At 54.8% G+C, this 113556-nt stretch carries 102 protein-coding genes, 1 tRNA gene and 2 riboswitches (2 of these 105 cut by a window edge); of the genes, 48 read left to right on the plus strand and 55 right to left on the minus strand.

The window, feature by feature from the left end; genetic code table 11:
- The 4 genes from ACOOFE_RS07340 to gatC form a co-directional block, all read right to left on the minus strand.
- Positions 1–810 carry the 5' portion of an NAD(P)/FAD-dependent oxidoreductase gene (locus ACOOFE_RS07340; RefSeq protein ID WP_420414353.1) on the minus strand. It extends 300 nt beyond the left edge of the window, so 810 of the gene's 1110 nt are visible here — the first part of the coding sequence; its start codon is at positions 808–810; the stop codon falls past the left edge of the window.
- Between the two features lie 312 nt (positions 811–1122).
- On the minus strand, positions 1123–2607 hold the full coding sequence (gatA, locus tag ACOOFE_RS07345) for an Asp-tRNA(Asn)/Glu-tRNA(Gln) amidotransferase subunit GatA (protein ID WP_420414354.1): 1485 nt from the start codon (positions 2605–2607) through the stop codon (positions 1123–1125).
- 10 nt (positions 2608–2617) lie between these two features.
- Positions 2618–3097 (minus strand): GNAT family N-acetyltransferase, encoded by a 480-nt coding sequence (locus ACOOFE_RS07350; protein ID WP_420414355.1) that lies wholly within the window; start codon positions 3095–3097, stop codon positions 2618–2620.
- A 15-nt stretch (positions 3098–3112) separates the two neighbouring features.
- Positions 3113–3400, minus strand: a complete 288-nt coding sequence (gene gatC, locus ACOOFE_RS07355) for an Asp-tRNA(Asn)/Glu-tRNA(Gln) amidotransferase subunit GatC (protein ID WP_141185811.1) — start codon at positions 3398–3400, stop codon at positions 3113–3115.
- 97 nt (positions 3401–3497) lie between these two features.
- On the opposite strand from gatC, the gene ACOOFE_RS07360 reads away from it, so the two are divergent.
- The 4 genes from ACOOFE_RS07360 (at position 3498) to ACOOFE_RS07375 (ending at position 7212) form a co-directional block, all read left to right on the plus strand.
- On the plus strand, positions 3498–4109 hold the full coding sequence (locus ACOOFE_RS07360) for a TetR/AcrR family transcriptional regulator (protein WP_420414356.1): 612 nt from the start codon (positions 3498–3500) through the stop codon (positions 4107–4109).
- A 160-nt stretch (positions 4110–4269) separates the two neighbouring features.
- The gene (locus ACOOFE_RS07365) at positions 4270–4761 is read left to right on the plus strand and encodes a YHS domain-containing (seleno)protein (protein ID WP_420414357.1); all 492 of its coding nucleotides are present in this window, start codon (positions 4270–4272) and stop codon (positions 4759–4761) included.
- Between the two features lie 225 nt (positions 4762–4986).
- A complete protein-coding gene (locus tag ACOOFE_RS07370; RefSeq protein ID WP_420414358.1) occupies positions 4987–5718 on the plus strand; it encodes a siderophore-interacting protein in 732 nt (243 codons plus the stop codon).
- A 237-nt stretch (positions 5719–5955) separates the two neighbouring features.
- Positions 5956–7212 (plus strand): diguanylate cyclase, encoded by a 1257-nt coding sequence (locus ACOOFE_RS07375; RefSeq protein ID WP_420414359.1) that lies wholly within the window; start codon positions 5956–5958, stop codon positions 7210–7212.
- Between the two features lie 80 nt (positions 7213–7292).
- Here ACOOFE_RS07375 and ACOOFE_RS07380 read toward each other — a convergent pair whose 3' ends face one another.
- From ACOOFE_RS07380 to ACOOFE_RS07390, 3 genes are read right to left on the minus strand one after another with little or no spacing between them, the layout of a single operon-like run.
- Positions 7293–7916 carry a LysE family translocator gene (locus ACOOFE_RS07380; RefSeq protein WP_420414360.1) on the minus strand — a complete coding sequence of 208 codons (624 nt, stop codon included), beginning with the start codon at positions 7914–7916 and terminating at the stop codon, positions 7293–7295.
- A gap of 46 nt (positions 7917–7962) precedes the next feature.
- Positions 7963–8547 carry an HD domain-containing protein gene (locus ACOOFE_RS07385; protein ID WP_141185817.1) on the minus strand — a complete coding sequence of 195 codons (585 nt, stop codon included), beginning with the start codon at positions 8545–8547 and terminating at the stop codon, positions 7963–7965.
- Positions 8548–9297 carry a pyridoxine 5'-phosphate synthase gene (locus ACOOFE_RS07390; RefSeq protein WP_420414361.1) on the minus strand — a complete coding sequence of 250 codons (750 nt, stop codon included), beginning with the start codon at positions 9295–9297 and terminating at the stop codon, positions 8548–8550.
- Positions 9298–9531: 234 nt separating this feature from the next.
- Here ACOOFE_RS07390 and ACOOFE_RS07395 point away from each other — a divergent pair, with 234 nt between their 5' ends.
- From ACOOFE_RS07395 to ACOOFE_RS07415, 5 genes are all read left to right on the plus strand, one after another.
- The gene (locus tag ACOOFE_RS07395) at positions 9532–10446 is read left to right on the plus strand and encodes a DMT family transporter (protein WP_420414362.1); all 915 of its coding nucleotides are present in this window, start codon (positions 9532–9534) and stop codon (positions 10444–10446) included.
- Positions 10447–10644: 198 nt separating this feature from the next.
- Complete coding sequence (locus tag ACOOFE_RS07400) at positions 10645–12168, plus strand: tyrosinase family protein (RefSeq protein ID WP_420414363.1); 1524 nt, start codon at positions 10645–10647, stop codon at positions 12166–12168.
- A gap of 64 nt (positions 12169–12232) precedes the next feature.
- A complete protein-coding gene (locus tag ACOOFE_RS07405; RefSeq protein WP_420414364.1) occupies positions 12233–12850 on the plus strand; it encodes a hypothetical protein in 618 nt (205 codons plus the stop codon).
- Positions 12851–13215: 365 nt separating this feature from the next.
- Positions 13216–14430: a GTP-binding protein gene (locus ACOOFE_RS07410; RefSeq protein ID WP_420414365.1), complete on the plus strand. Its 1215-nt coding sequence runs from the start codon at positions 13216–13218 to the stop codon at positions 14428–14430.
- Positions 14427–15047: a DUF1826 domain-containing protein gene (locus ACOOFE_RS07415; RefSeq protein ID WP_420414366.1), complete on the plus strand. Its 621-nt coding sequence runs from the start codon at positions 14427–14429 to the stop codon at positions 15045–15047. Before ACOOFE_RS07410 ends, ACOOFE_RS07415 begins: the two co-directional genes overlap by 4 nt.
- Before the next feature lie 57 nt (positions 15048–15104).
- Here ACOOFE_RS07415 and serA read toward each other — a convergent pair whose 3' ends face one another.
- The 7 genes from serA to ACOOFE_RS07450 all read right to left on the minus strand — a co-directional run bounded on the left by serA (position 15105) and on the right by ACOOFE_RS07450 (position 24023).
- Positions 15105–16349 carry a phosphoglycerate dehydrogenase gene (gene serA, locus ACOOFE_RS07420; RefSeq protein ID WP_420414367.1) on the minus strand — a complete coding sequence of 415 codons (1245 nt, stop codon included), beginning with the start codon at positions 16347–16349 and terminating at the stop codon, positions 15105–15107.
- Positions 16350–16476: 127 nt separating this feature from the next.
- Positions 16477–17475, minus strand: a complete 999-nt coding sequence (locus ACOOFE_RS07425; protein WP_420415552.1) for a FecCD family ABC transporter permease — start codon at positions 17473–17475, stop codon at positions 16477–16479.
- A 63-nt stretch (positions 17476–17538) separates the two neighbouring features.
- A complete protein-coding gene (locus ACOOFE_RS07430; RefSeq protein WP_420414368.1) occupies positions 17539–18477 on the minus strand; it encodes an ABC transporter substrate-binding protein in 939 nt (312 codons plus the stop codon).
- The gene (locus ACOOFE_RS07435; RefSeq protein WP_420414369.1) at positions 18474–19268 is read right to left on the minus strand and encodes an ABC transporter ATP-binding protein; all 795 of its coding nucleotides are present in this window, start codon (positions 19266–19268) and stop codon (positions 18474–18476) included. The genes ACOOFE_RS07430 and ACOOFE_RS07435 overlap by 4 nt, the downstream gene beginning before the upstream one ends.
- Positions 19265–19678, minus strand: a complete 414-nt coding sequence (locus ACOOFE_RS07440; RefSeq protein ID WP_420414370.1) for a DUF1636 family protein — start codon at positions 19676–19678, stop codon at positions 19265–19267. Before ACOOFE_RS07440 ends, ACOOFE_RS07435 begins: the two co-directional genes overlap by 4 nt.
- A gap of 102 nt (positions 19679–19780) precedes the next feature.
- A riboswitch (cobalamin riboswitch) is annotated at positions 19781–19999 on the minus strand.
- Between the two features lie 88 nt (positions 20000–20087).
- Positions 20088–20573: a plastocyanin/azurin family copper-binding protein gene (locus ACOOFE_RS07445; protein ID WP_420414371.1), complete on the minus strand. Its 486-nt coding sequence runs from the start codon at positions 20571–20573 to the stop codon at positions 20088–20090.
- A 51-nt stretch (positions 20574–20624) separates the two neighbouring features.
- Positions 20625–24023 (minus strand): hypothetical protein, encoded by a 3399-nt coding sequence (locus ACOOFE_RS07450; RefSeq protein ID WP_420414372.1) that lies wholly within the window; start codon positions 24021–24023, stop codon positions 20625–20627.
- 403 nt (positions 24024–24426) lie between these two features.
- On the opposite strand from ACOOFE_RS07450, the gene ACOOFE_RS07455 reads away from it, so the two are divergent.
- Complete coding sequence (locus ACOOFE_RS07455) at positions 24427–26937, plus strand: EAL domain-containing protein (protein ID WP_420414373.1); 2511 nt, start codon at positions 24427–24429, stop codon at positions 26935–26937.
- Between the two features lie 115 nt (positions 26938–27052).
- On the opposite strand, the gene ilvN is transcribed toward ACOOFE_RS07455, so the two are convergent.
- The 4 genes from ilvN to ACOOFE_RS07475 form a co-directional block, all read right to left on the minus strand.
- Positions 27053–27625, minus strand: coding sequence for an acetolactate synthase small subunit (gene ilvN, locus ACOOFE_RS07460; RefSeq protein WP_141185829.1), 573 nt, complete (start codon positions 27623–27625; stop codon positions 27053–27055).
- A gap of 24 nt (positions 27626–27649) precedes the next feature.
- Positions 27650–29425: an acetolactate synthase 3 large subunit gene (locus ACOOFE_RS07465; protein ID WP_420414374.1), complete on the minus strand. Its 1776-nt coding sequence runs from the start codon at positions 29423–29425 to the stop codon at positions 27650–27652.
- A gap of 596 nt (positions 29426–30021) precedes the next feature.
- Positions 30022–30987, minus strand: coding sequence for a copper uptake system-associated protein (locus tag ACOOFE_RS07470; protein ID WP_420414375.1), 966 nt, complete (start codon positions 30985–30987; stop codon positions 30022–30024).
- 115 nt (positions 30988–31102) lie between these two features.
- Positions 31103–31519 (minus strand): hypothetical protein, encoded by a 417-nt coding sequence (locus tag ACOOFE_RS07475; protein ID WP_420414376.1) that lies wholly within the window; start codon positions 31517–31519, stop codon positions 31103–31105.
- 244 nt (positions 31520–31763) lie between these two features.
- Between ACOOFE_RS07475 and ACOOFE_RS07480 the strand changes: the two genes are divergently transcribed.
- Positions 31764–31839: transfer RNA gene (locus tag ACOOFE_RS07480), tRNA-Lys, on the plus strand.
- A 110-nt stretch (positions 31840–31949) separates the two neighbouring features.
- Here ACOOFE_RS07480 and ACOOFE_RS07485 read toward each other — a convergent pair.
- Complete coding sequence (locus ACOOFE_RS07485) at positions 31950–33032, minus strand: DNA cytosine methyltransferase (protein WP_420414377.1); 1083 nt, start codon at positions 33030–33032, stop codon at positions 31950–31952.
- Positions 33033–33173: 141 nt separating this feature from the next.
- Between ACOOFE_RS07485 and ACOOFE_RS07490 the strand changes: the two genes are divergently transcribed.
- Positions 33174–34622 (plus strand): ATP-binding protein, encoded by a 1449-nt coding sequence (locus ACOOFE_RS07490; RefSeq protein ID WP_420414378.1) that lies wholly within the window; start codon positions 33174–33176, stop codon positions 34620–34622.
- A complete protein-coding gene (locus ACOOFE_RS07495) occupies positions 34619–35638 on the plus strand; it encodes an O-methyltransferase (protein ID WP_420414379.1) in 1020 nt (339 codons plus the stop codon). The genes ACOOFE_RS07490 and ACOOFE_RS07495 overlap by 4 nt, the downstream gene beginning before the upstream one ends.
- 120 nt (positions 35639–35758) lie before the next feature.
- On the opposite strand, the gene ACOOFE_RS07500 is transcribed toward ACOOFE_RS07495, so the two are convergent.
- The 6 genes from ACOOFE_RS07500 to ACOOFE_RS07525 form a co-directional block, all read right to left on the minus strand.
- Positions 35759–37549, minus strand: coding sequence for a prohead protease/major capsid protein fusion protein (locus ACOOFE_RS07500; protein ID WP_420414380.1), 1791 nt, complete (start codon positions 37547–37549; stop codon positions 35759–35761).
- On the minus strand, positions 37549–37767 hold the full coding sequence (locus ACOOFE_RS07505) for a hypothetical protein (protein WP_420414381.1): 219 nt from the start codon (positions 37765–37767) through the stop codon (positions 37549–37551). Before ACOOFE_RS07505 ends, ACOOFE_RS07500 begins: the two co-directional genes overlap by 1 nt.
- A gap of 693 nt (positions 37768–38460) precedes the next feature.
- On the minus strand, positions 38461–38958 hold the full coding sequence (locus ACOOFE_RS07510) for a hypothetical protein (protein ID WP_420414382.1): 498 nt from the start codon (positions 38956–38958) through the stop codon (positions 38461–38463).
- Between the two features lie 62 nt (positions 38959–39020).
- Positions 39021–39521, minus strand: coding sequence for a hypothetical protein (locus ACOOFE_RS07515; protein ID WP_420414383.1), 501 nt, complete (start codon positions 39519–39521; stop codon positions 39021–39023).
- Positions 39522–40246: 725 nt separating this feature from the next.
- A complete protein-coding gene (locus ACOOFE_RS07520) occupies positions 40247–41431 on the minus strand; it encodes a tyrosine-type recombinase/integrase (protein ID WP_420414384.1) in 1185 nt (394 codons plus the stop codon).
- Between the two features lie 264 nt (positions 41432–41695).
- Complete coding sequence (locus ACOOFE_RS07525) at positions 41696–42469, minus strand: hypothetical protein (protein WP_420414385.1); 774 nt, start codon at positions 42467–42469, stop codon at positions 41696–41698.
- A 578-nt stretch (positions 42470–43047) separates the two neighbouring features.
- Between ACOOFE_RS07525 and ACOOFE_RS07530 the strand changes: the two genes are divergently transcribed.
- The 10 genes from ACOOFE_RS07530 to ACOOFE_RS07575 all read left to right on the plus strand — a co-directional run bounded on the left by ACOOFE_RS07530 (position 43048) and on the right by ACOOFE_RS07575 (position 49074).
- On the plus strand, positions 43048–43596 hold the full coding sequence (locus tag ACOOFE_RS07530; RefSeq protein ID WP_420414386.1) for an RNA polymerase sigma factor: 549 nt from the start codon (positions 43048–43050) through the stop codon (positions 43594–43596).
- A gap of 76 nt (positions 43597–43672) precedes the next feature.
- Positions 43673–43903, plus strand: coding sequence for a RebB family R body protein (locus ACOOFE_RS07535; RefSeq protein WP_141185856.1), 231 nt, complete (start codon positions 43673–43675; stop codon positions 43901–43903).
- A 35-nt stretch (positions 43904–43938) separates the two neighbouring features.
- Positions 43939–44589 (plus strand): hypothetical protein, encoded by a 651-nt coding sequence (locus ACOOFE_RS07540; RefSeq protein WP_420414387.1) that lies wholly within the window; start codon positions 43939–43941, stop codon positions 44587–44589.
- A 31-nt stretch (positions 44590–44620) separates the two neighbouring features.
- Entirely contained in the window at positions 44621–44899 is a 279-nt protein-coding gene (locus ACOOFE_RS07545; protein ID WP_420414388.1) for a hypothetical protein, read from the plus strand.
- On the plus strand, positions 44896–45582 hold the full coding sequence (locus tag ACOOFE_RS07550) for a hypothetical protein (RefSeq protein ID WP_420414389.1): 687 nt from the start codon (positions 44896–44898) through the stop codon (positions 45580–45582). Before ACOOFE_RS07545 ends, ACOOFE_RS07550 begins: the two co-directional genes overlap by 4 nt.
- Positions 45539–46291, plus strand: coding sequence for a hypothetical protein (locus ACOOFE_RS07555; protein WP_420414390.1), 753 nt, complete (start codon positions 45539–45541; stop codon positions 46289–46291). Before ACOOFE_RS07550 ends, ACOOFE_RS07555 begins: the two co-directional genes overlap by 44 nt.
- Positions 46292–46495: 204 nt before the next feature.
- The gene (locus ACOOFE_RS07560; RefSeq protein WP_133946398.1) at positions 46496–46825 is read left to right on the plus strand and encodes a RebB family R body protein; all 330 of its coding nucleotides are present in this window, start codon (positions 46496–46498) and stop codon (positions 46823–46825) included.
- Positions 46826–47060: 235 nt separating this feature from the next.
- Positions 47061–47426, plus strand: a complete 366-nt coding sequence (locus ACOOFE_RS07565) for a RebB family R body protein (protein WP_420414391.1) — start codon at positions 47061–47063, stop codon at positions 47424–47426.
- A gap of 142 nt (positions 47427–47568) precedes the next feature.
- Positions 47569–48384, plus strand: coding sequence for a rhodanese-related sulfurtransferase (locus tag ACOOFE_RS07570; RefSeq protein WP_420414392.1), 816 nt, complete (start codon positions 47569–47571; stop codon positions 48382–48384).
- Positions 48385–48486: 102 nt separating this feature from the next.
- The gene (locus ACOOFE_RS07575) at positions 48487–49074 is read left to right on the plus strand and encodes a hypothetical protein (RefSeq protein WP_420414393.1); all 588 of its coding nucleotides are present in this window, start codon (positions 48487–48489) and stop codon (positions 49072–49074) included.
- Between the two features lie 51 nt (positions 49075–49125).
- Here the strand turns inward: ACOOFE_RS07575 and ACOOFE_RS07580 are convergent, their stop codons facing one another.
- Positions 49126–50025, minus strand: coding sequence for a LysR family transcriptional regulator (locus ACOOFE_RS07580; protein WP_420414394.1), 900 nt, complete (start codon positions 50023–50025; stop codon positions 49126–49128).
- A 105-nt stretch (positions 50026–50130) separates the two neighbouring features.
- On the opposite strand from ACOOFE_RS07580, the gene ACOOFE_RS07585 reads away from it, so the two are divergent.
- Together ACOOFE_RS07585 and ACOOFE_RS07590 are read left to right on the plus strand one after the other, a co-directional pair.
- The gene (locus tag ACOOFE_RS07585; RefSeq protein ID WP_420414395.1) at positions 50131–50553 is read left to right on the plus strand and encodes a DoxX family protein; all 423 of its coding nucleotides are present in this window, start codon (positions 50131–50133) and stop codon (positions 50551–50553) included.
- Positions 50554–50596: 43 nt separating this feature from the next.
- Positions 50597–51556, plus strand: coding sequence for a glutathione S-transferase family protein (locus tag ACOOFE_RS07590; protein WP_420414396.1), 960 nt, complete (start codon positions 50597–50599; stop codon positions 51554–51556).
- Between the two features lie 555 nt (positions 51557–52111).
- Here ACOOFE_RS07590 and ACOOFE_RS07595 read toward each other — a convergent pair.
- Together ACOOFE_RS07595 and ACOOFE_RS07600 are read right to left on the minus strand one after the other, a co-directional pair.
- Positions 52112–52993, minus strand: coding sequence for an SMP-30/gluconolactonase/LRE family protein (locus tag ACOOFE_RS07595; protein WP_420414397.1), 882 nt, complete (start codon positions 52991–52993; stop codon positions 52112–52114).
- 86 nt (positions 52994–53079) lie between these two features.
- Complete coding sequence (locus tag ACOOFE_RS07600; RefSeq protein WP_420414398.1) at positions 53080–53565, minus strand: Lrp/AsnC family transcriptional regulator; 486 nt, start codon at positions 53563–53565, stop codon at positions 53080–53082.
- Positions 53566–53748: 183 nt separating this feature from the next.
- Between ACOOFE_RS07600 and ald the strand changes: the two genes are divergently transcribed.
- Complete coding sequence (gene ald / locus ACOOFE_RS07605) at positions 53749–54888, plus strand: alanine dehydrogenase (RefSeq protein WP_420414399.1); 1140 nt, start codon at positions 53749–53751, stop codon at positions 54886–54888.
- 74 nt (positions 54889–54962) lie between these two features.
- On the opposite strand, the gene ACOOFE_RS07610 is transcribed toward ald, so the two are convergent.
- The 5 genes from ACOOFE_RS07610 to ACOOFE_RS07630 all read right to left on the minus strand — a co-directional run bounded on the left by ACOOFE_RS07610 (position 54963) and on the right by ACOOFE_RS07630 (position 58749).
- Positions 54963–55235: a hypothetical protein gene (locus tag ACOOFE_RS07610; protein WP_420414400.1), complete on the minus strand. Its 273-nt coding sequence runs from the start codon at positions 55233–55235 to the stop codon at positions 54963–54965.
- 99 nt (positions 55236–55334) lie between these two features.
- The gene (locus ACOOFE_RS07615) at positions 55335–55607 is read right to left on the minus strand and encodes a bacteriocin (RefSeq protein WP_141185871.1); all 273 of its coding nucleotides are present in this window, start codon (positions 55605–55607) and stop codon (positions 55335–55337) included.
- A 54-nt stretch (positions 55608–55661) separates the two neighbouring features.
- The gene (locus ACOOFE_RS07620) at positions 55662–55934 is read right to left on the minus strand and encodes a bacteriocin (RefSeq protein ID WP_420414401.1); all 273 of its coding nucleotides are present in this window, start codon (positions 55932–55934) and stop codon (positions 55662–55664) included.
- A gap of 250 nt (positions 55935–56184) precedes the next feature.
- Positions 56185–57819, minus strand: coding sequence for a glucose-6-phosphate isomerase (gene pgi / locus ACOOFE_RS07625; protein ID WP_420414402.1), 1635 nt, complete (start codon positions 57817–57819; stop codon positions 56185–56187).
- 141 nt (positions 57820–57960) lie between these two features.
- Positions 57961–58749 (minus strand): delta-class carbonic anhydrase, encoded by a 789-nt coding sequence (locus ACOOFE_RS07630; protein ID WP_420414403.1) that lies wholly within the window; start codon positions 58747–58749, stop codon positions 57961–57963.
- Positions 58750–59017: 268 nt separating this feature from the next.
- Here ACOOFE_RS07630 and ACOOFE_RS07635 point away from each other — a divergent pair, with 268 nt between their 5' ends.
- The gene (locus ACOOFE_RS07635; RefSeq protein ID WP_141185875.1) at positions 59018–59599 is read left to right on the plus strand and encodes a PilZ domain-containing protein; all 582 of its coding nucleotides are present in this window, start codon (positions 59018–59020) and stop codon (positions 59597–59599) included.
- 162 nt (positions 59600–59761) lie between these two features.
- Here the strand turns inward: ACOOFE_RS07635 and eda are convergent, their stop codons facing one another.
- The 8 genes from eda to ACOOFE_RS07675 form a co-directional block, all read right to left on the minus strand.
- Entirely contained in the window at positions 59762–60400 is a 639-nt protein-coding gene (eda, locus tag ACOOFE_RS07640; RefSeq protein WP_420414404.1) for a bifunctional 4-hydroxy-2-oxoglutarate aldolase/2-dehydro-3-deoxy-phosphogluconate aldolase, read from the minus strand.
- 9 nt (positions 60401–60409) lie between these two features.
- The gene (edd, locus tag ACOOFE_RS07645; protein ID WP_420414405.1) at positions 60410–62230 is read right to left on the minus strand and encodes a phosphogluconate dehydratase; all 1821 of its coding nucleotides are present in this window, start codon (positions 62228–62230) and stop codon (positions 60410–60412) included.
- Between the two features lie 133 nt (positions 62231–62363).
- Positions 62364–63839 (minus strand): glucose-6-phosphate dehydrogenase, encoded by a 1476-nt coding sequence (zwf, locus tag ACOOFE_RS07650; protein WP_141185878.1) that lies wholly within the window; start codon positions 63837–63839, stop codon positions 62364–62366.
- A 100-nt stretch (positions 63840–63939) separates the two neighbouring features.
- Positions 63940–64887 carry a carbohydrate kinase family protein gene (locus ACOOFE_RS07655; RefSeq protein WP_420414406.1) on the minus strand — a complete coding sequence of 316 codons (948 nt, stop codon included), beginning with the start codon at positions 64885–64887 and terminating at the stop codon, positions 63940–63942.
- Positions 64888–65021: 134 nt separating this feature from the next.
- Positions 65022–65795: an ATP-binding cassette domain-containing protein gene (locus ACOOFE_RS07660; RefSeq protein WP_420414407.1), complete on the minus strand. Its 774-nt coding sequence runs from the start codon at positions 65793–65795 to the stop codon at positions 65022–65024.
- A complete protein-coding gene (locus ACOOFE_RS07665) occupies positions 65795–66877 on the minus strand; it encodes an ABC transporter permease (RefSeq protein ID WP_420414408.1) in 1083 nt (360 codons plus the stop codon). The genes ACOOFE_RS07660 and ACOOFE_RS07665 overlap by 1 nt, the downstream gene beginning before the upstream one ends.
- 79 nt (positions 66878–66956) lie before the next feature.
- Positions 66957–67973 carry a sugar ABC transporter substrate-binding protein gene (locus ACOOFE_RS07670; protein WP_420414409.1) on the minus strand — a complete coding sequence of 339 codons (1017 nt, stop codon included), beginning with the start codon at positions 67971–67973 and terminating at the stop codon, positions 66957–66959.
- 25 nt (positions 67974–67998) lie between these two features.
- Complete coding sequence (locus tag ACOOFE_RS07675; protein ID WP_420414410.1) at positions 67999–69318, minus strand: ROK family transcriptional regulator; 1320 nt, start codon at positions 69316–69318, stop codon at positions 67999–68001.
- A gap of 371 nt (positions 69319–69689) precedes the next feature.
- Between ACOOFE_RS07675 and ade the strand changes: the two genes are divergently transcribed.
- Entirely contained in the window at positions 69690–71411 is a 1722-nt protein-coding gene (ade, locus tag ACOOFE_RS07680) for an adenine deaminase (RefSeq protein WP_420414411.1), read from the plus strand.
- Here ade and ACOOFE_RS07685 read toward each other — a convergent pair.
- A complete protein-coding gene (locus ACOOFE_RS07685) occupies positions 71408–71953 on the minus strand; it encodes a hypothetical protein (protein WP_420414412.1) in 546 nt (181 codons plus the stop codon). The genes ade and ACOOFE_RS07685 overlap by 4 nt on opposite strands.
- A gap of 109 nt (positions 71954–72062) precedes the next feature.
- Here ACOOFE_RS07685 and ACOOFE_RS07690 point away from each other — a divergent pair, with 109 nt between their 5' ends.
- A complete protein-coding gene (locus tag ACOOFE_RS07690; RefSeq protein WP_420414413.1) occupies positions 72063–73220 on the plus strand; it encodes an AAA family ATPase in 1158 nt (385 codons plus the stop codon).
- Positions 73221–73502: 282 nt separating this feature from the next.
- Entirely contained in the window at positions 73503–75161 is a 1659-nt protein-coding gene (locus ACOOFE_RS07695; RefSeq protein WP_420414414.1) for a long-chain-fatty-acid--CoA ligase, read from the plus strand.
- 86 nt (positions 75162–75247) lie between these two features.
- Here the strand turns inward: ACOOFE_RS07695 and ACOOFE_RS07700 are convergent, their stop codons facing one another.
- Positions 75248–75913 (minus strand): helix-turn-helix transcriptional regulator, encoded by a 666-nt coding sequence (locus tag ACOOFE_RS07700; RefSeq protein WP_420414415.1) that lies wholly within the window; start codon positions 75911–75913, stop codon positions 75248–75250.
- A gap of 70 nt (positions 75914–75983) precedes the next feature.
- Between ACOOFE_RS07700 and ACOOFE_RS07705 the strand changes: the two genes are divergently transcribed.
- Positions 75984–76622, plus strand: coding sequence for a hypothetical protein (locus ACOOFE_RS07705; RefSeq protein WP_420414416.1), 639 nt, complete (start codon positions 75984–75986; stop codon positions 76620–76622).
- A 14-nt stretch (positions 76623–76636) separates the two neighbouring features.
- Here the strand turns inward: ACOOFE_RS07705 and ACOOFE_RS07710 are convergent, their stop codons facing one another.
- Positions 76637–77635: a DMT family transporter gene (locus tag ACOOFE_RS07710; RefSeq protein ID WP_420414417.1), complete on the minus strand. Its 999-nt coding sequence runs from the start codon at positions 77633–77635 to the stop codon at positions 76637–76639.
- A 250-nt stretch (positions 77636–77885) separates the two neighbouring features.
- On the opposite strand from ACOOFE_RS07710, the gene ACOOFE_RS07715 reads away from it, so the two are divergent.
- Both ACOOFE_RS07715 and ACOOFE_RS07720 read left to right on the plus strand, forming a co-directional pair.
- A complete protein-coding gene (locus tag ACOOFE_RS07715; protein WP_420414418.1) occupies positions 77886–80183 on the plus strand; it encodes a xanthine dehydrogenase family protein molybdopterin-binding subunit in 2298 nt (765 codons plus the stop codon).
- A 185-nt stretch (positions 80184–80368) separates the two neighbouring features.
- Positions 80369–82204 (plus strand): EAL domain-containing protein, encoded by a 1836-nt coding sequence (locus tag ACOOFE_RS07720; RefSeq protein WP_420414419.1) that lies wholly within the window; start codon positions 80369–80371, stop codon positions 82202–82204.
- 154 nt (positions 82205–82358) lie between these two features.
- Here the strand turns inward: ACOOFE_RS07720 and ACOOFE_RS07725 are convergent, their stop codons facing one another.
- Complete coding sequence (locus ACOOFE_RS07725) at positions 82359–83372, minus strand: putative transporter (RefSeq protein WP_420414420.1); 1014 nt, start codon at positions 83370–83372, stop codon at positions 82359–82361.
- Positions 83373–83726: 354 nt separating this feature from the next.
- On the opposite strand from ACOOFE_RS07725, the gene ACOOFE_RS07730 reads away from it, so the two are divergent.
- Positions 83727–84728, plus strand: coding sequence for a DMT family transporter (locus ACOOFE_RS07730; protein ID WP_420414421.1), 1002 nt, complete (start codon positions 83727–83729; stop codon positions 84726–84728).
- A gap of 137 nt (positions 84729–84865) precedes the next feature.
- Here the strand turns inward: ACOOFE_RS07730 and ACOOFE_RS07735 are convergent, their stop codons facing one another.
- Together ACOOFE_RS07735 and ACOOFE_RS07740 are read right to left on the minus strand one after the other, a co-directional pair.
- Complete coding sequence (locus ACOOFE_RS07735; protein ID WP_420414422.1) at positions 84866–85273, minus strand: hypothetical protein; 408 nt, start codon at positions 85271–85273, stop codon at positions 84866–84868.
- Positions 85274–85308: 35 nt separating this feature from the next.
- Positions 85309–85545, minus strand: a complete 237-nt coding sequence (locus ACOOFE_RS07740; RefSeq protein ID WP_141185897.1) for an Lrp/AsnC ligand binding domain-containing protein — start codon at positions 85543–85545, stop codon at positions 85309–85311.
- Positions 85546–85684: 139 nt separating this feature from the next.
- Positions 85685–85794, plus strand: a riboswitch (TPP riboswitch).
- Between the two features lie 68 nt (positions 85795–85862).
- Between ACOOFE_RS07740 and ACOOFE_RS07745 the strand changes: the two genes are divergently transcribed.
- The 4 genes from ACOOFE_RS07745 (at position 85863) to ACOOFE_RS07760 (ending at position 90613) form a co-directional block, all read left to right on the plus strand.
- Positions 85863–86636: a hydroxyethylthiazole kinase gene (locus ACOOFE_RS07745; RefSeq protein ID WP_420414423.1), complete on the plus strand. Its 774-nt coding sequence runs from the start codon at positions 85863–85865 to the stop codon at positions 86634–86636.
- A 32-nt stretch (positions 86637–86668) separates the two neighbouring features.
- Positions 86669–87475, plus strand: coding sequence for a bifunctional hydroxymethylpyrimidine kinase/phosphomethylpyrimidine kinase (gene thiD, locus ACOOFE_RS07750; protein ID WP_420414424.1), 807 nt, complete (start codon positions 86669–86671; stop codon positions 87473–87475).
- A 1-nt stretch (position 87476) separates the two neighbouring features.
- Positions 87477–88586, plus strand: coding sequence for a TRAP transporter substrate-binding protein (locus ACOOFE_RS07755; protein WP_420414425.1), 1110 nt, complete (start codon positions 87477–87479; stop codon positions 88584–88586).
- Between the two features lie 713 nt (positions 88587–89299).
- Complete coding sequence (locus ACOOFE_RS07760) at positions 89300–90613, plus strand: OmpP1/FadL family transporter (RefSeq protein WP_420414426.1); 1314 nt, start codon at positions 89300–89302, stop codon at positions 90611–90613.
- 80 nt (positions 90614–90693) lie between these two features.
- Here ACOOFE_RS07760 and ACOOFE_RS07765 read toward each other — a convergent pair whose 3' ends face one another.
- Positions 90694–91473: an SDR family oxidoreductase gene (locus ACOOFE_RS07765; RefSeq protein ID WP_420414427.1), complete on the minus strand. Its 780-nt coding sequence runs from the start codon at positions 91471–91473 to the stop codon at positions 90694–90696.
- Positions 91474–91733: 260 nt separating this feature from the next.
- Between ACOOFE_RS07765 and ACOOFE_RS07770 the strand changes: the two genes are divergently transcribed.
- The 4 genes from ACOOFE_RS07770 to ACOOFE_RS07785 all read left to right on the plus strand — a co-directional run bounded on the left by ACOOFE_RS07770 (position 91734) and on the right by ACOOFE_RS07785 (position 96358).
- Positions 91734–92537, plus strand: coding sequence for a UDP-2,3-diacylglucosamine diphosphatase (locus ACOOFE_RS07770; protein ID WP_420414428.1), 804 nt, complete (start codon positions 91734–91736; stop codon positions 92535–92537).
- Positions 92534–93571 carry a glycosyltransferase family 4 protein gene (locus tag ACOOFE_RS07775; protein WP_420414429.1) on the plus strand — a complete coding sequence of 346 codons (1038 nt, stop codon included), beginning with the start codon at positions 92534–92536 and terminating at the stop codon, positions 93569–93571. The genes ACOOFE_RS07770 and ACOOFE_RS07775 overlap by 4 nt, the downstream gene beginning before the upstream one ends.
- A gap of 131 nt (positions 93572–93702) precedes the next feature.
- Positions 93703–94725 carry a threonine ammonia-lyase gene (locus ACOOFE_RS07780; RefSeq protein ID WP_420414430.1) on the plus strand — a complete coding sequence of 341 codons (1023 nt, stop codon included), beginning with the start codon at positions 93703–93705 and terminating at the stop codon, positions 94723–94725.
- A 301-nt stretch (positions 94726–95026) separates the two neighbouring features.
- Positions 95027–96358, plus strand: coding sequence for a protoglobin domain-containing protein (locus ACOOFE_RS07785; RefSeq protein ID WP_420414431.1), 1332 nt, complete (start codon positions 95027–95029; stop codon positions 96356–96358).
- 258 nt (positions 96359–96616) lie between these two features.
- On the opposite strand, the gene ACOOFE_RS07790 is transcribed toward ACOOFE_RS07785, so the two are convergent.
- On the minus strand, positions 96617–97870 hold the full coding sequence (locus ACOOFE_RS07790) for a protein phosphatase CheZ (protein ID WP_420414432.1): 1254 nt from the start codon (positions 97868–97870) through the stop codon (positions 96617–96619).
- 120 nt (positions 97871–97990) lie between these two features.
- On the opposite strand from ACOOFE_RS07790, the gene ACOOFE_RS07795 reads away from it, so the two are divergent.
- The gene (locus tag ACOOFE_RS07795) at positions 97991–99166 is read left to right on the plus strand and encodes an MFS transporter (protein WP_420414433.1); all 1176 of its coding nucleotides are present in this window, start codon (positions 97991–97993) and stop codon (positions 99164–99166) included.
- Here ACOOFE_RS07795 and dgcA read toward each other — a convergent pair.
- Positions 99163–100149, minus strand: coding sequence for an N-acetyl-D-Glu racemase DgcA (dgcA, locus tag ACOOFE_RS07800; protein WP_420414434.1), 987 nt, complete (start codon positions 100147–100149; stop codon positions 99163–99165). The two genes, ACOOFE_RS07795 and dgcA, sit on opposite strands and share 4 nt — an antisense overlap.
- Positions 100146–101159, minus strand: coding sequence for an N-acetyltransferase DgcN (dgcN, locus tag ACOOFE_RS07805; RefSeq protein WP_420415553.1), 1014 nt, complete (start codon positions 101157–101159; stop codon positions 100146–100148). The genes dgcA and dgcN overlap by 4 nt, the downstream gene beginning before the upstream one ends.
- 92 nt (positions 101160–101251) lie before the next feature.
- On the opposite strand from dgcN, the gene ACOOFE_RS07810 reads away from it, so the two are divergent.
- From ACOOFE_RS07810 to ACOOFE_RS07825, 4 genes are read left to right on the plus strand one after another with little or no spacing between them, the layout of a single operon-like run.
- Positions 101252–102400 carry an ABC transporter permease gene (locus ACOOFE_RS07810; RefSeq protein ID WP_420414435.1) on the plus strand — a complete coding sequence of 383 codons (1149 nt, stop codon included), beginning with the start codon at positions 101252–101254 and terminating at the stop codon, positions 102398–102400.
- A 7-nt stretch (positions 102401–102407) separates the two neighbouring features.
- Positions 102408–103217, plus strand: coding sequence for an ABC transporter ATP-binding protein (locus ACOOFE_RS07815; protein WP_420414436.1), 810 nt, complete (start codon positions 102408–102410; stop codon positions 103215–103217).
- An 11-nt stretch (positions 103218–103228) separates the two neighbouring features.
- Positions 103229–105232, plus strand: coding sequence for an MlaD family protein (locus ACOOFE_RS07820; RefSeq protein WP_420414437.1), 2004 nt, complete (start codon positions 103229–103231; stop codon positions 105230–105232).
- Between the two features lie 26 nt (positions 105233–105258).
- Entirely contained in the window at positions 105259–105864 is a 606-nt protein-coding gene (locus ACOOFE_RS07825) for an ABC-type transport auxiliary lipoprotein family protein (RefSeq protein ID WP_420414438.1), read from the plus strand.
- A gap of 16 nt (positions 105865–105880) precedes the next feature.
- Here the strand turns inward: ACOOFE_RS07825 and ACOOFE_RS07830 are convergent, their stop codons facing one another.
- The 3 genes from ACOOFE_RS07830 to ACOOFE_RS07840 are packed head-to-tail and all read right to left on the minus strand — an operon-like array spanning position 105881 to position 108732.
- The gene (locus tag ACOOFE_RS07830) at positions 105881–107188 is read right to left on the minus strand and encodes a TRAP transporter large permease (protein ID WP_420414439.1); all 1308 of its coding nucleotides are present in this window, start codon (positions 107186–107188) and stop codon (positions 105881–105883) included.
- 3 nt (positions 107189–107191) lie between these two features.
- Positions 107192–107701 (minus strand): TRAP transporter small permease, encoded by a 510-nt coding sequence (locus ACOOFE_RS07835; RefSeq protein WP_420414440.1) that lies wholly within the window; start codon positions 107699–107701, stop codon positions 107192–107194.
- Positions 107702–107703: 2 nt separating this feature from the next.
- Positions 107704–108732 (minus strand): TRAP transporter substrate-binding protein, encoded by a 1029-nt coding sequence (locus tag ACOOFE_RS07840; RefSeq protein ID WP_420414441.1) that lies wholly within the window; start codon positions 108730–108732, stop codon positions 107704–107706.
- A gap of 172 nt (positions 108733–108904) precedes the next feature.
- Between ACOOFE_RS07840 and ACOOFE_RS07845 the strand changes: the two genes are divergently transcribed.
- Positions 108905–109396: a MarR family winged helix-turn-helix transcriptional regulator gene (locus tag ACOOFE_RS07845; protein ID WP_420414442.1), complete on the plus strand. Its 492-nt coding sequence runs from the start codon at positions 108905–108907 to the stop codon at positions 109394–109396.
- An 80-nt stretch (positions 109397–109476) separates the two neighbouring features.
- Here the strand turns inward: ACOOFE_RS07845 and ACOOFE_RS07850 are convergent, their stop codons facing one another.
- Positions 109477–113556 carry the 3' portion of an antitoxin gene (locus tag ACOOFE_RS07850; protein WP_420414443.1) on the minus strand. 1686 nt of this gene lie beyond the right edge of the window, so the window shows 4080 of its 5766 coding nt (coding positions 1687–5766); its start codon lies beyond the right edge, outside the window; its stop codon occupies positions 109477–109479.

The following is a 113556-nucleotide window of genomic DNA, read 5'->3' on the forward strand; positions in this document are numbered from 1 at the left end:
CCCGAATTTCACCCGGCCCATCAGGTCGAGTGTGACATGAACGCCAAGGAGGCCTGAGTTTGTCGTTGGGACGGGATAGATCAGGGTGGAAAATGGGGATTTGCCGTTGATCCGGAAATAGGTACCCTTGGCTAGGTAAGCGCGTGGAGGGCTGGTATGCGGCAACTGCGCTGCGAGCCCTGGCGCACCATGTCCGGCAGAAAGGATCAGTTCGCGGGACGTCATCGCGTAACTGTCATCCCCATCAGCCACGCTAATCTTGTAGCCTCCGCTCGGAAGGGCTTCCAGCTTAGTGACTTTGGTGTTCAAAACCACCTGGCCGCCATTGGTTTCAAGTTCTCCTTGAAGAGCGAGCATCAGGCCATGACTGTCGACAATTCCCGTCGATGGTGAGGAGAGGGCACCGTGGCAGGCCAATTCCGGTTCCAGGCCGGAGGCTTCTTCTGCGCTCAGCCGGACCAGGTCCGTCACACCGTTTTCAGCGGCCTTGAGACGAATGGCGTCCAGCTGCTCTGCCTGATCCGCCGTGCAGGCGACAATCAGCTTGCCTGTCTGCTTGTGGCCAACACCGTTTTCCTTGCAGAAGGCATAGAGCTTTTTCTTACCCTCAACGCAGAGCTGCGCCTTCAGGCTGCCGGTTGGGTAATAGATGCCTGCATGAATGACCTCGGAATTGCGGGCACTGGTTTCTGATCCAATTAGATCATGCTGCTCAAGCACCATCACCTCGCGGCCAGCCAGCGCCAAAGAGCGGGCACAAGCCAAACCGACAACTCCGGCACCAATCACGAGGGTTTCGATATCATGCATGGTTTAGCTCAATCCTGCAGTTGTTTTGCTCGATTAGCAGCTGGTGCAAGTTTCTCAGAGTGAGGCTTTCTAAAACCTCTCAATTGTCGTCCCAGCGTAGGCTGGGACCCAGTATTCTCTGTGGAGGCGATTAGAAAACACGTCTTTCCGGTGGTTACTAGGCCCCAGCCTTCGCTGGGGCGGCAAGTTCCTGGAAAGGTGCAAATTCCAAGACTGAGCAGAACTTTTGCCGTCCCGGGCTCGACCCGGGACCAAACGTGCTGTGAATAGGCCCCGGATCAGGTCCGGGGCGTCCTTTTCAGGCGGCGGATGTTAGCCCCACCAAGCCTCTGGCTCGAAGGACCCTGCAGCGTCTTCGATGACCTGACCGACCTGGAACAGTGTGCTCTCGTCGAACGGTTTGCCGATCAGCTGCAGGCCGAGCGGAAGGCCATCGCCTGAAAGGCCGGCAGGCACAGAAATGCCCGGCAGGCCGGCCATGTTCACGGTCACAGTGAAGATGTCGTTCAGGTACATTTTCACAGGATCGGAATGCAGATCCTGATCGGCAACGCCAAAAGCTGCTGATGGTGTGGCCGGGGTTAGGATGGCGTCGACACCGTTCTGCCAGGCCAGGTCAAAGTCGCGCTTGATCAGCGTGCGGACCTTTTGGGCTTTCAGGTAATAAGCGTCGTAGTAACCGGCAGACAGCACATAGGTGCCGATCAGGATCCGGCGCTTGACCTCGTCACCAAAGCCTTCAGCGCGGGTGTTTTCATACATCTCCACGATGTCTTTGCCCGGAACGCGCAGGCCATAACGCACGCCGTCATAACGGGCCAAGTTGGACGAGGCTTCGGCTGGCGCCACAATGTAATAGGCCGGAAGGGCGTATTTGGTGTGCGGCATGGCAATGTCGACGATTTCCGCGCCCGCGTCCTTCAGCCATTGAATGCCCTTTTGCCACAACTCGCCGATCTCGCCCGGCATGCCGTCAAGACGGTATTCGGCCGGAATGCCGATTTTCAGGCCTTTTACGGACTTGCCGATGGCTGCTTCATAATCCGGAACCTCGATGTCGACCGACGTGGTGTCTTTCGGATCAACCGAAGCCATGGATTTCAAAAGAATCGCGCTGTCGCGCACCGTGTGGGCGATCGGGCCGGCCTGATCGAGCGAGGAAGCAAAGGCAACAACGCCCCAGCGCGAACAACGGCCATAAGTCGGCTTGATACCGACCGTGCCTGTAAAGGCGGCAGGTTGGCGGATGGAACCGCCCGTGTCGGTGGCTGTTGCGCCCATGCACATGCGGGCCGCCACAGCTGCCGCAGAACCGCCAGACGAGCCGCCCGGAACGAGATCCTGGTTGGACCCCTTCTTGCGCCACGGGTTGATGACATCGCCGTAGTAGGAGGTCTCGTTGGACGAGCCCATAGCGAACTCATCCATGTTGAGCTTACCGAGCATCACTGCGCCGTCGGCCCACAGGTTGGATGTTACCGTGGATTCGTAAGCCGGTTTGAAACCATCCAGAATGTGCGAGCAGGCCTGGGTGTGAATGCCTTCGGTGCCAAATAGATCCTTGATCCCAAGCGGGATGCCTTCCAGCGCACCGCCTTCACCTTTGGCGAGCTTGTCGTCGGAGGCCTTGGCCATCTCGCGGGCCTTGTCGGCGGTGACAGCCACATAGGCGTTCAGCGCTCCGTTGGCTTTCTCGATGTTGCCGATAAAGGCTTCGGTGAGTTCTGTGGACGTGTAGTCCTTGTTCTTCAGTCCCTCGCGGGCCTCGGCAATGGTCAGTTTTGTAAGGTCTGTCATGTTGGGTCTCTTATGCCGCAACGCGGAGCGGTTTGCGGAAGAAAATAGAATATTCGCTGTCAGGATAGTCGAGCACCGGACCGCACTGTTCAAAGCCGGCGCCAACATAAAGGCGCTTGGCGGCTTCGTAGTTGTGTCCGGTTTCCAGAACCAGTTCGCGGAAGCCTTCGCCTTCTGCCAGCTCGACAACCCGGTCAAGGATCAGGCGCGCCAGTCCCTGGCTCTGAAAGGCCGGGCGGGAGTAGAAGCGCTTCAATTCGGCAATGCCGCCCTCGTGGCGGTAAAGCGCACCGCAGGCTGCTGCCGCCCCATCGATACGGGCAACGAACAAGGTTGTTTCCGGGCCAGTCATTTCCTCAACACTCATGCTGAAGTTGGCTTCTTCCGGAGTCAGCGAGCGCAGGACAGCGTTCAATTCGCTGACCATCTGGCGCATGTCATCGCTGAGCGGCGTCTCTACGGCGATTGAAAGTGAAGGGGCGGAGGACATTCCGGGGCTTCCCAGTTATTCGACGACTTTCGGTACCATGAAGAAGTTGTCTTCAGAGGCCGGGGCGTTCTTGGTGATGTCGGCAGCTTTGTTGCCGTCCGTTACACCGTCAACGCGCTTCTTCATGGTCGTTTCGACGACTGAGGTCATCGGCTCAACACCATCGATGTTCACTTCATCGAGCTGCTCGACAAAACCGAGAATGGCATTGAGTTCGCCGGTCATGCGGGTGGCTTCGTCTTCGTTCACTTTGATGCGGGCAAGACGGGCAACGCGCTTTACCGTGTCAGTATCTACGGACATTTTTGTTCCTTTGGCCGATTAATGTTTGGCTTGGATCCGTGCATACGCTTTACGGCACTGAATTTCCAATGAATGTGCTTGCTGTTGGGACCAAGAAATGAAATACGGTCCTGGTGAGGACCGGAATATGACGATGAGATCGCCCCGCCTTGGCCGGAAAGATGACCTAGGCCTGACACTCCGGCTACAGGCCGCCATGATCCAGGCCTTGGCACGGGAGGGTTTTGAGGCGGTCCGGCTGGAGGAGATCGCCAGGGCGGCACGCACCAGCAAACAAGCAATCTACCGCCGATGGCCAGGCAAGGACGCCTTTGCCGTGGCTGCGCTTGAGCGTGGTCTCAGCAAAGTGCTGCCACCTGTACCCGAGCGCGCCAATGCAGCACGCGATCTGCACCGGCTTGTGGGCGCTTACCTCAACGGATTGGCAGGTGACACCGGCAAAGCCGTTATTAAGATCAGGGCATGTCCGGGATTTGAGTCGTTGGTGCATCAGTTGGAAGAAGAAATCCGCTTCCATGTCCGCCAATGCCTGATCGCAACACCTTTTGAACAGGATCTCTCCGCCCGCGCGGGTCTTATTCTCGGACTTATCTGGCAAGTTCTTTATGACCGGCACCTAGGTCCCGGTGGTCTGGAACAAGCTCATTTGGAAAGTGCGATCTATTTGGTTCTCGGGCTGGTGGTGCCAAAGGCGCCTGCCGGAATATAGGACGCCCAAGAACATAGCCATCACGGTTTCCTCGCCGGCTGTTGGCATCTCTGTGATTAAGGGTGATTGGCATTTGGGCTGGGGTGCCGCCATTCTCCGGGCATGTCCTGTGCTGCCGCGCTGGATGGCTCATAGTCCCACCCCTCCAACGGAGACCTCGATGCCGCTTTATACGTCCAAATCAGTGCTGCTCGGTTTGACAGCTCTATTTTCCGTCACAGGCTTTGCCGTTTCGGCTGATGAAATCACCACCTTCACCAAGGGTGGTGCGGCAATCGGCGGAACGGACCCGGTTGCTTATTTCACCGAAGGCAAACCGGTTGCCGGGTCTGACGCCTATACTTTCCAGCATGATGACGTCACCTGGAAATTCTCGTCGGCCGAAAACCGCGATAAGTTCGCGGCCGATCCAGCCAAATATGCGCCGCAATATGGTGGCTTCTGCGCCTTTGGGCTTAGCAAAGGCTTTAAAGTGCCGGTCGTCCCGGAAGCCTGGAAGATCGTCGATGGCAAGCTCTACCTCAACAACAGTCTCGCGGTTCAAAAACGTTTTGAAGGCAATACGGCTGAACTGATCAATCACGCTGATCTCAATTGGGATATCGTCAAGGACACCAAGCCAGAAGACTTGAAAGAACCGATCATCCGGTAATTCCCGGCTATTGAGGACAACGATTGAGCCCGCCGTTTCGGCGGGCTTTTTTGCGCTAAAACGCGCCGTTTCGAATTGTTGAACAATGGTACCTTTAAAACTCAGGACAGTGATGCTAAATGCTGAGTAGTGAAGTCAACATTTAGAAAAGTGCTCAAAGCCGTCATGCCAAAACGCAAGCCCCGGATTTTGACCGTCAAGTCGGCCATTTATTTGAGTCCAAACATGATCAGGGTGACCTTCGCCGGTCCGGAGCTGGAAGGGTTTCCGCTCAATCAGGAAGGGGCCAATTGCAAATTGGTGCTGCCGCGCGAAGGGGAAAGCCGCTCGGATTTTGACGCCTACTTTGCACCGGATGGACCGGATGAGAAGATTCATCCAGTTAGAACCTACACCGTTCGCGCCTACCGTGCGGATACACTTGAACTGGACATAGACTTCGTCGCTCATGGCGACAGTGGCCCTGCCACCCGCTGGGCACAGCAGGCAAAACCGGGGGCTTTCCTGGGCTTCTTTGGTCCGAGCCAAAAGAAAATCAAAGAATTTTACGCTGATTGGTATCTGGTGGCCGCGGACCTTTCCGCGATGCCTGTTGCCGAGGCAGTTTTGGAACAAATGCCCGTGAATGCCAAAGGCTTTGCGATTTTTGAGGTCCCGTCTGAAGAAGATATTCGCGAAATCCAGGTTCCTGAGAAGTTTTCGGTCCACTGGCTTATCCATGAAGATCCGCATGTCGCATCCAGCGCTCAACTCGACTTCATCGCGTCGATGGAGTGGCCCGCCGGTGTTGTTCAGACTTGCATTGCCGGGGAAAGTTCGGTGATCCGCGGGCTGCGGGGATATCTCAACAACACGCGCCAAGTCCCCCGCAAAGACACCTACATTTCCGGATATTGGAAGATCGGCCTTGTCGAGGACGAGCACCAGAAAATGAAACGCGCGGAAGAAGCTGCTTGAGGAAAGACTTTTTAGGTACGGAAAAACGGTGCCAGATCGGATCTGCATCGCGATGTTTCGATTGCTCAGCGCAACTAGAGAATCAATTTTTGCGCGAAATTTCCGGATTTGTGCGCCATTGGGTTATTTTAATGGAAATATACATTTTGAAATAGTAAATATTTCAGAGGGTTGCACGTATTTTCCGAAATATTGCAGCAACCCTTGTCAAAGCAACGAGAGTTGGTAGAGCAAGATATGGCTTCTTCCAACGCACTTCTCCTGTTTGCGCAGGCTATCGTCTATTTTGCTGTCATGATGAGCTTGCTCCGGGCAAGACGCGCAATTGGCATCGGCGTTTTCATGTGCGCGCTGGGAGTCATGCACTTTCTGGAGACCTATCTCGCCGCCGTTTTTTACATAGAACTGCCTTTCGGCATTGTGTCGCCGGGATCGACCGTTTTGTTTTCCGGCAAACTCTTGATGATCTTGCTGCTGTATATCCGGGAGGATGCACAGATCGTCCGGCAGCCGATTTACGGTCTTTTGATCGGCAATTTTTTGATTGTCGCTCTCGTCATGATTTTGCGAAACCACGAAACCATTCAGGTTGCTGTGGGGCGGTTGCCGGATATCGCTTTTGTCGACGAGATCGGCTGGCTCATGGTCTGGGGCACGATCCTGCTTTTCATTGATGCGATCGCGATCATTGTCTTATACGAGAAAATTGGAGACCTATTTGGCCGACACCTCGGACTGCGCTTTTTAATCTCCGGGGCGATCGTGCTGACGTTCGATCAGGCCGGTTTCTTTCTAGCACTGCATATTGTTACAGGCGCGCCGCTGCAGGTCTTTTTTGGCGGTTGGGCGGCCAAAATGGTTGCAGTCGTTGTCTACACCGCGTTGTTCGTTGCTTATCTGAAATACTTCAGCAGCAGAGAGCGCTGGCTGACCAACCGGCCGTTCCGCGATGTGTTCAACGAACTTACCTATCGCGAGCGATACTGGGATCTGGTTGAGGCAACCAGCCGGGATCACTTGACCGGTGCCTTGGACCGGCGGCTATATGACAAAGATGCGCCGAAGATCGTAGAGGTGAACCTCAAGGACGGCCGTCCGCTCACAATGCTGGTCATCGATATTGATCACTTTAAAAGGGTCAACGACCAGCACGGTCATGAAACAGGTGACAAAGTGCTGAAGTCCATCTCGGGCATGCTTTTGGACAATTTGCGCTCTGACGATCACCTCTACCGATTTGGAGGAGAGGAGTTTGTTCTCTTGTGCGAACGCCTGGCACCGGAAGGGGCGGTGTCGCTTGCAGAACGTTTGCGGCGGGCAATCGAACGCCAGAGCCAGTATCTGTTGCCGGAAAAAATCACTGTCAGCATTGGCGTGTCGAGTCTCACGGACGACGGAGAAACGCTTGAGCAACTCTTCCAAGCCGCTGACCAACGCCTTTACAAGGCCAAGAGCAGTGGCCGGAACAAAGTTTTGGGTCCAGACCTATCTTAAAACCACTGCCATGGGATTTCGGCTAGGATAAACAATGGCCTAGCCAGTTCTCAGCGGGTCAAACGAACTCGTTCTTTTGCCTACCTACTGGCGCTAGCCAAGGCTGCACCAAACCCGACAAATAGGCCGCCTGTGGTTCTGCGCACCCAGCGCATGCGCTTTTCTGACGTCAAGAACCGGCGCATGTGGCCGCCGGCAAAAGCAATCGCGGCATGGTTGGCAAAACACAGAACGGCATACGTGACCGATAGGATCGTCGTTTCCAGAAAATTGATGCCGCCTTTGGACATGAATTGCGGAAAGAGCGCAGTGATCACCAGAATGGCCTTGGGATTGGTCACGGAAACCAGGAAAGCCTCCAGGAAGAGTTTTGCCGGATGTTTGCGCGCAGTCAGCGCACCATTTTGAACCTGAAAACTGGATTTGTCCCGCCAGATCTTGATGCCCAGAAAGATCAGATAGGCCGCGCCAATGAATTTCATCACCGTGAAGGCAAGAGCAGATGTTGCCATCAGCGCGCCGAACCCAAAGGCAACCGCATACCCGATCACGATCAACCCCATCATGTTGCCGCTGGCAGACGCAAGGGTCGCGTTGCGGCCGAAGCGCAATGTGTTGGAGATCGCCAGCATGACAGCTGGGCCAGGGCTTATGGCCGGCAGGAGTGAGACGGCAATAAACAGAAGCCAGAGATCAAAGGGCATGAAAAAGGTCTTTCAGTTGAATGCTTAGGCAGGGATAGGGCGTGTTTTAAGGAAGCAGATGGCCGGATTGAACAGCGCGATCCAGCAAAGATTGGGCATAAGCCCAGAGGCCGGGGAAGGGGGCCAACTTGTCTTCCTTTTTCTTGCGAATGTCACCAACGGCCATTGGTTCATGAACCGGGTTGTCCTGCTGGGAGGCAAAGACCAGCAGCATGGGATGCAAAACATCCATGGCGTTGGCGAACCGGGCCTCTTTGGTCTCATTGTGCTCAAACTCGTGCCACAGGGCCCGAAATTCTGCTGACTGCTGATCTGGTAGAAGTGCGAAGATCTTTTGGGCAGCGGCCTGTTCTTTCACAGCGACATCTGCATGGTTGTCGTCCGTCACCCAATGATCGCCTGCGTCTATTTCAACGAGGTCATGAACGGCGAGCAGCTTGATGACATGATTGATGTCGGTGCCGTCTTCGGCGTGCTCCGCCAGGGTCAAAGTCTGCAGAATGACGTGCCAGCAATGTTCAGCTGTTGTTTCCCGCCGGTTCCCATCAGACAGTTGATTGAGCCGAACCACATCCTTGAGCTTGTCGGTTTCGAGTAAGAAACTGACCTGCTTTTCCAGATCCAACACCATCTAGAGTTCACCCATCGCCTGACGGAACCGCCGGACACTTTCGCCAAATCCATTAATGAGCGCATCGGCAGTAAAGCCGTGGCCGATAGACATTTCCCGGATGAAGGGCGCTTTGGCGAGAAGTGCCGGGATGTTTTCGACGGTCAGGTCATGACCGGCATTGACGCCAAGACCCGATGCCTTTGCCGCGTTCGCAGTGGCTGCCACCTTGTCCAGTTCTTTGGCCGCTTGGTCCGCATCGTCAAAACAAGCGCCATAAGGGCCGGTATAGATCTCGATGCGTTCAGCACCGAGGCGTGCTGCATGTTCCGGGTCAGAAGGATCCGGATTACAGAACAGCGACACAGTGATTGCCCATTCCTTGGACGCAGCGATTGCTGTTTCCAAAAGGCCGGTGTCCTTGGAAAAATCCCAGCCGTGATCGGAGGTTGTCTGATCCGGGTCATCGGGCACAAACAGGACCTGCTCCGGACGGGCCTCTTCGACCAGTTTTAGAAAGTCCGGCGAAGGATAGCCTTCCAGACACAGTTCCTTGTTCGGAAACCGCTCTTCGATCAGCTCAGCAAGGTCAAAGACATCGCTCTTGCGTATGTGGCGCTCATCGGGGCGCGGGTGCACTGTTATGCCCTTTGCGCCGGCTTCCATTGCTATGCTGGCAAGGCCTGTGACGCTCGGCCAGGGTAGATCGCGGCGATTGCGGAGCATGGCGATGGCATTGACATTGACGGACAGGCGCGAGACGGCAGTCATGTTCACAATCCGGTTAAGAAGGTTGGCAGTTTGATTCAAGATGATCGGACTTCAGCGCAAGATTGTGCCAAAGGTCATTGAAGTCAAACAAGAAATTGTCCCTAGTGACAATGTAAATTCTGGAGTTTATGTCGCAGGGCGGTGCTCTTTCGATTGTGGCGCTGAGCGGGGAAAACCGTTACCACAGGCGCCGTTATCCGGAAAATTTACAATAGAGATTCAAAGGTAGAGGTTTTGACAGCAAACGGCATTCAATCGGCGAACACGGAGAATATTCGCGGCAGCCTTGCGATGATTTCTGCAATGGCGCTCTTTGCAGTTGAGGACATGTTTCTGAAAGCTGCTTCTGTGTCTTTGCCGGTGGGTCAGATCTTGATGTTGTTCGGTCTGGGGGGCGCGCTCGTCTTCGGTTGTGTTGCTAAGGTACAGGGCGATGCGCTGGTGCAACGCCAGGCCTTTGGCAAAGTGATGGGTATCCGGTTCGTCTTTGAACTCACCGGCCGGCTGTTTTATGTACTCGCGCTGGCCTTGACGCCGCTGTCCTCAACCACTGTCATCCTTCAGGCTACACCCATTTTTGTCGTGCTTGGTGCCATGGTGTTCTTTGGCGAACAGGTGGGCTGGCGCCGCTGGGCCGCTATTGTCATCGGCTTGATTGGCGTAGTGATTGTGCTGCGCCCGGGGGCAGACAGTTTCACCATGCTCTCGATGCTGGCCTTCATCGGAATGCTTGGCTTCGCCGGCCGGGATCTAACCAGTCGTGCTGCACCAAAAATTCTCAGTACATCGCTTTTGGGCTTCTATGGCTTTGTGACATTGATCATAGCGGGACTTGCTTACGCGCTTTGGTCGGGTGAGCGGCTTGTAATGCCGGATAGTTTAAGCGGGTTTTATGTGGGGCTTGCTGTCTTGGCAGGCGTTTTTGCCTATGGCAGCTTGATGCTTGCGATGCGCACTGGCGATGTGTCTCTGGTCACACCGTTCCGTTACTCCCGGCTGCTGTTTGGGGTTGGGCTTGGAGTTCTTTTTTTCGACGAACAATTGGACCTGCAAACCCTGATCGGCTGTGCCGTGATTGTCTTGTCCGGCCTGTTTATCCTGGCGCGGAGCAACCGGACACAGGCGGCGGCCACACGACCTAGGACCTGATTTGATCCGAGTTGGCTGTCGCTCAACCTCAGTTTCCGCGGAATTCAGCCGGAATTTTGCACTCTAGTGGGTGATTGCCACTCAGTAATCACCGGATGTGTTGTGGTTGTTTTTCTGAAGATTGCACTTAAAGATAGAAAAATTTCTCAAAGTTTACTATACGTAAGTATTCTGCCGAACCTAAGGAGGAGGCGACAGATGATTACGCGAAGAAAATTGATGACGACCGCCGCGCTTTCGGGTGCTGCCCTTACTTTTTCCGGTGTTGTTCCAGGCGTTCGAGCCGTTGCTTATACGGGGCTTCCAGTCCGCCGCAGCCTTGGTGGCATGCCGCTTGACGACAAGGATCTGAGCCTCTGGCGTGATTTTGTCGGTCATATGAAAGGGATTTCAGAAAACGAACCGGTCAGTTGGATCGGGTTTGCCGATATTCATGGAACGTCTACCGGCGGCTTTAACAAGTGCCCACATGGCGACTGGTATTTTCTGCCTTGGCATCGCGGCTATGTGTCGATGTATGAACAGGCAGTGAGGGATTGGTCCGGGGAAGCGTCCTTCGCCATGCCCTATTGGGATTGGACCACCGACCGGCAGATCCCAAAAGCCTATTCAGATCAATCTTACAACGGCCAACCCAATCCGCTCTATGACGCTACGCGGACAATGTCTGCGACCGCTAGCCTGCCGGACAATATGGTAGGCCAGAACGTGATTACCGACATCTTGGCTGAAACCGAGTACCAGGTTTTCGGCACGTCCAAGAACCCATCTCAAAACAATCTTGATCAAAGCTGGATTCCAGCTGGCGGTGGTGTCTCTGGGCCATTGGAAGCCAATCCACACAACAGGGTGCATTGCGCTGTTGGCGGCCAGATGTGTACGGCTGTATCTGCGCGGGATCCCTTGTTCTTTATGCATCATGGCAACATCGACCGGCTTTGGGCACTTTGGAACAGTCAGGGCCGTCAGAACACAGAAGAGTCGCTTTGGACGGATATGCCGTTTGCGAACAACTTCCGCAAAATGGATGGTGCTGATTATACGGTAATCACCGGTGAAACCCAGGATTATGAGTCTCTTGGGTACACCTACAATCTGCCAGAAACCTCCGGCATTTTGGCGCTTGCAGCCCGGGTTCGGACCGGAGCGTCCTCAACAGGTCTCAATGATGTTTTGGCCGGCCGGCCTGCCCCGGAAGGGGTGATCACACAAACAAAAACAAACTCCCTTGCGGCCACGGCGCTTAACCCACTGGATATCGCAGTGCCGGTTTCCGCGTCCCAGGTTGCGGCCGCATTGGGTGAAAGCCCGCAATCTACCGAAACCTTAAGGCTCTCCAGCCAGATCGGTGGTGCTCCTAAACAAGTGATCGCTATCTTGCGAGATGTACCGGCCCCTGCGGCCGATACGGCCGAGTATAGGGTCTTTGTGAATTGTGATTACCTATCGCTCGAAGTTCCTGACACAGATCCGCACTATGTGACGACATTTGGCTTCTTTGGCTTGGCGGGCGACCATGCTGGTCACGGCCACGGCGGAACGGCCAAGGAACCTAGCTCCTATCTGGTCAACCTCACCGGCGCTCTGCAGCGTTTGGCCCGCCGGGGACAGGTGACAGGCGATGATATTGTGGTGCAGGTCCTGGCCTATCCGCGTCAAGGGGTCAGCCCCCAAGACGCTGCGCCGATCGTTCCTGGTTCTGTTGAGGTTGCGATTGTGTGAGTGCACCTTAGATTCATGATGGCTGACAAGGGAAAGTAATGAACCTGGAAGGCGATCAAAACGAATGACAAAGGTCATGGAAGTCCCAAAGGGATTGAACTCTGTTGGCAGGATCAGCTTGCGGTCTCTCATCGTAAGTCTGGTCCTGTTGTCCGGGTCCAATGTGGTGTCGGCGGGACAATCCGGAGAGGCGGCAATACCAGTGCCCAGGCCAGTGCAAGCCGAAGCGACAGACCAATCCGACCGAGAGCGCTCCGGGTCTGACGCCGAAAAGGCAGACACCGGGATGGGGCCAGATGGCTCTACGAAATTGACAGATGGCCAGATCCAGACCGTTTGCCTGCCGCAGACGGCGGGGCTGAAGCAGCAATTGGCAGACCCGAAAAACAAGCTCGCGCTGGTTATCAGCTCCTATCATCCTGGAAATGGTGGTGGCGGAATTTTAGTTCATGAGACCGGATCTGCCATTGGAGCGGTTGACCCGGTCGCCTCAATCGGATTTTTCCCCAATATCGGCTTTGGGCTCGAAGATACGCCCAAGAAATACTTTCTTCCCAAGTACCTGTTGAGGAAGTCGGGAATGGGAGCTGACTACTGTTTTGATCTCACGTTTGATACGGTCACCGACGGCTCGCCAAAGAGTGAAGCCGATGTCTCCCTTGAGGTGATCACCCCGGACTAATGCTTGGTTCCTAAGCAGAATGTTCTGCTGTTTGAGCGCAATGACCACCGGGTCTTCATGGGAAGTGCTCGAAAACTGCCCGCCGTTTCCCTGATCAGCTCAACTTAGCCGGAACTTTTCTGTGAGAAATCCATTCCTGCCGCCGTTGGCACGGCAAGCCGTCGCGGACGGTCGGTATCACGCTGAACTCTAAGAAATTCAAAAACATAGCGCAGTCACGATCGCTGATACTGCCAATTGCGCAGTCTTTTGCGTGCACTGGTTTCGTGGAGCAGTGGCGCAAAAGGCTTGCCAGCTCCAGCGGGTGCACGATATGAGACTTGTAATGTAATAACATTACAACATTCAAAGTAGCGAGATCCTCTATGGCCGATACCCGATTGCCCGTCACCGTCCTGTCCGGCTTTTTAGGCGCTGGAAAAACCACCTTGCTCAACCGGATCCTGAACAACCGGGAGGGTTTGAAGGTGGCGGTCATCGTCAATGACATGTCGGAGGTCAACATCGATGCCGACCTGATACGATCTGGCGGTGCCGAATTGAACCAGACCGAGGAAACTCTGGTTGAGATGTCCAATGGCTGCATCTGCTGCACCTTGCGCGATGACCTTCTTCAGGAAGTCCGCCGTCTGGCTGATGAAAAGAAGTTCGATTACCTCTTGATCGAGTCGACCGGTATTTCCGAACCGCTGCCGGTTGCCGCGACTTTCGAGTTCCGTGATGAATACGGGGAAAGTCTGTCTGATGTGGCTCGGCTCGACACGATGGTGACCGTGGTCGATGCGGTAAACCTGCTGCAGGACTTCTCCAGTCATGACTTCCTGAGTGACCGGGGCGAGACACTTGGCGAAGAGGACGAGCGCACGCTGGTACATCTTTTGACCGACCAGATCGAGTTCTCCGATATCGTTGTCTTGAACAAGGTCAGTGCCGCCGATGCATCCCGTGTGGATGCTGCCCGCAAGATCATCCGCAGCCTCAATGCCGACGCCAAAATCATCGAAACGGATTTCTCGCAAGTTCCCCCTGCTGAAATTCTGAACACGGGCCTGTTTGACTTTGAAAAGGCACATGAACATCCGATGTGGGCCAAGGAACTTTATGGTTTTGCCGACCATGTGCCGGAAACGGAAGAATATGGTGTTGCGTCCTATGTCTACCGCGCGCGCCGGCCGTTTGATCCGGTAAAAATCCATGCGCTTTTAAATGGTCCCATGCCGGGCGTGATCCGCGCCAAGGGGCATTTCTGGATCGGGACCCGTCCGGAGTGGGTTCTGGAATTTTCGCTGGCTGGAGCCCTCTCTAGCATCAGTCCGCTCGGAACCTGGTGGGCGTCGGTGCCGATGAACCGTTGGCCGGATGATGAGCGGGCCCATGCCTATGCCAAGGCAAATTGGGCCGAACCCTTTGGTGACCGGCGCCAGGAAATCGTGGTGATCGGCGCTGGAATTGATTGGCCGGCGCTGAAGGATCGGATGGATGCCTGTCTTATCCCGCTGGACGCAGGCGATGATCTTGCCGCGTTCAAATCGCTTGCCGATCCATTTCCTGCGTTCCATCGGCAGGAGACTGCGGCATGAGCCTAGCCCTCGATCACTCTAACCGTTCGGTCGCTGCCGATGTTTTCATGGCACAGGACGCAGATATCTTGTGCGAGATCGGTTCGCCCGGTGTTGCGGCAGCGATCTGGCAACGCACGCCGGAACCGGCGTTCAACTCCTGGATTGACCAGCTTGGAATGGATGACTTGCCGGATCTGCGCACCGTGGTTCCGGTCCATCTGGCGGAGGCTGCGGTCATAACGGCCTGTGAAACCGCCGGTCTTGAGGCGTGTCCTGAACGGGACACGTTGGCGAGCGATGTTGGCGCACTTGCTGTCATGATGGCCAGAATACTGGACGTTCAAACCGTCCGGGTCAGGCTGGATGTGGCCGACGACGTGATGTGTCCGAAATTCCACATTGATCTCGTTCCAGCGCGTCTTTTGTGCACCTATCGCGGGGCGGGAACCGAATATGTGCCGGCCAGCTCAGAACATGATCCTAAACGGATCCGGCAACTGAAGCGCGGAGCGGTCGGGCTGTTCCGTGGCGCCTTGTGGCAAGGCGACGACGTCACCGGCATTTTGCACCGCTCGCCGGAAATTACCCCGGAAGACGGCCCCCGCCTGCTCTTGGTGATTGATCCGGTCGAATAAACAAAAAAGGCCCTGCAAACCGCAGGGTCTTTTCTTTGTTCTTAGCAGTTTTTGTCTTCAAACCCGGTTAAGCAGCCGGGCTCTTATGGTGTTCGGCAGAGCCCGGATTTCCTCCAGGATTTTCACAGGGTCCTGAACCGGGCTGTCGACATCCAAAACCACATAACCAATGTCCTGATGCGACTGCATGAACTGGGCGTGGATGTTGAGATTGTGGCGGGTGAAGAGGTCGTTCAAGGTTCGCATTGCGCCGGGAGCATTGTGGTGCACCTGAATGAAGCGGGTGGCGTCCGTCCCTTTCGGCAGCTGAACCTGTGGGAAGGAGACCGCCCCAATGGTTGAGCCGACATCGGAGTACTCCACCAGCCGTTTGGAGACTTCTTCGCCGATCCGCGCTTGAGCTTCTTCGGTGGAACCGCCGACATGGGGTGTCAGGATGACATTGTCGAGGCCGCGCAGCGGCGAGATGAACTCATCCTTATTGGACTTCGGTTCCACCGGGAACACATCCACAGCTGCCCCGGCCAGATGACCAGATTTCAGTGCTGCAGCCAGAGCGTCGATGTCGACTACCTTGCCGCGCGCGTTGTTGATCAGGAATGCGCCCTTCTTCATCTTGGCAATCTGATCAGCGCCGAACATGTCACGTGTGTCCGGTGTGTCAGGCACATGAAGGGAGACGACATCGGACTCGGCGAGCAAAGCATCCAGGCTGTCGGCCGGCATGACGTTGCCGTGCTGCAGCTTGTCGATCGTATCGTAGTAGATGACCCTGAGGCCCATGGCTTCTGCGAGATTTGACAGCTGCGTGCCGATGTTGCCGTACCCAATGATGCCGAGGGTTTTGCCGCGCACTTCATGAGAACCTGTGGCGGTCTTCATCCAGCGGCCGTCATGGGCCCCGCTTGATTTAGAAAAAACGCCGCGCATCAGCATGACGATTTCGGCAATCGTCAGTTCGGCAACAGAGCGGGTGTTGGAAAACGGAGCATTGAAGACCGGTATGCCGCGCATCAAGGATGCGTTCAGATCAACCTGGTTGGTGCCGACGGAAAAACAGCCGACGGCGACCAGGGACTTTGCCGCTTCGAGGACTTCTTCGGTCACCTGTGTGCGCGACCGGATGCCCAGGATTTGGACATCCTGCAGTTTTTCGATCAGCGCGTCTTTTTCCAGTGCGCCAGGCAGCACTTCGACATTCGAGTAACCGTTTTTCTCCAGTACCGCTTGGGCAGTCGGCGAAATGCCTTCCAGCAGCAGCCAGCGGATCTGGTTTTTGGGGCGGGAGAGGCCGGTCATCATGGGTCTGACGTCTTTTCTGAAGATTTGGGTGAGTCATGCACCGGTCACGGTGCGGAACGCCGGTGTCGTATACGCGCAGATCCATGTCGCGTCTAGGGTTCTAAAGGCAAATGTGCGGGTTTGTTTTTTAGCCCCGGTTCCGCCTTAACAACCAAATGAAAAAACAGCCGCCAATGAGACCGGTGACGATGCCAATGGGCATGTCCTCCGGGGCCATGAGGGTGCGGGCGGCGATGTCGGCCCAGAGGAGAAAGATCGCACCGAGAAGCGTACTCACTGGAAGCACCCTTCGATAGTCGCCGCCAACAATCATGCGTACGATATGCGGGATCATCAGGCCGACAAACCCGATCATCCCGGAAAAGGCGACCATGACACCTGTAATCAGGGCGCCAACAACAAAGATTTCCAGGCGGAAGCGATCAACGGCAATGCCGAGGGTCGACGCTGTTTCGTCGCCGACGGTCATGGCATTGAGTTGCGGTGCACGGATCCAGAGCCACAATCCGCAGGTGGTTAGGATCGCGAGCGGATAGAGGAGCTGAGACCACTGGGCAAGACCGAGACCACCAAGCATCCAGAACACCACCGTATGTGTAGCCCGTGGGTCGCCTAGAAAGATCAAGGTATTGGCAAGTGCCATGACGATGAAGGAGACTGCGACGCCGGCGAGAACAAGCCGGTCCGCAGTAGAGGCATCTGCAACCCGTGCCACGCCGAGAACGATTGCGGTTGCCATCAAAGCACCACCGAAGGCAAACAGCGGCACAGTCAGGGTTCCTAGAAACAATCCAGTATGGAGCAGGGCGAGAATAGCGCCGAAGGCTCCGCCGGACGAAATCCCAAGCAGATGCGGATCGGCCAGCGGGTTCCGGGTAACGGACTGCAGGCTGGCACCAACCAGCGCCAGACCTGCACCAACCATCACTGCCAGAAGTGCCCGTGGAAACCGGATATCCCAGACAATTGCCTCACGCCCGGCTGACCAGGTCTGTTCGACAAGTCCGGGGACTAGCTTGTTCGCTATGACACCCCAAACGGTGGCGGCCGGGATCGAGACAGCCCCGACACCGATGGCCAGAGTGAGCGAGGCCATCAAGACGCCAAATCCAATCAGGGCGACCATTGGCAACCGGGCTGGAGGAGCCCAACTCCGCTGATTGTGCCCTTTGATGGCTTCAAGCATGGTTCACTCTCCCCAAAAGGCGTTTGCCAGTTTCTTGATCGCCTTGATGTTGCGCGGTCCAGGCGTTGCTTCCACGTATTCCAGGACAACAAATCGGTCGTTTTTGACAGCATCGAGGTTTGCAAAGGCCGGGTTTTCCATCATGAAGGCCCGCTTTTGTGCAGCGGTCACGTCGCCGTAGTTGACGATCACGATCACTTCCGGATTGCGTTCAACAACGGTTTCCCAGCCGACGGTGGCCCAGCTCTTTTCTAGATCGTCGACAATGTTTTTGCCGCCAGCTGCTTCAATCATCGCGGTTGGCATGGCGTAGCGGCCAGCTGTGAATGGGGTGTCCTCGCCGCTGTCGTAAACGAAAACCCGCAGTGGTGCGTTGCCGGTGGTCAGAACCTTTTTGAAGTCCGCAAGCTCGGCTTTGTAGCCTGCGACCAGATCTTCAGCGCGCTCCTCCACCTCAAAGATTTTTCCAAGGTTCAGGAGGTCGTTGTACATGTCCTTCATCGAGACTTTCGGCTTTTCGCCGATGTGGATGCAGCTTTCGGTGAGTTCGTAGACATCAATCCCGAAGGGAGCGAGTGTATCGGGCGTGACTTCACCTCCGACTTTCATGCCGTAGTTCCAGCCGGCAAAAAAGAAATCCGCATCAGCGCCGATGAGAACTTCCTTGGTCGGGTATTTGGCAGAGAGTTCCGGCAGTTCGGCGACACCCTCGCGCATTTCCTCATCTAGTGTTTTCCAGCCCGAAATGCCGGTGTATCCAACCATGCGATCGCGCAGGCCAAGCACCAGCATCATCTCGGTCAGATTGACGTCGTTGGAGATGGCGCGCTTGGGCGGTTCTGAGAACGTGACTGTGCGATCGCAGCTTTGCACGGTCGTGTCTGCAAATGCTCCTGTTGTCATGAGAGTGAGTGCGCCAAGGGCGTGAAAGATTGGTTTCATGTCAGTTCCTTATCGGAAAGCGTGTAGGTGAAGTGGGATGTATTTGACGGTGTCAGCTTTTGGCGTTGTGCCTGGACGCGGAAGGCGGCTGATACGGTCCTATCGCTCAAGACCGTGTCCGGTGGACCAAAGGCTTTGGCCACACCCTGATCCAGCAGAAGAATATCGTCGCAAACCGCGCTGGCCATGTTGAGATCATGCAGGCTGGTGACGATGGTCATGTCGAGGTGGCGGATCAGCTTCAGAACTTCCAGCTGATGGCGGATGTCGAGGTGGTTGGTTGGTTCATCGAGAATGAGCAGGCCAGGCTGCTGCGCCAGAGCGCGGGCGACCATAACCCGCTGACGTTCACCGCCCGACAAGGTGCCAAACCTCCGGTTTTGCAGACCGGATAAGTCGAGCCGGTCCAAAGCCTCTTGAATGATCGCACGGTCGTCGGCACTGCGCCCGGCAAGAGGTGCGTGGAAGGGGGTGCGGCCGAGTTCCACTATTTCCAAGACGGTGAGGGCAAAGTCCGTCGGCTGTTCCTGCAGCACCGCCGCCACGCGCTGGGCAGCCGTCCTTGCGGACAGGGACCAAATGTCCTGACCATCGATCTCGATCCGCCCCGTGTCTGGCCGGTGAAAGCGGTACAGCAGCCTGAGGAAGGTGGACTTTCCAGCGCCATTGGGGCCGAGCACGCCCAGAACACGCCCTGCCTCAAGGTGCAGGGAGACCGGTTTTAGGATCGGAGCTGTGCCGCGCGGGGCCCAGCTGGCCTCCGTGACGGTCAGCGATGCGGCCGACGTCATTGAACGGCCATCTCTGTTTCTTCTGAGACAATGATCGCAGCCGGTACGCGCGCGAGCGCCGTTCGGCGCAGTTTTCCGGGTCGCTCACCGGAGGAGCACCAGCCATCGGGCAGCTCCGCATACTGCCGGGCAAACGTGATCAGATCCGTAACGTCTTCCTCCGGATCGATGTCACCAAACAGATAGGTCGCCTTTTGCGTGCCGTGATAGGCGACCGTGCACGGACGGCTGCAGCCAGCCATGCAGGCAACGCCGGATATCTCGAAGTCTTCGGAGACGAATTTGCCAGCTGTTTGCATGGCCTGGCGCAGCTTTTCGATCAGCTCATAGCCAGGCTTGCAGTCGGTTCCCTTATGTCTGCAAGACAGGCAAACCGTAATGCGATGTGAGGTGTTTTTGGTTGTTTCCATCGTGCCCTCCGCACAGGAGCGGGGCATAAGAAACAAGGACTATTTGAAAACCATACGGTTGGACGAACACGATCCTGCTCCCTTCCGAGGCACCCCGCCCGGGTTGAGTTGAAGATACGCGGCAGGTCTCCTGACTTGCGGGTCACAGCATTCCTTGAACCTTCCCAGAGCCAAAGGCTCCAGTGGTAAACTCAAGGTCGCTCGCCGCTCACAGTTGCGGGGGCAGTTACGGATTTGGCGCCTGTTGGCTACACCGCATCGTATTCCCTTTTAATCCGCCTTTCATTGCTGTCCGGCGGAACCACAGGGGGAAATAATCACGTCCGCAGCTCGAAAGGCAAGATGGTCCTTCCAATATCGTAGATTTTGCACAGGGGAAGCGACGGTCAGGTGGTTCTAGATAGGCTTCTCAGTTTGAGCGAGCGGCCATATCCTTCTCCATCTTTTCAAAAAGTTTTTTGAAAATGCGTCGGCCCAGCTTGCTGACTTTTGTGTATTCGATTGAGTTGATGTTGGGTTCTGGCGAACCAACGACGACCAGTGCATACATGCCGTGCCGACCGTGAACCTTGCAGCGGAAGCCATATAGACCGGGTTTTTCAAACACCACGTCCGCTTTTGCTTTGTGCTCAATGTTCACATGCTCAGCACCCTCAGGCCAGATGCCCTCAATCGATGTGACAGTATGGTTCCCAGTGGAATTCAGGAAGCGGATACTGTCACCTGGTTCAATCCAGAGATAGTCAGGATCAAACCGGTAGACGTCTTCCGGTGTCATGGCGGAAAGATCGATGACCTGATCAACTTCGAAAGATTCGGCGTAAGGGGAACTGTCGGCAGCCAACAATACTGAAAAACTTAGCGCCAGTCCGGCGACTGTTTTCATAAATGACATTCTCAACTCCGAATAAGGGCCGGTTGTTTGATGAGGTGGCGTGCAAGTGGCCTAATGGCTCGTGGCACGTTTAAGGATCGTCTGCTGCTCCGTCATGAGAACAGCTTCCGGGTTCGTCAGGTCCGGGTATTTCTCGCGCACGATATTGGTTACGAATTGGGGATAGGTCCGGAACATCAGCTTCACGTCGGCTGTGACCGGGAATACCGTCTCTTGTGGCAGGTCATAGACCTCGTCGCGGTATCCGCCCGCTGGGATCTTGGTGTCTTCCAGCATTTTTTCGTACCGCCAAAAAGCAAAGCCGACCGGCTCGCCGTACTTGTCGCCAAAGACCTTGCGGAAGAAACGGGATTTCGGGTCAACGACGCCGTCATAGCCGATCTTGCCAGTTTCCATAATGACCTTGCCCGATGCATCGCGCACTGTGATATCGAGCCAGACCTGCCGAAAATCCGCGACGCCGGTCGGGAGGGCATGGCCAGCGCCCGTATTGGACACGCGGACATTCAGTTTGCCGTCCGATGTCAGGCTGGTTTCGAGTTCTGCTGAGGATTGCAACAGCTCGATGCTCATGCGTTTGAGTTCAGCATTGCGCAGCCCAACCAGGTGATAGTTGGCACCGGTAAACTGGTGGGTCACGACGTTCTCTTTTATCCGTCCGCCATCGGTTGAAATGCCGGGAATGTCTTCGCCGATCCGCTTGATATCGGCATGCATGTGGCAGTCGATGCAGGTTCTGTGCTGCGTGGGATTGTCGGGCGTGTTGTAAGGTGATCGTTCCCATTCGCCATAGGTGTCGACAATGACAGAGCCGCTGCCGGGGGCGAATTCATTGTGGCAGGAACTGCAAAGTTCGGACTCCTTGTAAAAATCCTGACTATAGGACTTCGCATGCACTTCAGGTTTTGCGTTGATCGCGTGGTTTCCAAGCCAGTTTAGAGCAGGGTTCTTGTTGTTTTCGAAGACATAAGTGTCTCGGTCTTTGAGGTTCACCGTAAAGCTGGCATTCGCGCCCGCCTTGGTTCCAGCCGCGGATTCGAGTTTGGTGATGCGGTGACAGAACAAGCAGCCTGTTCCCTCATCAAGATCTGGCTTGCCGCGAGATTGTGCCTCAAACAGCGAAGTGCCGCCTTGTTCAAACATGTGCCCGGCGTTGGATGTGGCAGTCAGACCGGAGAGGAGACCTTGGGGATGATGACAGCCCATGCACCATTGCCGAAACTGTTCGCCTTCGGTCTCGGCGGCCACATCCTCGACGACCTTGTAGTAGGGGTTTGAATCGCCCATCAGCCGGTGCAGCGAGTCCGCCCATTGATCGAACATGTCTGAGTGGCACTCGGCACAGGCTGCTGAGTTGACCCACTCGCTTTCGTGCACGGTCCCGCGTTCATCATCGAGACGGAGCCAGCTGGAAACCAGCGGCAGGTTGCCTTTCCGGGTCACGAACTCATGCAGATTGGCCATCATCTGAGCCGCTTCTGCCGGTGGATCTTCAGGGTCGATGTATTCAGCGGTTCCTTCACCGTCATGGCCCATTCCGCCTTGGGTGCCTTGAATGATGTTGATGTAGTCGCCAAGGAAATCGCCAGCGATCATCGATGACAGGTTGCCGTGACCGACGCGGGCGTAGCGGTACTTGTCGAGTTCAGTGTCTTCAAAAAAGTAGCCGTTGGTGAAATTGAACCCGTCGACATGGCAGGATTGGCAGCTCATCCAATAGTCACCAGTCATAGGATAGTCTGCATACCGGTCGGTGTTGCCGGTGTGGAACAGTGTCAGACCTTCCCGCAAGTCCGCATCCAATGGATCCGTTTCAACCAGTTTGGCAAAGACGTCATTTGTAACAGTTACTTGTTGGTCATCCGGATTCGCCTGCAGCTGAGTAACGTCCAGTGACATGGCATTTTGGATAAAGAGATCCTGGCCGCTGACAACCAGTCCTCGTGGGTTCTTGCCTGGAAGATGCCGCAAGATCTGCGTTGCCTTGGCATCTTTGGCTTCTGCTCCATAAACCGGCTTTGCATCGGCAGGATCTCGGTTTTCAAGATCGAAAACCAACAGGTCTTCACTGCCGGCCAGTGTGACAAAAACTTTCGAGCCGTCTTCCGAAAAGGCAGCGTCATGAGGATTGGAGACAATGATCGTCTTCGGGGAGCCGTCAAAGCGTTTTTGAACGGGATCCTTCAGGTTGATCTGCTTGAACAAGTGTTTTCGTCTGTCCGACAGCTCACGTTCCTGGCCGGGACGCAGATCCAACAGGGAAACGGCCGGAAAGATGGTGGACTGGAACTGGAAGAGATGGTCGAAGTTCCACAAAACATGTGGCAGCCAGGCCTCCCGCTCATCCGGGCTGACGGCTATATCGTCGAGGATGCGGGCGCGACCTTGAGAGACAAATTCATCCGGGTCCTGGGTTTCCTCCAAGGCGATGGTTTTAAGAAGTTTTGCGGGCAGTGTGCTTGTGTCGAAGATTGAAACCTTGCCGACCATCGCATGCGTGACGAGCAGCCGCCCGTCAGACAAGAGCGCAAGGCCGCGCGGGGTTTCTTCCGTTTTGGTCCGGTGAACGACGCCTTTGTCCGGCGAGACCGCAATCAGTTCGTGGTCTTCAAAGAGCGTTGCCCAAAAAAGATCATTCGCTGGATCGTAGAGAATGCCAAATGGCCGGGACCCAACCGGAATACTTTCAAGTATTTTCTCTTTTTTCCAATCAGCAAAAACGATGCGCCCGCCGGAAGTGTCGGTCACTGCCAGCAAGCCGTCCTTGGCCAGAGCAAGGCGGCGAAGGTCACCGCCGATTGTGAGTTCCCCCAAGCGGGTGCCACGGGTCTTGTCGACCCAGGAAACAGTTCCGGCATCAAAGTTTGCGCCGAAAAGTTTTGTGTCGCCATCTCCGGAGATCAACGATCCGCTCTCCGTCGCCGCGAAGGCGCTGCCGGCAAGGACAAGAAGAGAAAGGGCCAGCGCCAGCATCCATTTCAAGCTCTTGAGCATGGACCAACGGAAGGCATGACGCGCGACGACCAACAAAATGGGCAAAGACGGCAGCAAATGTGTCCAGTAGGCGACTTCGCCGTAGGACCCACCGCGATTTCCAAAGAAGGCCAGATAAAGCCCGCTGATTGTCAAAAGGATCAGGCTGTACTCGATGAGATGACCAGTGTGCCTCAGAAACGGTTTCGTCGAGCGGTTCAGGATTTCTCTGTGGGCCAACCAGAATGGCACCACAAAGACAGGGAACAGGAACAGCGATATCAAGAGGTGCAGCGTTAGCGTGCTGCGTTGCATTTGCCACGGCAGACCAAAGCCATCCCACAGCATTAGACCGCTGATCGCCAGAAAATAGAGAACCAGTTCTGCCGGCTTTGAGCGATAGGCTTCACGTTGCCAAAATGCTGACACATAAGCTTTATTTACAACAGCTGGGGAGTTGAGAATTTCGAGCGCCATTTCAGATTCGCACGCGGATGAAGCACGCTTCTTTTCAAGTGGAAATGCCCGCTGCTGGATCGCACCAAGGCTGCGCTTATAATTGAATATTTCACTCAAGTTAAAATTGACATTTATCAACCAAACTACGAATAGCCTCTCCGGCAGCACATCACGAGGGAGAGTGGTGGCGAACTGCAGTTCTAAATTGTTTAACAATCTAAGGTTTGGATGTTTCTCCGGTTGGTCGAATAACGCTAGAGAAAATTGTAAAAACTGACAGTATTTGTTGATTTGCTTAATTCTTAAACAGAGTTTTTTGTTCGTCTCACTTCACCCTTGTCTAATACGTGTTTAATAAAACAAGATGTCAGTATTCGAAGCTGAGTTTGGGATTGGAAGCCTCATAAAAACGTTTTTTGAGATGACCAGCGATGCCGTCGCGGTCTGCCGGGCGCAGAACGGAGCTGCAGACGTGTGTCCGGTCTATGTCAATGACGCTTTCATCGCTTTGTTCGGACCCATGGATATGGTGTCTGCAGAGCAGCACTTTCCCATGACCTCCATGCACAGAGACCTTCTCGATGATTCATCCGGAAAACCTCAGGACGCAGCCGAGTTGCGACGAGCGGATGGCTCCATGTTCCTCGCAAGTGCGACTGGTTTTGGCTTTAAGGATGAAGAGACCGGAGAGCCCCGTAGTTGTGTGACGTATCGGGATGTCTCTTCACTTTTGACAGAAAAGCGGGATCCCAAGCATCTGTCGGGCCCGGACAAAACAGGCTTTCAGGAAGACACGGTAGCGCTCAAGGCGGCGTATGAGCGTATCCTTGGGGCGTTAAATGCTCACCCTGATCCGATCGTCATTTATGATGCCGACTTGCGGCTTGTCTACCGCAACGATGGGTATGCTGCCTCGGTCACCGATAATCCGAGCGAGCTGGTCGAGGGAATGCGCCTGAGGGACGTGCTTCTGCTGGCAATCGAGCACGGCAGATATCCGGCGGCTGTTGGGCGGGAAGAGGCCTGGATAGAAGAAATCCTGTCGCCGAACTCATTGAGCCAAGAGGCGGAGAATGTTGAACTGGCTGGTGATGTGCACCACAAGCTCATTCGTTCGCGCGCCGCAAACGGTGATTACGTCGTGATCCGGCTGAATTCAACAGAACTTGTCCGCGAAAAACGGGCTGCTGAAGCCGTGCAGGGAAGGCTGATCGCAGCGCTCAATGCCTATCCTGCTCCCTTTGTTATTTATGATTCCGATGACTGCCTTGTGGTGTGCAATGACGCCTACCGCGACTCCATGTCCAACAAACCGGATGACCTGAAAGTCGGAATGCACCGGACGGAAGTCGCTCGCATCGCCGTCCGCGCCGGAAAGATCGCCAATGCGGTCGGACGAGAAGAAGAGTGGATGTCCGACGCGCATCAAAGCATGGACGTGAGTAAACCGGTGCAGGACTTGGAATTACCCGGTGATATTCATCACCGGTTGTTGCGGTCCCGGGTCGAGAATGGCGACCTTGTCATTCTGCGGATCGACACGACCGAACTCGTGCGCCAGAGCCGGGCGCTGGAGCAGAACTCAGAAGAGCTGAAGAAAGCGAATGCTGAAATCACCCATATGGCGCTCCATGATGATCTGACAGGACTTGGCAACCGAAGGTATCTGGCAAAACAACTGGAAGAGTTCACCATAAGGCGCAGTCAGACTGGGGGAGAAATCGGAGCGCTGCACATTGATTTGGACCGGTTTAAGCAGATCAACGACACGATGGGGCACCGGGCTGGAGACGATGTGCTGGTGGAAGTGGCCAAGCGGATCCGGCTGGTCCTGGGCGGATCGGAGGAGGTTGCCCGCATTGGCGGCGACGAATTCGTTGTTCTGGTGCCTTTGGCAAATGATCCGAAACGGGCTGCGGATCTGGCCGAGGTTCTGTTGAAAGACTTGGCGCGGCCGATGCATACCCACGGAAAGGAATGCCGTTTTGGGGCATCCATCGGGATTGCGCAGACACCGCTTTCTGAGGTCGAAAACCTTCTAACAAACTCGGATGTGGCGCTTTACAAGGCCAAGCACCGTGGTCGCGGACGCGCGGAGATGTTTGACCATTCCGATCTGGAGGACGTCCGCAACGCAAAAACGCTCGCCGATGATATCCTGCGCGCTGTGGAGCAGGGCGAGTTCGTGCCTTACTATCAGCCGCAGGTGGATTCGAAGACTGGCCAGATTGTTGGTGTTGAGGTTCTCACACGGTGGCTCCACCCTGAAAAAGGTATCGTTGCGCCAAGTGAATTCCTGACCTTTGCCGCGGATCTGAGTGTTGCCGGTGATATTGATCGGCAAGTCTTCGAGCGTGCGCTTTACGAAGCGCGGCGCCTACCAGCGGCAGCTTCAGACATTATCACGCTGTCATTCAATGTCAGCGAGGACAGGGTCAACCTGGCCGACATAGATGAACTTGGACACATGGTCCAAGCCTATCCAGGCCAGGTGAGTTTTGAACTTCTTGAGACAATATTTCTGGAAGAGCAGGATGACACGTTCTTGCGGCGGCTGGATCAGCTCCGGGATCTGGGCATATCGATTGAGGTTGATGATTTTGGCAGTGGTCATGCGTCGGTTGTTGCCCTGCAGAGGATCAACCCGGACCGTCTGAAAATTGACCGGCGGCTGGCCGGTCTTGTAACGGCCGGCAGCGGTGGGTTGCGCCTCTTAAGGTCAATTATCGAGATCGCGCAGGCGCTTGAACTTGGGGTGACTGCGGAGGGCATTGAGACAAAGGAACAGGCCGAAATCCTCGCGAAACTCGGTTGTGACAGGCTGCAAGGGTATTATTTCGCGGAACCGATGCCCTTTTCTGAACTGACCACGTTCTTGGCTTCACAGCCCGTCATATCGGAATTGACAGCGTTTGAACCAGGGGCCGGATAACGTCTATTTGAAAGGTCACTGTCCGGCCGCCGACAGATCGGCTCGGAATGTCCTGCCAAAAAACAATTGGCCCCGGCGAATACCGGGGCCACTACCGATAGAGAGAGTATTTTCCTTAGAGCCCTTCCGGTCCGCGCTGAACGGCGGCGACGCCGGTGCGGGAAACTTCGACCAGGCCGAGCGGTTTCATGATCGAGATGAACTGCTCGATCTTTGACGTGCGGCCAGTGATTTCGAATACAAAGTGCTCGGTGGTGGCATCGATGACGGTTGCCTTAAATGCATCGCCGAGACGCAGAGCTTCTAGGCGCTTGTCGCCGTCGCCAAGAACTTTCACTAGGGCCAGTTCCCGCTCCAGCGGTTTGTCCTGATTGGCGCGGCGAGCGCGAACGGTCAGATCGGTCACCCGGTGCACGGGAACCAACCGGTCAAGCTGGTGGCGGATCTGCTCAATGATCATCGGCGTACCGGTGGTCACGATGGTGATCCGCGACAGATGTTTTTCGTGCTCGGTTTCCGACACGGTCAGGCTGTCGATGTTGTAGCCGCGGCCGGAAAACAGGCCGATCACCCGGGCAAGAACACCCGGTTCGTTGTCGACGATCAGCGATAGGGTGTGGGTTTCGATTTCATTGCTCACTTCGGCCAGGAAATAGGCAGAGAGAGCGTCAACGTTTTGTGCGTTCATGTCTTTAATCCTTTGCCTTGAGCCTTAAACGAGGGACTTGCCTTCAGCGGAAATCGCGTTGGCAACCGCTTCGTCATTGGCTTCATCTGGCAGAAGCATTTCGTTGTGAGCCTTGCCCGACGGGATCATCGGGAAACAGTTGGTGAGATTGGCAACACGGCAGTCGAACAGCACCGGTTTGTCGACAGCAATCATCTCTTCGATCGCCCCATCCAGATCACCTGGCTTGTCAACACGGAAGCCAACACCGCCATAAGCATCGGCCAGCTTGACGAAGTCCGGCAGGCTTTCGGTGTAGGAGTGGGACAGGCGGTTGCCGTGCAGCAGCTGCTGCCACTGACGGACCATGCCCATGTACTGGTTGTTCAAGATGAACACCTTGACCGGCAGGCCGAATTGAACGGCGGTCGACATCTCCTGAATGTTCATCAGGATCGAGGCATCCCCGGCAATATCGATGCATAGAGCATCGCGGTGCGCTGCCTGCGCGCCGATAGCAGCCGGCAAGCCGTAGCCCATGGTGCCGAGACCGCCGGACGTCAGCCAGCGGTTCGGCTCTTCAAAGCCATAGAATTGCGCAGCCCACATCTGGTGCTGACCGACTTCGGTGGAAACAAAGGTTTTCCGGTCCTTGGTCAACTCATATAGCCGCTGGATCGCATATTGCGGCATGATGACGTCGTTGTTCGGCTTATAGGCCAAGGAATTGCGCGCCCGCCAGGCATCGATCTGGCTCCACCAGCCTTTCATCGCGCCGGCATCAGCTTTCATGGACGAGGTGCGCCAGATCCGGACCAGATCTTCCAGAACATGGCCAACATCACCGATGATCGGCAGATCGATATTGATCGTCTTGTTGATGGACGACGGATCGATGTCGATGTGGATCTTGCGGGACCCCGGCGAGAAGGCGTCCGTGCGCCCGGTGATCCGGTCGTCGAAGCGGGCGCCGATGCAGACCATCAGATCGCAGTCGTGCATGGTCATGTTGGCTTCATAGGTGCCGTGCATGCCCAGCATGCCGAGCCAGTTGTCGCCGGAGGCCGGATAGGCGCCGAGACCCATCAAGGTGGAGGTGATCGGGAATCCGGTCAGGGAGACCAATTCGCGCAGCAATTGGGTCGCCTGCGGGCCTGAGTTGATGACGCCGCCGCCGGTGTAAAGAACCGGCTTTTTGGCCGCGGCCATCATTTCGGCAGCCATGCGGATCGACTGGGCATCGCCCTTCACCTGCGGGCGGTAGCTTTTGTGGGCCGCCGCCGGGTTCGGTGTCGGGCCCTGGTAGGTGCCGGTGGCGAACTGGACGTCCTTCGGGATGTCGACAACAACCGGGCCCGGACGGCCAGAGGTCGCGACATAGAAGGCCTCATGCAAGATACGCGGCAGATCATCGACGTTTCGAACCAGCCAGTTGTGCTTCGTACAGGGCCGCGTGATACCGACGGTGTCGCATTCCTGGAAGGCGTCGTTGCCGATCAAATGAGTCGGAACCTGGCCCGAGATGCAAACCAGCGGAATGCTGTCCAGCATGGCGTCGGTCAGGGCTGTGACCATGTTGGTTGCACCCGGACCGGAAGTGACCAGGGCAACGCCGGGTTTGCCGGTGGAGCGGGCATACCCTTCCGCCGCGTGGCCGGCGCCCTGTTCGTGGCGCACCAGAATGTGCTCAAGGCCGTCCTGCTGAATGATCTCGTCATAAATGGGAAGCACAGCACCACCCGGGTAGCCGAAGATTGTGTCAACTCCCTGGTCTTTCAGCGCCTGGATGACCATTTCGGCGCCGGTCATTTCCCGTGTCATTCTCTTAACGTCCTTACATTTATGCCCGTCTTTGGGCCTGGCTCTATAGGTCTTGATGCCGGGCAGCTGGCTGCACTTACATGGAACTGGGGAAGCGGCGTCAGGCGGCGGATACAAAAAAAGGCCCCTGGGGGAGCCTTGGTCGCGCGCCATCCTGTCCGTCGGGATTATCCCGCCGGGGCGCGCATTTCCACCACTACTAGAATGAGAGACATCATCATGTCGTCCCGGTTCCTTGAAGTTGCAGGTCGTTGACCCGATCCGAAAAAGCAAGCCTGGCGGTTGATGCCAGATCCACCCGCAGCTTTTTGACGCAAACGGAGTTGGATATCAAACCCGTCTTTTCCCACCGGCTTTGATGCGCCGCACCCTAGTGAGAGCGGTTTCTGTGGTCAAGCCAAAAAAATACATTTGTTGCGTCAAAGTGGCCCAATGTTTTTGAAAATTTCAGTTCATTGAACGCATGAAGATCGGGGTGTTTTCCTGCCAAACACCCCAATTGCACTGCAAAAACTCTGCTAAGGAAATCTGTGGCTTAGATAAAACGGGGCAGTATTGACTGCCCCGAAATTCCAGTTGGTGCCCGGGGGAACCGACTAGTTCGACTGCGTGTGAGCGCCATGGTCACCGTGACCGCCGTGACCGGTCCGCCCAATTTCAATGGCCTCGCCGAATCCGTCGAACAGGGCAACAACTGCCGGCGCGAGCTTGTGTTCGGCATCTGCAAGATCGGAGGCCAGGGACATGGCCGCATCAGGAGACAAACCGATTTGGCTCAACGTCTTGGCGTGTTTGAACGGCTCGCCGCCACACATGTGCACGTACCAGCCGTCCTTGTCCTTTTTCATGAGAGCTCGTCCGCCGCGGCCATCCTGTGACCAGCCCGCGATCGCCCACGCGCCGGAAATCACAACAGGTTCAACTGTCAGAGGCGTTTCGGGCGTATCGAACTCTGCTTTGAGAACATGGGTAATCTCGTGTGCATCTCCATGATTATTGTGCGCCGCCTTTTTGCCGGCGGCTGGCATTGCATGGGAATGGTCATGGGCCACAGCTTTGATCATCAAGCCAGGGGCGGGGCGTTTGAGGTCATGCGGGTCTTGACCCGGCGCTGGGATTTCTTCCCAGGCAACAGTGCCATCGGTGCAGTCTTGGACCGTTTGGAAAAAGACCTTCTGGCCGACCGGGAGTTTGTCTGTCAGACGGCCGCGGAAGACAAACTCATCGAAATGGCTATCTTCCAGGGATCCGGACCAGACAATTTCCTGGACGCCGGACGTGATCTTGCGGCCGTGCAATTCGTACTCATGGGCATAGTCGCCGCTGACGGTCTCCAGCATCCAGCCAGCTTTGGGCATTGGTTTGACCGAAATCATGCCCTCCGGCACCGAGATTTTGACCTTGAGTGTGGCTTGACCATCGCAGCCGTGCGGAATGCGCATAACCGCCTTGTAGTAGCTGTTGATCGTTGCTTCTTTCACCTCAAGGGTTGCATGCGCCTGAGCCATCGAGGTGGAAAACAAAATGGCCGCAAAAGCGGCCTGAGCGGTGGTGATGTTCATCTAAAAACTCCAGAAGACGCTCGCGTACACACACGCGGCATCTCGATTGATCCGTGATCACATGTTGGGAATGATTAGGAGCCTGCCAGACAAGGGGCGGGCGTCTCAAAAGAGATCAAGCGGCGGCTGGAGGTGCGCGCGGGCCGAGACCACCAGAAGCGTGACTAACAACTGCGATCCGGGCCGGGGATAACGGCAATCCACGGCGTTCAAGGAGAAAATACGCCGGCTGGATTTTTTCGAAGGGAAGGATGGAGGCTTCGCACAATGTGCAAAGTGGGCAGTGGCGTGAAGAGCCGTCTTCCTGGGAAGACTCGCCTGCGCCAATGACACAAATATATGGCAGAGAGCCGTCCGGCAGACGGTATTGCGCCAATTCAAAATTGGATTGCGCAGCGGCAACAACGCGCGGGGCCGTAAGGACGGGAAATACAGTTAATACCGCAAGCCCGATCAAGGCCAGAACCGTAGCGGTCCAGCTTATGAATTCCCTATATTTCAGATGTTTGCCTGAAGAGGGGATAAGCGTCATTCCAGGTTCCGGTGAAGGGCTCCATATATTCACCCGCAGCACGGACAGGCCACAGGTTTCGATACGAGCTACACTAAATAACTCTCAACGGCTTTGGATTGATAAAGGTCAAACGAGCGGGGCTCAGAGGGTTTGTAGTCCATCGGGTGGACCGACGTAAAAACAGTCACAAAAACATTGCGCTGGCTAAGGTGCAGTTATATATCACCGCAATCAGGCGGCGCGTTTCGCGCAGAGCCGACGTGGGTGTGTAGCTCAGTTGGTAGAGCAGCTGACTCTTAATCAGCGGGTCTGGGGTTCGAGCCCCCACTCACCCACCAATTTTATCTTATTATTTCAGTAAGTTATTCTTAGTTTTCCTAGTGGTGTGTTTATACTGGAGCTAGTAGGGTGTGCTATAGGGTATGCAGGTTTATTGAGTGGCAGCCAATTACGCTGCGTGTTCACTTAGATTTACATTCTTCTCCATTTTTTTTCGGACAGCTTCAAACAGAGCCTCGGCCATTATCGGTGAAACGCTGTTTCCGATCATTCTGAAAGAGTGCCAAATAGTAGGATGGAAATAGTGAGAGTCAGGAAACCCTTGTAGTCGGGCAGCTTCTCTAACAGTGATAACGCGAGGCTCATTTGGGTGAAGAGGCCGTACAGATTGGAATGAACCTTTGTCTGATCCTGTGCCCGCTCGCAACGTTGGGCATTGTCCGGACCAAGAGAGCCTATGATGTCGACCGACTTTGTCCATTTTTCCAGGAGATACCCCGCGAAAGCGTTCGATGACACGTTCACTGTGCTTGGTACGTAGGTTGCCAGTACAGACCAAATCTGGCGATCTCAATTGTTCCGCGTAGTTAGACGGCTCAACCGCCGGGCTTATCCGCCATGTGTCTTCCGCGAGATCTGTTCCGATCATCGATAATTCAACAAGGTCGTTTATGGCATCTCTAACGGTCGCAGCCTCAGACAGATAAAAGTCCAAGTCGCCACTTTCGAAGCCTACGTTCAATTCTGATAGAAAGCCCAATACGAAAAGTCGGGGGCGTCTAGTAGCTGCGCCGTAATCAGCTGCATCAAGAATCCAAGGGCCCGAAATGTCGTAGTCAGCGCTGACCATCTGCATGGCTCGTTCGAGGACTTCCGCTGCTGCTCCTTGCGAAAGCCCTACAACGTTCTCCATGATAAAAAATTTCGGCCGCAACTCCCGAACTAGTCTGAAAAAATGGCCCAATAACTGTCGGCGAGGGTCATGCGGTGACCTCTTTCCGATCGAACTGAAACCTTGACAAGGTGGCCCGCCAAATACCCCGTCTATTGGACCATTTGCATCACGCAAAACATCGTTCGCTGTTAGTTTCGCCACATCGGCTAGTACGTGCTTAGAGTTCGGAAAATTCCGAGCATACGAGGAACACAAAATGGGATCGTTGTCATAGGCAACACTCACCTCAAAACCGGCATTCAACGCTCCCCGGGAAAAGCCGCCGCACCCGGAGAAAAAATCCACTAACTTCAGCACGCTACCCCAACACCTTTCTCTCGACAGGTTTTGGTAACACACAAATTAGCCGTTGTCGATCGTTCGGATTCATGCATACCTTTCAACCTATACACGAGATTCAATTTACCTAGAACCATCGCTACGAAGCCAGCAGAAGCAATGATCACCGACAGCCAGACACGAACCAAAATAGGCGACGCAAAAGCATCGCCGACGAAGGAATTCTTCGTGAAAATGCTAACCCGAGATATCGAACTAGAAGACGCGATACTTGATCTGTTGGACAATTGTTTAGATGGAGTTGTCCGTAGTATTTCTAGCGCTACAATTACCGATCTTCCTTACAGCGGTTTCGAAGCCAAATTGACCATTTCGCCAGAGCATTTTTCCATCGAAGATAATTGTGGCGGTATTCCAATTGATATCGCAAAAAAATATGCGTTCACAATGGGCCGTCCTCCTAATGCTGGAAATACTATTCCTGGCACTATCGGGATGTACGGAATTGGTATGAAACGAGCGATTTTCAAACTCGGAACCGATGGGTTTGTAGAATCTTTCAATGATGAAAGCTTCTGGGTGGAGTTCAGTTCCAAATGGATGGCATCTGAAGATTGGGACGATCTCCCGATGTATGAATTGCCCTCCGAGCAATTGGCTCAGGGACATACAAAAATATCGGTTTTAGAACTCGCTGAGGAAGTAAAATCACGCTTCGGCGATGCAAATTGGGTAGATGATTTTAAGCGTAAAGTTGCACAACACTATGCCTTGATAATAGCCAAAGGATTTAGTGTCCGTATCGGAACACCTGAGGAGTTTAAGGAAGATGTGAAGCCGATAGAGGCAGAAAGCTTTTCCCTACTATCTTCAAATAACGGAGATGATGAGTCTAGCAAAATTTCTCCACATTATTACACTGGAGAAATAGACGGTGTTAAAATCGAAATATTTGCTGGTTTATATCGTGAATTGCTATCGCAATCCGAACTAGATACTGAAGAGGAAACCAGAGGAAGTACAGATTCTGCTGGTTGGACGGTAGCTTGTAATGACCGTGTAGTGATTTGGAAGGACAAAACAAAGCTGACCGGTTGGGGTGAAGCGAGTGTTCCGAATTATCATGGTCAATTTATTCCGATAACCGGTATTGTTCTATTTTCGGCAAATGATACTCGCAAGCTACCTCTAACAACAACAAAACGTGGGATCGACGCTGCGTCCAACGTATTTTTGTCTGCGAAAGACCACATGCGGACAGCTACAAAGGCGATGACCACCTTTACAAACAAATGGAAGAAGTTCCCGGAAGATCGCGAGAAGCTTTACCGGTCAGCGCAACACTTGTCTTTACCTGAACTTCGGAGAAGTGCGATAGATCTAGCTTCGAAACCAACTCGTAAAGATCCAAGCATTTCATTTTACGCTCCCACTCTTCCTTCTCCCCGGCAAGAGAATACAAGTACGCGGGTCAGTTTTGTTGCGGACAAAAACGATGTGAAACTGGTTTCGAAGCACTTTTTCGACACTGACTCTGCTACAGCTGCAGAAGTTGGAAAGAGAGCATTCGATGAGGCTATTGCGTCAGCCAAGGATGGCGATGCATGAGTGCGTCTACGTTACCCTATCACCTTAGGCCTCAAAAATCAGTCGATAGGCGCCTCTTTCTAGATTTGCTGAACCGATTTGAACGTCATAGGTCGCTAAAGAATTATGCTTACATTTCGATGGGGGCATATCCACTCGAGGATCACAAGCTCGTTCATCGGCTTCTAGGAGTTACGCGTTTAATTGCCTTTGATTTCAGCCAAGACATAGTTAATCGGCAAAAATTCAACAGACCAATCAACTCGTGTCATTGTTTTTGCATGAAATCAGGCGAGCTGATCGATAATATCGATGATGTATTATCTGACGCAAATGCCGCTGATTGTTCCGGAATAATCGTTTGGCTTGACTATACGGCGCCTTCGCAGATTGGTGAACAGATACGAGAATTCCAAACGCTGATTGACCGCCTTTCAGAGAACGATTTGGTTCGGATTACAGTAAATGCACATCCCCCTGCACTCGGCGAGTTCAAGGATGAAAACGGTAAGAGGTTGGACAAACTGGCAACCCGAAAAAAACGTTTCGAACGATTAAAGAGTAGGATTGGCGATTACTTGCAAACCGAAATCACTTCCGACCACATGACGGATGATTATTTGCCCTTGGCGCTATCTGGTGCATTTGGGAAAGCCGCGTCGAAAGCGCTTCCTCCTACTAGTGGTAGGTCGTTCATGCCGTTATCGATCGTAAGATATGCTGATGGACACCAAATGCTATCGATAACCGGAATGATCTCAAAACGAACAGAAAAGGAAGCTGTTTGGAATGCCTTGGAAATGTCAGCGTGGCCATTTGCATCAAAAGCCTGGAACGAAATACATCGCCTATTCGTGCCCGATTTGACTTTACGAGAGCGCATGGTGCTTGATCGGTCGGTGGCAACGGGAAGTTATGCAGGGGTAGCCGAGGAGCTTGGATTTAGCTTCGATCAAGATGTTGATTTGAATTCGTTCTTAGATAACTACAAGGATTTCTATCGCTTCTATCCATCATTGCTTACCGCCGAAGTGTAATTTTATACTGTTATTATCTTTATTGTCCAATTTTGAAAAAAATATCTTTTGTATCTGAATTTGTTAACTGAATTGAGTGCGAATTCTAGGGGCGAAACTCGAATGTAAAGTGAAGAGAGGTTACTGGTTCACAGCTGCATATCCACCGCGAAAATCAATAACACCTGCCCCAAAATCCAAGCTTACGCGAAACCGGATACCCATGACCTCGAACCCGTTTTCGCTGGCCATTTGCGGGCCTGGTGCGCCTGACAGATAGGCGTGTTCAAGAACGGGGAACAATGCTGGGTCTGCGAAGACATACCAGCTTTCGTCTTCAATGCGCGGTTCGACCAGCAGCTCTAGCCTGCTTGTAAAAGGGTTCACATCATCTGTTGTCGCGGCGTAGATGGCTGCCAGTTGCTTTTCAGCGGCTGTTTCCAGCGCCGGACCAACGACAAGGTATCTTGGCTGCACATTGAGAAATGGCCGGTCCTTCTCACCATTATCCAAGGCCCGTTGTGTCCGCATCGCTAGCCGGGCTTCCGATAGAGCGGTTTCCGATAGGGGCGCGGGAGAAGCCGCCAGGTTGTTATGATCGGTATGAAACAAGGTCTTTCCGGTTTCTTCCATGACCGGATTGGATTTCAGGAGATTGTAGACGAGCCGATTTTCCGTCTCTGCAGCCATTCGGCCCGCGGTTCTCGAGAAGTCCGTAAATGCATCGAGATCATCGTTGATGAGGGCCTGGCGCGACATTGAGAAGATGCGCGCAAACGTATCTAGCCGGTAGCTCTCAGCGCCCACTTCAGCGCGCGTGGTGTGCGAGACTTCACCGGCTTCGTTGACCTTCTCAAGAAGTCCCATGTCCGACAACCGAATGCCCTGTTTGGAGCGGAAGTCGGAGAGGAGCGTGGAGCGAGTGAGAAGCCGGCGGACTGGGCTTTGAGCAAGCTCGAAGCTTTCGTGCAAGATGCGATTGCCGGCAGACTGCAGCAGCAACGGGAAATCACTGGTCGTGTGGGCGGCGAAACTTCTGGTCAGCACTTCTGTGCGCGTCATTTGCCGGGTACTGACATTCATTGCCTCCAGGCGGACCCGAGCAAGGTCTGCAAGGCTTTGGTCCATCAGATGGCGAACGCTTTCAGGCGGCGCTTTTCCGGACATTCTTGCGTAGATGGCATCTTCAACCGCTTGGCGGCCATCATCGAGACTGGTGCTCATTTGGCCGATACCAAATGTTGGAGTCTTTTCTTCTTCGCCTGCCAAGTAGTCGAGTACGGCAGTGCGAAAGGCATCAATGCTGGTGCCTTCGTCGATCGCTCGAAGTGCCATGTCTTCCGGTAAATTGTGACGTGAAGCAATCGCTTCAATCTGTGTCCTGCGCTCGGCTCTTGTGTTGTGCTGTGTTTTGGGAGGCGACATAGGAAGGCTCCTCGTGCGAGCGTTGGGATCTGCAGGAATTGGAACAACGGACAGCTCGAGTGGTTCCCAATCAATTCCAAGCTTTACAGGCATGCCGTCTTCGGATTCGATTTCTTTTGTCTTGTGAATTCGGTATCCGACGCTAACGGCGAAGGGGTGGCCGTCTGCAAGGTCGGCAAGTATTTCAGCGCCCCGACCGTTCTTTGAAAGCTTAACCGTGGCGTACGCCGCATCCGTTTCAAATCGTAGGCTTCCGGGCACGACAGTGCCGAGGCGATCGCTCATTGATGTGTTCGAATGGCTGTCGAGAAGTGACATAGAGCCGTTTTCAAACCGGGCGGTTCTTACGGCGTTCGGGGTAACGGAGAGTTCCTCCAAATATGGTCCCTCCAGGTTTCGCCGTTGGACGCGTGTTTTGGAGACCCAAAGAACCTCTATAGTGCCTGCGTCCTCGTTGAAGGTTTGGACGTTCGCAGGTTGGCCGGAGCGAGACAACATTTTGGTCATCAGGCTGTCCCCAAAGTATCGCTTCGCAGAACTCTCAGCTTCGCGAGACTAGCCGGGTTGTTTTCGATATCGCTGGCAAGCTTTTGAAGCTGAGCTGCAAAGTCTTTCATTTCGGTTGGCAAGAGCGCGATTTCGACGATCACCACTTCGTTCTCGTGGAAGGTTGAAACCGAGATTGTTCCGTCTGAATGCAATCTGAGGCCGGTGGCATCGGACATGATCGATGGCTCTCCTGTTATCAGGGCGCGGCGATTGAATGCCGTTCAACGAAATTCAGGCTGTCGTTCTGAATAAACTCGCGGAACGAATACTGTTCTTCTCATCCCGGCTTCGTTGATGAAATTGAGAATTGTTGATGCTCTTGCAGGTATCAAGAAAAAAATTGATAAATTGCTAAATAAAAAGTACGTATTACTACAACGATACACGCGCTTTGTTTTATTTTTCTTTTGAGATTGTGGATATGTGTTTCCTATCTCGAATCAGGGGCTCTGAATAACTTCGTTTCCTATTTTTTGATTTTAAATGAACTTAAGAAAGTTGGTTAAGTTATTGAAAAGATGCAGCTAATTCATTTGGTTTGTTTGTATGTTTTTGCAAAAAATCGGAATCGGAAATGACGTTTTTTTTAGTCAAAACGCACTCAAATAGTGCGCTGCCGACGCCCCGCGGTGGGATGGGGTCGGAAAAGAACCTATAGGGGGGGTAGGGGTGCTGGCTCCGATCCTCAGGTGGAATCTTGAGAGCCTATGCCTGTAAGCTGTGATCCGGCCCCATACCAGAATATATAATGTGGTACCCGAATGGGTACTGGGCTGGAGCGTTTCGGTGACCCAAGTTTCACTGTTCCCCCGCTGGAATGGGTTCCCGATCGGGAACTGGGGTGGGTACCCGATTGGGGACTGGCAATTCTATTTTCTGCGATAACGAGACCCGGTGGCTTCCGACCTTTGCACGGCTAGCCTGATGCTGTTTTTGGCCTCTTCCTTCGTCTTGATTTGACGCCATTCATTTGTTGGTTCGAGGTTTCCCGTAACTGCGGTGAGACGGTACCGTGAAGCAATTCGGGCTTCGCCATTTGCTCCGCGACCCCTAACTTTCACTTCAAGAAAGCCGAGCTCTTCGAGCACGTGGAGCGCTTTTGAAATCCCTTTTCGACTAACGCCGTATTGGACAAAATCGTCATAGGTAACAATCAAGTTGCCATTTTGAGTTCCGCCATGACTGAGATGTTCAAGTTCGATCCGATCGAGCACTCGCCTTTCAGTTATTCCAAGCGCTTGCCAGGCTGGAGATGCCAGCATCTCCAGCGTAATCGCCACAAATGGACCGTCAATCTTCTGCTTTTTGAAGCCGCTAGAGTTACGACCATTGGGAAGTGTCTTCCGCAGCTTGTGGGAAATTGACATCTCAACTTGCCGTCCATGGATATGCAGCGGTTTCGTGAATCGAAACCGCTTTCAGAGTCGGGTCAAAAACTCAATTCTTCTGATGCGGCGGAAAGCAAGTTCCTGACCTGTCTTTTGGCAAGTTTTTGAACGTTGAGATCCTCGCCAAGACGAGCTTTTACCCAGTTCTCAGCGAGTTCATCCTCCCAGTTTTCTTGCATTACGCTGGATGCAACTTCGAATGAACGCATATAATCCAGATGCGCCTGAAGACTGATCGAAAACCAAGTTGATACCATTGGATTTTCGTCTTTCGCGTAGCCTGAAGCACGAACAGCAAAGGCGAAACACTCGGCTTGGCTGATCAGATAGAGCTCATCAGCGCCGCGGATAAAGGCATTTCCAAACTGGACGACTGGCGAAGCTGCATGAGCAGCAACAGCGCTGATGGTTTCCTCTGCTCGTATGAGTGAGCGAGCAAGTTCGTTTAGATCGACCCAAAGCGGAGCGTGATCGAGATATGGGCTTCTCCAAAACCTCGGGAGATTTTTGTCATGTGGATCTTCAAATGCGAGTTCGACCATTGTTTTCTCCTAAAAAAGACAAACGTGCTCTGTCCCGGGCCGATCGGTCCGAGAGGTTTGCTGTCATGGTTTTTGGTTAGGTAAGGTTGGCTTCAGTCAATTCGGCAATTGGCGCCGGAAATCATTCTTCCATGAGCCCATCGGCCAGAAACCGGCAAACATCTTCCGTGGAGTAGCGCACAGCCTTGCCAATTTTTTGGTACTGCGGAGGTTGCTTGCGAAACCGCCTCATTCGAAGCGCACGTTCGGAAAGGCCTAGTATCCGACTGGCTTGGGATTCGTTCAGCAGATGCGGAAGATGAGGGTCAGTCGAAACGCTCTCGTATAGTGCTCGCCCGCGTTTGCCTTCAGATATCCAATATTTCAGCCGGTGATTGAATAGCTCATGTGCCGGTAACTCGCTCATTGCGTTCATGAGAGTCTCCTTTGTTAGAAGGTGACTTAGCGTGTACTTAATAAAAGCTCGTGTCAAATAATAGTATTAAGTAAAAAATCCAAAATTTGGGGTTTTGTGCGCCATATTGTCGGATTTTGTTGCAACCGATTTTATTATTATTTGGCATTTTATAGATATACACGAGATGTTTGTAAGAATGAATATTAGTTTCAGGAACTTGAGGGGCCGAAATCGTAAAAATTGTATATTTTCGGCGCGGCGTGAAATCTTGCCGGTTAACGCCAAAGTTTGGGCGAAAAAAAATTGAAAAGTGGATATCAGCTCAAAGCTATCTGTGTAACTTCGTCACTTTTGCTGACGGTGTATCAAACAGGTTGATTGCATTTGCAGCTCGTTCAGCTCCGCGGCGGGAAAGCGTTTCTGCACGCTCTACGTATCGTTCAGCCATTTGCGATGTTTTCCAGCCAAAGGCCTCTCTTAGTTCCATTGTATTTGCGCCAGCGATTGCGGACCAGGTGGCTGCCGTATGGCGGAGGCCATGTAGTGTGATCGGTGTGATGTCTGCTGCTTCACAGACCGCGATTAATTCGTCACGCAGCTTTTTTCGGCACAAGGGAAAATGCTGGCCACGAAGGAAAAAGACATGTCCTGTTCGTTCGGGCTGTCGATCAATGATTTTTGCTGCATCAGTCGAGATCGATCGTTTTTGTGCGCCGGTCTTGGTATCCGGCAAAAACACGATTTGGCGCTTTAAGTCGACATCCGACCATCGCATGTTGAGTGCTTCGGAGACGCGCCAGCCACTTACAGCAAGAAATCGAATTGTCTCTGCATAGGGACCGCTCCGTTGCGCGAGTGCTTGTTTGAAGGCTGGCAGGTCGTGCTCATCAATCCATGCTTCTCGTTTCTGTTCCGGATACTTTTTGATCCCAACTACGGGATTGTCGGTCCGCCATTCCCGTTCAATTGCATATGTGAACATCCGGCTAAGCACGGCGAGGGCACGGTTTGCGGAATAGGGGGTCTTTCTCATAGCGGCGTGCCAATCACGGATTTCGCTTCTCGTGACTTCTTCGACTTTATGCTCTCCAAAGGCCGGAAGAATTCTTCTATCCAATAGCCTGCCGTAATCCTTCGCAGTTGACGGCTTCACGGTATCCAGATGGTCGTTTCTGAAACCCTTTTCGAGATCGGCGACGGTCCGAGCGAGTTTTCGCGCCATCTTGGCGCTTATCATCCGTTCGCCCTTGTCGCGCGCCTCAAGAAGGCGGGCGGCCTCGTCTCGTGCTGCTCCTGCGCGCCAGGGGTTCTTCCATTGGCCAATCATTGCCTTGACGGTCCGCCGCTTGCCATCAACCCGTTCTTGATAGAGCACCAGGAAAGACCGGCTTAGAGAGCCGTTCGAGTTTCGGCGGACACGGACCGCAAATCCGGTCAGTTGAGAATCCCGGACAACAACTTCTCCAGAAGAGCCGGGGACGATTCTTGCGATGGCGGTGTCAGTCAGTTTCATAATCAGGCGGTCTAGCAGGGGGTGTTCCAGGGTATGCCGATTACGAAAAAGTAGCGTTTTTTGCGAAAAATTGGTAGTTGCAATTTATGGTATTTTAATTACTTTTTCAGACACTTAAAGTCACTTTTTGACGCGCAGAAATACGTCAAAATCGAAACTCTTAATCAGCGGGTCTGGGGTTCGAGCCCCCACTCACCCACCAATGTTTTCGAAAACATCCAGATTGCGGTCAATCGTGTGTTCTCAGTGCCTACTTCTGGCTGTTCATACCGGCTCAAGGTTGGCCAGGGCAGTTTTTGCTTGTGTCGCTGGTGGGCTATGAATTTGCAGCAGTTTAATTAGGCTGAATACGCGTTCAAAGCCGGTTGCCGTCCGGAATTTAAGTACCAGGCGTTGCAAAGTCATGTCCGGAACCGAAGGGCCGAGTAAGGGCCCGGTGCGCTGAATGTCAAATGAGGGCTCTCCGGCAAAAGCAACGTGATAGGCTTCCGCCGCCGCTTCCAAATAATGGTCCGGAAGGTTGGCCAGTACTGGCTTGTCATTGGAGATGGCGTTGGGAAAAATCTTGCGGAAAACACTTTGACGGCCTGCAAAGGTGACATGCGGCACCTTGCCGGGATCAGCTTCCGGCAGGGTGAGGATGCATTTTGAGGACAGCCGGGTTAAGCGGGAATCTGAATGGATCAATCCTTTGTCGGACCGCCAAAGCTGAAACAAGAATTTTTCTTCCGTGCCAGCAAGGCCGGATTCAACATTTTCGACCGGCAGTGATTTGACAAAACAAACCGGGCCATCTGGTTGGCCATCAGCATTTGCTGCCCCTTCAAGGGGGCCGATTTCTGCCGCCTTGGCGAAAATGTCGTCCTGGGCAACTTCCGCCAACAAGCCGCGCTGGTGATCCGACAGTAAGGATGTCTGATCGTGATCGAAGAGATGCTGGCAATAAAAATCAAGCAGATAAAGACAATCACATCTGGCGGCCAAATGAAACAACTGCAGAAATGACTGTTGTTCGGCCGTATGCTCAGATGTATACATTCATGAAATTCCCTTGTTCATCATGAGAGGTAAACTGCTCTTGAGCTGGGGGGTGATACTATTTCTATTAGTAATATCAAAAACTGCAATTTTTTCCAGATGAGAGTTTCGCCAACGGTTTTTTTCCGATCGGAATGACGGCTGGTTATCCGGTTTTGCAATGGTCTGGGCGTTTCCGGTCAGGCGCCCGCATGGGATTGGAAGCAGCGGGTTGAAGGGTTTTGACCGACTGCGCCTCCGCTCCTTCTGAAGCCCTGCCTATAGGCTCGGTCCCAAGCGGTCTGCGAAGCGCTAGAATGAGTACTGCTAACCCAGGTTGTATTTGTGGTTGTAAACTTTGTGTCTAAGGATAAAGTGATTGGATTACGCTTCAGGTGGTTATCTCAACATAAACAGGAATTTCAGTTGGGTCCCTCGCTGCAGTAATGAAAATTCACAAAAAAGCGTTCACAAGAATTAATTCCTATCGTCTAGTGGTTGTGTGAACAAAACGTGTTCAAAAATACGAGGCGAGACCCAAAATGACGGGCAGGGACGCACAAGTTATGACGTGGAGTGGACCAGCACAGAGTTTATGGATGAGCTGGATTGACGATGGGCAGGTCCTGCGCCGCCGGGCGCTGCGTTTGACACGCGGCGATCGGGAGGCAGCGGAGGATCTTCTGTCTGCAACCTTGATCAAAGCGGTGAGCCATGTGGAAAGAAATGGCACAGACGTGCGCGAACCGCGGGCATTTTTGCTGTTTGCCATGAAAAACGAGCACATCAGCCGGTTGCGCAAAGAGACGTCAGAGCGGCAGGTCCGTGATTTTGGAACCGACATTTATCAAGATCATCAGGCAGGGCTTGCTGACCGCCAGCCGGATCAGGAAAACCTGCTGCGGCATCAAGACGCCCTCCGTGGAGTATTGGCCGTCGTCAACGCACTGACACCGGAGTTCAAGCGGATTTTCAGGCTAAGGTTCTGCGAAGAATGCAGCTACCGGGAGATTGCCGGCAAGATGGCAATCTCCGAACCGCTTGCCCGCAAACGGGTTCAGCACCTGCGGGAACATTTGCGGGCGGCTCTTATGGATGAGCGCGGACACGCGACCCCACGCAACGGTATGTCACAGGCGGTGCAATGATGCGTCCATTTCCTTGACGGTGAGAACCGGACATCAGGCCTAATGGATCGCGATCAAGACGGAATAGGATGAAGACATGGCTGACATCGTCAATGCACAAATCACGGATGCGGTGACACAGACCAACGTCAAGGTGGTTGCAGAAGCCCCGGCACAAGCGATCGCCAGCCTCTACCAAGTCGCCAGTCATGCCTCCGGCTTGTCAATCCAGAATGCAGTTCACAGCCAGCAAGCCATGAACCAGATCACAACGGCAGTTGTCTCCAAGGCATGTCAGCTGATCATGGATATTGGTGAATCGGCATAATCAATGCCGGCGCGCCAAGCAGGGAGGAATAGGCCATGTTTGGTGCGCTCAAGACAATGATGACCCGTGGCAAGGCGGCGCCAAACTCTCAGGAGCCAGCGTCTCCGTCAAAAGAAACCGTGCCAGGTTTGTCGCGGGATTCTAACGGCCATTTGAAGCCGGCAGCACAAAAGGACCAGGGTGCTATGGCAGGTGACAACAACGGCAACGATCCGTCTTCCAACCCTGCAGGAACGCCGGGGGGATCGGGCAGCAATGATGGAACGAATGGCGATGGTTCCGGCACCAACTCCAGTCAGCAAACCCTCGGTGGCGGGTCTGCCCCGTCAACGTCAGCCCTAAACCAGCAGGCTGTGCAGGCTGCTGAATTCTCGAACTATGAGAACGCGGACTATGCAGCCACCATGGTTGCAACGCCGCCGGAACTCATGGTTGGGCAAACGACCGGGCTCGCTGTCCAAGATGCAGCCAATTACATGAACGCGATTATGCAAATCGCAGTTGCTGCTCAGGCTGTTGCAATAAAAAAAGCGGCCGAAAACCCAGCCCTGGCAGGCGCTGAAGTGCCTCTGCTTACCGATATTCAGCAAATGGTGACCCAAGCGGTTACTGTGTACGGAACAGTCAGCACGACAGCTGGTACGTCGGCCAAAACGGTGATCTCGGATTTCAAGGCGGGATCATGACTGTGCTGGCTGAATTACGAGGAGGCTGCCAATGCTGGAATCCATCGATCTCTTCAACAGGCCATCAGAATATATGTTCAATGGCCCGACTATAAGGCTATCGCTGACTGTACAGGCTTTCATATGTGACAACGGGTCGGGAAAGGACAAAAAGAACCAAAATACCGATGACCGGGACACTTATGAACCTGACCTGCCGCAGACCGGGCCGAAAGAAAAGACGCTTACCGAGGCTTTTGACGACTTGGAAGCTGAAGAGCAAGAAACGGTCAAACGACTGGTTGACCGCATGATCGGGAGAAAACAATGACTGCCCATCTCGCATATGCTTGCCAGGAGATCGATGAACAGCTCCTGGAATGTCTGCTGACCTGGAGTGAGGCAGCAGGTCAGGGACGTGAAAGCGCACAGCTGACACCGGTCCATGCCCATTTTGGTCAACGCTCGTCGTCTCTGATTGAGGCTAGAACCGCAATTGAAGCCGCGATCCGGGCACTCGATGATGAAACGGCAGACATCGAGGCGAGCGATCTCAGGAAACACTCAGCTCAAAGTGAGGTCCGGGAGTCGGAGAAGGTAGTCCACTGCCATTGTGCAGATGTTGAGTGGCGAATGATCCACGTTGAAGGGTCCAGTTCGCGGCCCGACCGGCCGCAGAGACCGCAAGAACGATGCCGCGGCCAAATCCGGGATTGGAACCGCGACATTCTCGCATGCCGGCCAATGTCCGCAAGCTTGCCTGTTTCCATGCGCAGAGCCACCACAAGACAATCAGGAAATGGCGGCGTCAATAATGAGAGCACTGAGACTGCTGAGATAGACCTGGACGCGGCATTTTCTATGGGCCGGACCGAAGCCGCAAGCGAGATGGTTTACGCAACTTCTGATCCCAGCGACCTGGAACTCACTCCCCAACAACCGGAAGAGACCTTTGTGAAGGAGCCGGAAAATGGCACGCAAAGCAAGTCAACCAGGTCCCGCAAACGTGGATGATCCGAAACCTTCGGGAGCTGAAGCTCCGGGAGAAGCTGTTTCGTCACCAGCGCCTCAAGAGGCCAGTGGGACGCCGGGCACCGCAAGAGCGGCCGAAGGTCAAACTGCTTTAGAGAACTCAGGACAAACAGCGTCTGCAGGTGCTCGGCAAGCCAAAGCTGGCAATTCGGACAGCCAGTCAACGCGGTCATCCAGCCGCGGCACACCATCCCCGGATCTTTTGAAGCAGATTCTGGAGGGTTTTTTAAAAACTTCGTCACTTCAAACCGATTATCAAACCCTCTACCGGTCATTGCCGGCGGTGGTCGGGATTGCCGCAGAGATCATGAAAAAAAAGGAAGCCGGGGACACGGCCCTGGATGAGGGCATGCAAGCGGTTGAGCGGGTTCTCGGCGATGCCCGGGATAAAGCTGAACAATTATCAAAGGCGATGATTGCGCAACAAACGGCCCTCGAGGAGTTGTTGAATAACAAAGCATCTTTGACAGACCTTCTAAAAGCCAGCCAACAGCAAACCGGCGACAAGCTAAAAGGTTTACCGCATTTGGGAGCAGAGGCGGCCGCATTGGCCGACCCGAAAGTTGCCTACCAGCTCAACACGCTGATGGGTAACATCAATGTGATGGTCTCCAGGGAGGTCGAGCGCCAGCTTTCGGTCTTGCGCAATAAGGTGGCGTCGGCTCAGCAGTCCGGAAATCTGCAAAAGTGATCCGGCTGGACTCCGGATTATTGAGCCCGCTGGCATCCTGCTGGCGGGCCTCTTCTGCTCTATGCAGCCTCCTTGAGATGTTGCGCTATTTTAGAGTAATTTCAATCAGATAAGTGAGTTTTGCCGTCACATTCCAAGCAAAGGTGCGTCTAATCAGATGCCCATGGCCGGATCTAGTCCGGCTCAGCTCAAGGAGTAGCAAGTATGGCAGATCCCGTAACAGTGAACCCGATGGTCACGGATGCCGTGACCCAATCCAACGTCAAGGTGGTCGGTGAATCCCCGGCCATGGCCATCAGTACACTGTATCAGTCTATGGCGCATTCAACTGGCATTCTGTTTGAGAATGCAGTGGCGGCACAGCAGCAGCAGAATATCCTGGCGCAGGCAGCTGTGAACCAGGGTGTCATGCAGATTTACAGCATGGATACGATGGCCGGTGCAGGGGCAACCGAAAAGGTTGGCCAAACCGGTGTCGCGGACAATCTGACCGGTCTGATGACCGTTTTACAGGCTTTCAGCGGCGGCCGGTAAACCGGCACTGGATCAATAAACTCTTGGCTCTGTTCCAGTTTCTGGAGCGGAGCCCTTGTGCGTGATGAGTATAATGGATTTTTAGCAACTTAAGGTTGATACTTCTATCTGCGTCCCGTTGGTAATTGGCGGCAGTTTGGTTCGGATATTCGTCCAATCAGCACCAATTCGGGATGGAAAGGGCAGGTGGCGCCCGCAGCAAGCCGGACGTTTCCGGCACGTGGAGGAAGATATCATGCCGACAAAACCTCAAACCCAACCGGCTGGTCCGGCCGATGATCCGATTACAGACCTTGAAAATGAGCTGGAAGCTTTGTCAAAAATAAGCGAAGCAGCCAATCTCAACGACCTAGTGCTGGGGATGTCTCCAGCTTTGGCCGCGACAAGCATCTATGTTTCCAACGCGAATTCTCTCAGCATCCTTTATGAAAATACGGTTGCAACGCAGCAACAGCAGACCCAGCTTGCGCAAAGTGCGTTGAAGGCGGGCATTGCCCAATTGCAGAAGATCACAGACAGCAGCAGCACGGCGGCCGCGGCCGCTGAAAATCCGGATCAGGACATCCTCTCGCTTCTAAAAGCGTTGAAAGAAGTGGTGTAGCGGCCGCCTGGTGCGGGGTGGTTCGAAGTCAGTAAAACAGGCTGCCAAAAGTGCGGTCTTTTCAGACTGGGGGGTGTCGCTGTATAGAAGGCGCCAAACGGGCAATGCCCTACAGCGCCTTCAAGCAAAAAGAACACGCTCCATGAACGACTTTCTTGTCGCAGCCCTTTATCTGTTCACGCCGCTCGATGATTTCGAGGAGATGCGCGATCCGCTGAAAGCATTTTGTGTGACCCAGGATGTGCGCGGCAGTATTCTGCTCGCCGCTGAGGGTATCAACGGCACGATCTGCGGGCCTGAAGCGGGCGTGCGTGCGGTTCTGGACCATCTTCGCTCCGACGAACGGCTGGCAAGTCTGACGCACAAAGAGTCCTGGACGCACCGGCACGTCTTCAAACGCATGAAGGTGCGGCTCAAGCAGGAGATTGTTCGTCTTGCGGTCGACGGTATCGACCCGAATGAGGTGGTTGGCGAATACGTCAAACCAGAAGACTGGAATGCGTTGATTTCCGAACCTGGTGTCATCGTCATCGATACCCGCAATGATTATGAATACGCCTTTGGCACGTTTGATGGCGCGGTTAATCCGGAAACCCAGTCTTTTCGGGAGTTCCCGGACTGGGTGCATGATCAGGACACCCTGAAGGAAAAGCCAAAAGTTGCGATGTTCTGCACAGGTGGGATCCGCTGCGAAAAAGCGACCACCTGGATGCTGAAGAACGGCTTTGACGATGTCTATCACCTCGAAGGCGGTATATTGAATTATCTGGAGAAGGTGCCGGAAGATAAAAGCCTCTGGAAGGGCGAGTGTTTTGTTTTTGATGACCGGGTTTCCGTCGATCACAAGTTGGAACCGCGCTGGGGTGAATGGGTGCCGGAGGAAGCCAGGCACATCATCAATGAAGACACCGACTACGAAAAAGGCCCGGCTAAAGAAGGCGCCCCAGATTCTGAGTAAAAGAAAATCTTAACGGCCGTTAACTTTTAGCTTTTCCCGCTGGTGAAGCTTCCCTAAAGTCAAAGTACAGAAAGGTTCCTGTACCAGACTGGGGGAAGTGTCATGCGTCGCACATTCTGGAGCGCGGCCGCCGCGCTGTTTTTTAGCTCAATTGCTCTCGCTCCAGCTTCCGCTGGCGGATATGCATCGTCCTGTTACGAACAGGCTGTGGTGCCGGCGGTTTATCAGACTGTTCAGGAGCGGGTCTTGGTTCAGGCGGCCAGCAGTTATGTTGTACAAAAACCGGCGGTCTATTCTTTTCAAACCCGTCGCGTTCTGGTTCAGCCGGAACGGGTGAGTTACCGGACGAGTCCGGCTATTTATCGAACACAGCAACATAGGGTTTTGGCAAAACCGGCCAGCAGCGGATGGGAATACCGGACCATCAAGGGCCGCAGGATCCTGTGCAAGGTTCACTATCCTGCCGTTTACCAGATGGCGAGCCAGCAAGTGTTGGTGAAACCGGCTTCCCGGGTGGCGGTCCGGCAGCCTGCGGTCTACAGCCATGTTAAAGAAAAGGTCTTGGTGCAGCCCGCAAGTCAGTACCGGGTTCAAAAGCCGGCGGTCTATAAGACGGTAACCCGTAGGGTTCAGGTGCAACCAGCCCGCACGGTTTGGCAGCCGGTTCGGGTTCGCGGCTGCCGGAGCTGACTTTTCGTTGCAGAAGTTGGCGATAGTTCCGAACCACATTGAAGTGGATGCTCACCAGGTCTGGCCAATCGGTTGTAGCTTTTTGGCGAGAAAGTCGACGAAGACTCGCACTTTGGGCGCCATATTCCGTTTGGAATTGTAGATCACGTAGGCATTGATCTCGAAAGCGTTGAAGCTTGAGAGCAGCGTCTTCAGGCGGCCTTCGGCAATGTCCTGATACACCATGTATCCGGGACAGAGCGCCAGACCGCAGCCGGCGAGGACATAATCGCGGACCGCACGGGCGCTGTTGACCAATAGACCACCTTCGACAGGTACCTGGATGAGATTACCGTCCTCTTGAAACGGCCAGCTGTGCGGGTTGCGGAAATTCGTGTCGATGATGCATTGGTGCTGGCCAAGATCATTTGGTTTTTCCGGTGTGCCATTTTCCTTCAGGTAAGCAGGTGAAGCGCATAGGTAGATCGGGGACGGCGCAAGTTTGCGGGCGATCAGACCGGAACTCGGCAGATCTGCGATACGCACCGCCACATCAAATCCCTCATCGACCAGATGGACATGCCGGTCCGACAGGCTGAGGTCGACGGAGACACAAGGAAAGGCCTTTGTGAACTCAGGCAGAAGGGGCGCCACGTAAAGCTCCCCAAATGTGGTTGGCGCGCTCACATGCAGCCGTCCGCGTGGTTGCTCTGACTGATGAAGGATCAGGTCTTCCAGTTCATCGATATCATCCAGCACTTGGACACAGCGGCTGTGATAAAGCTGGCCGGCTTCTGTTGGACTAAGGCTCCGGGTTGTCCGATTGAAAAGGCGCGTTCCAAGACGGTTTTCGAGAGCCTGTACCTTCTTCGAAACAAGTGTTTTGGACGTGCTGAGTTTGTCGGCGGCACTGGTGAACGAGCCGGTTTCATAAACGGACACAAAGGCGCGCATGGCGTCGATCAAATTCATATTGTTTCCAATTTTGCATCAAAGAGTATCATTTTTCCATGTTTATAAAAATATTTGCTCTAATTAAATCGAAAGGGCAACCACATTTCTTTACGGGAGATCGTCATGATCGATACCAAAACCGGTCCCTATGCCGTTCTTTTGCTGCGCGTGTCTTTAGGTGTTTTGTTTCTGGCACATGCTGGGCTCAAATTTTTTGTGTTTACCCCTGCAGGTGCTGCCGGGTTCTTTCAGTCCCTGGGATTGCCAGGTGTTCTGGCGCATGTGACGATCGGTGTTGAAGTGCTCGGCGCACTGGCGCTGATCACTGGTTTTCATGCGCGTATTGCGGCTCTCGCATTGCTGCCCGTCCTGATCGGCGCCATCGTATTTGTGCATGGCCACAATGGTTGGCTGTTTTCCAATGAAAACGGTGGCTGGGAGTTTCCAGCATTCTGGGCTCTCGCGCTGATTGTGCAGGCTCTGCTGGGCAATGGCGCCTATACGCTTTCCGGCAAAGACGACCGACTGGTGGCGAGAACAGCCTGATCTGTAAGCCCAAAAACCGACAGTAAAAACTTGAGGAAACACAATGCTGATCGATGGCAAATGGAGCGCCGACTGGCATCCTTATCAAAAGACGGACGATGGCGGCCGGTTTGTCCGCCAGATCTCGAGTTTCCGGACAAGGATCACAGCGGATGGCGCGCCGGGACCGGAAGGGCAACCGGCTCTGAAAGCGGAAGCTGGCCGGTTCCATCTCTTTGTGAACTACATTTGCCCCTGGGCCGGCAGGACTTTGATTGTGCGCAATCTGAAAAAGCTCGAGGAGCTCGTGACTGTCTCGGTTCTGGAACCTGTCATGAGCCCGCAAGGATGGCGGTTCGGCGATTTCCCGGGAGCAACTGGTGCCGATACCGAAATCGGTGCCACCTATATGCACGAGATCTACACCCGGTCGGATCAGGGTTTCACAGGCCGGGCGTCGGTCCCAGTCTTGTGGGACAAAAAGGAAAAGCGGATTATCAACAATGAGTCAGCCGACATTATCCGGATCTTTGATAGGGCGTTTCAGAACCTGACGGGTGAGCCGCCCAGCCTCCGGCCACAAGAGCTTGGTCCGGACATTCAGAAGCTAAGCGAACGCCTCTATGAGACTTTCAACAACGGCGTCTATCGTGCCGGTTTTGCCCAAAGCCAGAGTGCCTATGAAGAAGCCGTGGGCGGGATTTTTGCCACATTGGACGATATGGAAACCCGTCTCGGGGATGGCCGTTCCTATCTGTTCGGTGACAAACTGACCGAGGCTGACGTCCGGTTTTATGTCACCTTGATCCGCTTTGATGCCGCCTATTTGAATCTCTTCAAATGCAATTTGCGGCCGATCCGCGATTACCCGCATTTGAGCAGGTATCTCCTTCGGCTCTATGCAATGCCGGAGTTTGGCAAAGCCACGTTCATCAATCACATCAAGGCGGGATACTACTCTATCAAGGCTTTGAACCCGAGCGGCATTGTCCCGCTTGGACCGGATCTGGATTACTTGAACTGACATCGAGAAAGGCAAGTCAGATGTCAGTTTGAAGTCGAGTGTGGTTCGCTCCTACGCAGGTACATCGCAAGTGTAGTCTGCAGAATAAGGAGTTCCTTAAGCAGGTTTACCAGATTTGCTTCTCTGATTGCGGTGTGTTCCCTAAGGTCATCTCAGGAATTCTGGCAATCCTGATGACGGGAGTAGTAATATGCAGTTATCGATCAATTTCTTGACGATGGCCTTGGTCGCAGCGTTTCTCGGGGTAGCACCTGCTTCCGCTGCTGGAATGAGAACAGCCTGCTATGAAAAAGTTCATCAGCCTGCTGTGTATAAAAACATCACACGAACCATAATGACCCACCGGGCCCACACTGCCTGGGAAAACCGGATCATCAATGGACGCGATGTCCTTTGTAAAGTGCATCGGCCGGCTGTTTATCAAAAGGTCCATCAAAATGTGATGGTTCATCCGGCCCGGACAGTTTTAAGGCGTGTTCGCAATTGCGATCAAAATGTCCGGATATCCAGCAACTTCTGATGCCAACGAAGCTGGGTTGGGTTTTGCGGTTCTGATCAGGTCTTGAAGCGGTCGGCCGTCAAACCTTTTTGATTGTGGCCTTCGACGAGGAAAAGCCCGCCGGACAGCGTATCCGGTTCGATCGCGGTCGGATCTGTCGGCTGCTTGATGCTGGTTATGATCAGATGATCCAGGTCAGGTCCACAAAAACACGGCATGGTTGGCCGTTGAATGGGCATTTGAATGGCGTCTAAAAGCTGACCATTTGGCGCAAAACAATTCACCACACCGGCGGACACACCACCGCTCCAGTAGTTGCCGCTGCTGTCAACAGTCGCCCCGTCCGGCCGTCCGGTTTCATTGGTTTGCTGGGCAAACAGCATTTTGGAGCCGAGTGATCCTGTATCGGCATCAAAGGCGTAACACTCGATCCAGCCCGGCGACGTATCGGAATGGTACATGTAGGCGCCGTCCGGAGACCAGGCGAGGCCGTTGGAGCACTGTAATTCGTCGCGGATTTCTGCGACGTCCCCCCGACCATCGACGCGGTACAGCCCTGCTACTGGTTCTCTCGGCGAGCTGGTGTCCATCGTTCCAACCCAAAAAGCGCCATCCGGACCGACTTTGCCGTCGTTCAGCCGCGTCTGCGGCCTGTCGGTCTCGATTTCAGCCAGCACTTCATGGGTTTCGGATTTCGGATCAAACAAGAGAACCTTGTCCCAGACACTGACAATCAGCCGGCCATCGTCACACAGGCCAAATGACCCGACTTCGTTGTCGAAATGCCACGTGGTGATGTCCCGGCTGTCCCAGGCCATGGACTGGATCGTGCGGCCTTGGATATCGGCCCAAAGCAGGCTGTTGGTGCGGTCGTCCCATGTCGGGCATTCTGCAAGCTGATAGGTCGTGTCGAGAAATCGGGTAATCGTGTGGGACACCAGAGCGGGTTCCTTGAAAGTCTCTAAGAAGGGCCGCGACTATAGCGGGCGATTGCAGCAGCGTCGATAGCGCAATGCTGTGTTGTTCAGATGTCTGCGACCTCAAGGGTTTCCGGCAAGGGCAGGGCTGTGCGTTTGACGATCGGGCGGATAGCAAATGACGATTTCATTCGCAAAACACCGGGCAGCTGAGCCAAATGATCTCGGTGTATGCGTTCAAAATCAATCGGATCGGCAGCCGTCAGCCTCAGAATATAATCGGCATCACCGGCCATTAAAAAACATTCCATGATCTCTTCTGAGCGGGCGACCGCCCGTTCGAAACTCTCCAATGTTTCCTTGGATTGGCCGGTCAAGGAGATTTCTACAAAGACATCCATACGCCGGCCAAGTTTTCTTTGATCCAGCAAAGCGACGTAGTTTTCGATGATTCCCGCTTCTTCCAGAGCGCGCATGCGCCGGAGGCAGGCGGACGGGGACAGCCCGATCTTATCCGCAAGATCGGCATTGGCGATGCGGCCGTCCGATTGCAGGACGTTCAGGATTTTTCGGTCGAGGCGGTCTAAGATCATAATGCTGCGCTGCACATAATGCGGGGTTGAGAACTCATGACAGCAGAATATACAAATGAGTGTGAGTTTTGCGCAATAAAATTGTCTGGATGGGAGGTTTTCCGAAGGGGAACGCAAGCACCTGCGGAGCGCCGAATGATAGACTTAAGGCAATGATAGACCCCACCCAGAGGAGACGGGCTCATGCGTATTGGTGTACCGAAAGAGATCAAAAACCACGAATACCGGGTTGGTTTGACGCCGGACAGCGTTCACGAAATGACCGCCCATGGTCATGAAGTTTTTGTCGAGACAAATGCGGGTGCCGGCATCGGTGCAAGCGATGCCGACTATGAAGCCTGCGGTGCCAAGATCCTTCAGACCGCAGCAGAAGTTTTTGAAACCGCGGAAATGATCGTCAAGGTCAAGGAGCCGCAGGCTGTTGAGCGCGCCATGCTGCGCCCGCATCATATCCTGTTCACCTATTTGCACCTGGCTCCGGACGCAGAGCAGACCGCGGATCTGGTGAAATCTGGTGCGACCTGCATTGCCTATGAGACCGTAACCGATGCTCAGGGCGGTTTGCCGCTTCTGGTGCCGATGTCTCAGGTTGCTGGCCGCCTCTCGGTTTTGGCCGGTGCCAACAGCCTTGAAAAGATCAACGGCGGTTCTGGGACCTTGATCGGCGGTGTCCCGGGTGTCGAGCCGGCCAAAGTGGTCGTGATTGGCGGTGGTGTTGTTGGGTCTCATGCCATCACCATGGCGCTGGGCCTTGGAGCGGATGTGACCGTTCTAGACCGCAACACACATGTTCTTGCTGACCTGGCGCAGACTTTTGGCTCTGGCCTCAAGACTGTTTATTCGACCAAATCTGCCTTGGAAAAACATGTCCTGGCAGCAGATATCGTTGTCGGTGCCGTGCTGGTGGCTGGCGCAGCCGCGCCGAAACTGGTGACTGCGGAAATGGTCAGCAACATGAAGCCGGGCTCCGTGCTGGTTGACGTTGCTATCGACCAAGGTGGCTGCTTTGAAACATCGAAAGCCACCACCCATTCTGATCCGACCTACGTCGTCGATGAAGTTGTCCACTACTGCGTTGCCAACATGCCGGGTGCCGTACCACGGACATCTGCTTATGCACTCAACAACGTAACTTTGCCGTTTGCGTTGGCTCTTGCCGGAAAAGGTGCAAAACAAGCGCTGCTCGACGATCCGCACTTCCTGCCGGGTCTGAATGTTCATCAGGGCAAAATCACCTGCGAGGCTGTCGCCACGGCACTCGGATACGATTACGTCGATCCGGCATCTGCACTTGAGGGCAGCGCGGCCAGCAAGGCAGCCTAAGCCAAGCTTATCCCTCAACTGAAAAACAAAAGGCCAGCCTCTGGGGCTGGCCTTTTCGATTCTCTGCCTTGTGATTATGGACACTTGACCTTGTAAGGTGTGCCCTCCTGATCGTAGGCGATACAGCTGCGCGGTGTGGTGATGACCCCGATGAGGCCGCCGCCGATGGCACCAATAGCCGCACCTGCCAAGGCTGCCCCAGCGGTTGAGCCTGCTGCCGCTCCGATGGTCGCGCCTGTTGCCGCTCCAAGACCGCCGCCGATCAGCATCCTGTCTCTTTGGCTTTCTGTATTCACACAGCCTGCAAGCAGCAGGGTGAGTGACAAAATGGCAAGGGCGGACTTCATCCCAGGCGCTCCGTTAACAATTGGTTACGCCCAGGGTGCTGGGGCGATGGTTAACAGTTTCTTAATAAGAGCTGTTATCCAACGCCCGATTTGGTCAGCTTACGGACAGGCGACCCGGTAAGGGTTGCCGTAGCGGTCATAAGCTACGCAGTTTTTCGGAGTGGTCGCTGCGCCAACGACAGCACCGCCTGCGCCGCCGATCAGGGCACCCGCGATTGCTCCGCCTGCACCGCCACCGTCAACCGCGGCGCCAATGACAGCACCGGTCGCCGCGCCAAGGCCGCCACCGACAAGGGCACGGTCCCGCTGACTGTCGGATTGGCAGCCCGCCAGTAGTGCTGCTGTGGCCGCAATTAAAAATAGCTTCTTCATTCCAAATTCCTTAGCTGTCTGGTTCATGCCGGACATGGGGCACTCACGGAGCTCTTATGGGCAAACAACCCGGTAAGGATTGCCGTAGCGGTCATAGGCGACACAGTTTTTCGGTGTGGTTGCCGCGCCGACAGCTGCCCCGCCGACGCCGCCAATTACGGCACCTGCAATTGCGCCGCCAGCTCCGCCGCCATCAATAGCAGAGCCAATAATTGCACCGGTAGCTGCGCCAAGTCCACCGCCTACGAGCGCACGGTCGCGCTGGCTGTCAGATTGACAACCGGCGAGCGCAAGGCCGGCGGCCGCGAGCAAAATGAGCTTTTTCATGAATGAGATCTCCTCTTTAAAAAAGGACGCCCGACGGCACCTCTCGGTCAGCTCCACAATGTAGAATCACGAAGCGTAAATCAATGAACACAACGTAGGTCGGTTTTGCGCTTCCGGCAATCCGCGATATGGATCGCCGAAACCAGATTCGCAAACCAACTCAACCATATTTCGGCTGGAACACACCCGCTCGTTGAGGCAAAAGTATGGCAGATGAGACGGTCTGCCATTGACCTTGCTCAACAACGGGTCAATCGGAGGCCGGTGCGCTCAATGCGGTCAGCAATCCTCTGGTCGAGGAATCCTTGGTTGTTGGCTCCACTTCTCCCCGCACAATCGGCAAGAGGGCTGTCGCCAGTTCCTTGCCCAGTTCAACGCCCCATTGGTCAAAGGAGTTGATGCCCCAGATAACGCCTTCAACAAATACCCGGTGCTCATAGAGCGCAATCAGCCGGCCAAGAGTAAATGGTGTCAACTGGTTATAGGCAAGAGTAAGAGACGGGCGGTCGCCGGGGAAAACTTTATGTGGTGCCAGACGATCAATGTCTTCTGCCGAAAGACCGGTGCTGGCGAGCAGGGATTTTGCTTCGTCCAGCGTGCGGCCGAGCATCAAGGCTTCGGATTGTGCCAGGCAATTGGAGATCAGCAACTCATGCTGATGCGTAAGATCGTCTTCATGTCCCTTTGCGGCAATCAGGAACTCACACGGGATCACAGTCGTTCCCTGGTGCAGCAGTTGGTAAAAAGCGTGCTGGCCATTGGTGCCTGGCTCACCCCAGACAAGCGGGCCTGTGGCGCCATCAACCGGGGTGCCGTCGAGTTTCACCCGTTTGCCGTTTGATTCCATATCCAGCTGCTGCAAATACGCCGGCAGGCGGGCGAGGCGCTGGTCGTACGGCAGAACGGCACGCGACCCGTATCCGAGTACGTTTCGGTGCCAAACGCCGATTAGAGCCATCAGCACTGGCAGGTTCTCTTCCAAAGGTGCGGTTTGGAAATGTGTATCCATCGCATGGGCACCTTCAAGAAACTCAAAGAAGGCATCCGGGCCGATCGCGATCATGAGAGGCAGCCCAATGGCCGACCAAATAGAATACCGGCCGCCGACCCAATCCCAAAAGCCAAAGACCCGGGACTTATCAATGCCAAATGCGGCGACTTTGTCGAGGGCAGTGGAGACAGCCGCAAAGTGATCGCCAACGGCATCTTCTCCCAGCGCGTCGGCGATCCATTTGCGCGCGGTTTGCGCGTTGGTCATGGTCTCGACGGTTGTAAACGTCTTCGAGGCCACGATGATCAATGTGGTTGCCGGATCGAGCCTTTCCAGCGTGTCGGCAATATGGGCGCCATCGACATTGGAGACGTAATGGAGTTCGGGGCCGTCATGATAGGGGCTCAGCGCAAGCGTGGTCATCGCTGGCCCCAGATCTGAGCCGCCGATGCCAATATTGACGACGTCCGTGAAAGGAGCGTTTGAAGAGGATGTCAGGTCACCGGAACGGATTGTTTCGGCAAAGTCTGCCATTGCGTCCAATACCGACCGGATGTCCGGCATCACATCATGGCCGTCAACCAACACCGGTTCATCCGATCGGTTGCGCAGCGCTGTATGCAAGACTGCCCGGTCTTCTGTTTGGTTGATTTTTTGGCCGCTGAACATGTCTGCTCGCTTGCTTTCCACGTCCGCTATACGAGCGATCTGCAGCAGCAATTCGAGAACCTTGGCATCCAGCTTGATCTTCGAATAATCGAGCAGAAGATCATCACAATGGGCCGAGAACTTTGAGAACCTGTCCGGGTCATCCTGGAACAGGGTTCTGAGTGAGGTGCCGGACAAAGTGTCCGCCTGCTGAGCGAGCATTTCCAAAGTTGCGTCAAGCGTCATGCAGGTTTCCTTAAATCGATTTAATACTTCGGGGTGCGCCCATGAATGCGCTGCGGCACCAGATAGCACAGCTGTCTATTCACGCAAAGGCGAGAAAGGTTTGCGAATGCCGCCGACCCATAAGGCCGGCGGCAAAACGGCTTAGTTGATTGGAGCCAGAAGTTCTTTTGCGGTCACGAGCTGCCGGACACCGTGGGAATGGTCTTCTTTAAAGACATTGCCCGCTTCCGCCCAGGCATTGAGGGAGTTGATGTCGAGTTTCGCACACTGCGGACGTACGCTCCAAGTGACCTGAAAGGGCGAGCATTTTTCTTGCGTGTAACTGGTGCCAGTTGTTGAGCCAATGAAGGTGACGGGTGTCCCAGTTCCGCTGGGCAACTCTTTGGGTTGGTGCCGGCCATCCACAACATTGTTCTGATAGGCAAAGTCCATGAAGTTCAGCGCCTTAGCGTCGTTCACTACCAAAAACACCTGAGCCTCGACGCGCAATTGCGGATTGACGCAAGCTTCGCTCAAACAAGAACCCAGACCTTTGCCTGGTGAAATGTCGCAGGAAGAAAAGACCCAATGAACTTCGATGGTATCGCCAGGTTTGACGCCGTGGTAAGCGCTGGACGCGGGGGCGGTCAGTTCAGCTTCTGTAAGGCTGTCCGCTTCGTTGCACTGATAGCCCCCATGATCGCCTGCACCTGCAAAGACGGCATAGCCCGGCCCCTTATGTTCGGCATTCGTGTGGGTATGGAGATTGCAAAGGTTCATTTCGCTCGACGGGGGGGCGAAGGCGACATCGGCCATATTCGCCCCATCCGTGCTGGTGATGTCGCGTGGGGTCTGCGGACCATAACCCTGACAGATATTCTCAGCTTGGGCGGTAAACGGCAGCAGAACGATTGCCACGGCTTTGAGTGAGATTTTCAAAGGAACTTTCATCGTCATCTCCAGCAGTTACGGATCAATCTATGCGATTTTTCTGGGGCACCGTTCAAACTTTGGACCGGTCGTCTTGGCATTCCGTAGGGGTGTAAAAATCTGGGCGCAGGCCTTAAGTGTCGCAATGTAATGATTTTCAAGAATTTACGCGTAACCCCATGCTCTAGCGTACTTGCGATTTGTACCATCTTTCAAGGGCGGAAGTGGCCGGTGTTAAGCGAATTGAAATGATACTTACTTTAAGTAATTGGTGTCGTCGGAGGTAGAGATGAGCGCACTCGCACACTTGCAAGATCAACCGGAGGCCGAGGAAGAAGTCCTTGTCGTTGATTTGGAGAACCTGTCGGTTGTCAATGCTGTGATCTCAAACGTCAGTGAGTGGGGCTGTCGGCTGACGTCGCCTGAGATTCAGGAACTTGGCAAAAATATTGGAATTCGGCCAAAGGATTCCGACAAACTGGTGAAATGTCAGATTACTTCCCGAAAGTCAGACGATGCTGCTGTCATTTTCTCTAAGAACTCGGAGAAATTTGCCGACAAACGGCGGGAAAAACGGAACACAGTCAGCATTCCGGTTAAGATCTCTGATTTTGACGGCATAACTGAGATTGACGGAACCATCGTGGATGCGGGAAAGAACGGCTGCCGTGTTATGGCCAAAAGCCTGCCAGCCCTTCCTGAGGAAGTGCTCTTGACCATGCAAAAATTCGGCAAGCCTATCGTTGCCGAGTTTGCGTGGCGTAACGATAGTGCCGGCGGACTTAGAATGCTCTGGGATCGCGATGTTGGTGGCGATGAAGAGGATGAAGACGCCGAAGCCGAACCGGCGTCTCAACAAGCCTCAGCCTAGGGAACGCTCTCACAAATGAGATGGAAATGGCGGAGTTGAACCTTTCTGGATACAAGCTAGTCGCCCTCGGCAAACCTTTCGGTTTTCAAGAGATTGTAGCGCGGTAACCAGGTTAGTGCACCCGATCGGGAAGGGGGCGAGAAACGGCAGCAATCTGAAGGTTTAGGTGCTTAGTCCGGCTGCTGCCCGGGCCCGTTCTTCAATGCCAGTCCAGTCTTCGGCCGCAATAGCCTTCGGATCCGCAATCCAGGATCCGCCGACGCATAAAACGTTCGGCAATTTCAGATAGTCTTCTGCCTTGTCGATGCTGACGCCGCCGGTCGGACAGAATTTCGCAGCGGCTAGAGGCGATGACAGGGATTTCAGATAGGCAGCGCCCCCGGCTTGTTCAGCTGGAAAGAATTTCAGGCGCTCATAGCCGCGTTCCAGAAGTTTCATGACTTCAGAAGCTGTCGCCGCGCCCGGAAGAAGCGGCACGCTGTGTTCGTCGGCGGCTTCTAGCAAAGTGTCGGTTGCCCCGGGCGAGACCACAAAGCGGGCACCGGCTGATACCGTCGCTTCATATTGCTGCGGGGTCAGGACAGTACCGGCGCCGGCAATTGCACCTTCCACATGTTTGTTGACCGCATCAATGGCCTCCAGGGCGTGCGGTGTGCGCAAGGTGATCTCGATAGCCGGCAGTCCGCCGCGGACCAAAGCTTCAGCCATCGGAACAGCCTTTTTCGGATCTTCGATCACCAAAACCGGAATGACCGGGGCTGCGGTCATCACCGCTTCAATTTTTTGGATGTCCTGTCCCATATCTTCTCCTTAACCACCAAACACGTGCGCGCCGGTATCTGCTGCGCCGACATTGGCGCGGAAGGCGGCGAACAGGTCGCGGCCAACACCGGATTGGTGATGTGTCAAATCTTCTTGTGCAGCAGGGCGGGCTTCAAACTCGGCCGCATCGACAAGAACCGTCAATTCGCCAGTGACTGCGTCAATGCGGATCATGTCCCCATCACGGATTTTTGCAATCGGCCCGCCGTTTGCTGCTTCTGGTGTAACGTGGATAGCGGCCGGTACCTTGCCGGAGGCGCCGGACATCCGTCCATCCGTGATCAAAGCAACTTTGTGACCGCGGTCCTGCAAAATGCCGAGGCACGGTGTCAGCTTGTGCAGTTCCGGCATGCCGCAAGCTTTTGGCCCTTGGAACCGAACCACTGCTGCGACATCGCCAGTCAGCTCCTTGTCGGAAAACGCCTTCAGGAAATCTTCCTGGGTGTGAAAAACGCGGGCAGGAGCTTCAATAATGTGGCGCTCTTTGGCGACGGCAGAGATCTTGATCACGGCTTTTCCAAGATTACCGGTGAGAACTTTCAAACCACCGGTTTCCTGGAAGGGGGTGCGGGCCGGAGCCAGAACGGTTTCGTCGCCGGAGATTTCCGGTGCATTTTGCCGGATGACATTGCCATCTTCATCGAGTTTGGCTTCCACCGTGTAGCCGGATAGATCGCTACCGTAGACCGTCTTCACGTCCTGGTGCAGATAGCCGTCTCCCAGCAATTCACGGATTAAGAAGGCAAGACCGCCGGCAGCCTGGAAGTGGTTCACATCCGCCTTGCCATTCGGATAAACGCGGGCAAGCAGCGGAACCACATCGGACAGTTCTGAAATGTCATCCCAGGTGAGTTTGATCCCGGCAGTCGCAGCGATAGCGACCAGGTGCATGGTGTGATTGGTCGACCCGCCGGTCGCGTGCAGGCCGACAACGCCGTTGACGATGGCCTTCTCATCGATGATCTCACCGGCCGGGGTGAATTCATTGCCGAGTGCTGAAATCGCCAGGGCCCGTTTGGCGGCTTCCTTGGTCAAGGCTTCACGCAAGGGCGTGCCTGGGTTGATGAAGGACGCGCCGGGCATATGAAGGCCCATTATCTCCATCAACATCTGATTGGAGTTGGCAGTCCCATAGAACGTGCACGTTCCCGGTCCGTGATAAGCCTTGGATTCAGATTCCAACAATGCATCGCGGCCAACTTTTCCTTCCGCATAAAGCTGGCGAACTTTGGCTTTGTCGTCGTTGGAGATCCCGGTGGTCATCGGGCCGGCAGGGATAAAGACTGCTGGGAGGTGGCCGAAGGAGAGGGCGGCAATCGCCAAGCCAGGAACGATCTTATCGCAGATTCCAAGGAACACAGCCGCATCGAACATCTGGTGGGACAGGCCAACGGCTGCGGACATCGCGATCACATCCCGGGAGAACAGCGACAGCTCCATACCGTCCTGGCCCTGGGTGACGCCGTCACACATGGCAGGAACACCACCAGCGACTTGGGCGACCGCTCCGACCTCATGTGCGGCATCCCGGATCAAACCCGGATAGGTCTCATACGGCTGGTGGGCGGACAACATGTCGTTGTAAGCAGTGATGATGCCAAGGTTTGGCACGACATCGCCGGAAAGGGCGGCTTTGTCCGACAGACCGCAGGCGGCAAAGCCATGGGCAAGGTTGCCGCAGGAAAGGCGTGAGCGTTGCGGGCCCTTATCGGCCGCATGTCCAATGCGGTCGAGGTAGCGGCTGCGGCTGTCCCGGCTGCGCTCGATAATCCGTTCGGTAACGGTCGCGATTTGATCCCTAACGGTCATAGACCTGTCTTCCTCTTTGCTCGCCGAGGCAATTCTGCCGGCTGGCGTCGTCATTTAGGCACTTCGGTCAATTGCATTTATTAAATCGATTTAAATTCCGAGCAAAGAACGGGTGGTATCCCATTCCTGCGCTTTAGCTGAGTTCGTCTTCCGCCCAGGTGCGCCCATCCCGCTCGACCAATGCGATCGATGCTGATGGACCCCAAGTGCCGGCGGTATAACCTTTCGGTGTTTCCTTAGAGGCGGTCCAGGCCGCTTGGATCGGATCGATCCACGCCCAGGCAGCATCAACCTCATCCCGGCGCATGAACAGGGTCTGGTTGCCGCGGATTACATCCATGATCAGCCGCTCATAAGCATCCGGATTGCGCACTTTGAATGCTTCTGCAAAGCTCATATCAAGCGGTACTTGGCGCAGGCGCATGCCGCCGGGGCCCGGATCCTTAATCATGACCTGCATCTGCACGCCTTCGTCCGGCTGTAGCCGGATGATCAGCCTGTTGGCCGTAATTGTACCGGCTTCCCGGCCGAAAATCGAATGCGGGATTGGCCGGAACTGGACGACAATTTCTGAAACCCGTTGGGCCAGCCTTTTGCCTGTGCGCAGATAAAAAGGAACTCCGGCCCACCGCCAATTGGAGATTTCCGCCTTTAGCGCCACAAAGGTTTCCGTGCGGCTTTCGTCGTGGCCAAGCTCTTCCAAATACCCTGGAACAGCGCCACCAGCTGACGCACCAGCGCGGTATTGGCCGCGAACAGTGAGTTTGCCGGCGGTTTGTTCTGTGATCGGCGCAAGTGCCTTTAGAACTTTGAGCTTTTCATCCCGGACGCTGTCCGCATCCATAGACTCCGGCGGTTCCATTGCGACCAGACACAAGAGCTGCAGAATGTGGTTTTGAACCATATCGCGCAGGGCGCCTGCCGTGTCGTAATACCCAGCGCGGCCTCCAGTGCCCAGGGACTCGGCAACCGTGATCTGGACATGATCAATGTGTGCGGCGTTCCACAGCGGCTCGAACAAGGCATTGGCAAAGCGCAATGCCATGAGGTTCTGCACTGTCTCTTTGCCGAGATAATGATCGATCCGGAAGATCTGGTGTTCGTTGAAGACGGCCCCGACAGTATCGTTAAGCGCCTTGGCAGAAGCACCGTCCTTGCCGATCGGCTTTTCCATCACCACTCGGGAGTTGTCGTTGACGACACCCGTCTTGCCAAGGTGTTCACAGATGGTCCCAAAAAGGTCCGGACCAACGGCGAGATAAAACGCTCGGATTGAGTCCGTACGTTCTTCGAGCACGGTTTTAAGGTCGTCGAAACCTGAGCCGGTGGCAATATCGATTTTGACGTAGCGGATGCGGCTCAGAAATTTTTCCAGATGCGCTGGGTCAAGGTCGGAAACGTGTTCTTCCAGAGCCTTTCGAGCGTAATCCCGGTAATCGTCATCGGAATAATTTCGGCGGGCACTGGTGATTATCCTGGCGTCATCCGGCATTTGGCCGTCAGCATCGCGGTGATAAAGGGCAGGTAGCAGCTTGCGGTGTGCAAGGTCTCCAGAGGCGCCGAACACCACCAGATCGAAATTGTCTACTTCGATGACGCGTGCCGCCATGAACCCTTTCCCTTCCAAATCCAAGTATTCCGTACCTAGAGCCGGAACACAATCCGCGTTCGGCTGTCTTTTAAATCGATTTAATTCTTTTGTCAGCCCCTCATTTCAAGGCGCTTCCGTCTTTTTCGAGATCTGCCGTCGTCGGTAGATCTGCACCGCGCCGCGAACAGGTGATCGCTGCAGCCCTCGTGCAAAATGTCATCAACCGGGTTAGGTGGCTACTGCTAAGATCCGACAGGTTCTGCCGGTCACTTACACCAAGAGTGTTTAAACCAGATAACAGAGTAGCCTGGAACGTGTCGCCGGCCCCGACAGTATCGATCACATTGACCGGTACACCTGGAACATTTGCTTCTGATTGTGCCGTAAACGCAGACGCGCCATCTTTTCCGCGTGTGACCACAACCAGTTTTGCCCCCTCTGCCAACCAGTCCTTGGCAATCGCGTCGACAGGTTCACCAGGTGCAATTAGGTCGAGGTCCTCGTCGCTCACCTTGATCACATCTGAATGCGGGACGATAGCCTGTGTGTTTTTCCGCCAAAGTTCCATGTCGGCAACAACGGTTGGGCGGATGTTGGGATCAAAGGAGATGAGTGAGCGGGTGTGCTCGCGGAGGATCAGCGATTTCAGGGCCGATGCAACAGGATCGGTGAGGGCGGTGTAGGAGCCGATATGGATGAAGGCTGGGCTTGTCTCGAACTCCGGCAAGTCCTTTTCAAAAACCATCCTGTCGGCGGCGTTTGCCCCATAAAAGGTATAGGCGGGTTGGCCGTCCGGGCTTTGTTGAACGAGGCTCAAGGTTGTCAGGTGATCGGTCCGCAGCAGATAGCGGTCCGAAATTCCCTCATCTTTGAGTTTTTGAGCCAGTTTTTCGCCCAAGGCATCCTTCGAGATGCCGCCAAAAAACGCGGTGTCTTCACCCATACGCGCAAGGCCCATGGCGACATTGAGCGGTGATCCGCCGACCCGGGCATCAAAACTCAAACTGTCCTTGCCAGTGTTCGAACCAAAGAAGTCGAAGAGGGCTTCACCGCAAACTAAAAACATGTTTGGTCTCATTTGGACGCGGCCTTTAACCGCTGTGATGTTGTGAGTGAGGCTCTAGGGAGGAGCCCAGATGTAACGGTAACCATCCAGATAGTAGCAGGATGGTTTTCGGAGTTATCAGTGACGAAGGCGGGTTAGGCCGCCAGTTCTTCCGGTGGATCCATCGCCCCCGTCATGATGGCCACCGCATCGGACATGGAAAAATCCGAGGGCTTGATCACACAGGCCCGCCGCCCAAGGCGGTGGATATGAATGCGGTCAGCCACTTCGAACACATGCGGCATGTTGTGGCTGATCAGAACGATCGGCAAACCCCGGGCGCGCACGTCCTTGATTAGATCCAGAACCCTGCGGCTTTCTTTGACGCCAAGAGCTGCCGTTGGTTCGTCCATGATGACGACCTTGGAGCCAAAGGCCGCAGCCCGTGCCACTGCCACACCCTGGCGCTGACCGCCGGAAAGCGTTTCAACGGCCTGGTTGATGTTCTGAATGGTCAAAAGGCCGAGCTCATTGAGTTTTTCGCGAGCAATGTCTTCCATGCGCCGATGATCCAGCTGGCGCAGCCATTTGCCCCTGAAACCGGGTTTCCGCAGCTCGCGCCCCATGAACATGTTGTCGGTGATCGATAGGGCAGGCGACATGGCAAGGGTCTGGTAGACTGTCTCAATGCCGGCGGCCCTGGCGTCAATGGGCGAATAGAAATTGACCGGTTCGCCATCCAGAAGAACGTCGCCTTCGTCAGGTTGAACCGCGCCGCTGAGGGCCTTGATTAAAGTGGATTTTCCAGCGCCGTTGTCGCCGATGACGGCCAAAATCTCGCCCGGATAGAGTTCAAAATCCGCGTGATCCATAGCAACAACACGGCCATAGCGCTTGACCAGATTGCGGGCTTCCAGAATAGGTTTCATCAGACCGACACCTTTCTGATCCATTGGTCGATTGCAACGGCCGCAATGATGAGCAGGCCGATGAGAAGGTAAGTCCACTGGGCATCGGCGCCGAGCAGGCGCAGGCCAAGCGTGAAGACACCGACGATCAGCGCTCCGAACAAAGTGCCGATAATGGAGCCGCGTCCGCCAAAGAGTGAAATTCCACCGATCACAACGGCTGTGATGGATTCAATGTTGGCAAGTTGTCCGGTCGTTGGTGAAACTGAGCCGATCCGGCCGATCATCGCCCAACCGGCAAAGGCGCAAATTAGGCCAGAGAGCATGTAGACCGAGATCAGTACTTTTTTGACCTGTACACCTGAAAGCTGCGCGGCCTCCGGGTCGTCTCCGACTGCATAGACATGCCTGCCCCAGGCTGTTTGGCGAAGGGCATAGGCCAGAACGATCACCAGCAGGACCATGAAGATCACGCCGTAGGTGAAAATCGCTCCGCCCAAGTTGACCTTGTTGCCGAAGAACTGCAGCAGCGGTGCGTTCTTGGCAATGTCCTGCGAGCGGATGGTTTCATTGGCCGAATAGAGGAAGTTGGTGGCCAGGACGATCTGCCACATGCCAAGCGTGACAATGAACGGTGGCAATTTGACGATGGCGACCAGGAAACCATTGATGTAGCCGCAAATGGTGCCGCAGATGAGGCCGCAGGCAATCGCTACTTCCACCGGCAAGCCATAGCGGAAAGTGAATTGCCCCATCACAACTGATGACAAGACCATAATTGCCCCGACCGATAGGTCGATCCCGGCCGTCAAAATGACGACACTTTGGGCGGCTGCGACGATGCCGACAATCTGCACTTGTTGCAAGATCAGCGTCATAGCGAACGGTGAGAAGAATTTGGAGCCGAGCAGGAGACCGAAAACCAGGATCGATATCAGCAGGACAATCAGCGGGACCAAGGCAGGTGTCTGGTGCAGCCGGTGCTGGATTTTGTGTCCCAGTCCATGGTGATGATCGTCGAATTCGGCGACAGCTTGCGGACTGGAGGCTGCGGCTTCTTCAAAGTCCGCTGGTCCGCTGGCCGTATCGCTTTTTGAGGTCATGCCCGGTTCTTTCTAAGACGTAGGAAAGAAGGGACAAAGGCGAACCGCGCCCCTTCCTGTTTTTAGCTTATTTGAGCCATCAGCCCCAGCAAAGGTTCGTGCCTTCGGCCGTATCGATCGACGGAACACCGTCCACCGGCTTGTCGGTCACAAGGGCGACGCCGGTGTCAAAGAAGTCCTTGCCTGGGGTCGGTTCCGGTTTTGCACCTGTGTCTGCCCAGGCCTTGATGGCTTCGATGCCAAGGGACGCCATCAAAAGCGGATATTGCTGGGACGTTGCGCCAATGACACCGTCTTTGACGTTCTGAACGCCAGGGCAGCCGCCATCGACCGAAACGATGAGCACATCGTTTTCGCGGCCAATCGATTTCAGGGCTTCATAGGCGCCTGCCGCTGACGGTTCATTGATGGTGTAAACCACATTGATCATCGGATCTTTGGCGAGAAGGTTTTCCATAGCCTTGCGGCCGCCTTCTTCGTTACCGGCTGTGACATCATTGCCAACAATGCGCGGATCGGTTTCATCGCCCCATTTGTTCGGATCGCCAAGGTCAATGCCAAACCCTTGCAGGAACCCCTGATCGCGCAAGACGCCAACGGTGGGCTGGCTGATGGCCAGATCAAGCATGCCGATTTTGGCATTGGCAGCTTCATCGCCGAGGGCTGCTGCCGCCCATTTACCGATCAGCTCTCCAGCAAGGAAGTTGTCGGTTGCAAATGTTGCATCTGCTGAATCAATCGGGTTTAGCGGCGTATCGAGGGCAATCACCAATAACCCGGCATCGCGGGCCTGCTGCACTGCAGGTACGATGGATGAGGTGTCGGAAGCTGTCAGCAAGATGCCTTTGGCGCCATCAGCAATGCACGTCTCAATCGCGGCAACCTGGGTTTCATGGTCGCCATCGATCTTGCCGGCGAAGGATTTCAAATCAATGCCGAGTTCCTGCGCCTTTGCGGTGGCCCCTTCTTTCATTTTTACAAAAAATGGATTGGTGTCCGTCTTGGTGATCAGGCAAGCAGAAATATCGGCCGCCATGGCCGGGGCCGCTGACATGGCGGCAAGAACGGAACCGGTCGCGAGAAGTTTGCGGATCATAGTGTCTTTCCTCCCTGGCCAAATATTAGGTGCGGTTGGGTGCGGCCAGATGTGACCCCAACCGTGCTGCCCGTGCCGGAAAACTGGCACGGTCTTCTGTCCGGCCGGATCCTGCAGGTGCGGAAGGTTTGCCGCCCGTGAGGATCGCTGCCCGGGGTGAGAAGTTGAAAAATTGTGGCAGACTGGCTGCTCCGATGGCGCCGGCGTCATGGCCAAAGCTGCCTGTTGCGATATCTGGCGACTGGCGGCTTTCCGGGGCCGCGTCATCACTGGCCGCACTCAAGTTCTTCGCAAAGTCGGTGTTGAATGTGCCGCCGAGATCGCTGTCGATAACCACCAGTGGCATGTCTAGAAGCGAATAAGCTGAGCGCATTCCTAGTGCGAGCGCTTCGACACAATCAGTCGTCCACTCTTGGAACTTAGTCCCACCGGCCTCAGCTGCTTCCCGGAGGTCGGTCCGGCTGAGCCTGGAAAAACCTTCCGGAGACAAATGCCGCGCAAGAGCAACCAAGCTAGCCCGCGCCAGAAGAATATCCCACTTTTGGCGTGGCGGATTGGCGGTCGGCAACGTGCTTGGCGGCACTGGAATCATGGCGACATCAGCCGCGTTGCCGGTGACACCGCGCACGATGTCTCCGTTCATAATCAGGCCGCCGCCAATTGCCGGGCCGAGAAACAGGTAGAGGAAATTGTCGTTCTGCCGCCCTTGTCCATAGAAAAGTTCGGCCACAGCGGCTGCCGTACCATCGTTTTCGCTAAAGACCGGCAGGCCGGTTTCCTGTTCCAGGGCTCCGGCCAGATCATAGTCGTCCCATTCTTTGAAATGCGCTTCCGGCAAGCCAAGTTCGTGCAGCCAGGCGCCAAGATTGAACGGCTGTGCAAGCCCTATGCCTGTGATCCGGGCGCTTTCATCTTCATCGAGCGCGGCGCCGAGGCTCTCCAGGTCATCGATCAGGATTTCAAGTGCCTTTGACGGGGCGGGCAAGATCATTTCGTGGATGCGCCGGTCGAGGATACGTCCGGAAAAATCCATCAAAACGGTTTCCATATTGGTGCGGTCGAGACGTACCCCATAGGAGAATGCACCGCGCGGCGCCAATTGAAGGATCGTTGCCGGCTGGCCGCGGCTGCCATCGTGACGCTTGCCCGCTTCCACGATCAGGCCTTCTTCGATGAGGTTCTGAATGATCGCGCCGATGGCCGCATTGGTCAGTTGCACCGCGCGGGCAAGTTCGGCCTTTGACGCTTCACCTGCACGCCGCAGGATCTGAAGAACAATGCGTTCGTTATACCGCCGCAGTTGTGCTGAATTGGAACCGCGGCCACTTTTGCGGATGTCTTCCATCAGGCACCTCCCTTGCCTTCCGGGCAGGTTTCCGCCCGGAAACCGTAATTATTTATTTTGATGAAATTATTTGACTCATTTTCCATCCTGTCAATTCAAAACACTGCTGCGACGCAGGGTTTCGTTGCTGTGCTGCGGTAGGTTGTTGAGTTTTCTAGATTAAATAAATTTGATAAAATTAATCAGGGCGCGGTTTTGGAATAAAGAAGCCATTGTTGAGGTCTGGAGAGCCAACGCGCGATCCTCTTCGTTTTGGGAAACGTAATGTTGGCGCATCCTTATACAGAACGTGGAAATTGTTCGCGGGGGCTTCCGGATCAGGGCGGGCCAGCGCTATGGTCCGAACCTGAATAAGAACAGGAGAAAGATCCATGCCGCGCACCCATGATGAAACGTTTCTTGAAAAGGCCATCGCGGCCGGTGCGGGCGAAAGACCTGCCGATCTGGTCATCAGGGGTGTTCAGCTATTCAGTGTTGTCGATGGCTCGACGACCACAACAGACATTGCCGTTTCCGGCGACCGGATCGTCGGAACCCACGATACTTACGAAGGTGAAAAGACGATCGATGGAACTGGCCTGACTGCTGTGCCGGGTTTTATCGATACCCATTTGCATGTGGAATCATCGCTTGTCACTCCGTTCGAGTTCGACCGCTGCGTCCTTCCCCACGGTGTCACGACGGCAATCTGTGATCCCCATGAAATCGCCAATGTTCTGGGCGCAGACGGCATCAAGTATTTCCTGGAAAGTTCGCTAGAGACGGTGATGGATCTGAAGGTCAACCTGTCGTCTTGTGTCCCGGCAACCGCATTTGAGACGGCCGGTGCCTGCCTGGAAATCGAAGACCTGCTGCCGTTCAAAGACCATCCAAGCGTGATTGGCCTGGCTGAGTTCATGAACTTTCCGGGTGTTCTGTCGCGTGATCCAAAAGTCCTGGCGAAACTTGCTGCCTTTCAGGACGGACATATCGATGGTCACGCACCGTTGCTCAGCGGTAAACCTTTGAATGGGTATCTGTCGGCTGGGATCCGGACGGACCACGAGGCAACATCTTTAAAAGAAGCTCAGGAAAAACTCGCAAAAGGCATGGCTGTTTTGATGCGGGAAGGCTCCGTCTGTAAGGATCTGGACGCATTGGCGCCAATCCTCAGCGCTGATACCTCTGCGTTTGTTGCCCTTTGCACGGATGACCGCAACCCGCTCGACATTGCCGAAGAAGGCCACCTCGACAGCATGATCCGGCGCCTCATCGCCAAGGGCATCCGGCCTTTAGATGCCTACCGGACCGCCAGCTGGTCAGCGGCCAATGCGTTTGGCCTGATAGACCGCGGTGTTTTGGCGCCGGGCAAACGCGCGGACATCGCACTTTTGAAGGACTTTGAGGGCTGTCAGGTCGAAATGGCAATCTGCGGTGGTGTGGTTGCGGATGATGCCGCTTTTGGTGCGCGATCGATCGTTTCTCCGGTGGGGCTCGACAGTGTGAAGGCGTCAGAAGTCACGGCTGCATCCTTCGACATTCCCGCGCGCAACAGTGAAGCCGATGTCATTGGGGTCATTCCAGGAAAAATCATCACCGAACACCTGAAACGAACCTTGCCGGTGACCGGTGGCAAAACCTTTGTCGACTTTGATCAGGATGTATTGAAGGTTGCCGTGGTCGAACGCCACAAGGGCACCGGCAACATTGGCCTCGGGTTTGTGCATGGTTTTGGGATGAAAGAGGGGGCGATTGCGTCTTCCGTTGGTCATGACAGCCACAACATCTGTGTGGTTGGCGCCGATGAAGCAGCCATGGCCCATGCAGTCAACCGGGTGATTGCCATGAAGGGCGGCTTTGCGGTGGCCGATAAAAATGGCGTTAAGGCAGAGCTTGCTTTGCCGTTGGCCGGCCTAATGAGCCTGGAACCATTTGAAACCGTGCGTCACGAGCTTGAGGATCTGCGCAATGCAGCCAAAGCGCTGGGCTGCACGCTTGCCGAACCCTTCCTGCAAGTGGCTTTCTTGCCGTTGCCGGTCATCCCGCATCTGAAGATCACCGACTTCGGTGTGTTTGATGTCGACAAGTTCGAACTGGTGGATCAGGGAAGCTAATAGCGCCGCATGTTTTTCCGGAACCGGTTCCATTCCACATAGGCTTCGATAAACAGCCAGAAGAAGATCATGCCGGCGATCAGGGACCCAATCATGATCTTGCTGTCGAGGGCAAAGTCGGACAAATGATCCTCCGGGTGTGCGATCCGGGGGTTGATCGGCAGATAGACGACCTGCACGTCCTTGCCGCCTTGACCAATGTTGCTGCCGGGAGGGCGTTTGAAACGGACATATTCCAAGGTGCCTTCGGGCGGTTGGAATTCGATCAGAAGACTGTCGCCTGATACCCAGGCCTGTCTGTTCTTAAGGTAATTGCGCGGATTTTGACGGGCGAGTTCCCGAACCGCGTCCGGATTTTTCGGCGCGCTCGATACCCTGACAATGGTTCCGGACGCGGTCTCTCCAAATCGGGTCAACAGCCAGTATTTCATGGCGCTGTCAAAATGAAGGCCAATTGAGATCACCACCACAAGGGAGGCGAAAAACAAGATGACGACATTGAGGGCTCGGCTGTCGTCCGCCGCTTCTTTCGGATTGAACATGGCGGACCTGCTGCTGCTTGCGAAGACCGGGTGTTCGAAAGTATCAATTTAGAATTGAATTGCCTCAGAGTCCAAATTGCAACCCAATCCCGTCGTATAGGCCCTCTTCATGATCCTGACTTTCGCCGTTTCCGGCTACCGCTCCTTGCGTGACATCATCTTTCCGCTCGATCGGATCACGCTGATCACTGGGGCCAATGGCAGTGGCAAATCAAGCCTGTACCGGTCCATCCGGCTTCTGGCAGAGGTGGCGCAGGGGAGGGCGATCGGTTCACTGGCTGCCGAGGGTGGTCTGCCGTCCACTTTGTGGGCGGGGCCTGAGATTGTCTCGCGGGCAATGAAGCGCGGTGATGTGCCGGTCCAGGGCTCTGTCCGAAAGGGCGTTGTCTCTTTAAAACTCGGTTTTGCCGATGAAGACTATGGTTATGCCATTGATCTCGGATTGCCCGCTGATGCGGGACGGTCGTTTTTTTCAATGGATCCCGAAATCAAGTGCGAGGCACTCTGGGCTGGCGAAGCCCTGTCCCGATCCAACGAAATTGCAGGGCGTAATGGCCCTTCTGTCAAAGTCCTGAACCAGAACGGGCAGCGGATCCCAGTTGTTCAGAATCTGGCCCGGTTCGACAGCATGATGACCCACGCAGCCGATCCGAAAGATGGACTGGAGCTTCTGGTTCTGCGGGAACGCATGCGCGCCTGGCGGTTTTACGACCACCTGAGGACTGACCGTGAGGCCCCGGCCCGGTTTCCCAAGATCGGCACGCGGACACCCGTGCTGTCCGGCGATGGCGCCGATTTGGCCGCGGCCCTTCAGACAATCCTGGAAATTGGTGATGAACAGGCGCTGGCAGAGGCGATCGACGATGCGTTTCCAGGCGCAAGCATCGAGGTGGTCGTCAACGATGGTTATTTTGAACTTCTGATGCAGCAAAAAGGGCTGCTGCGCCCTCTCAGGACAACGGAGCTCTCTGATGGCACGCTGCGCTATCTTCTTCTGGCGGCGGCTCTCCTCTCGCCGCGTCCCGCGCCGCTGATCGTCCTGAACGAACCGGAGACCAGTCTTCATCCGGCGCTTCTCGAACCGCTTGCCCGATTGATTGCGACAGCGGCTGAAAAGACCCAGGTGATTGTTGTTTCGCACGCAGACCCTCTTGTTTCGGCGCTTGCCGCACAACCGGATTGCATTCATCATCACTTGTTCAAGGAACTGGGAGAAACCCAAGTCGAGCATTTGGATCCGCCAAGATGGCGCTGGCCGAGCCGATAGAATGGCTCGCGGATGTCAGCTCGGCCATTTGAGCCCCAAATGGACAGAAAATGAGTGGTTTTGGTGTGGAATGACACCTGAGCGTGTAAAAAAGTTGAAGAGGTGTCGTTACGTCGTCCGTTGACGTAAACGGAAAGTTGGGTCATGTCAGGGAGGAATACCGATTTCGGCACCGCAATATACGATGCCGTTTAGGGAGGAGGGTTCGGCCAGAGGGGCGGCTGAACCGGTCTGCCGGCAAAGAACCCTGTTTAAGCCGGATAAGATGCGTTGGAGAACGATATGATGACTGCGGAGGAGTGGAGCGCGACGCTAAAAGTCCGCCCAGTACACGAATATCTGGATATTGCCGTCACCAAGTTTGGAGACCGCCCGGCGGCAGACTTCATGGGGAAAGTCTGGACGTACAACGAGCTCGGCGAGCTGGTTGACCGCACTGCCGCAGGCCTTCAGGCTATGGGCGTTGGTCCGGGTGTTCATGTTGGCCTGTGCCTGCCGAACACGCCGTTCTACACCATCTTCTATTTTGCGATTTTGAAAGTCGGCGGCACGGTTGCCAACTTTAACCCGCTGTATGTGGAGCGCGAAATTGCTTTCCAGGCTCGTGATGCGGATGTGCGTATCATGGTGACCATGGATTTGAAGGTGATTTACGACAAGGTCGAAAATGTCCGCAAAGAGCGGGTCCTGGACAAGATCATCGTTTGCCCGATGACCTTCTGCTTGCCGACCGTAAAAAAGACCTTGTTCAGCCTGTTCAAGCGCAAAGAACTGGCGGCCATCCCGCAAGACGATGCTCACGTTTTGTTCGACAGTTTAATGACTAAGGGCAACAAGCCAGCGCCAGTTGAATTTGACCCGGCAGAAGCCATTGCGGTTCTTCAATACACCGGCGGAACAACGGGTGTTCCCAAAGGGGCGATGCTGACCCACAAGAACCTCTGCGCCAATATCGAACAGATGCGCGCCGTCTTTGAAAAGGCGCGTCCGGGCGAAGAAAAGCTGCTCTGCGTTCTGCCGTTCTTCCATGTCTTTGCAATGACCGTGGGCCAGAATCTGGCTGTAATCCTTGGCGCGGAAATGGTGCTGCAGCCGCGGTTCGAGCTGAAGATGTTGCTTGAGACAATTGTGCGCAAGAAGGTCACCTTATTCCCGGGCGTTCCGACCATCTACACGGCGATCAACAACTCGCATGAAACGCAGAAATACGATCTGTCCAGTATCAACCTGTGTATTTCAGGCGGGGCGCCGTTGCCGGTCGAAGTGAAGGAAAACTTCGAGAAACTGACCGGCTGTATCCTGGTGGAAGGTTATGGCTTGACCGAGTCTTCTCCGGTGGCTGCAGTCAATCCGCTGGACGAAAACCGCCGCGCCGGCTCCATTGGCCGTCCGGTTCCAGGTACAAAGGTCCGTTTCGTCAATATCGAAGACCGCGAGACAGAAGTGGGTCCTGGCGAAAAGGGCGAGCTTCTGCTGCATGGTCATCAGATCATGAAGGGATACTGGAAACGCGACGATGCCACAGCTGAGACCATCAACACCGACGGTTACCTTCACACGGGTGATGTTGGGTATCAGGACGAGGACGGCTTTATCTACCTGGTCGACCGGATCAAAGATCTGATCCTGTGCTCCGGTTACAATGTCTATCCGCGCGTTATTGAAGAAGCGATCTATCAAAACGAGGCCGTTGATGAAACGATCGTGATTGCAGTTCCCGATGAATACCGGGGGCAGTCTCCAAAGGCATTTGTCAAACTGAAAGACGGCCATTCCTTGTCGGCTGAAGACCTCAAGAGCTTCCTAAAGGACCACCTGTCGGCCATTGAAATGCCGCGGGAAATCGAGTTCCGCGACGAATTGCCGAAGACAATGGTCGGCAAACTGTCGAAGAAAGAGCTGGTTGAAGAAGAAGCTGCCAAGCGCGCCAACGCAGCTTGAGGATATAGGCCAAAGCCTTTGCTGATCGGGCGGTTGTTCTATCAAACGGACTGCCGCCCTTATTGTATCAATCGGTCGGTCTGAGGTTATAAGGTTCGCAGGTAATCTTTAAATTCCTTGCCACTTTCGAGCGGAAACCGCGTTCCCGTTTGTTGAAAATCAGCAATCCTATCCAAACGGAAGTTGCGAAAATCTTCGCGCTTTTCACACCAGGCGGTCAGGACCCACACCTTTTCAAATGCGGTCAACCCCAGTGGTCGTACGGTCCGCTCACTCAGCCGGTTCTCGCCGTCTCTGTAGTGTACCAGGAGTTTGCGCCGGCTTCGTATCGCAGATCTCAGGGGAGAGAGCGCGTCCTGCCCCTCGGCTGACGATCGGTTGCCGACCGCGAGCAGGGGACGGTTGAAGTTCCGGTCCTGGTCACTGAGGACAGCTCCAATTTTTCCAAGGGCGCGTTCGGCTGCAGCTTGCATGTCCTTGTCACTGCGCGCCTTGATCATTTGCAATCCGAGCAGAACCACATCCAGTTCGTCCGGGTCGAACTGCAGCGGAGGCAGAAAATAACCGCGTTCGATTACGTAGCCGATGCCACCCTCGCCGCGTATTGGGGCCCCCATCTCTTTCAAAGTTGCCATGTCCCGGTAGACCGTGCGTTCAGTCACACTCAGCATTTCTGCAAGCGTTGCAGCAGAGACTGGAGACCTTCGGCTTCGCAAAATGTCGAGAATGGAGAAAAGACGGAGTGTACGCATAAGGCCCCTGACAAAAACTGTCTCTGGGGTTTCTTATAGCCAGTGCAGCAATACGAAGAAAGGACATCAAATGCTGCGCAAAGATCTTGGACAAATGAAGGTAATGGGGTTTGCCCGCTATCGGGCCAAGGACGAGGTGAACCCGGCAGAGCTCATTGGAGCCGCGCGACGATGGCAAAAGGAATTCCTGGAGAAACAACCCGGAATCGCGATGCATTGCTTTCTGGGAAATCTAACTGGTGAGTACGCCGATGCGATTTTGGCAACTGACGAAACCGCCTTTGCCGAAATGAGCGAGGCGCATATGCAAGCTGAGAGTTCCAGAGCGTTTATGGACCTTCTGGAGCCTGGCAGCATTCGTCTCTGTAAGAACATTTTACAACAACCACTGAATGCCATTCCGGAAGGATTCTGTGCAATCGAATTCGGAACTTTCCGGCCAAAAGGAGGGAATGGGTTCAATGAGGGCGCCCTGAACGCGGCGGCCGATCGGGTCAAGCAAGAGTATCTCTCAAGATTTCCAGAAAGCCGGACACACAGGATCGGCAAGGTAGACGGTGAAACCTATTCAGAAATCTGTTTTATTGAGACAGCAGGAGCCGCGCGGGAGATCTGCGCAGGTTACGTCAATGAAGACGCGTGCTTGCCGTTGTTGTCCATGTTTGACCCCGAAAGCGTCGATTTGGATTTTTGGCACGTTCTTGCCTGAGATAGCTGCAAACGTCAGTTGGAATAGCCGCGGCCGTCGGAGGCTCGGGCAAGCTGACGGCCCCGGATAGCCTCACGCCGGACAGTGTAGATTGATGCTGCAATTACAATGCCGGCGCCTAACAGCGTTTCCAGGCCAGGCCATTGGCTGAAGATCAGCGCTCCAAACATGGTGGCATAGAGCAGCCGTGTGTAGTCGAGGGAGGCAATTGCGGTTGCCTCCCCAGCTTGAAACGCTTTGATGTTGGCCATTTGTCCGCCCCATGAGAAAACGCCGACAGCAAGGAGGAGACCCCACTGTTCCAGCGTAGGCGCTTGCCAGGTGAACCAGGCCGGCACCAACATGATCAAACCGACGCCAAGCGCTTGATAAGTGAGGATGGTGTTTGGCGGATCGGTGCGAGTCAAAATGCGGATGACAACCATCACCATGCCAGCACAAGCGGCACTGCCAAGGGCCATTAGCGCATAGGGGTTAACCAGCCCTTCGCCGTCTGGCCGTAGCATCAGCAACACTCCGAGAAAGCCCACGATAGTAGCGCCCCACCGGTGTTTGCCGACTTCTTCCCCAAGGAACCAAATGGCAAGGATCGTGATAAAGAAGGTCTTGGAGAAGCTGATGGCGGTCGCATCAGCAAGCGGCAGTTCAATGATCGCGGTGAACCCAAGCAGCATCGCCGTCGCAGCAAAGACGACACGGGTCAATTGCAGTCCTGGCCGTTTGGTCGATAGAGAATGGGGGAGACCGGACAGAATCTTTGGCGCTACGATTACGAGCATAATAACCTGGCGAACAACAAGGATCTGAAAAACGGACAGGTCCTGGCCGATGAATTTGATCAGTGCCACCATGATGGAAAACAGGAATGCCGCTAGCAAGATCCAGAGCGCGCCAATCGTATTGGGAGGCAGCTGGCCGAGCTTCTGAGTCAGGCGGCTTTTAAGGCCGCGGGACGGCGATGCTGTTGGCGTTACCGCCGGATCTGCCGGCGGTTTGCGGGAAGAGGTGTCCATGAGCAGTCCTGAAGCCGTCCGGATATGACATGCCAGAAAAACTGGTGCGGAATTGTGCCCGGGCGATTTGTGAGTGTGCGTACAAATCTACCGCAAATCGTGCTGAAGGGAAGAGCCGGGCGCATTGAAATGAAAAAGTGCACTGGCCAGTTTAGTTTTGGCGCCTTATAGTGGTTCTAATCTGCCGGGAGCCATATCCCACGCGTCCAAGACCCCGGCCAATGATTTGTTCTACTGAAGGTCCCGTTTCATGAACCAAATGGCTACTCCGAAATTCGGTGTTGGTGCCCCTTTGCGCCGCAAGGAAGATTTGCCGCTGATCACAGGGCAAGGAACCTATACGGGCGACTATCAGCCGGAAGGCTGTCTTCATGGGTATGTTGTCCGCTCAGCGATGGCGCATGCAAAAATCTCTGTAGACAACGCCGATGACGTGCGGGCGTTGGAGGGCGTACGTTTGGTGCTCACAGGGGCGGATGTTGCTGGCAAGGCGATGCCGACTCAGGCCCTTTTGAAGCAGATCGATGGCACCGACTTTAATCTGCCGGTGCAGGGGCTCCTGTGCACGGACACGGTTCGTTATGTTGGTGATGCAATTGCATTTATCGTCGCCGACAGTGTCAGCGCAGCCCGTGATGCGGCTGAAATGCTGGAAGTCGACTATGATCCTCTTGATGTTGTTGTCGAGATGGAAGATGCGCTTGCAGACGATACTGTAAAAGTCTGGCCGGAGTTCGGCACCAACATCGCTTTCACCTTTGGTCATGGTGACCAAGACAAGACCGAGGCAGCCTTTGCCAAGGCGGCTAAGACAGTTTCAATCGATGTCGTCAACAACCGGATCGTAGCCAACTACATGGAGCTGCGTGGCTGTGTTGCCGAATTTGACTCAGCCAGTGAGCGCTTCAAGGTCACTCTCGGCACCCAGGGCGGTCATGGAATGCGCAATACGCTGTGCGGCATTCTTGGTTTGGAGCAGGATAAGGTCCAGGTCATTACGCCGGAAGTCGGCGGCGGTTTTGGCACCAAGATGTTCTGTTACCGCGAATATCCGCTGTCGATGATTGCCGCCCAGACATTGGGGCGTCCGGTGCGCTGGTCCGGGGAGCGGACAGAACACTTCGTCACCGACGCGCATGGCCGGGACAATCTGACGCGCGGCGAGTTGGCGTTGGACGCGGACAACAAGATCCTCGGATTGCGGGTCGATGTGAAAGCTGCGATGGGCGCCTATCTGCACCAGTTTGCACCGTTTATTCCCTGGGTCGGAACGACCATGTCGTCCGGGCTTTATGATATCCCGGCGGTATTTGCGAAGGTGGAAGGCGTTTACAGCCACACAGTTCCAACCGACGCCTTCCGCGGCGCCGGCCGACCAGAAGCGGCCTATCTGATCGAGCGGTTGATCGACAAGGCGGCTGAGGAAACCGGTCTCGGGCCCATTGAATTCCGCAAGTTGAATTTCATCAAACAAGAGCAGCTGCCCTATACCACCCAGACGGGCCGCATGTATGACACGGGCGATTATGCGGGGCATCTGGATAAGGCGCTGGAAACCGCAGATTGGAACGGCTTCAAGGCCCGCCAGGCGGCGAGCGCCTCAAACGGCAAATACCGGGGATTCGGCATTTGCTCCTATATCGAGGCCTGCGCCTTCCCGGGTGGGGAAGAGGCGACTGTGGAACTGAGTCCGGAAGGCAATCTCACTCTGCTAATCGGCACCCAGACCAATGGCCAGGGGCACGCGACAGCCTACAGCCAGGTGGTTGCGGAGAAATTCGGCGTTAGCATCGAGGATATCGAGGTCATCCAAGGCGATACGGACCGGGTGCGCAAGGGCGGGGGTACCGGAGGATCCCGGTCCATTCCGCTTGGTCTGCCGTCCGTGCGCGATGCCAGCGTTTCGCTGGTCAACAAGGTCAAGGAGTTGGCCGCTGACCGTTTGGAAGCGGGTATCGAAGATCTGGAACTCGACAGCGGTATGGTAAGGGTTGTTGGCACAGACCAGCAGGTGAGCCTGGCCGAAATCGCAGCTGGGGCGGAGGAAAACCTGTCGGCCCGCGAAGAGGTCAAGCAGGCGGAAGCGACCTATCCGAACGGCACACACATCTGCGAACTGGAAGTCGATCCCGACACCGGGGATATCTCAATCGAAACCTACGTCATCGTGGATGATTTCGGCGTCACCGTGAACCCGCTGCTCTTGGCCGGACAGGTGCATGGCGGAGCTGCCTCGGCAATCAGTCAGGCTTTGTGTGAACACACGGTCTTTGATGAAGATGGCCAGCTTCTGACAGCCTCGCTTCTGGACTACCGGCTGCTCCGGGCTGCGGATTTGCCGGAAATCGATTTTCAGACCCGGAACATTCCGTCGACCACCAATGCGATGGGCATCAAGGGCGCTGGTGAAGCAGGCACTATTGGCGGCTGCGCGGCAGTAATGAATGCGATCCAGAATGCCCTGAAAGACGGCGCTGGTGTTGAGAAACTTCTCGACATGCCAGCAACGCCGCAGCGGGTTTGGGATGCAATCCAATCAGTGAAGTAGTCTTCCTGTACTCAAAAGAAAAAGCGCCGGCGGAAACGCCGGCGCTTTTTCATTTTGGGTCCGGCAAATTCAAGCAATTGCATTGGTGGAGGTTTCAAGAAAAGTCATAGGTAGTCAGTTACTTTCAAACCGTAAGGGAATTTGACAATTGCGTAGCCTCTTGCCGGTCCTCTATGACCCTAACGATGCAAGACAATCCCCTAATTCCATCGCAGATATTAGACCAAATCACAGACAAAACCTGTGAGGGGCTCGCGCTTGCATTGGCGTCTGATGACGATGGCGCTGTCATGTATCTGCAGTGGTGCAACAAAGCTTTCACTAAGATAACCGGATATCAGGCCAAGGAAGTCATCGGAAAACGCGGAACCATATTGATTGGTTCAAGCATGGATCAAGGCAGCCACCTGATCATCATCGAAAAACTGATGAACTGGGAACAGTTTTCGCTCAAAACCCAGAACAATCGAAAAAATGGCGAGCAATACTGGCAAAAAATGAGCTGGACTCCCTTGTCAGACATGGCAACGGGAAACAGGTGGTGGCTCTGCTCCCTTATCGAATTAGAGCATCGGCCGGATATGCAGGCAGAAGAGAAAATGCCGGACCTGCAGGGTGCCAGCCGGGACTTGTTGACCGGATATGCAGAAAAAATCGAGCGGCTGGAAAAAGAGAACAAACGCCTTCACGAGCTGGCGAAGGTAGTTGCAAAGGAATCCAAAGAAGATGCTTTGACCGGTTTGTCTAACCGGCGCCATTTTGAAGTCGAATTGAAATCCTGGATCCAAGACCTTCAAAAAACGGGAAAAGATTTCGCGGTCTTTTATGTGGACTTGGATCGCTTTAAGTCTGTTAACGACACACTCGGCCATGACGCTGGAGATCGATTACTCATCTCAGTTGCAAACATGTTGCGCCGGTTGACGAGCGAAGCCGACTTGATCGCGCGAATAGGCGGAGATGAATTTGTCATACTGCGCCCTCTTGGATCTAGCGCATTGGATATCAGCAGCCTGGCTGATGCCATCGTGCAGGAAATGCACGCGCCATTTGCATTTGAGGGAAAATCAACGTTTTGCAGCGCAAGCGTTGGTGTGGCCATCGCAAATGCAAAGATGGAAATTCCGGAACAAGTGGTCTCAGATGCGGATATGGCGCTCTATCATGCCAAATCGAATGGCAGGGGGCGATGGTCGTTCTTTACTGAAGAGATGCATGCCGAGGCAATCACGACAAAGCGGCTTGTCTCAGACCTTCTGATTGCGTGTGAAAAACGTGAGTTTGTCCCTCATTTTCAGCCTGTCATTGACGCTGCTACTGGCAAGATTGCTGGCGCTGAAGTGTTGGCCAGATGGGTGCATCCGACCATGGGAATGCTCTCACCAGCCTCGTTTCTCGAGACGGCTACTGCGATGGGGATCCTGAAACGGATAGACGAGATAATTTTCAGTTATCTTCCTGATGTTTTAGCGCTTTTCGATAGCGCTGGCGTCGATGTTCCCCGTCTTTCGGCAAATGCCTCTGCGGGCCGGCTCGCAGACCCGAGCCTCATTCACGACATTAGACGATCTGGCGTCGATCCGAAGAGACTGATCATCGAAATACTGGAATCAGTCTATCTGGAACGAATTGGGGACGTGGTGCATTGGACACTTGGCGAACTTAAGGAAATGGGCGTGGCCATTGCACTTGATGACTTTGGCACGGGGCACGCGTCTGTACAGGGGCTGTTGAAAATCAACCCGACTGTTTTGAAGATCGATCGTCAATTCATCCTACCGATCGTTGACGACGCGACCGCCCGCGCACTGGTAGCTTCGATCATCGGGATTGGAAAGAGCCTTGGCATGAAGATTGTCGCTGAGGGTGTCGAGACAGAAGACCACGCTCGTTTTGCAGCAGACATGGGCTGCGATTATCTGCAGGGCTTTTATTTCGGAAAGCCCATGTCCTCAAAGGATCTGCATCAAAAGTTGATTGAAAACAACGGTGTATTTTGGTCGGAACATGCTCTGAGATAATCTAAGCAAACCCGGATCAGACCGTGTTCTGAACGCGTTCTGCTTTAGGACTGCGTCAGAAGGATAGAGCTTCCAATTCAGTCAATCTAATGAGTCAAGCAGGCCTTACCGCTTGAAGCTGAAAAGCGCCAGCGGGAACGCCGGCGCCTAATCTTTATTCGGCAGGTAATGGTTGGGGGACGCCGCCGCTGCGTTCAAATTCCCAGATGTTTTCTTCAAAAGCTCTGAGGCGTTTGTAAACGGAAATCAGTTCGACGATCGTCGGCCAAGCATGAACCAAATACTGGAACGAGCTTTCCACTCGGTCAAAGGCGCGAGTGATCTGAGACATCAGGCCGAAAGTGATTGCGCCGCTCAAGATTGTCGGGCCAAGCGCCACAAGCGGTACCAAGACGGTGACCTGAAGATAGGTCCACTTGGCAACATCGAAGTACATATAATGGAAGAACAGCCGAAAATAGTTTTTCCGCACATGTCCGAACAACTCCACGACGGACGGTGGAGTGGCCCGGTTGTCGTCGTCCTCGCCGTAGACGAGCTCCTTCCGGTAGGCGGCTTCAACTTTCTGATTGTTGAATTCCAGGCCTGGAAGTTTGAAACCAACCAGGGCCAGAAGCACGGTGCCAGAAGCAGCTGACAGGATCGCGATGTAAACCAGAGAGTGGTCAACAGCGCCGATCCAGGGCAGTTCGGTAATGTTCTTGGAGAGGCCCCAAAGCAGCGGGAGGAAAGCAACCAGGGTCATCACGGACCGCATAAAGGATACCCCGAGACCCTCCATAATCCGAGCAAAACGCATGGTGTCTTCTTGAACACGTTGCGAGGCGCCCTCAATGTGCCGGACCACCTTCCAGTGTGCCATGTAGTAGTTGTTCATTGCCGTCCGCCAACGGAAGACAAAATGTTTGATGAAGAATTCCAGGAGCACAACGATAACGATGTAGACGCTGACGATTTTTAGGAAGGTCGCCAATTCGCTCCAATACTGAGCTTCATCGACTTCGCCGGGCGTTGTAAGCGCCTTTTGCACCAAATCGTAAAATGAGCCGAACCATTGGTTGATCTGAACATCCACTTGAACCTTGTACCAAGTGACGCTCAAAATGATGACCGAGCCGACCCAGGCCCACAAAAGCCATTGGCGGTTCATAAAAAACGATCGGAACATGGGTCTACGCCTTTCGAATCGGAATTTTTTGGGATTATAGGGGCGTCAGATGGCAGGATAAGACGTTGCGGCACATTTAGGCCGGTTGTGAAGAGAATTTACCCCAAAGCTCTTTGTTATCATCCTGAGTGTGGATTGCACTGACGGGCTGCGAAGCTTGGCGATTGCAAATTTGGTCTCATAGACCGATACTCTAGGTCCATTCCCAAAGCGATTTGCGCAAACTGATGCGGCTCAACACGCGGGCCCTGCTAGAATTTCCTACCTGCGTAATTTGTTCTGCTGTTCACGTAATTTCTAGTGCTGGTGCATTCCGTGAGCCTCTGATTTTGTGCCGGCCACTGGATTTATCGAATGGCAAACACCCGCGCAGATTCCCGTATTTCTGGCCCGCCTGCACCAACAGGCATGACCCGTCAGGCACCACTGATTGGGATTGCGCTCAAGCTTGCATCAACGCTTGTGTTTTTTGCCATGGTAACCGCGCTGAAAATCGCGGCGGAACGTGTGCCGATCGGCGAACTGGTCTTTGCCCGCAATTTTTTCGGCTTGTTCCCGGTCCTGATCATGGTGGGGATGCGGCGGGAACTCGGTCTCGCTTTCAAAACTCAAAACCCGAAGGGCCACTTGGTTCGTGCATGCATCGGCCTGTCCGCAATGGTCTGCATGTTTACAGCGTTTGACCTCTTGCCGTTGCCGGATGCGACCGCAATCAACTTTGCCACGCCATTGCTAGTGGTTGTGCTTGCCTATTTTCTGCTTGGCGAGCAGGTACGGATTTACCGCTGGAGTGCGGTCGGTGTCGGATTTCTTGGGATTCTGGTGGTGTTGTCACCGCATTTGGGGGAGGGAGCAGCCGTCAATGCCTCTACGCTCGGGGCAGTGGCGGGATTTTTGGGGGCTGGCTTTGCTGCGCTTGCCATGATCACGGTGCGCAAGTTGTGCGAGACGGAACGGACGTCGACCATCGTCACCTGGTTTTCTCTGGCCGCAACGCTGATTTCATTGCTGACCATCCCTGCTGGCTGGATTTGGCCGAGCCAGGCTTGGGTTCTTCCCGATCTTGAGACTGCCGGTCTTCTGGTGCTGATTGGACTGTTCGGCGGAGCGGGACAGATCCTGCTGACACAAAGCTACCGCTATGCCGATGCCTCGACCATTGCTCCGTTCGATTACATCAACATGATTTGGGCGATCCTGATCGGCTGGCTGGTATTTGCCGAAGAACCGGTTCTAGAGGTGATCTTGGGGGCCGTAATTGTCATTGCGGCCGGGATCTTCGTTATTTACCGCGAACACAAACTGGGCCTCGACCGGACCAAACACCGCCGGGCGTCGACGCCATCGAAGTCGTGACTTTTATGTGGTGATAGAGCTTCTCTACAGAGTGCGCGTGGTGCCGTCCCGGACTTGATCCGGGACCATTTCAAGAAAGACCCCGGCTCAAGGCCGGGGAAGCTGCGGCGCACGTTAATGCTAGAAATCAAAAAGGGTTATGGCTTGTAGTAGAACGTTTCACCTGAGCTCTTGGTGCCGTCTTTAAAAATCAACTGGACAGTAATTGATTGAGTGCTGTTGGCAGGCAGTTCGATATAGGGTTTTTCCTTTAAGACAGCATTCGGATTGGAGGGATCACAGGCATCCAGCTCCCACATCTGGTCAAGATCTGTGCTGTTGAGGCTGTAGAAAACAAAGTCGATGCCGCAGCGCCAAGATTCCAGATGGGTGAAATAAATCAGCTGTTGGCCGTTCCAATCGCGGAAGGACACCCAACTGGTTTTCGTGACATCCAGGATCTGTTTGATCTGCTCCGGCGGCATGCCTTGCGAGACTGCTGGGGATCCGGTTAAAGGGAGTGCGACCAATCCGGCCAGCAACATTGTATTTCCAAGTTTGCTCATTGTCGCTCTCATTCGCTGGTCAATAAATCTTGGCGCTAAAACGCCTTAAATGTGATGATTGTCTTGGTGTCTTGAATGCCATCGATCGGGTGAACCTTCTCATTCACAAAGTGACCGATGTCCGTGCCGTTCTCAATGTAGAATTTGACCAAGAGATCATAATCGCCGCTGGTGGAATAGACTTCTGAGGCGATCTCGGCGTCCGCAATTGCGTTCGCGACTTGATAGGTTTTGCCAAGCTGGCATTTGATCATCACGAAAAACGGGGTCATACGGCGCTCCTGAATGGATGAATAACGTTTGAGTCAGGACATCGCGCATCTGCTGCGAACAGTCAATCGGTGCGTCCATATGAGCCGGGAGCCTAAGTGCAACGGGGGTTGAAAATCGGAACCGGCCTTGGTACGCCAAATCATCTCATGGGGGTGCCCGGCAATCGTGGATCGGGCTGAGAGGCAAACGGCCAACTCCTTGAACCTGATCCGGCTTATACCGGCGGAGGGATTGAGATCATGGCAGACAAAACACTCAACATTCTAATCGAAGCCATTGCCAGCAGTTTATTCAAAAACTGGGCTGGAGGTTTGGCATGACCTTGTCGATTGCTGCCAGCACGCAAAATCTTGCGCCAGAAGCTGTTTTCGCTGTTCTTGAACGGGTGCGGCAGAGAAAACCCAAGGTCCATGCGATCACCAATTCGGTGGCGCAGGGTTTTACCGCGAATGTTCTGCTGGCGCTGGGCGCCGTGCCATCTATGACCATCGCACCAGAAGAAGTCGCGGGTTTTGCGTCGTCTGCTGATGCGCTGGTGATCAATCTTGGCACTTCGGATGATGTCCGGCAGACAGCCATCCCCTTCGCGATCGAGGCCGCCAAGGCAGCGGGCCGGCCGGTCTTGATCGATCCTGTATTTGTCGATCGTTCCCCGCCTCGGTGTGCCTTTGCCAAGGATCTGATGAAATCCGGGCCATCTTTGGTGCGGGCGAATGAAGCGGAAATAGCAGCCCTCTTTGCTGAACGTTCTGAGGTGGATGCGTTGATTTCAGCCGGAACGGTCTTTGCGGTAACGGGTGAAGAAGACAAGATCGAAAGCCTTGGAGAAGACTACCGTTTGCGCAATGGCCATGCCTTGATGGCCCGGGTGACGGCGACCGGATGTGCTGGTGGCGCCGTGCTGGCAGCTTTTGCCAGCGTTGAACCTGATACTGCATTTGCCGCGGCCTGTGGCCTGTCGGTTTTCAATATCGCCGGAGAGATTGCAGCCTCGCGGTCGGCGGGGCCGGGTAGTCTCGTGCCTGAACTGCTGGATGCGCTTTTTGGCCTGACAGCTCGGGATATCGAAAGCCGTCTTCAAACCGGCTGACCACTCTTTCGTGAAATCTGATGGAGGATACCATGACCGCTATCGCGGTGACCATTGCAGGTTCGGATTCCGGCGGCGGTGCCGGTATTCAGGCGGACCTAAAATCCTTTTCCGCCAATGGGGTTTATGGCGCCAGCGTTTTGACCGCTTTGACAGCCCAGAACACGCTTGGTGTCACGGCCATCCATGATATCCCGATAGACTTTGTACGGGCGCAAATGGATGCCGTTTATTCCGACCTTGAGGTTAAGGCGACCAAGATCGGCATGCTGTCGCAAGTTCCGATCATTGAAGAAGTGGCCGCAGGTTTGAAGCGCCATCAAACCGGACCTGTAGTGCTGGATCCGGTGATGGTGGCCGCGTCCGGTGATCCGCTTCTGGTGGATAGCGCAGTCGCCAGTCTCATGTCCGAGCTTTTGCCGCTGGCCGATGTCATTACGCCCAATCTGCATGAAGCTGCGCGCATGCTGGAAACAGACATGGCCGCCAGCGAAGAAGACATGTTGGATCAGGCGCAGCGGTTGATTGGACTGGGTGCAAAATCAATTCTCTTAAAAGGCGGTCATGGCTCCAGTGATGAAAGCGCAGATCTGTTTTTGATCGGTGCCGGCGACCCTCTCTGGCTTCGGGAAAAACGGATTGCGACGGACAACACCCATGGAACCGGCTGCACTCTGTCGTCCGCTATTGCAGCTGCACTGGCGAAGGGCGAGGGGCTCAGTGAAGCCGTGATTGCCGCCAAGGCCTATATCCACCAAGCCATTTGTCGCTCTGATGAACTTCAGATCGGCAAAGGGCATGGCCCCGTCCATCACTTTCACGCATTTTGGGGGAAATAAAATGACGTCTGGTTCCAAAAAAGCAGCAGGTCTGACCCGACGGGGCGTGATCGCTGGCGCGGTGGCTGGTGGTGCTGGCGCATTGGCTGCGCCCGCTATTGCCGCCCAAAAACCGGTAGTGGAGTGGAAGCTGGTCACCTCCTGGCCGAAAAATCTGCCGGGGCCCGGCGTGACCGCTCAGCGGATCGTTGATCAGGTTGCAAAAATGTCGGCGGGTGCCTTCCAGATACGCTTGTTTGCTGCTGGTGAACTGGTGCCGGCGCTCGGTGTATTTGATGCGGTGTCCGCCGGGACGGCTGACATGGCCCATACAGCCTCGTTCTTTTGGCAAGGCAAGATCCCAGCTTCGGTCTACTTCACAGCCATTCCGTTTGGCCTACTGCCGCACGAACATATCTGCTGGATCGAACAGGGGGGCGGACAGGCCCTCTGGGACGAACTCTATGCACCGTTCGGCATCAAACCTGTGATGGCAGGTAACACCGGTGTGCAGATGGGCGGTTGGTACAAAAGGCCGGTCGAAAACTTAGATGATTTGCGTGGCTTGAAAATCCGGATGCCAGGGCTCGGCGGCGAAGTGATGCGCCGCTTGGGGGCAGCACCCGTTGGCCTGCCACCAGGGGAATTGTTTCAGGCGCTGCAAACTGGTGTTTTGGATGCGACGGAGTTTCTGGGGCCTTGGTCGGACCGGGCAATGGGATTCCAGAAGGCTGCCAAATTCTATTATACACCGGGATTTCATGAACCCAATGGAACCGGTGAAGCCTTGTTCAATCAGGCGGCGCTTGAGGCGTTGCCGGAAGAGCTTCGAGCAATCCTTTTGGAGGCTTGCAGGGCTGAAAATGGACGGGCGCTGGCGGAAAGTGATTGGGAAAATGCTCGTAGTCTGCAGCTGCTACAGGACGAAGATGGGGTAACAGTTTTGCCGTATCCTGACACCATTATGGCGGCGCTTCGTGAGACGGCCAAAGCTGTGTTGGCCGAAACGGCCGAAGAAGGGCCGCTCAGTGCCAGGATTTACGAAAGTCATCAGAAGGCGCGTCAGAGATTGGCGCCCTGGAGTGACACTTCCATGCGCCGGTTTATGGCCGCCAGAGATGGGGCCGCATAATAAGGAAACTTCCCTTCTGTGAAATTTTGCCGGCCTGTCGTTTGAAAAAATGCAGTGCCGGCAAGTCCGTGTTTCATTCGCCAGAACAGATTCCGGGTTTTTGAAGGGGTGCAACCTTTGCGTTTGTCTGACGGTCCATTGTTTTGTCCTGCGCTGCTGCTGAGGGAATGAACAAACTGGGCTTGGTTTTTCGTTTCAGTCACCAAAAAGCACTTATCAAGCGCTTCATTGGTCAATCTGACAGCTGTTAAAATTCGGGATTAGTGTGCTCGAATCTCGTGCGTTTGCTTCCAGCTTTAGGCGCATCTTCGATGTTACTTCCGCGATTTTAATGCACGATTCAGAAGTAAATCGTCCACATTTTCGTTCAAAAGTTTAGCGGTTCCGCAGGGATACGTGTGACAAGAAGGCAACGCTCGGCAAAGAAAGTTTTCGAAAGCTTACGTTCTGGTAAAGTGCTCAATATTTGTGCATTTGTGTGAGTTTGGGCTAAGGCCTAGAAAAAATCGACGATCATGGAGATGTTTATCTGGCTATGGGCTCCCCCAGAGAGGGCGGCGTATCAAAAAAGTACCATCTATTGCGCTGCAGCATCTACTAATCCTGCAATTATAGATCGCATTTGACTGTTGAAAGGGCCGCGTTTCTCCGGAACTCTAGGATCAGTGTCATACGCCTCCCGGTGGGGGAGGTGGGTTGGGAGAAACGTTGAAATGTGGGCAACCAAAAAACTCGTGCTGCTGACGTCGACAGCTGTTGCTGCTTCGCTCGCAGCCAGCGCCGCTGTCGCGGGCGGCTTCGCCCTGCGTGAGCAGAGTGCTTATTATCAGGGAACTTCTTTTGCTGGCAACGGAACATCTAGCGATTCCATTTCGTCCATGTTCTGGAACCCAGCTACGATCACCGCGGCCAAAGATAAAATAAACTTTGAGGCGCATAACACCTTCATCATTCCGCGATCAGAAATCACCGGAACCAATGTTGTTCCGAATTCGCTGACGACACCGACAGGCCTGATTTCGACAACTTTCAATACAGGCGATATAGGCCAGGATGCGTTTGTTCCCTCGTCCTATGCGTCCTACAATTTCAATGACAAAGTCTTCCTCGGCGTTGGAATTAACGGTGCATTTGGATTGGCAACCAAGCCAAAAGACACCAATTGGACCGGTGCCGGTTACAATCGTTCGTCAAAAATCTTCTCCCTGAATGTAAACCCAGTTGCCAGCTATAAGATCAACGAAATGTGGTCTGTGGGTATCGGGGCGCAGATTCAATATGCCGATATCCGGCTTACCAATGCATCCGCATCTCCGACCATTCCTGGAGCATCCTTGATCCCTGGTCAGCAGTTGGATGGTGACGGCACCGGCTTTGGTGTAACCGCAGGTGTTTCTTTTAGACCGACCGCCAAAACAGAAATTGGGATTGGTTACCGGTCTGCAATCTTTACAGATATTGACGGAACCATTGTAGCGCCAAGTTCGACAAATCCGTTTGTGTCTCAGACACTGGGCGTGAAAACTGTTCTCTCGACGCCAGACATGATCACCGTATCTGCAAAACAGAGCATTACGGATGACATTCGGGTTCTTGGCACCTTTGAGTGGACCAACTGGAGCCGTTTGAAGCAGCCACGCCTTGAATCGACCGCAACAGGTGCAACTGTGACGACGTTGCCGTTCAATTATGATGACGGTTTCTTCGTTGCTCTCGGCGGTGAATACGACTTTAACGACAAACTCACGCTTCGGGCTGGTGCTGCCTACGAATGGTCGCCGATCGATACGGAAATCCGGTCTGCACGCCTTCCAGACAACGACCGTCTGTGGTTGAGCGCAGGTGCGTCTTACACCTACAACAAACATGTCTCGTTTGACTTGGGTTATACGCACATTTTTGGCGCCGATACCGACTTGAACCTGGTACCAGGCCATCAGGATTACAGCGCCTCAAAGGGGTCTCTGACAGGATCAGTCGACTCTGCCGTCGACATTTTGACTGCGTCTCTCCGCGTCAAGTTCTGATCGGACTAGACAGCTTTACAACTAAGCCGGTCTGCACAGCAGACCGGCTTTTTTTTGTTTAACCCAACGAGCTCATCCGTTCAGAACGCTGCAGGGTAGAGGCCGCCGTCCATGAGGATGTTTTGACCTGTGATGTAGCCACCATATTGCGAACATAGGAAGGCACAGGTTTGGCCAAATTCTTCTGAGTTGCCGAACCGCCGAGCCGGAATTTCGGCAGCCTGGGCCTCTCGTACAGCTTCAATACTTTTTCCGGACTGTTGCGCTGTCCTTTCGAAGCCCCCCTTTAACCTGTCTGTATCCATCTTGCCGGGAAGCAGGTTGTTCACAGTCACGCCATAAGGGGCGAGCTGCCGGCAGACACCGGCCAGGAATGCAGTCAGGCCGGCCCGTGCGCCGCTTGAGAGATCCAGGCCTTCAATCGGCATTTTGACCGAGAGGGAGGTGATGTTGACGATCCGTCCAAAACCGCGCTCTTTCATGCCCGGGGTTACCGCCTGAATAAGCTCGATTGGGGTGACGAAGTTCTGGACAACGCCACCGAGCAGGGCGTCGCGGTCGAGTTCTGTGTAATCTCTCCGGGGTGGGCCGCCATTGTTGTTCACCAGAATGTCTGGGTGAGGGCAGGCAGTCAGGAGCGCAGATTGCCCCTCCGGGGTCGAGACGTCAGCTGCAACAGCCGTCACCTTAACCTGAAACTGTTCGGCTAAATCGGCCCGTGTGGCCTCTAGAGCCGCTTGATCCCGTCCGTTGATCACCAAATCACATCCGGCCTCGGCAAGCGCTTCCGCGCAGCCACGGCCCAGTCCCCGGCTTGAAGCGCAAACGATCGCCGATTTGCCGCGCAATCCCAAATCCATGTGCAGGTCTCCCCCAAGCATTTACAAATCACTGCCGGATACTATGGAAACTGGAGAACTGCCGCCATCTTCTTGGCAACAGTAGCAAGATGTTGATCACTTAACCTTTCAAGCAGTTAGCAAACTCTGGTTTTTCTGACCGTGGCTTTTGGCTCAAAGAGCAAAGAAAACGCTGCGTCCACGGCGGCAGAAGGCTGCTTGTCATAATAGTGCAACCTGAATCGCGTCTATAGCGGTCCAATGGATCATGGAGACGTGAAATGTCCACTTCAGAGGCATCGCGGCATTACAGGGCCTTGTTTATTTCAGACGTACACTTGGGAACCAGGGGGTGCCAAGCAGAGCTGCTTCTGGACTTTTTGAAAGACAACGATGCAGAGACCGTTTATCTGGTCGGCGATATTGCGGACGGCTGGCGTCTGAAACGGTCTTGGTACTGGCCCCAGCTCCACAACGATGTGGTTCAAAAGATCCTTCGCAAGGGCCGCAAGGGCTCCCGTATCGTCTATATCCCCGGCAATCATGACGAGTTCCTGCGGAATTTTCTGGGCACGCATTTTGGTGGCGTCGAGGTTACCGACAGCATCATTCACGAGACTGCCGATAAAAAACAATATCTGGTCATTCATGGCGATCAGTTCGATGTGGTGATCCGTCACGCCAAGTGGCTCGCCTTTTTTGGTGATAAGGCTTATGTCACCGCGCTCGCCGTGAATACGGTCATGAATACCATTCGGCGGCGGTTGGGTCTGACCTACTGGTCTCTGTCTGCTTGGGCTAAACTGAAGGTCAAGAATGCCGTCAGTTTCATTGGGCGGTTCGAAGATGCGCTTTGTGATGAAGCACGCCGACAGGGCGTGGACGGCGTGATTTGCGGTCATATCCACCATGCTGCGAACCGTGATGTGAATGGCATCCACTACATCAATACAGGTGATTGGGTGGAAAGCTGCACGGCGGTTGCCGAACATCATGATGGAACCTTTGAGGTGATCAGATGGGTAGAACAGGCCCAGACCGGTGCCGAGTTGGCGAAACCACAGGAAACTCCGGTCGCCGCATGAGTTCCATTCTTGTTGTGACGGATGCCTGGCATCCGCAAATCAATGGTGTTGTCCGGTCATTAGAGCGGACGGCCGAAGAACTCAGCGCCCTCGGCGTGCGCGTGGAGTTTTTAACCCCGCAATCCTTCCGGACGTTGCCTTGTCCAACCTATCCGGAAATCCGCTTGTCTTTGACCCATCGGGGAACCATCCGCCGGATGATCGATGAGTTTGACTGTGAGCATCTTCATATTGCCACAGAGGGGCCGCTCGGGCTGCTGGCTGCCAGTATTGCGAAGAAACGTGGCCAACCATTCACGACGAGCTATCACACGCGTTTTCCAGAGTATGTGTCCGCCAGGATGCCTGTGCCATTATCTTGGTCTTATGCCTGGATGCGCCGGTTTCACAACGCCGGCGATGGCTGCATGGTGGCTACGAAGTCCTTGGAAAATGATCTGAGAGACCGCGGCTTTAACAACTTGATGCGGTGGTCCCGCGGAGTCGATGAGAACCTGTTTAAGCCCTATGACGGCTCAGTCCTTCCGGCGGATCTACCGCGGCCGGTCTTTATGTATGTTGGCCGGGTTGCGATCGAAAAGAACATCAAGGCTTTCCTGGATTTGAAACTAAGCGGATCAAAAGTCGTGGTTGGCGGTGGTCCGCAACTTGAGTCCTTGAGGCGGGAATACCCCGACACGCTCTTTGTGGGGTCGAAAACCGGCCAAGACCTGGCACGTCACTATTCGGATGCGGATGTGTTTGTCTTTCCGTCACTGACGGATACCTTTGGCAACGTCATGTTGGAAGCGCTTGCGTGTGGTGTCCCTGTTGCCGCCTATCCCGTGATGGGGCCACTCGATGTGATCGGGGGTACCGGAGCCGGTGTGCTCTCAGATAATCTGGCCGAAGCCGCGGAAGCGGCGCTCGACATTCCACGCGATCATTGTCGCAGTATTGCGCTGAACTACACCTGGGCAGCGAGCAGCCGACAGTTTCTTGACAATTGTAACGCAGCCATCAGCCGGTCAACCACGGCAAACGCCGCTGAATAGCCCGCCGGCGTAGTTGACGTTGCCGTTTGGGTGGGTTTTGAGGGTGTTGTCACGGGGACAATGTTGTTGTTGCCAGCCCGAAGCCATCTGAGTACTCCTTTCTTCCATTGATGAGATTCAAGGTGGCTTTGATGACGGAAACGGCAGCACATACGGCAACGGACCCCTCTTCCTGCAAGGACGCAGCAGTCACTTTTGACGACATTTTGGATGCGGCCAATGCCATCAAGGGTGTTGCAGTCAAAACACCGCTTTTGAACAACCCAGCTTTGGATGAGAGAGTTGGCGGGCGTGTCTTCATTAAGCCTGAATGCCTCCAACGAAGCGGTTCGTTTAAGTTCCGGGGTGCTTACAATTGTTTGCGCCAGATAGATCCGGAGATACGTTCCAAAGGTGTTGTGGCCTGTTCCTCTGGCAATCATGCGCAGGGTGTGGCTGCGAGCGCTCAAATCTTCGATATGCCAGCAACGATTGTCATGCCGGCGGATGCGCCTGAGGTTAAGTTGAACCGGACCCGCGCCTATGGAGCGACGGTGATAACCTACGACCGGGCCAACGAAGACCGGGATCAAATTGCGTCAAGGGTCTGCTCGGAAACGGGAGCGACCTTTGTCCACCCTTACAACGACCCAGCTGTCATCGCGGGTCAGGGGACGACTGGTCTGGAAATGGCCGCGCAGGCCAAAGAGCTGGGCGTTCAATTGGATGACGTTTTGGCGTGTACCGGCGGCGGTGGATTGTCCAGTGGCATTGCCTTGGCGTTGGCCCATCTGTCCCCCGAAACGGTGTTCCACACGGTGGAACCGGAAGATTTCGATGACTACAAGCGCTCCTTAGAAGCTGGAACGCTGCTCTCCAATGAAGCAAAGTCCGGTTCGATTTGTGATGCGCTGTTGTCTGAAAGTCCCGGAGACATTGGATTTTCAATTCTGCGCCAGTATTCTGGAGAAGGTTATACGATAAGCGATGACCAGGCTTTAGACGCCGTTGCTTTTGCGTTTTCCGAGCTCAAATTGGTGTTGGAACCGGGCGGCGCCGCAGCTCTGGCCGCTCTTCTCTCCGGAAAAATTGACCTAAAGGAAAAAACAGTTGGCGTTGTGCTGACCGGCGGGAATATCGACCCTAAGATGTTGTTTAGTTCTCTTTCACGTTAACCGGCTGTTAGGAGGCTAACCGTTACCCGGTTGCTAGCCGAATAGTTCGCTAGAAAAACCTTTGTAGCGGATTTAATGGTAAGGGAAAATTCGTAGGGTCGCGTTATTTGAGCGGAAATATCAACAGCTTACGCTGCGTCGGGTGCGTTTTAACCTAACGCAACCATGATCTTTCTGTCTTCGGTGCCGAAGTACGCAATATTCCAAGATGTCTAACTTCGCTTGGTGGTGAAGGCCGTTTTACTATGTGCAGTCCTGGCCGGAGGGGGACGGGATTGTCAGGTGACAGTATGGAGCTGATATGCACAAACAAACGCTAAAGGACAGGCTGGCGTTTTTCCAATACACAGACGATGATCGCGCACTGGCAAAGTCGGTTTGGCCGGCAATTCAAGCTGAGTTGCCGCGGATCATGGATGGGTTTTACGCCCATGTAAAAACAGTTCCCCATCTGGCTGATATGGTCGGAAATCAGGAGCAGCGTCTTATCGCGGCGCAGTTGTCGCATTGGGAAATGCTGTTTTCCGAAGGCCCGAGCAACAATTATCTCGACCGGTCGGTCCGCATTGGCTTGGCTCATGTGCGTATCGGTCTGGACCCGAGCTGGTACATCGGCGGCTATTCCTTTGCGATGACGCAGATCTCGGAGATCCTGATCAAGAAACGGCTGATGTCTGCGTCTAAACGGGCAAAGGCGATGGCCGTGGTCACCAAGCTTGTCATGCTGGACATGGATATCGCCATTTCCACCTATCACGAGAAAATGGTGGCGGACGCGGTTGCCAAGGAAGAAGAGCTCAAGACTGCGATCACGTCCTTTGAAACGACCTTGGGCAGTGTGGTCGGCGGTCTCAGCTCCGCATCCGATGAACTTGAGAACTCCTCGCGGGATTTGAACCGCGAAACCAGCTCCATCAGCGAGCGCATGCAAAACATGGATGCCTCGTCCGGCGAGACGGCGAGCGGCGTTCAGTCCAGTGCGACTGCGACGGAAGAAATGAGTGCCTCGATCGTTGAAATTGGCCGTCAGGCTGGGCAGTCCCGGGAGATGGCCTTGCAGGCGGTGCAGGGTGCGCAGAATACCAATGAATCGGTCACGAAGTTGGCCGGATTTGCAGATCAGGTTGGATCTGTCATCGGTTTGATTTCCGATATCGCAGAGCAGACCAATCTTCTTGCCTTGAACGCAACCATCGAGGCGGCCCGGGCCGGTGAAATGGGCAAAGGTTTTGCCGTTGTTGCGGCTGAAGTGAAGGAACTGGCCAGCCAGACGACAAAGGCGACCGAAGAGATCACGGAACAGATTGCAGCTATTCAGCAGGCTACGCAGGAATCGGTTCAGGATATCGAGGGCATTACCACCATCATCGGCGAACTGTCGGAAATTGCCACTGGCATTGCCGCTGCGGTCGATCAGCAAGCTTCGGCAACTGCGGAGATTTCTTCGAGTGTCCAGATTGCCGCCTCTGGCACGCAAGTGTTCACCGACGAGATTTCAGCGGTACGAACTTCAGTTGATGTGGTCGATGGTACCGTTGAAGCCATACATGGGACTTCTTTGACACTCAAGGACCAGGCAGCGCGGCTTGGAGAAGAAGCGAACCGGTTCTTTGCCGCGGTCAAGACTGGCTAAATCTGAATAAAGAGGGGAGGCATCGCTGAGCGGTCCACGGACTTCTTGGCGATGCCTTAAAGCCTGTCATATCAAATGGATCCAATGAGATGCGGCAGGCTCTATATCATCTGTACCATGCCGCACGGATTGTCGTCTGTGCGGCGTTTGTTTTTGGCGGCCGTTTTACCGGACGTCTGCAAGTCACTTCATTGCTGGGCAAATAAAAAAGGGCGCCGAAGATGCGGCGCCCTTTTTCGGTAAGATTTTAGCGCTGGCTTAGTTGAAGAGAGCCTGGCGTTCGGCTTCGGTCAGATCCACCAAAGGATCGGCACTGTCATCACTGTCAGCTTCTTGCTCGATCACAGCCCAATCCGCGTCGGCTTCAGCTTCTGAAGCAGCTTCTGACTCTGCCTCAACTTCAGCAGCGAGATCGGCCTGGATGTCTTCAACAGCCACTGTTTCAGATTCTACAGCTGCTGCCATATCAGCTGGTTCGTCAGTCTCGACTTCCGAGTCAGCGACTTCGGCGTCAAACAATTTATCAATTGCAGCTTCGTCGAGAACTTCATCTCCTGCCACAGAATCAAAGTCACCAGAGAACTCATCTGCTGGGGCTTCTTCAACGGCTTCATTTTTAGGAGCCGGCGCAAACATGTCGTCAATGGCTGCCGCGTCCATGGGCTGATTGTCTTCTGCCATAATGGCATCAATATCGGCAGCGCCGAGCGATTGGCCCATTTCGTGGCTGAAGTCATTGGCCTCGGATGACACCTCCTTGGCTACATCGGACAGCGCAGCGTCCAACACGTCTCCACTGACGGACATCAGTTCATCGACGCTGTTTTGGCTAACGCCGGCGCCGGCCATCTGCGGGCCGTTCAACAAATGAGCATCCGGGCGATTGTCGACCGGACCAGCTGTATCGTCAGCTTCAAGGTCCTCAATGCCCCAAATGTTGATCATCAGGTTGATACGGCTTTCCAAATACCGCAGCACCTGAACCACTTTGTTGGTCCGCTGTCCGGTCAGATCCTGGAAGGAACAGGCCATGAATATTTCTGTGGCCTTGGCGTCGATGTCATCGCACGTTGCATCATCCGCCCCGTTTTCGCGAAGGACCCAGGCTTTTTCTTGGATCTGCTCGGCAGCTTCCAGAATGGACTGAGTTGCCCCTTCGGTCTGCGTGACGATGGCATCCAATTCATGGGAGGCATCGACAAAGCGGTTGCTTTGATCGGTATCGTCTTTGATGTTCGCGATTTCTGATTTTGTCCGCTCGATCGCTTCATGCATGTCTGCAATATCAAGGCGGATTTTATCGAGGTCGGGAACTTTGCGCTGGCGGGTGACCACTTTTTCAAGACGCCGGATCGAACTTAAGATCTCGGTTGTTTCCGGGGTCTTGTTGCGGTTCAAAAACTCCTTTAGAAACCGACGTCCCCGATCGGATTCCATCAAGGTCTGTTCAAGCGTCTGATATTCGGCTTCGCCGATCAGCTCCGGTTCTGCTTGTAGTGTTTCCGCTTTCATAAGGACGCGATTCTCAACTCTGCAAGGGCCGTTCGGTAGCCGCTACGGACTATTCTGGCTTTCTAGGTAAACTCAAAATCGTTAATTTTTTTTTGGGCTTCGACATACGGCGTACTTTACATGTTTAAATTGTCCCCAAGCTTAAGTGCGCGTGTCTCCAGTTTGTTTGCTGTCCATTTCTTCGGATATGGCTTGTTTTTGCCGTTCTTTCCGGTCGTTCTGGAGTTTGAGGGTTTCTCGGCAGCGGACATTGGTTTTGTCCTGGGCGCGGGCACCATAGCGCGAATTGCGGCGAGCCCAGCCTTGTCCAATCTTGCCGACCGGACCGGCCAGCGGCGCTGGTCCATCTTCATCTATTCGATTCTCGGCACAGCGTTCATCGCGCTGTTTGCGTTCGGAAACGGGCTTTATGTTCTGGGCGCTGGCGTTATTGGGTACATGGTGTTCAAAGCACCGGTTCTGCCGCTCAGCGATGCTTATGCCTTGGATGCAGCACGCAACACAGGGGCAGATTATGCCCGGATGCGGCTTTGGGGATCAGCCGGATTTGTCGCCGCGACCATCGCGGGCGGCTGGCTGGCAACCGATGAAACCATCTGGGCGATCCTGCTTCTGATCGGTCTGGCTTCGTTTTTCACCGGTTTCGTTGTCATGTCGCTTCCGCGCCAGAGCGGGGCCGGGGACGCTGGTGTCGCCAATGACGATTCGTTGGAAGCTCCGTTTAGAAGCATTTGGTTTTGGCCTGTGCTGATGCTTATGGGGCTGTTTCAGGCAAGCCATGCGGCCTTTTATGGTTTTGGAACCTTGTACTGGCAGGCCGCGGGAATCGCAGATCAAACCATTGGAATTCTATGGGCTATTGGTGTTGTGGCTGAGATTGCGCTGTTCACAGTTGCCGGCCGGATTGCGCTGCGGTTCGATCCACCGGTGTTTCTGATTGTTGCCGGTGGTGCCGCAGTAATCCGATGGGGACTGTTTCCATTTGCTGACGCACTTTGGTCCATGGTCGCGCTTCAGCTTCTCCATGCTTTGACCTTTGGGGCAGCGCACCTTGGTGCGATTGCAATCCTTGCTAAGGTCGTGCCCAGCCGTTGGGCGGGCACGGGCCAGGGATTACTGGCAACGTCCATTGGGTTGCAAATGGCAGCCGGGCTGAGTGTCTGTGGTGCGCTTTATGAAAGCAATCCCGATCTGCCGTTTTATGTGATGGCGGCCGTATCCGCGGTTGGAACACTTGGCATGTTTGCGCTGACACCTGTGGTGCGCCAGCGCATGGCTTCAAGCGCGGTAGACTAACCCCAAAGGGCAGTTTCCGGCGGGAACAATGTGCTGCCTTCGAACACCAGGCCGGGAGTACGATCTTCGGTCAGCAGTAAGGGACCATCAAGATCGACAAAATCGGCGCTTTGAGCCAGCAGGACCGCCGGTGCCATGGCCAATGATGTTCCCAGCATGCAGCCGACCATGATTTTGAAGTCGAGTTTTTTTGCTTCGTCGAGAAGCGCCAGCGCTTCCGTCAGGCCGCCGGATTTATCGAGCTTGATGTTGATCGCATCATAGCGGCTGCGCAAATCCTCTAGGCCATCCCGTGTGTGCAGGCTCTCATCGGCGCAGATCGTGATTTTGCGCTCCAACCCAGCTAGCAGGCCATCATTGCTTGAGGGCAGGGGTTGTTCGATCAGGGCCACACCTGCGGCTTCACACGCCGCCATGTTGCGGGCAAAACAGCTGTCGTCCCAGGCTTCATTGGCATCGACAATCAACGTGCTGTCAGGGGCTGCATTGCGCACGGCTTCGATCCGCTCGTCATCTCCGCTTCCGGAAAGTTTGACTTTCAACAGCGGTCGATGCGCGGCCTGAGCGGTTTTTTCTGCCATTGTTTCGGGCGTGCCGACGCTGATGGTGTAGGCGGTGGTCACAGGCTTCAAAGCTGCGATCCCGGCAAGATCGGTAGCGCGTTTGCCGGACAGCTTTGCATCCAGGTCCCAAAGTGCGCAATCGACCGCGTTTCGGGCTGCGCCTGCCGGCATTGCGGACTGCAAGGCCTCACGCGTTAGACTGTCCTGCAGAAGCGGCGCAATCTCCTGGATTTGTGCCTGCACACTTTCCATGGTCTCGCCGTAGCGGGCATAGGGAACGCATTCGCCGCGGCCTGTGTGCCCGCGATCGGCTATCGACACCACCAGCACGTTGGCATGTGTCCGGGTGCCGCGTGAAATTGCGAATCCTCCCCCAGCGATTTCAAAACTTTCTTGGTCGATACGGACAGTGCGGCTCATGGGGCACCAAACTCCGCCGCAACTTTATCCACCAGGCTGTCCATGCCGTAACGCACTGGATCGGTCGCAGGTAGACCATGCTCTTCGCCGACCTTTGCCAGATAGGCCTGGGCCTCCTCATCACTCAGTGCTTGGGTGTTAACAGCAATCCCTAAGCAGCGGATGTCCGGATTGGTCAGCCGGCCACATTGAATGGTCATGTCGATGACTTGCTGGATGGTCGGCAGTGGCGTGTCGACACCGCGCATCTTGGTACGGGTCGGTTCATGGCAGACAATAAAGCCGTCTGGCTGAGAGCCGTGCAGAAGCCCAAGTGTTACGCCCGCGAATGACGGGTGGAACAGTGACCCCTGACCTTCAACGACCTGCCAATGATCGTCATCGGTGGCTGGGGACAGCCATTCGGCCGCACCTGCAATGAAGTCCGCAATGACAGCATCCAGAGAGAGGCCACGGCCTGAAATAAATACACCTGTCTGACCGGTGGCACAGAACGAGCTCTTGTAACCACGCTCATTGAGCGCCTTGTCCATGGCCAGTGCGGTGTATTTCTTGCCGACTGAACAATCCGTTCCGACCGCCAGGATGCGTTTGCCGGGTCTCTTGGTGCCTTTGCCGGTTGCGAAAGCCATATTGTTGTGGCGCACATCATGCAGCTGCCCGCCGTGTGTGACGGCGGCTTCTGCGATTTCGGGAATGTCGCCGAGCCGGACATGGAGGCCCGAAGCGACGTCCAGGCCAGCATTCAAAGCTTCAACAATCGAATCGATCCAATGGTCCGGCAGTCGGCCGCCCGCATTGACCGCGCCAATGACGAAGGTTTTTGCACCGGCGGCAACCCCTTCTGCGATCGACATGTCTGCAAGGCCTGTATCGGCCGCACAGCCGTCGAGCCGGACTTGCCCGATACACCAGTCTTTGCGCCAATCAACAATGCCGGTCGCGGTTTTGGCTGCGAGGGCATCGTGAACGTCACCTAGGAACAAAAGGTAAGGACGGGCTATTTCCATGGACAAAGCTTTCATCTGACTGCTGGACGTTAATCTTCGCAATCAGGTATACGGGGGGAAGTTGACGAGCGGCAAGAGGGCAACCCTCCGGAATGGCATTCTTGGAAAAAAACATTGCGCCGGAGATGCATCTTGAAACCGATGATGCTGGCCGCCAGTTTCTATCTCTTTCTGGCGACTGGACGGTCAGTACGCTTGCAGAAGCTGATCGGCAGATTGAGACGCTCGAAATAGCCAAGGACAAACTCACCTGCATTGACGTGTCGAAAATTGGACATTTGGACACCAGCGGGGCCTGGTTGATCCACCGGACCCGCGGTCAATTGGAGTTCAGCGGCCGAAAGGTGGAATTGACCGGCCTCAGTGAGGTGCGGCGGAGCCTGTTTAAAGAGATCGAACGCCATCATCCGCCGCGTTGGTCTCCGGACCGGTCCGGCTTCACCATTGTCGGTTTTTTGGAAGCGACCGGCCGTCAGATGGTGGAAGCTTACAAAGACGCCCTCGCGATGCTTCACATCCTGGGGTCTTTGGGGATGGTGCTGTCCACGGTGCTTCTGCAGCCCAAACGCCTGCGCAGTATCGCCATTGCTGTTCAGTTTGACCGCAGCTGTATTGGAGCGGTGCCGATTGTTGCGCTGATGAGTTTTTTGATTGGCGCGATCATCTCGCAGCAGGGCGGATTTTATCTGAAGCAGTTCGGCGCCGATATCTTTGTTGTTGATTTGGCTGGGATCTTGGTGCTCCGGGAAATTGGGGTCATTCTGACTGCGATCATGGTCGCTGGCCGATCTGGCTCTGCTTTTACTGCTGAACTCGGCGCAATGCGGATGCAGGAAGAGGTCGATGCGCTTCATGTCATCGGTCTGAGCGTCACAGAAGTTCTTGTGCTGCCACGTATTCTGGCTTTGATGATTGCCTTGCCGATCCTCACATTCGTGGCTGACATGGCCGCGCTGTTTGGTGCTGGGCTGATCACTTGGGTTTATCTGGACATTCCACCGGCGGCATTCCTTGTTCAGCTGAAAGCTGCAATTACGGTGAACACCTTTGTTGTCGGTCTCATCAAGGCGCCTTTTATGGCGTTGATCGTCGGACTGATTGCTTGTGTCGAAGGACTCAAGGTTGAAGGCTCTTCGGAATCCCTCGGTCGGCACACAACCATGTCGGTGGTGAAGGCGATTTTCCTGGTGATTGTCGTGGACGGATTTTTTGCGATTTTCTTTGCGGCGATCGGAGTGTAACGGCGATATGGCGGTTTCTGAGACCCAATCGGCTGACGGCAGAAAAGAGCCGGTACAGAGAACTTCTGAAAACATCCTCTCTGTCAGGGACATTACCGTCGGATTCGGTTCGAAGATTATCTTGCAGGATCTCGATCTTGATGTGCGCCGGGGCGAAGTGCTCGGATTTGTCGGGGGCTCGGGAACAGGCAAATCTGTTTTGATGCGCACGATCCTAGGGCTGACCCCCAAAAGAGCTGGTAAAATCAGCGTTTTTGGTCATGACCTTGCCGCGGCCAGCCCCAAGATCCGCAAAACCATCGAGCGGCGCTGGGGCGTGTTATTTCAGCAGGGCGCCTTGTTCTCGTCGTTGACGGTCAAACAGAATATTCAAGTGCCGATGCGCGAGCATTTGAAACTGCCGCAACAGCTGATGGATGAGTTGGCAACATTGAAACTGGAGCTGGTCGGCCTGCCCCAGGACGCTGCTGATAAATTGCCAGCAGAATTGTCCGGCGGCATGGTCAAACGGGCGAGCCTTGCACGCGCCCTTGCACTGGACCCGGATTTGGTGTTTCTGGACGAACCAACGTCCGGTCTGGATCCAATTGGGGCCGCTGCGTTCGATTCGTTGATTGCCAATTTGAGCTCTACTCTGGATTTGACCGTTTATATGGTTACTCACGACCTCGATAGTCTGCATTCCATCTGTGACCGGATCGCAGTTCTGGGGAATAAGCAGGTTCTGGCGCTCGGACCGCTCGAAGATATGATGAAAAATGACGATCCTTGGATTAAGTCTTATTTTCGAGGGGAACGGGCCCTGCGCCGGACATGAGGTTGGAGTGAATGGAAACCCGCGCAAATTACATTCTGATTGGCGGTTTTATGATCGCGATCCTGATCAGTGCGTTCGGGTTCATCTATTGGCTCGCAGTGACGGCTGAATCGCGGCAAAATGTTGAAGTGAAAATCCTCTATCCGGGTCCGGTAACAGGGCTTCCGGTTGGCGGGCAGGTTCTGTTCAACGGCATCCGGGTCGGTGACGTGAAGTCGCTGGATTTTGCCCCAGGTGATCCGACCAAAGTTTTGGCGACGGTCCGGATCCGCCCGTCCACGCCGCTGCGTGAAGATACCAAAGCAACCTTGAATTTCACCGGATTGACGGGCGTTGCCTATGTCGATTTGACCGGCGGGACGAGCTCCGCGCCGCTTCTGCTCAACCCGGACGGTGATCAGGATCCTAACAACATCCCGGTGCTTCACGCCGAGCGCTCATTTTTCGACGATATCGTGGATGGAGCCCGTGATGTCCTGAAACGGGCAGATTCGACCATGCAGACCGTCGATACGCTGCTAAAGGAGAATGGCCCGGCGATCGCAAAGACTATCCAGAATGTCGAAACATTCTCGGACGCGCTGGCGGCCAATGCGGATGGCGTTGAAGACTTCATGGCCAGCATCGGCAAGGCGTCAGAAGCCTTTTCCAGCCTGTCTGGCCGGATGGAAGGTCTGGTGGACCAAGGCGAACGGCTGCTGGCCGCTGTGCCCTCTGACAAAGTCACGGCCATTGTCGACGATTTGCAGACCTTTTCTGCAAGTCTCGGCAAGGCCGGCGACGACATTGATGCTGTGATGGCCGATGCCCAAGGCGTTGCCAAAGATCTGGCTGCCTTTACGGAGCGATTGAACAGCGGCCTCGGACAGGTGGAATCCATTGTTCAGGCGGTCAAACCGGAAGATATCGAAGCGGTCATGCAAGGCGCTGCTGCGCTCGGCGATGTCTTGAAAAAACGCTCCAGTGAAATCGACGAATTGGTGGTCGCAACCACAAGCACCATGCAGGGTGTAAACAATATCGTCGACATGATCCGTCAGCGTGAGGGAACCATCTCTGAAGTGATCACGGGTAGCCGCGATATTGTTGTGAAAGTTGATGAAATCGTCACACGTGGAGTTGAAGTCGCGGCAGTGATCGATCCGCTTCAGATCGAGGAGATTGTCGCCTCAGTCGGCACCTTTACCAGTGGGCTGAACGCATCACTGCTTCGGGTTGATGAAATTGTGGCCAGCGTCGACCCGGACAAGGTGGGACAAGCGGTTGATGGTGTTGCGAGCGTGATCGACAACTTCAACAATCAGCAAAGCCAGATCAACGAGATCATCGCGTCCACAAAGTCGACCATCCAGAATTTCGAAGCGGTATCGGCGACAGTCCGAGGTCAGGATGACCGGATAGCGGCGCTGATCAGTGACGTTCAGTCCGCCGCGGAACGGTTTGCGGCGACGTTGCAGTCGGCAGACGATCTCTTGAAAGCAGTTGATCCGGAGAAAGTCGCCAATATTGTTGGATCGGTTGAAACAGCGGCCTCAGGGCTGGCTGGCGAAGACGGCATTCCGGCGATCTTGGCAAGTGCACGTCAGGCTGCGGACAATGTCCAGCAAATGACCGCGGATCTTTCCAAGCGGACCCCAGATGTCGATCAGATCATCACTGACGCCAAGCAAATGACGGCAACATTGAACTCCACCTCTGTCCGGGTGGAAAGCCTGGTCGAGAAAGTATCCGAGATGGTCGACGGCGACGGCGAGGGATTGATCAAGGAAGCAACGCTGGCGGCCCGGGCGATCCGCAAGGTTGCCGTTGCTTTCGAAAGCCGTGCCGATTCCATTGCAGGCGGCCTGTCGAAATTTGCTACACAAGGCTCCGCGGATCTATCGTCGGCACTGGCGCAATTCAACCGGACACTGGTATCTATTCAACGGGCTGCGCAAAGCTTTGAACAACAGCCGAACCGGATCATCTTCGGCGGCGAAGAGGTGCCGACATATCAAGGCGGGCGGCGCCGGTGAGTAAGGTGAGTAAAGGACAAACGCGGATGACACAGGCAGACAGCCGGCTGACCCGACGGGCTTTCGTCGGCGCTCTTTGTGGCAGTGCCGTGGTTTCCGGCTGCACCAGTTCCGGTCCCTCCGCCTTTTATAGCCTTCAGGCCGCTGACGTTGGCAGTGTGTCTGGACGCTCAAGCCGTGTGCAGGTGCTTGTGGCCCCGCCGCGTGCGCTGAAAGCTCTCGATACTTCTTATATTGCCGTTGTCGACAGCGGTCCGGTCTATTCCTACTTTCCGAAAGTTGCCTGGGCGGACACGCTGCCGAATGTCGTGCAGACCAAGCTGGTTCAAACCCTGCAGAACACTGGACGCTTGCGCGGTGTTGGGTTGCCGGGCGATGGCCTGTTGATCGATTATCAGTTGCAGACAGATATCCGGGCGTTTGAGCTCAATATTGAGCGCGCAAACCGGGGCGTTGTCGAGATCGCGGCTCGGGTGGTCAATGATCGTAATGGCCGGACCGTCGCCAGCAAGGTTTTCCGGCGCGAAACACCTTCTGGAAGTTCGGACGTGGATAAGGCGGTTGCGGCCATGAACCAGTCTGCAGAGCAGGTGTTTTCCGACATTGCCGCCTGGACGCTCAGAAACGTCTGAGCGCCCAATAATCTATCTATATTAACGCCAGTGAGAACGCCGGTACTGCGATTAGCAGGATCAGGCGCAGGATGTCTGCCGCCCAGAACGGCAGGATGCCAGCGAACATCGTGCGCAGTGGCACATCGGTTAGGACAGAGCGCAGCACAAAGACATTGAGGCCGATCGGTGGGGAAATCAGGCTGATTTCGGTGACCACAACAACGATGATTCCGAACCAGATCAATACCAGTTCCGGATCACTGAGCAGGCCGGTGCCAAAGTCGAGCGATGTGACGAGCGGAAAGAACACCGGCACAGTCAAGAGGATCATCGACAGACTTTCCAGAACCGCCCCCAAAACCACATAGATCAGCACCAGGACCAGGATAACCACATAGGCATTTACGTCGAGGGATTGGACGTAGTTGAGCAGGGCGTCTGGAACACCTGCATAGCTGATGAAGTTGGAAAAGACCTCCGCGCCAATGATGATTGCGAAGATCATCGCGGTGGTTCGCGCGCAATTGAGCCCGGCGCTGAACAGTTTTTCAAAAGTCAGACCACCGGACAAAAGTGCGATCAGAAATGCGGTTGCTGCACCGATGCCGGCCGCTTCGGTTGGCGTGAAGAAGCCGCCATAGATACCGACCATGATGACGGCAAACAGCCCGAGCACCGCCAAGACACCCCAGATATCTTTACGTTCTACCGGAATGTCTTCATGTTCGCTGGGCGCGAGTTTCGGCTTGAAAAGAACGGTTACATAAACGGCTGCCATATAAAAGACGACGCCCAGAAGCCCCGGGATGATGCCGGCAATAAACAGTTTGCCGATGTCGGCTTCCGTCAATAGACCGTAGATGATCAGAATAACGCTGGGCGGGATCAGAATGCCGAGCGTGCCGCCAGCGGCGATTGATCCGGTTGCCAAACTGTCAGCATATCCGGCCTTGCGCATAGATGGCATGGCCACTTTGGACATGGTGGCGGCTGTTGCCAGCGACGAGCCACAGACGGCAGAAAACCCGCCACAGGCAACGACTGCAGCCATCGCCAGACCGCCGCGCATCCGGTGCAACATGCGATGCGCGGTCGTAAACAGCGACTGGCTGACGCCGGAAATGGTCAAAAGGTTGCCCATCAAGATGAACAGCGGGATCACCGACAGGGTGAAGGACAAGCCAGTATCAAAGGCGGCATTGCCCAGAAGATTGAAGGCTGCATTCCAATTGCGCAGCATGGCAAAACCGGCGGTTCCGACGATGATCATCGCAACAGCAATCGGTACGCGCACCAGAACCAGGCTGAAAAGGGCGCCAAATCCAATCAGAGCCTCGAGCACGAGTTAGGCCCCTTTACGAAAACGGTTGTAGGAGAAGACGGCGGCGGCGATTGCGGAAACAGCAAAGGAAACAGACCCCAGCCAGCCGATGATAAAGAGCGGAATTTCAAGGGAATCGGTCACTTGTTCTCGCCGCTGCAGTTTGTCCGCATGTTCGATCAGCTCTATGGCGATCAGAGCAAAGATTGTGATGGTGCAGACCCCAGCAATGACAGTACCGAGGCGCTTGAGCACCCGGCTCTTCATGCCATCGAGAAGCTCAACTTCAATATGTTCGCCGGCAGCCGTCGTCAGCGGAAGCGCCAGGAAAATCAGAGTCGCCAATAGCAGTTCGGTCAGCTCATAGGCCCCAGTCACCGGACTGTTGAAAACATATCTTGCCACCACGTCGACGCATGTCAGGCCGATCAAGGCAAACATGACCAAAAGGCAGGCTGAACCGAGGACATAAGTCATCACGGGCAGGATCTTGGAGATCCAGCCCGCGTTGGTTTTTTTGGACGTTGCCGTCATGATCAGTTGCTGATGTTGGTTTGGGCGCGGAATTCGCCCAAGGCAGCTGCACCATCAAAGCCGGTTTCCGACACTGCCTTGACCCAGGCACCTTCATGCTTTTCAGCCAGTGCCTTGATCGCTGCCAGAACCGGGGCAGGGGCGTCGTAGACTTCGATGTCCTTGTCGGCAATGTAAGAAGCGCCACGGCTATCTGCACCGTCCCAGACACCGCCAGCAAGTTCTGCAAGCGCTTCGCCGGAAACTTTTTCAATCGCCGCCTGATCTTCGGCAGAGATGCCGTCCCAGATGTCTTCGTTCATGACGAGGAACCAGGAGGTGTTGTAGATACCGCCCGGCACTTTCATGGAGTACTTGATGTAATCCGTCAGTTTGAAGGCCTGGAGCGCTTCCATCGGGAAGGTCACGCCATCAATGACGCCACGGGACAGCTTTTCATAAACTTCGCCCGGGCCCATGAACTGGGTGGTGATGCCGAGGTCTTGCGACAGGCCGGCGATGTAACCGCCCGGTGTGCGCACTTTCAGACCAGAAAAGTCTTCCGGTTTTTCGATCTTGCGCTGGTTGTTGTGGAACATGCCAGGGCCATGCACCCAGAGACCAAGAAGTTTGGTGCCCTTGTGCTCGTCCTGCGCCTTCAGGCTGCCACCATAGACATTCCAATAAGCCTTGGAGCCATCGGTCGCAGTGTCTGCGATAAAGGAGAACTGGCCGATGCGCGATCGCAAGAACCGGTCATCCTTGGTGAAAGAATGCAGGCCATAAGTGATGTCGGCAACACCATCTGCAGCAAGGTCATAATGAGCCGGCGGCGGTCCAAGCGGCTTTGGCAGGACGCGGACTGTGACACGGCCTTCAGTTGCGTCGGCAACTTGTTGTGCCCACGGCTGGATAACTCCGGTGACGACCGGATGTTTCGGCGGCAGCCAGGACGATAGAACCAGTTCGTCAGCAGAGGCGCTGGCAACCAGGCCGGTCAAGGCACCGGCCGCAGCGCCGGCAAGGATCGAAAGATATTTTGGATGTTTCACGGCTTTTCCTCCCAATTCGGTCTCACGCCGATGTCCGTCGCTTCCATTCTTGAAGTGAGTGTGTCGAAATTAGTTGCATTTGAAACTAAGTCAATCGTAAAATCTCGCAAAACAGTACGGTGCGCCAAAAGTTGAACCGGAATGATAGGCCGTCAAAGGGTTTTTTAAGACGATGACAGGACACGAGATTGACACGGATTTGAAGCCAGGCGGGTTCCAGCTGGAAACCTTTTTTCCTTACCTGGTCCGTGTGTTTTATTCTGATGTAACCCGTGCACTTTCAGATATCTATCAACGTGATTACGGCATGACACCGGCGGAATGGCGGGTCATGGCGATCCTCGGATCCAGCTCTGAAGGTATGCAGGCCAGTGAAATCGTCTTCCGGTCCAGTATGGATAAGGTGGTGGTTAGCCGGGCCGTCAAACGCATGGAAGAGCGCAAGTTTTTGAAACGGAACGCCAATGCAGCTGATGGACGGAGTTATCTTCTGTCCCTGTCCGACACGGGGCGCGCCGCTTTTGAAGACCTCGCCCCAAAGCTGATGGCCGTCGAAAAACAAATGCTGGACGGACTGAAAGACGATGAAATCCAGGTCGTGCTGGCGGCGATGTCCAAGATCCGGGGCAACCTGGCAGTGTCAGAGCCGCCGACTGAGGCATAGGCTAGGCGGTTCAGGATTGGGGTAGTGGACATGAAAAAAGGCGGCCCGGGAGCCGCCTTTTTGATTTCTATGACCAGGGCTTAGTCGAGCCGGCCACTGGCATGGGCCAGCATTGTGTAGACCTTGCCAGTGTCAGACGTCAGATAGGTCTGACCCAGCATGTTGTCGCGATCGTTGCGGGATACCTGGGCGAGCAGTTGCTCGAAGTCGGCTACGTACCGCTCAACAGCGGTCCGGAATTCCGGGTCCCGCGCATACTTTTGACGGATCTCGTCAAACGTCTGCTGGCCTTGCAGGGTGTAGAGACGACGGGTGAAGACATGCCGTTCACCCTTCCGGTAGCGCTCCCACAGATCGATGAAGGTCTCATGGTCGATTGCCCGGGCGATGTCGACAGACAGCGAATTCAGGCTTTCCACTGTTTGCAGCGGTGTGCGGCCCTGTTCGGTGTCGGCACTAGCATCGTCCTCATCACGCGAGGCTCGGCGCAGCAGGTCTGAGACCCAGCCTTTGCCAGCGGGATTTCCGGCATCAGCCTGAGCCGGTTGCTGACGGCGGGTGTTGACCGGTCCACGCGCTTCGGGCTGCTGTGGAGCTGCCGGACGTGGCTGCGGTTGTTGCTGGACGAATGCCGGTGCCTGCGGGATCTGCGGGGCAGGAGCAGGAGCAGGAGCTTGTTGTACCGGCGCAGCAGTTGCAGTTGCCGCCTGCGCCTGCGGTTTGGAGACATCGAGCGCGTTGGATTGCTTGGCAACGATGTCGGACAGCTCGGTCAAGGCGCGGATCTGTTCGTTGACCACTTTGCGCAGCGCTGCAGAAGATTCTTCTGCTTCATCCGGCAGATTGAGCACGCCTTGTTTCAGTTCGCTGCGCGTTGCTTCCAGTTCGCGGTGAACGTCGCGGGCCACATCGCGCATGCGTGTTGCCGCATCGTTGAACCGGTCGGACGCGTCGCTGACCGTGCGGGACATTTCCGCAATGATGTCGTCCTGTGCAGAGCGGATCGCATCGCGGGCCTTCTGGCCTTCCATGCCAGCCGTCAAGCGCATGGATTCGAACTGCTCGGAGACCTTCTTGGACGCTGCCTCGGCAGCAGCACTCAGCATGCCTGCCGCATCGCGGGCCTTGTCGTCGGCGGTCTCCAGCGTTTCAGACAGGGTTTGCGTGAACGAGCGCATGAGCGTGTCGACAGCTTCGGTTTTTGCCAGAAGCGTGTCGGCGACATCTTCGATCGCGGTCTTGCGCTCAGATACGCGGCCCTCAACAGAACGGTTGGTGTCTTCCAGATGCCGCGCTGCTTTGGTCAAGTCTTCTGCTTGGTCCCCGAAGCGGTTGGTGAGGTTCTGGATATCTGCCAATGTCGTCGACGTGACGTCCCGCAAGTTGCTGACTTGCTCGTCGATCAAGCCGGTTGTCGAAGTGGTTTCCGATACGGCCCGGTCAACCGCAGAGCGGAACTCGCCAGCGCGGCGCGCCAGGTTACTTTCCACTTCGGAGAGGTTCTCACCAGCTGTGGAAACGATGGACTGGAGGTTGGAGTTCGATGTCTCGATCTTATTGAGGATATCGGAAACGTCGGCCTCGAGCCGGAGTTTTGTATCGGTGAGCAGGCGGGTGGCCTGATCGCTGCGCTCGTTGATGGAGGCAACGATCCGGTCCCCGGCTTCGACGAGCGAACGGGTCGCATCGAGACCGGTATGGGCAAAGGTGTCGGTGACATCCTTGCCTTTGACAGTAATTGCCTCAAGGATCGCGCCATGAACTTCAGACAGGCGTCCTGTGAGATCATTGGCGCGTGTTTCGATCGCGCTGATCAGTTCATTGCCATCGGTGCCAACGATCTTAGCCAATTCGCCGGAGCGGGCACCAAAGGCCTCGTTGAGGGCCGTTGCCTTTTCGAGCAACTCGTCCGCCACTTCATTGCCGCGGTTGACAAGAAGGTTGGCAGCTTCGGAAACCGCGCTGTTGACACGGGCGCGGATCATGCCAGCCTCACCGGACATCTGTCCGCGGATTTCCTCGAGCGTCTTGGCGAGCGTCATGCGGGCCTGTTCGCTTTCAGCTGACAGGTTGCCGGAGATTTCTGCAATCAGACCAGCAAGCTCGGTGCGGACCTTGTCGCTTTCGCCGGTCAGGGAGCCGGAGAACTCAGCCAGCGTACCGGCGTAGAGTGTCCGTGCCTTCTCGCTTTCTGCGGCCATGGCCCGGGCTGCATCGCCAACGGCTGCAAGCACCAGATCACGGATCTTGCCGCTTTCGCCGGACATTGCCCCAGTGGCATGTTCCATAGTTTGGCTGATCTGAAGCGCCGCCTTTTGGCTCTCGTCTGTAAGTGAACCGGTCGCCTGTGCCATTGTCTGGCTGATCTGGTCTGCAGCCTTCTGGCTTTCGCCGACCAGAATGCCGCGGGCTTCGCCGACAGAACCCAGCACGATCTGACGCATCCGGTCGCCTTCGCCGGAAAGCTTTGTTGTGGCATCTGTAAGCGCGCCGTCAACAATCTCAACGGTTTTGCTGCGCTCGCTGGCCAACGTTTCAACGGCACTTGCAACAGCGTCCTGAACCATATCCCGCAAGCGTGTGCTTTCTGTCGAGAGGGTTGCCCCGGCTTCAGAGATCACAGCAGTCAGGATATCGCGGGCCCGTTCGCTTTCGCCGGTCAAAGTGCCCGAGATGCTCTCCAGGCGTTCGTTCAAGACTGTTTCCAGCTGACCTGCTCGGGTGTCGAGCGTTTCTGCAACTTCGAAGACCTTGGCTCCAAGCGAAACATTGATTTCGGCAATACGCTCGGACAGGGATTCAGTCAGCTGTTCGCTCTGTCTGCCCAGAACAGTGCCAGCTTCTGTCAGACGGTTGTCGAGGGCAGAGGTCATTTCATCCTGACCTTCGACGAAGGCCTGGGCGATTTCTTTGGTCCGGGAAATCAACGTATCGGAGATCTGGCGCGCACGGGCATCCAGTGTCTCGTCAATTCGTTCCGTTCCACTGGTCATGGTCGCGGACAAAACTTCAGCTTTCTCGGCCATGGCAGCTGCGGCGCTATCGACATGGGATGTCAGCTTGGTGCTGATATCGTCGGCACGGTCTGCCAGCGTGTTGCCGGCTGCTTCAACGCGCTGACCAAGCTGAAGGGTGATTGCATCAGAGCGATCGGCCAGAACATCGGTGATGTTGCGTGTTTTATCTTCTAGCGCTTCGCTGATCACATTTGTGCGCTGTTCGATGGCATCGCCCAGGATCTGGGTCCGGGACTCCAACGCAGCTTCAAACGATGCCGTGCGCTGATCCAGGGTTAGATCCAGGGTGTTGATGTGGCTGCCCAAAGAGGCGTCCATTGTCGAAATACGTTCCCCGAGCGAGACGTCCATAGTTGTGAAACGCTGTTCGAGGGACGCATCCATTGTGGAGATGCGATCTCCAAGGGTTGCGTCCATCGTCGTGAAGCGATGGTCCAGCGAGGTGTCCATTGCCGAGATGCGCTCGCCAAGGGAGGTGTCCATTGCTGTGAAGCGTTGCTCCAGGGAAGCATCCATAGTGGAGATGCGATCGCCAAGAGTTGCGTCCATCGTGGTGATGCGCTCGTTCAGCGACGTATCGATGGTCGAGAAACGCTGGTCCAGGGACGAATCCATGGTTGCGATGCGCTCACCGAGTTTGCTGTCCATGGTTTCGATGCGGCTTTCGAACGTCACATCCAAGGTGGATAGACGGCTGTCGAGCGCTTCGGAGAGCAGCAATGTCTTGGTGTCGAAAGCATCGATCAGCTGACCGCCGCGGTCTGTGACGATGGTTTCCAATTCGCCCAAGCGGTTGCTGAGGCCTTCGTTGAGTGCCTGGCCGCGGACTTCGATGGTTTCTGCGATCTTGCCGCTGATTTCGTTGATGTCGCCCGCGACCCGGTCGCCACGGCTGCCGATGAGTTCGGCCAGCTGTGTCCCGGTTTCCGCCAGCTTCTGGTTAAGCGAACCGGTTTGTTCGCCCAGGCTAGCCGCGAATTGGCCGGAAACGCCTTCCAGCGTTTCGCGGAAGCCGATGGTTTGCTGTTCCAGAATAGTTGCCATCTCGTTGCTGCGGGCCGCCAGACGTTCGTCCAGCTCGCTGCCGTTGATGGAAATGGCGGTGTAAATCCGCTCGGAAATGTTGTCCAGTTTGTCGGCAAG

Origin of the sequence: Roseibium sp. (assembly GCF_965216085.1) — a bacterium.
Taxonomy (GTDB): domain Bacteria; phylum Pseudomonadota; class Alphaproteobacteria; order Rhizobiales; family Stappiaceae; genus Roseibium.

Bases quoted from the DNA above. Each gene is read 5' to 3' on its own strand.
- ACOOFE_RS07575 (WP_420414393.1), top strand. From the start codon at position 48,487: ATGCGTCGCACATTCTGGAGCGCGGCCGCCGCGCTGTTTTTTAGCTCA.
- ACOOFE_RS07565 (WP_420414391.1), top strand. From the start codon at position 47,061: ATGCCGACAAAACCTCAAACCCAACCGGCTGGTCCGGCCGATGATCCG.
- pgi (WP_420414402.1), bottom strand. From the start codon at position 57,819: ATGACGCTTGACGCAACTTTGGAAATGCTCGCTCAGCAGGCGGACACT.
- ACOOFE_RS07755 (WP_420414425.1), top strand. From the start codon at position 87,477: ATGACGTCTGGTTCCAAAAAAGCAGCAGGTCTGACCCGACGGGGCGTG.
- ACOOFE_RS07600 (WP_420414398.1), bottom strand. From the start codon at position 53,565: ATGATCTTAGACCGCCTCGACCGAAAAATCCTGAACGTCCTGCAATCG.
- gatC (WP_141185811.1), bottom strand. From the start codon at position 3,400: ATGTCCGTAGATACTGACACGGTAAAGCGCGTTGCCCGTCTTGCCCGC.
- ACOOFE_RS07675 (WP_420414410.1), bottom strand. From the start codon at position 69,318: ATGGAAGACATCCGCAAAAGTGGCCGCGGTTCCAATTCAGCACAACTG.
- ACOOFE_RS07490 (WP_420414378.1), top strand. From the start codon at position 33,174: ATGATCACCGACAGCCAGACACGAACCAAAATAGGCGACGCAAAAGCA.
- ACOOFE_RS07685 (WP_420414412.1), bottom strand. From the start codon at position 71,953: ATGTTCAATCCGAAAGAAGCGGCGGACGACAGCCGAGCCCTCAATGTC.
- ACOOFE_RS07560 (WP_133946398.1), top strand. From the start codon at position 46,496: ATGGCAGATCCCGTAACAGTGAACCCGATGGTCACGGATGCCGTGACC.
- ACOOFE_RS07515 (WP_420414383.1), bottom strand. From the start codon at position 39,521: ATGGTCGAACTCGCATTTGAAGATCCACATGACAAAAATCTCCCGAGG.
- ACOOFE_RS07655 (WP_420414406.1), bottom strand. From the start codon at position 64,887: ATGTTTTTAGTTTGCGGTGAAGCCCTCTTCGACTTCTTTGGTTCGAAC.
- ACOOFE_RS07350 (WP_420414355.1), bottom strand. From the start codon at position 3,097: ATGTCCTCCGCCCCTTCACTTTCAATCGCCGTAGAGACGCCGCTCAGC.
- ACOOFE_RS07695 (WP_420414414.1), top strand. From the start codon at position 73,503: ATGATGACTGCGGAGGAGTGGAGCGCGACGCTAAAAGTCCGCCCAGTA.
- ACOOFE_RS07535 (WP_141185856.1), top strand. From the start codon at position 43,673: ATGGCTGACATCGTCAATGCACAAATCACGGATGCGGTGACACAGACC.
- ACOOFE_RS07710 (WP_420414417.1), bottom strand. From the start codon at position 77,635: ATGGACACCTCTTCCCGCAAACCGCCGGCAGATCCGGCGGTAACGCCA.
- gatA (WP_420414354.1), bottom strand. From the start codon at position 2,607: ATGACAGACCTTACAAAACTGACCATTGCCGAGGCCCGCGAGGGACTG.
- ACOOFE_RS07660 (WP_420414407.1), bottom strand. From the start codon at position 65,795: ATGAAACCTATTCTGGAAGCCCGCAATCTGGTCAAGCGCTATGGCCGT.
- ACOOFE_RS07375 (WP_420414359.1), top strand. From the start codon at position 5,956: ATGGCTTCTTCCAACGCACTTCTCCTGTTTGCGCAGGCTATCGTCTAT.
- ACOOFE_RS07445 (WP_420414371.1), bottom strand. From the start codon at position 20,573: ATGTCATTTATGAAAACAGTCGCCGGACTGGCGCTAAGTTTTTCAGTA.
- thiD (WP_420414424.1), top strand. From the start codon at position 86,669: ATGACCGCTATCGCGGTGACCATTGCAGGTTCGGATTCCGGCGGCGGT.
- ACOOFE_RS07580 (WP_420414394.1), bottom strand. From the start codon at position 50,025: ATGAATTTGATCGACGCCATGCGCGCCTTTGTGTCCGTTTATGAAACC.
- ACOOFE_RS07630 (WP_420414403.1), bottom strand. From the start codon at position 58,749: ATGAAAGTTCCTTTGAAAATCTCACTCAAAGCCGTGGCAATCGTTCTG.
- ACOOFE_RS07760 (WP_420414426.1), top strand. From the start codon at position 89,300: ATGTGGGCAACCAAAAAACTCGTGCTGCTGACGTCGACAGCTGTTGCT.
- ACOOFE_RS07690 (WP_420414413.1), top strand. From the start codon at position 72,063: ATGATCCTGACTTTCGCCGTTTCCGGCTACCGCTCCTTGCGTGACATC.
- ACOOFE_RS07450 (WP_420414372.1), bottom strand. From the start codon at position 24,023: ATGGCGCTCGAAATTCTCAACTCCCCAGCTGTTGTAAATAAAGCTTAT.
- ACOOFE_RS07610 (WP_420414400.1), bottom strand. From the start codon at position 55,235: ATGAAGTCCGCCCTTGCCATTTTGTCACTCACCCTGCTGCTTGCAGGC.
- ACOOFE_RS07370 (WP_420414358.1), top strand. From the start codon at position 4,987: ATGATCAGGGTGACCTTCGCCGGTCCGGAGCTGGAAGGGTTTCCGCTC.
- ACOOFE_RS07425 (WP_420415552.1), bottom strand. From the start codon at position 17,475: ATGGTCGCCCTGATTGGATTTGGCGTCTTGATGGCCTCGCTCACTCTG.
- ACOOFE_RS07390 (WP_420414361.1), bottom strand. From the start codon at position 9,297: ATGACTGCCGTCTCGCGCCTGTCCGTCAATGTCAATGCCATCGCCATG.
- ACOOFE_RS07470 (WP_420414375.1), bottom strand. From the start codon at position 30,987: ATGAACATCACCACCGCTCAGGCCGCTTTTGCGGCCATTTTGTTTTCC.
- ACOOFE_RS07430 (WP_420414368.1), bottom strand. From the start codon at position 18,477: ATGAAACCAATCTTTCACGCCCTTGGCGCACTCACTCTCATGACAACA.
- ACOOFE_RS07440 (WP_420414370.1), bottom strand. From the start codon at position 19,678: ATGGAAACAACCAAAAACACCTCACATCGCATTACGGTTTGCCTGTCT.
- ACOOFE_RS07790 (WP_420414432.1), bottom strand. From the start codon at position 97,870: ATGAAAGCGGAAACACTACAAGCAGAACCGGAGCTGATCGGCGAAGCC.
- ACOOFE_RS07400 (WP_420414363.1), top strand. From the start codon at position 10,645: ATGATTACGCGAAGAAAATTGATGACGACCGCCGCGCTTTCGGGTGCT.
- ACOOFE_RS07545 (WP_420414388.1), top strand. From the start codon at position 44,621: ATGCTGGAATCCATCGATCTCTTCAACAGGCCATCAGAATATATGTTC.
- ACOOFE_RS07570 (WP_420414392.1), top strand. From the start codon at position 47,569: ATGAACGACTTTCTTGTCGCAGCCCTTTATCTGTTCACGCCGCTCGAT.
- dgcN (WP_420415553.1), bottom strand. From the start codon at position 101,159: ATGGAAATAGCCCGTCCTTACCTTTTGTTCCTAGGTGACGTTCACGAT.
- dgcA (WP_420414434.1), bottom strand. From the start codon at position 100,149: ATGAGCCGCACTGTCCGTATCGACCAAGAAAGTTTTGAAATCGCTGGG.
- ACOOFE_RS07740 (WP_141185897.1), bottom strand. From the start codon at position 85,545: ATGACCCCGTTTTTCGTGATGATCAAATGCCAGCTTGGCAAAACCTAT.
- ACOOFE_RS07365 (WP_420414357.1), top strand. From the start codon at position 4,270: ATGCCGCTTTATACGTCCAAATCAGTGCTGCTCGGTTTGACAGCTCTA.
- ACOOFE_RS07385 (WP_141185817.1), bottom strand. From the start codon at position 8,547: ATGGTGTTGGATCTGGAAAAGCAGGTCAGTTTCTTACTCGAAACCGAC.
- ACOOFE_RS07415 (WP_420414366.1), top strand. From the start codon at position 14,427: ATGAGCCTAGCCCTCGATCACTCTAACCGTTCGGTCGCTGCCGATGTT.
- ACOOFE_RS07770 (WP_420414428.1), top strand. From the start codon at position 91,734: ATGTCCACTTCAGAGGCATCGCGGCATTACAGGGCCTTGTTTATTTCA.
- ACOOFE_RS07555 (WP_420414390.1), top strand. From the start codon at position 45,539: ATGGCACGCAAAGCAAGTCAACCAGGTCCCGCAAACGTGGATGATCCG.
- ACOOFE_RS07735 (WP_420414422.1), bottom strand. From the start codon at position 85,273: ATGAGCAAACTTGGAAATACAATGTTGCTGGCCGGATTGGTCGCACTC.
- ACOOFE_RS07455 (WP_420414373.1), top strand. From the start codon at position 24,427: ATGACCAGCGATGCCGTCGCGGTCTGCCGGGCGCAGAACGGAGCTGCA.
- ACOOFE_RS07590 (WP_420414396.1), top strand. From the start codon at position 50,597: ATGCTGATCGATGGCAAATGGAGCGCCGACTGGCATCCTTATCAAAAG.
- ACOOFE_RS07775 (WP_420414429.1), top strand. From the start codon at position 92,534: ATGAGTTCCATTCTTGTTGTGACGGATGCCTGGCATCCGCAAATCAAT.
- zwf (WP_141185878.1), bottom strand. From the start codon at position 63,839: ATGGCGGCACGCGTCATCGAAGTAGACAATTTCGATCTGGTGGTGTTC.
- ACOOFE_RS07500 (WP_420414380.1), bottom strand. From the start codon at position 37,549: ATGACCAAAATGTTGTCTCGCTCCGGCCAACCTGCGAACGTCCAAACC.
- ACOOFE_RS07670 (WP_420414409.1), bottom strand. From the start codon at position 67,973: ATGATCCGCAAACTTCTCGCGACCGGTTCCGTTCTTGCCGCCATGTCA.
- ACOOFE_RS07550 (WP_420414389.1), top strand. From the start codon at position 44,896: ATGACTGCCCATCTCGCATATGCTTGCCAGGAGATCGATGAACAGCTC.
- ACOOFE_RS07635 (WP_141185875.1), top strand. From the start codon at position 59,018: ATGAGCGCACTCGCACACTTGCAAGATCAACCGGAGGCCGAGGAAGAA.
- ACOOFE_RS07475 (WP_420414376.1), bottom strand. From the start codon at position 31,519: ATGACGCTTATCCCCTCTTCAGGCAAACATCTGAAATATAGGGAATTC.
- ACOOFE_RS07745 (WP_420414423.1), top strand. From the start codon at position 85,863: ATGACCTTGTCGATTGCTGCCAGCACGCAAAATCTTGCGCCAGAAGCT.
- ACOOFE_RS07620 (WP_420414401.1), bottom strand. From the start codon at position 55,934: ATGAAAAAGCTCATTTTGCTCGCGGCCGCCGGCCTTGCGCTCGCCGGT.
- ACOOFE_RS07540 (WP_420414387.1), top strand. From the start codon at position 43,939: ATGTTTGGTGCGCTCAAGACAATGATGACCCGTGGCAAGGCGGCGCCA.
- ACOOFE_RS07845 (WP_420414442.1), top strand. From the start codon at position 108,905: ATGACAGGACACGAGATTGACACGGATTTGAAGCCAGGCGGGTTCCAG.
- ald (WP_420414399.1), top strand. From the start codon at position 53,749: ATGCGTATTGGTGTACCGAAAGAGATCAAAAACCACGAATACCGGGTT.
- ACOOFE_RS07525 (WP_420414385.1), bottom strand. From the start codon at position 42,469: ATGTATACATCTGAGCATACGGCCGAACAACAGTCATTTCTGCAGTTG.
- ACOOFE_RS07495 (WP_420414379.1), top strand. From the start codon at position 34,619: ATGAGTGCGTCTACGTTACCCTATCACCTTAGGCCTCAAAAATCAGTC.
- ACOOFE_RS07815 (WP_420414436.1), top strand. From the start codon at position 102,408: ATGGCGGTTTCTGAGACCCAATCGGCTGACGGCAGAAAAGAGCCGGTA.
- ACOOFE_RS07730 (WP_420414421.1), top strand. From the start codon at position 83,727: ATGGCAAACACCCGCGCAGATTCCCGTATTTCTGGCCCGCCTGCACCA.
- ACOOFE_RS07725 (WP_420414420.1), bottom strand. From the start codon at position 83,372: ATGTTCCGATCGTTTTTTATGAACCGCCAATGGCTTTTGTGGGCCTGG.
- ACOOFE_RS07665 (WP_420414408.1), bottom strand. From the start codon at position 66,877: ATGACCTCAAAAAGCGATACGGCCAGCGGACCAGCGGACTTTGAAGAA.
- ACOOFE_RS07765 (WP_420414427.1), bottom strand. From the start codon at position 91,473: ATGGATTTGGGATTGCGCGGCAAATCGGCGATCGTTTGCGCTTCAAGC.
- ACOOFE_RS07530 (WP_420414386.1), top strand. From the start codon at position 43,048: ATGAGCTGGATTGACGATGGGCAGGTCCTGCGCCGCCGGGCGCTGCGT.
- ACOOFE_RS07810 (WP_420414435.1), top strand. From the start codon at position 101,252: ATGGCATTCTTGGAAAAAAACATTGCGCCGGAGATGCATCTTGAAACC.
- ade (WP_420414411.1), top strand. From the start codon at position 69,690: ATGCCGCGCACCCATGATGAAACGTTTCTTGAAAAGGCCATCGCGGCC.
- ACOOFE_RS07615 (WP_141185871.1), bottom strand. From the start codon at position 55,607: ATGAAGAAGCTATTTTTAATTGCGGCCACAGCAGCACTACTGGCGGGC.
- ACOOFE_RS07410 (WP_420414365.1), top strand. From the start codon at position 13,216: ATGGCCGATACCCGATTGCCCGTCACCGTCCTGTCCGGCTTTTTAGGC.
- ACOOFE_RS07835 (WP_420414440.1), bottom strand. From the start codon at position 107,701: ATGACGGCAACGTCCAAAAAAACCAACGCGGGCTGGATCTCCAAGATC.
- ACOOFE_RS07705 (WP_420414416.1), top strand. From the start codon at position 75,984: ATGCTGCGCAAAGATCTTGGACAAATGAAGGTAATGGGGTTTGCCCGC.
- ACOOFE_RS07720 (WP_420414419.1), top strand. From the start codon at position 80,369: ATGCAAGACAATCCCCTAATTCCATCGCAGATATTAGACCAAATCACA.
- ACOOFE_RS07715 (WP_420414418.1), top strand. From the start codon at position 77,886: ATGAACCAAATGGCTACTCCGAAATTCGGTGTTGGTGCCCCTTTGCGC.
- ACOOFE_RS07700 (WP_420414415.1), bottom strand. From the start codon at position 75,913: ATGCGTACACTCCGTCTTTTCTCCATTCTCGACATTTTGCGAAGCCGA.
- ACOOFE_RS07465 (WP_420414374.1), bottom strand. From the start codon at position 29,425: ATGACACGGGAAATGACCGGCGCCGAAATGGTCATCCAGGCGCTGAAA.
- edd (WP_420414405.1), bottom strand. From the start codon at position 62,230: ATGACCGTTAGGGATCAAATCGCGACCGTTACCGAACGGATTATCGAG.
- ACOOFE_RS07795 (WP_420414433.1), top strand. From the start codon at position 97,991: ATGTTTAAATTGTCCCCAAGCTTAAGTGCGCGTGTCTCCAGTTTGTTT.
- ACOOFE_RS07510 (WP_420414382.1), bottom strand. From the start codon at position 38,958: ATGTCAATTTCCCACAAGCTGCGGAAGACACTTCCCAATGGTCGTAAC.
- ACOOFE_RS07585 (WP_420414395.1), top strand. From the start codon at position 50,131: ATGATCGATACCAAAACCGGTCCCTATGCCGTTCTTTTGCTGCGCGTG.
- ACOOFE_RS07825 (WP_420414438.1), top strand. From the start codon at position 105,259: ATGACACAGGCAGACAGCCGGCTGACCCGACGGGCTTTCGTCGGCGCT.
- ACOOFE_RS07520 (WP_420414384.1), bottom strand. From the start codon at position 41,431: ATGAAACTGACTGACACCGCCATCGCAAGAATCGTCCCCGGCTCTTCT.
- ACOOFE_RS07380 (WP_420414360.1), bottom strand. From the start codon at position 7,916: ATGCCCTTTGATCTCTGGCTTCTGTTTATTGCCGTCTCACTCCTGCCG.
- ACOOFE_RS07785 (WP_420414431.1), top strand. From the start codon at position 95,027: ATGCACAAACAAACGCTAAAGGACAGGCTGGCGTTTTTCCAATACACA.
- serA (WP_420414367.1), bottom strand. From the start codon at position 16,349: ATGATGACCGGCCTCTCCCGCCCCAAAAACCAGATCCGCTGGCTGCTG.
- ACOOFE_RS07405 (WP_420414364.1), top strand. From the start codon at position 12,233: ATGACAAAGGTCATGGAAGTCCCAAAGGGATTGAACTCTGTTGGCAGG.
- ilvN (WP_141185829.1), bottom strand. From the start codon at position 27,625: ATGAACGCACAAAACGTTGACGCTCTCTCTGCCTATTTCCTGGCCGAA.
- ACOOFE_RS07360 (WP_420414356.1), top strand. From the start codon at position 3,498: ATGAAATACGGTCCTGGTGAGGACCGGAATATGACGATGAGATCGCCC.
- ACOOFE_RS07435 (WP_420414369.1), bottom strand. From the start codon at position 19,268: ATGACGTCGGCCGCATCGCTGACCGTCACGGAGGCCAGCTGGGCCCCG.
- ACOOFE_RS07780 (WP_420414430.1), top strand. From the start codon at position 93,703: ATGACGGAAACGGCAGCACATACGGCAACGGACCCCTCTTCCTGCAAG.
- ACOOFE_RS07820 (WP_420414437.1), top strand. From the start codon at position 103,229: ATGGAAACCCGCGCAAATTACATTCTGATTGGCGGTTTTATGATCGCG.
- ACOOFE_RS07505 (WP_420414381.1), bottom strand. From the start codon at position 37,767: ATGTCCGATGCCACCGGCCTCAGATTGCATTCAGACGGAACAATCTCG.
- eda (WP_420414404.1), bottom strand. From the start codon at position 60,400: ATGGGACAGGACATCCAAAAAATTGAAGCGGTGATGACCGCAGCCCCG.